Genomic DNA, 98,676 nt, shown 5'->3' on the forward strand with positions numbered 1-98,676 from the left:
CGCCGGGAGTTGAACCCGGCAACCGTTGAGATGAGCACAACGGTTGAGCCGTCAGGGCGTTAGGAGGTAGCTGCGTGGTGAAATTCCCTTATGCAGTCGCGGTGATGAGCACCGCGCGGGGCCAACCGTGTACATGACACCCACGGTTGCGGCATAGTCGTCAGGTCGGTCTGCTCTTATCCACATGTCACCAATTGGTGACACTCACGCGTTGCCTGCCAACGAGTCTCAGGCCCGAGAGTTGGTCGGCCTCGACCCCGAGCAGGCCCTCGACGTGATGGCAAAAGCCCATGGGGCCACCGACGGAAAGCCGACAGCTAAGGCGATCCGCGACGCTCGGAGGGGCGATGACCCTTGTTGGTGAAGAGCAGCCCCGTGCTGAGCACTCAGTGCTGCACAGTGCCCCGGTCTTGCTCGGAGACCTCGGTGTCAACCGACTCCTTCAACGTGCTCAACAGCTTCTCTGGCTCGTCGCCCATCGCCGCCGACATCCACTTCTTATGGGGATCAGCGTCGTCGGCACGCACGTAGTAGTGAACCCGGTACCCGCCGATGCGACGCCGATTGGTCTTCCGCAGCCGCGTCCACTTCTCGTATTTGCATTTCGCGACGCCGGCACTGAACACGTCTTCTGCGAGTCCGTACACGACACCGAGTTCCCGCTCAGTGAGCGCCGTCAACACAACTACCGTCATCCGCCCGTCGTCCCAGACGTAGATAAGGCACGCAGACTTCCACACGACGCCGTCCTCCGCTGTGTAGGTCGGCGACTCGTTGCGTTGCTTGACGGTGATGCCGAACTGGGACAGATCCGATGGTTCCGAGCGTCGAACTGCGACAACTGTGAGGCTCATGCGTGCCACCCCAGGTCGATGCAGACGCGGAGGACGGCGAGAGGAAAGAGATAAAGCGAAGCTGTCACGATGATCGTGATGACATCGGCGAGATGTATGATCCGGGCATGGTTCATGACGGAATTCCGATCCGTTGTGGGCCGAGGTCTCGTCCGGTGCTGGAACACCGAGCGGGACCGTTCTCATATAAGAACGGTTCAAGTCGTACGCTTGTCGGGGCCAGTGCCAATCCAGCCAAGCCGTCGAACGAGGTTCCTGCGCTGATGAAGGCGCTGGGCTGGCGCATCATCCCGGTCAACCCGACCGCCGACACCATCATCGGTGAGACCGTGTATCCGACGCTCGAGGCCGTGCCAGAACAGGTCGAGTTCGTCGACGTCTTCCGGCCGTCGGCCGACTGCCCGCAGATCGCTCGCGATGCGGTTGCCGCCGGAGCCAAGGCACTATGGCTGCAGTTGGGCATCACCTCACCGGAGGCACGCGTGATCGCCGAGGAGGCGGGGCTGCTCTACGTCGAGGATCGCTGTCTCAAGATCGAGCAGCGTCGTACCGGGATCACGCCGAAGCAATGAACCACGGTCCGGCGGGACTGCCACTGGCGTTGCTGTTCGTGGCGTTCCTGCTGACGTTCGTCATCACCCGCACGATCACACGGATGATCCGGGCGGGCCGAGGTCCGTTCCGCAACAACGTCTCCGGTGGCGTGCACATCCATCACGCCGTCCCGGGGATCATCCTGTTGATCATCGGCGCGGTCACCTCGGTGGCCGCGGACGGGGCGTCGCCGGTCGGGGAGATCGCTGCGGTGTTGATCGGTGTCGGGGCGTCGCTGGTCCTCGACGAGTTCGCGATGATCCTGCACATGCAGGACGTCTACTGGTCACGCGAAGGCCAGCTCTCGGTGCAGGTGGTTGCGCTGACGGTCGCGGCACTCGGGCTCCTCGTCCTCGGCTTCGATCCCTTCACCTCCGACGACGAGGGCGCACACTTCGGGGCGGGCCATGTCGTCCTCCTGGTGATCCTCGTGGTACACGTCGGAGCGCTGCTTGCATGCGTGGCCAAGGGCAAGTATTCGACAGCGGTGATCGGCGCCTACCTGCCCCCGGTTGCGTGGATCGGTGCAATCCGGTTGGCGCGCCCGCATTCTCGTTGGGCGCGCCGACACTACTCGAAGGACAAGCAGGAGCGTGCCGCCTATCGCACCGAGCACTTCGACGCGCGATTCGGCGGTTATGGCCTGAGACTCGCCGACCTCGTCGCGGGCAAACCGTCCCAGCCCGATCCGGGTCCTTCGACGGCTGCGAGCTGAGGTAACCGACCAATCGATAGCGGGCGATTGAATATGACACACTAGTCGGGTGAGTTCGCAGGACACGGCCATGCCACGGGACATGGGAGCCAATCCGCTGTTGCTCGAGCGGCAGGTCTGCTTCGCTCTCGCAGTCGCCAACCGGTCCGTGCTGCGTATCTATCGCCGACTTCTCGAGCCCCTTGGTCTCACACATCCGCAGTACCTGGTCATGCTTGCGCTCTGGGAGTCGGAGCCCCGGGCCGTCAAGGAGATCGGCAAGGTGCTGCAACTCGATTCCGCGACCCTCTCACCATTGTTGAAGCGCCTCGAACACCAGGAACTGATCGTCCGCCGACGTCGCGGCGACGACGAGCGCAACGTCGACGTCGAGCTCACGCCGTCCGGTCGTGCGCTGCGCGAACAGGCACTGAGCATCCCGGGGGCCGTTGTCGACGCGCTGGGCGTCGACCTGGCCGACCTCGAGGAGTTGCACGGCGTTCTGACCCGCGTCAATACCGCGGCCGTTGCAGCGGCCACGAGCGACGACGCATAGCGGGACGAGTGCACTGCGGGTAGATACTGGGGTGATGGGCCTTCCGATCATCGACCTCTCGACGGCCGAGTCCGATCCCGTCGGATTCAAATCCGCGCTCCTCGACGCCACACACAGAGTCGGCTTCTTCTATCTCGTCGGGCACGGTGTGCCGGCCGAACAGATCCACGAGGTCCTGACACTGGCCAGGCGGTTCTTCGCGCTCCCCGCCGCGGCCAAGGACGAGATCAGCCAGTTGGAGAGTCCACACTTCCGCGGATACTCGCGGCTCGGTGGTGAACTGACGAACTCCGAGGTCGACTGGCGTGAACAGATCGACATCGGACCCGAGCGCGACGTCGTCGAGAACGCGCAGGGCTATTGGAATCTACAGGGGCCGAACCTCTGGCCGTCCGTACTTCCGGAGCTGCGTCCGGCATTCGAGAAGTGGGACGCCACGTTGTCAGACGTGGGGCTCCGGTTGCTGCGGCACTGGGCGCACGCACTGATCGGCGATGCAACGGTCTTCGACGACGCCTTCGCCACCGCCCCCGCGACCCTCATCAAGGTGGTGCGCTATCCCGGTACCACTCAGACATCGCAAGGCGTTGGCGCACACAAGGACTCGGGAGTGCTGACACTGCTACTCGTCGAGCCGGGTTCGGTCGGTCTACAGGTCGAGGCGGGGCCGGACGAGTGGCTCGACGCACCGCCGCTCGACGGAGCTTTCATCGTGAACATCGGCGAGCTACTCGAGGTCGCGACGGGCGGCTTCCTGCGGGCCACACGTCATCGCGTGCTCGCGCCTGCTCCGGGGACCGACAGGATCTCGATCCCGTACTTCCTAAATCCTGCGCTCGACGCCCGGGTGCCGACGCTCGCGCTGCCTCCCGACCTCGCGCAACTCGCGCGCGGCGTCGAAGACGATCCGGCCAATCCCCTCTACTCGACCTACGGGGAGAATGCGTGGAAGTCGAGAACCCGCGCGCATCCCGACGTCGCGGCGCGCCATCATGGCTGAGGCGGGGGACTAAGGTCGGGATATGTCCGTATCGGGTGAGATGTGGGTGCAGGGAGTGGGTTCATGAACGCGGTCGCGTGGATCGTCATCATCGTGACCATCGTGGTCGCCGTGATCATTCTGGCCGGTGCCGCGTGGTTCGCGGTCGATTCCGACAAGCGGGTTCGACGCTTCGCACGCTCCAACGACCTCATCCCCGGTCAGCCGAGTCGCGCCCCGGACGACTGGACGACCTCGACGTCGCGTGAAGCGCGGATGCATCGCCGAATCCGGTATGCGATCGCCGATGTGCATCAGAACCCGTGGATCGCCGACGACGCGGGGCTCGTCGCCGAGCGCGACCGACTCGATGCAGCCGTTTTCGACTTGGACGACAAACTCATCCACGCCTCGACGCTCCCCGAGGAGGAGCGCGAATCCGAACTCGAATCCATCGACGCAGCGATCGTCGAACTCGAGGAACTGCCGAAGAAGCTGTGGGAGAAGCCCGCCGAACAGCAACGCACTGACATCGACGCCGCGATCGGAGTCATCGGACGGGCGTGACCGGACCCCGCTGACGTGGCCGGGCTAGGAGACCATCTCGATCAGCGTGCGCACCGTGCGCAGATTTCGCCCCGTGCCCTGTACGCCGAGGCCGCGTGCGATCACCGGTGCGGTCAGCTTCGAGGTGCCCGCACCCGCGGCGTAGCGGATGTGGAGATCGGAGCCGATGACCTGGCATACATCGTCGCCGAAGGTCTTGTCGGAGAACGACTCACGCTTGTCTTCCGGTGGCGCGGCGACGAGAAAGTGAACGTAGGAGAACGTGTCGTCGAGGACGTCGAACGGGTGGGCGTCGAGAGCGCCGACCAGCTCGTCGCGTGAGCGGCTGATGACCTCCCGGAAGAAGCCGTACCGCTGTTCGATGGCGGTCTCGAGTGCGCGGTCGAAGTGATCGGGCCGACAAGGCGGCGTGCAGATCAGGTTGCCGGAGGCTATGTACGTCGAGATATCAGTGGCTCCGAGATTTCCTGCGATACTGCGTAATTCCTTCATGGGCACAGTGGCGCCACCCACGTTGATCGCCCTGATCATCACTGCGCGCCGTGTCATGAACCCAGTCTTGCACCGACCCTGCGACGTCGGTAAGCGCCTTTGGTCCTCTCGATCAGATGACGAGCGGTCGCTCGGGCGGCTCCGGCGACGGTGGCCCCGGCTCGGGAATCGGTTCGGGCTCGGGAACAGGGATAGGCGGCTCGGGCGTCGGCTCCGGGATCGGCTCGGGAGCAGGCGTCGGCGTCGGCGGAGGTTGCGGAGGTGGTACGGGCTGGCTCATCGTGCGCGGACCTTTCCGCGGACCCGTGGGAGTGGGCCCACTGAAACCGACGGCACGCGCTCTATCGGCGTGCGACCACGCTCGTCGCGGCGGGCAACTCGCCGACCCGTGCTCAGGCGAGCGTCGGCGGTGGCCCGACGTAGCGCGCGGCCGGCCGGATGATCTTGCGGCTGTTGGCCTGTTCGAGAATGTTGGCCGACCAGCCGACCGTGCGGCTCACGGCGAAGGTCGGGGTGAACATCGAGCGAGGAATACCGCAGGCGTCCATCACCACACCCGCGTAGAACTCGACGTTGGCGTACCGCGGATGATCGGGATGCGCTTGCGCAAGCGCGTCGACGATGGCCTGCTCGGCGTCGATCGCGGCGTCGACGGTGGGCCCGCCGAGGCCCTGCGCGACCTCGCGCAACAGTAACGACCGAGGGTCCTCGGTGCGGTAGACGGCGTGGCCGAACCCCATGATCCGACGGCGCTGCGCGACCTGCTCGCGAGCCCATGTGAGGGCATCGCCGTGCGCGACGATCTCATCGAGGGAGTCGAGGGCACGATCGGGCGCACCGCCGTGCAGCGGCCCGGAGAAGGCACCGAGCGCTCCGCATAGTGCGGCGTGGACATCGGCGCCGGTCGACGCGATGACCCGCGCGGTGAATGTCGAGGCGTTGAATCCGTGGTCCATGGTCAGGATGAGGTACTGCTCGAGGGCGCGAGCGTGTGCCCGTGACGGTTCACCGCCGGTGAGCAAGTAGAGCCAGTTGGCCGCGACACCGAGATCGTCCCGGGGTGCCAGCGGTGCCTGTCCGGTGCGGATACGGTGCAGTGCGGCGAGGATCGTCGGGGTGAGCGCGGTGGCCCGCAGTGCGTCGAATCGTCGTGTCTGCTCGTCGGAGTCCCACAGCGGGCGCACCCGGAAGGCGGGACCGAGTGCCGACAGCGTCGTCCTAAGGCCGGGCAGGAGTTCACGGTCACCACCCAGCATCGCCGACGTCGCGAGGATGCCGGATATCTCGTCGGGAAGCGTCCGCAGCGATCTGGTCTCTGCGACGAAGGCATCGAGCTCGGTGTGCTCGGGCAGGTGCCCGTGCACGAACAGGAACCACACCTCCTCGAAGCTCTTGGAGCGGGCGAGTTCGACAGCGGAGTACTCGCGGTAGTGGTAGAAACCCTCGTCGCCACGCACATCACCGATCTCGGTGTCGGCGACGACGACGTTCGCCAAGCCCGCGGGCGCGATCAGCACATCAGTCATACCTGCAACGATCACCCCGTGGTGGATTGTCGTCAATGTTGATTGAATCAATATGTGCAACGCATTCATCGACGCCGCTGGCCCACCCCGGTGCACCACGACGGACGCGACTACCTGACCACGGAACAGGTGGCAAAGGTGTTGGGAGTCAAGGAATCCACGGTTTATTCCTACGTGAGTCGCGGTCGTCTGCAGAGCAGGCGGATCGAGGGCGTCTCCGGGAGCGTGTTCCCGGTCGACGAGATCGAGAAGTTGTTGACCGCGGGTCGCCCGCGTCCCCCCGCGGGTGTCGTGGAACGCATTCGCACGCAGGTGACCTACCTGCACGACGATCGGCTGTACTACCGGGGACGCGATGTGGCAGAGCTTGCATGCGAGCTGTCGTTCGAGCAGGTCGCATCCTTGTTGTGGGAGCAGCCCTGGCCCGGAGCCGGTGCCTCCTCGCACCCGACGGCCGGTGGCGTGGGTGCGCGGGTTGACGTCGCGCTGGGCCCTTCTGCCCGAGGCCTCGACAGGGTCCGGTTGATCGTCGATCTGCTCGGAGCCGACGATCCGCGACGGCATCAGCTCGAGCCCGCCGCGGTGGCCGCCAAGGCGGCGACGGTCCTGAGGACGATCGTCGGCGGCGGACCCCTGCAGGGGGACGGCGGTGATGGGCGGTTCGCCGCGCGGCTGTGGCCTCTACTCACCGAGGAATCGCCGACACCCGCGAGGGTCGGCATCCTCAACGCCGCGCTGGTGCTGCTCGCAGATCACGACTTGTCCGCAGGAACGGTCGCGGCCCGGGTTGCCGCGAGTGCCCGAGGAAGCGTGTACGCGGTGATCGGTGCGGGACTAGGGGCGTTCGACGGGCCGATGCACGGTGGCGCAACGACTTTCGCCTACCGGTTTCTCGCCGGGGCGCTCGACGACCCGGAGACTGCGATCGGTGAACGCCTGCGGATGGGCGACCGGCTCCCCGGCACGGGGCACGTCGTCTACCGACACTGCGATCCACGCGCGGAGACGCTGACGGGATTGCTCACCGACGCGGCGGACGGGGACCCGCGCGTACTGCGGGCGATGGCGAGTGTGAGCGAGGCTGTGGGGTCGTCGACGTTTGTCAACTCCGATCTCGCGTTGGCCGCGCTCGCCCTGAGCTATCGGATGCGTCCCGACGCCGCCGAAATGATCTTCGCCGTCGCGCGCATTGTCGGGTGGACAGCGCACGCGCTCGAGGAATACGGCGAGGAGCGACTGCGCTTCCGGCCTGAGGGCGTCTACACGGGAGTTCGGCCGACAGGGGTGTGATCGGCGGGTGTGATCTCCCCGGCTCCGGTCAGTGGGGAAGCACGGCCACCGCGAAGGTGCGGCGATAAGGGAGCACCGTGCCCCACTCGTGCGCGGGATAGGCCGCGCGCAGGCGGCGTTTGAGCTCGCTGCTGAAATCGTCACGGAGTTCGTCGGGCAGCGCTTCGAGGAAGGGTCGGGCCCCGGTGCCCGAGATCCAGTCGAAGACGGGATCGTCGCCCTTGTCCTTGAGCACGTGCAGGTACGTCGACTCCCAGGCATTGACCTCGAAGCCGCGCTCGGCGAAGAAGTTCAGGTAGAAGTCGGGCTCGAGCCAGGGCAGCCTGCGGACGTCGCCGCAGAACTTCGCATACGGTTCCTCCTCGGCGAGTTCGTTGAGGCTGCGGTAGGTCGCGGCGCCCGTGTTGTTGGGCACCTGGATCGCGAACGCGCCGCCGTCGTTGAGATGAGGGAGCAACCGTTCGATCGCGACCTCTTGATCGGGAACCCACTGGAAAACCGCGTTCGACAGGAAAAGATCGACCGGCTCGGGCGGTGTCCACTCGGTGAGATCGGCGACGTCGTAATTGGCCAGGCCGTCGGAGTTCTCACGGATGGCCTCGGCGATCATCTCGGATGAGGCGTCGATGCCGAGGACGAGGGCTTCGGGCCAGCGTTCGCGCAGGTGCCTGGTGTGTTGGCCCGGTCCGCATCCGAGGTCGACGATGGTCGACGGGTTGATGGGCACCTCGGCGATCAGATCGAGGAAGGGGCGGGCACGAGCGTCGGAGAATTGGAGGTAGCGACTCGGATCCCAGACCGGCATGTCATCAACTCTAGGCAATTCACAGCAATCATGGCAGTGGGTAACCTCAGAGGAGTGTCAGAGACTCTCGTGAACGACGGCGATAACGCACTGGTGACGCCCGCATCGACCGAGGCGGACGTCGTCGAGATTTCTACCGACGGCGCCTGCCTCGGCAATCCCGGTCCCGGCGGCTGGGGTGCTGTCCTGCGATACCGCGGACATGAAAAGCAGATCTCCGGCGCAGAGCCCGACACCACCAACAACAAGATGGAACTGACTGCAGCCATCGAGGGACTCGCCGCGCTGACGAAGCCGTCGACGGTGGTCCTCTACACCGATTCGAGTTACGTGCGGAACGGCATCACCAAGTGGGTGAGCGGCTGGCAGCGCAACGGATGGAAGACCGCCGACAAGAAGCCTGTCAAGAACGCCGACCTGTGGCGCCGTCTCATCGAGGAGGAGAAGGTGCACCAGGTGACCTGGAAATGGGTCAAAGGCCATGCGGGCGACCACTACAACGAGATCGCCGACACGCTGGCAACATCTGCCGCGAAGAAGCTGGCTGGACGTGAGTGATGAGTTCTCCCGCCCCGCAACCTGATTCCGTGATCAGCGTTGCGCTGCTCCCCGAATCCGACCGGTACATCACCGAGGCGCTCGAGAACGCAGGTGCGTCGCTGACCGACCTCGACGACGCGCGGGTGCTCATCTGGCTCGGCGGGGCGGCAGGCTTTCCCGAGCTGCCCGACACCATCGAGTGGGTGGCGTTGAAGACGGCGGGGATCGAGGAGTTCGTCTCGGCAGGTGTTCTCGACGACAAGCGGGTGTGGACGAATGCGTCGGGCTTCTACGCGGAGAACGTCGCCGAACACGCACTGGCACTGCTGCTCGCGGGGCTGCGGCAGATCAACACCTCGGTGCGGTGGGGCTGGGACAAGGAGCACATCGACCCCGCGGTGCGCACACTGCGGGGCGCGCGGGTGGCGATCATCGGCGCCGGCGGCATCGGGAGGTCCCTGATTCCTCGCCTGAAGGCCTGCGGAGCTTCGGTTCTCGCGGTCAACCATTCGGGCCGTGAGGTCGACGGCGCCGAGCAGACGCTGCCCTCATCGCGGATGGATGAGGTGTGGTCGTCGTGTGACCACGTTGTTCTTGCAGCGCCCTCGACGCCGGAGACGCACCATCTGGTCAACGGTAAAGTGCTGGCGCAGCTGCCTTCCCACGCGTGGATTGTCAACGTTGCGCGCGGTCCGCTCGTCGATCAGCAGGCGTTGTACTGGGCGCTCAAGGGTCACGAGATCGCGGGTGCCGCGCTCGATGTGACCGACCCGGAGCCGCCTGCCCGCAACGATCCGCTGTGGTCGTTGTCGAACGTGATCATCACACCCCACATCGCCAACCCCGCGTCGGGCCTCACCCGCGAGCTCGCGCCCTGGATCGCCGAGAACATCCGCCGGTTCCGCGCAGGCGATGACCTGCTGTCCACCGTGGCGGTCGACAACGATTACTGAACGCGGCATGCCGACCCAGCGCGGCCCGATCGTCGTGTGCGGTGTATCGGGGTGCGGGAAGAGCACGGTCGGCGCCGCACTCGCCGCTCACCTGGGAGTACCGTTTGTCGACGCCGATGATCTCCACCCGGCAGCCAACATCGCGAAAATGGCTGCAGGACAACCGCTGACCGACTCCGACCGGTTGCCCTGGCTCGATGCGGTCGGTAGGTGGCTCGCCGATCACGCCGACGGCGTATGCGCCTGTTCTGCGTTGCGACACGGATATCGGGATCAGCTGTGCCGCAGGGCGCCTGGGGTCCGGTTCGTGATGCTCGCCGTCGATCCCGGGGTGGTGAAAGCGCGTGTCCGTGCGAGGCACGGGCACTTCATGCCCGCGACGCTCGTCGACTCGCAGTTCGCCGCCCTCGAACCACACGGACCGGATGAGCCGGGTATCACAGTCGACGCGACGCTGCCCCTGGACGGCGTCGTCGACGAGATCGTGGATCGGGTGTTGCGTTAGAGCGCACTCGAAGGCCTAACGTTGCCGACATGAGTACAGACCACCTCATGAGCCGGGCGCTGGCCACGTTGAACGAACTCGACGGCCCGCTGTCGGTCGAGGTCATCCACCGGCTCGTCGAAGCCGACGAGATCGAGGCCCCGCTGACCATTGCGCAGGCGGCGCAGATGCTCGACCTCTCTGCGCATACGCTGCGGTACTACGAGCGCATCGGGCTGCTCGACGTGAGCCGGGATGCGTCCGGCAACAGGGTCTACGACGCCGAGACGATGCGCCGGTTGGTGTTCATCACCCGGATGCGATTGTCGGGCATGGCCATTCGCGATCTGCAGCACTACGTCGAGTTGGTGGACGAAGGCGACGACACCGTTGCCGAACGGCTCGAGATGCTCCTCGAGCACCGCGACACCATTCGACGGCAGATCGCCGAACTCACACTCTCCCTCGCGGCAACCGAATACAAGATCGCCACCTACGGCGGAAGGACACAACCATGACCGCATCAACCGATCCCACCACAGCCCGCCGACGTATCGGCGCGCTGGAGGTCTCACCGCTCGGATTGGGCTGTATGGGAATGAGTTTCGCCTATGGCGAGGCCGACCAGGGTGAGGCCACAGCAACGCTGCACCATGCACTCGATGTCGGGATCAACCTCCTCGACACCGCCGACATGTACGGCAGCGGAGCCAACGAAGAACTGCTGTCCACGGTGCTCCACGATCGCCGCGACGACGTCGTGCTGGCCACAAAGTTCGGCATCGTCGTCGATCCGGAGACGGGTTATCCGACCGGGGAAGTCAATGGCTCGCCGGACTATGTCCGGAGCGCGGTCGACGCATCGCTGCGCAGACTCGGCGTCGACGTCATCGATCTCTACTACCTGCATCGCGTCGATCCCGCCCGACCGATCGAAGACACCGTCGGCGCGATGGCCGAGTTGGTCGCTGCGGGAAAGGTGCGCGAGATCGGACTCAGTGAGGCCAACGCCGACACCATGCACCGCGCCGCCGCGGTGCATCCGATCGCCGCGTTGCAATCGGAGTGGTCGCTGTTCAGTCGTGACGTCGAGGCATCGGATGTGCCTGCGGCCCGCGAGCTGGGCATCGCGATGGTGCCCTACAGTCCGCTGGGGCGCGGAATGCTGACGGGATCGGCTGCGGCGGTGCAGGTTTCCGACGGAGACTTCCGTTCGACGCTTCCGCGCTGGCAGGCTGACAACCTCGCACACAACCTGGCGCTCGTCGACGAGGTACGTGCGGTGGCGGCCGAGGTCGATGCGACAGCGGGTCAGGTGGCGTTGGCATGGCTACTCGCACAGGGCGACGACGTCGTGCCGATCCCGGGCACCAAACGTCAGCGATACGTCGACGAGAACCTCGGGGCACTGTCGGTGGAGTTGAGTTCGGATCAGCTCGCGCGATTGTCGACGCTGCGCGCCGCGGGTGATCGCTACCCCGACATGGACTGGGTGGCCGGGCGGTCGTCGTAGCGTCGGGGAGTTGGCGGGACCACCTGAGCGAAAAGCTAGAACGTGTTGCAGTTCTGTGGCATCGTCAGCAGGCGTGATCCTGGACAGATTCCGACTCGACGACACCGTCGCGGTCATCACGGGCGCCGGTCGCGGTCTCGGAGCTGCGATTGCCGTGGCGTACGCCGAGGCGGGCGCCGACGTGGTGATCTCGGCCCGCAGCGAGACCGACCTGGAGAAGGTGGCAGCGGAGGTCGCGGACAGGGGTAGACGTGCGCGGGTCATCGTCGCCGACCTCGCAGACCCCGACGCCTCAGCCGCGCTCGCCCAGACCGCCGTCGACACGTTCGGTCGGCTCGACACCGTCGTCAACAATGTCGGTGGTGCCATGCCGCGGCCGCTGCTGGACACCACGCCGAAGGTCATGAGCGACGCATTCACCTTCAACGTCGCGAATGCCCACGCGCTGGTGACCGCAGCGGTTCCGCTCGTGCTGGGGTCCGCGGGCTCGGGATCGATCATCAACATCACCTCGGCGATGGGCAGACTGCCAGGCCGCGCGTATGCGGCATACGGGACAGCCAAGGCGGCGCTCGCGCATTACACCCGGCTGGCTGCGATGGATCTCAATCCACGCATCCGGGTCAACGCCATCGCACCCGGCGCGATTCTGACATCGGCGCTCGACATCGTGGCATCCGACGACACCATGCGGACCACGATCGAGAACGCGACCCCGATGCGCCGCCTCGGCGAGCCGGACGACGTCGCCGCCGCCGCCGTGTACCTCGCGTCCCCCGCGGGTGCGTACGTGACCGGCAAGGTCCTCGAGCTGGACGGCGGACTCATCGCGCCCAACCTCGAGCTGCCGATTCCCGACCTCTGATCGTCCGTATTCGTAGTGGCTGTGTGTGTTCTGGGGCATGCTCCAGCAGCCTCGGTAGAGTTGTGACGTGGATCAGATCCTGCGTTTCGCGGGCGACTATTGGTGGCTGATCTTTCCGGTCGGCGGTGTCGTGGGCGGTTGGTTCGGTTCCGTCGCGCGCTACAACGAGAAGCGGCGTCGGGACAAGATCGAACTGGCGCGTGTGAGAGCAGGCGCGGAAACGGAACAATTGCGACTTGCCCAGGCCGACAAAGCGGCTGTGACCAAGGCGATGGAGAAACACGACGCCATCGACCAGCGCTGGTTCGGCTACGAACTCGATCTGGCCACCCTCATCGAATTCCCCATGATGACCGACATGCGGGAACCGATGACACTGGCCTTCCACCGCGCGAAGATCCGTGCGGACGATCTGCGGCCGACGTCGGCCGACCAGAAGCTCGACCCGCTCGAGTTCGAGCGCTACCGCGACGCCGTCGGCGATTACGCAGCCGCTTTCGACGCCGCCGAACGGGAGGCGCGGCGTCGAAAACAATCCGACTTCTCGCCGATCGAGCGCGAGTCACTCGACCGTGCGCGCAAGTTGATCGGCATCGCCGCCGACGCCGCGGCCACGCCTGCAGAGCGTCAGGCCGCATACCGCAAGGCCCGCCAAGAGCTCGATGGTTTGATCGACGTGCCGAATGCCGCGGCCGCGCAGATCGAACAACGCATCGCAGGGGAGTTGGAGCGCTGAGTCGGACGTCGTGAATACACGTGTTTCTGACAGAAGCGCGTGAAGCTTCGCGTGTGGGTGTCAGAAACGCGTGTCCCTGCGCGGGCGCTGAGTCCGGTCACATCGGATGGATCTGAATCGACGTTGTCGACGTCCAATGAACATGGATACTTTCCCGGTCAACGAACACGGACTCATACTGCGTCGAACGGCACTCGAAGCGGGTGTCTCGGACAGACAACTCATTCGCGCCGTCGACGCGGGCGCACTCGTACGGGTGTGGCCCGGCGTCTATGCGCCGCCCGACGCGAGTCGCACGCCCGAAGACCTGCACCGACTCAAGGCGCGCGCGGCCACTCTCGTGTCGGAGACCGACGTACCGCTCAGTCATCAGTCGGCGGGCGTGCTGCACGGAATGTCGTTGCTGTTTCCCGATCTCGCCCGCGTGCATCTGACGACAGGCCACAAGACCGGCGGCCGCATCGAAACCCAGCGGCATCTGCACTCCGGTCGATTGGAGGCAGAGGACATCACGGTGGTCGGCGGGATCGTGGTGACGTCGCTGGAGGTCACCGCTGTCGACATCGCCTGCAGCGGCAACTTCTTCCAGGGGCTGGCCGCGTTCGACTCTGCGCTGCGACTCGGTGCGGATCGCGCGACGATGTCGGCGCTGCTTGATCGTCGACGGCGCGGGGTTGCCGTCGCGCGGAGGGCGCTCGCCTTCGCGGACCCGCTCGCGGACAACGCGGGTGAGTCGTGGGGACGCGGTCAGATGATCGTGGCAGGTCTGCCGGTACCACGCCTGCAGCGCGAGTACTTCGACGCTGACGGCGAGTTTGTGGCAAAGGTCGACTACGACTGGGACGGAAAGCTCGTCGGTGAATTCGACGGGATGCGCAAGTACACCAAGGACCTTCGGGAGGGTGAGACCGCTTTCGAGGCGATGCAGCGCGAGAAGACCCGCGAGGACGGCGTCCGACGTCTCGGGCCGATGATGATCAGGTGGGTGTGGGCCGACCTACGGACGAATCGCATGGTGCCGATGGTGTGAGAGTGGTTGGACCGGTTGAAGATTCGCGGCGACGGCAGCGCGGCGTCGTGAATGCGCGTGTTTCTGACACTCCTGGCGATGACAACACGTGCTTCTGACAAACGCGAGCGAAACTTCGCGTGCAGGTGTCAGAAACACGTGTATTTGTCAGTCGAGCCCCGAGCCCCGAGCTCCGAGCCCCCAACCCCGAGCCCCGAGCTGCTCAGGCCTCCGAGTCGACGGCCCCGGCGAACTGGCTGCGGTAGAGCCGACAGTAGGCTCCCTGTGCCGCGAGCAGTTCGTCGTGGTTGCCCTGCTCGACGATGTGCCCGTCCTCCATCACGACGATGACGTCGGCGTCGCGGATCGTCGACAGCCGGTGGGCGATCACAAAACTCGTGCGGTCGGTGCGCAGCGCGGCCATCGCCTTCTGGATCAGCAGTTCGGTGCGGGTGTCGACGGAGCTGGTCGCCTCGTCGAGGATCAGAATGGTCGGACGCGCGAGGAACGCGCGTGCGATCGTGATGAGTTGTCGCTCACCGGCACTCACGCCGCCGCCCTCGTCGTCGAGCATCGTCTCGTAGCCGTCGGGCAGGATGCGGACGAAATGGTCGACGTGGCTCAGTCGCGCGGCCTCGAGGACTTCCTCGCGCGAGGCCGTGGGGTCGCCGTAGGCGATGTTGTCGTAGATCGTTCCGCCGAACAGCCATGAGTCCTGCAGCACCATGCCGGTGCGCTCGCGGAGGTCATCGCGGGTCATCGTCCGCGATTCGACGCCGTCGACCGTGATGGTGCCGGAGTCGACGTCGTAGAAGCGCATGATCAGGTTGACCAGCGTGGTCTTGCCCGCGCCGGTTGGTCCGACGATGGCGACCATGTGGCCGGGACGCGCGACAAGCGAGAGATGCTCGATCAGCGGTTTGTCCTCGACGTAGCGGAACGAGACGTCGTCGAATTCGATGAGTCCGTTGTCGTGCTCGGGCGTCTCGGGATGTGCGGGGTCGGGGGTCTGCTCGTCGGCGTCGAGAATGTCGAAGATGCGCTCGGCCGACGCGACGCCGCTCTGCAGCAGATTGACCATCGAGCCGATCTGCGTGAGCGGCTGCGTGAACTGCCGCGAGTACTGGATGAACGCCTGCACCTCGCCGAGGCTCAGCGCGCCGGAGGCGACTCGCAGTCCGCCGACCACAGCGACCGCGACGTAGTTGAGGTTGCCGAGGAACATGATCGTCGGCATCACCGTGCTCGAGATGAACTGTGCACGCCAACTCGATTGGTACAGCTTCTCGTTGCGCTCGTCGAACTCGGTCTCCACTTCGGCCTGGCGGTTGAATGCCGTCACCAGCTCGTGTCCGGTGAAGGCTTCCTCGACCTGGGCATTGAGCTTTCCGGTCGACGACCATTGCGCGAGAAAGTGCGGCTTGGAGCGTCGGGCGATCAGCGCGGTCGCGCCTGCCGCGAGCGGGACGGTGATGAGTGCTATCAGCGCCAGGAGAGGCGAGATCCACAGCATCATCACGAGGATCGCGATGACCATCAGGACCGAGTTGAGCAACTGAGAGATGGTCTGCTGCAAGGTCTGCGACAGATTGTCGAGGTCGTTGGTCACGCGGCTGAGCAGGTCGCCTCGGGCCGTCGTGTCGTAGTAGCTCAGCGGTAGGCGGTGGATCTTGGCCTCGACCTCGGCACGGAGGTGTCGGACCGTACCCACGACCACCTTGTTCAGCAGGTATGCCCCGAGCCACGACAGCACCGCCGAGCCGATGTAGAGAGCCAGCACGATCAGCAGCACACGCCCCACGTCGCCGAAGTCGATGCCGACGCCCGGTGTCACGTCCATCGAGTTCACCATGTCGGCGAAGGTGCCCTGCCCGCGTTCACGCAGGCCCTCGACGGCCTGGGCCTTGGTCGTCCCGGCGGGCAGCAGTCTGCCGACGACGCCGTCGAAGATGATGTTGGTGGCGTCGCCGAGCACACGCGGCGCGAGAGCGGTGAGGATGACCGACCCGACGATCGAGGCGATCACCACACTCATGAAGGCCCGGTAGGAGAACAACAGCCCGATGAGCCGCTTGATCGACGGTCCGAATGAGCGCGCCTTGGCCACCACCGGGCCGGCAGCCATCGGACCGCGACCGGGACCGGGCGACGCCGGAGCCGACGATCCGCCGCCGCGCGTCACGCGTTTTCTCCGATGGCCAGCTGCGATTCGGCGATCTCGCGGTATGTCTCGCACGTCGCGAGGAGTTCGTCGTGCGTGCCGATCCCGACGATCCGCCCGCGATCGAGGACGACGATCTGCTCGGCGTCGACGATCGTGGTGATCCGCTGCGCGACGATGATGACCGCGGCGTCGGACGTTGCGGGTTTCAGCGCTGCGCGCAGGCGTGCATCGGTTGCGACGTCGAGGGCCGAGAAGGCGTCGTCGAAGAGATAGACCGAGGGTTTGCGGACCAGGGCGCGAGCGATCGCCAGGCGTTGTCGCTGGCCGCCGGACACCGTGGTGCCGCCCTGCGCGACCGGGGTGTCGAGGCCGTCGGGCATGCGCTCGACGAAGTCGGCTGCCTGCGCGATACGCAGCGCCTCCCAGATCTCGTCGTCGGTCGCGTCGGGTTTGCCGTTGCGGATGTTCGACGCGACCGTGCCCGAGAACAGGTACGGCCGCTGCGGGACGAGTCCGATGGCGTCGCGCAGTGCTGCGGGATCGAGCCGTCGGACGTCGGTGTCGCCGACGCGGACCTCGCCCGCGGTCACGTCGATGAGGCGGGGTACCAGTCCGACCAGCGTGGTCTTACCGGAACCCGTCGACCCGACGATGGCTGTCGTCGTGCCCGGTTCGACACGGAAGCTGATGTCGCACAGCACCGGATCGTCGGCTCCGGGATAGCGGAACTGCGCATCGCGGAACTCGACGCTCGACGGGTCGGAGGCGAACGGCACCGGGTTGTCGGGTGCGCCGACGGACGTCTCGGTGTCGAGTACCTCGCAGATCCGCTCGGCGCAGACGGTCGCGCGTGGTGCCATCATCGCGATGAACGACGCCATCATCACCGACATCAGGATCTGCATGACATAGGTGATCATCGCCGTCAGTGCGCCGATCTCGATGCTGCCGTCGGAGACGAGATGGCCGCCGAACCAGATGATCGCGACGATGGTGACGTTCGTGATCAGCATGACGGTCGGGAACATCAGCGCCTGCATGCGGCCGACCCGCAACGTTGCCTCTGCCAGGCGGTCATTGGCACCTGAGAAGCGGTCGATCTCGTAGCGCTCGCGGACGAAGGCGCGTACCACCCGGATGCCGGTGATCTGCTCGCGGAGCACGCGATTGACCGCGTCGATACGCTCTTGCATCGCGCGGAAGCCGGGGATCATCTTCGTGATCAGGAACCCCATGGCGACCGCGAGCACCGGTACGGCGACGACGAGCACCCACGACAACTGTGCTCCGACCTTGATGCCCATGATGATGCCGCCGACGCACATGATCGGGGCCATGATGAGGATCGTTGTGCTCATGACGATCAGCAACTGCACCTGCTGGACGTCGTTGGTGGTGCGCGTGATCAGCGACGGCGCGCCGAATGTACCCATCTCCTTGGCGGAGTAGGTGTTGATCCGGTGCAGCAGATCGTGTCGGATGTCGCGGCCGGTCGCCAGGGCGGCGCGTGCGCCGAAGTACTGGGCACAGATCGTGCATATGACCTGCGCGATCGTGATCGCGAGCATCACCCCGCCGATACGCAGGATGTATGCGGTGTCGCCCTTGGCCACGCCGTTGTCGATGATGTCGGCGTTGAGAGTGGGCAGGTACAGCATGGCGACCGTCGCGACGAGCTGCAGTATCACGACGGCGAGCATGTGCCAGGGATACCGCGAGAGGTATGTCCTGATCAGACGGATCAGCATGTGGCGCTCACCCACACGACGCTAGCAAGCCGCGCCGACACCGTGCGAGACGTTTTCGGGGCGAACCCGTCAGACGGTGGGCGCAAACCTCAGACGGTCGTCAGGGCGATGGCTGCCTCACCGGTGTAGGTGAGGTAGGTGAAGGACTCCTGGAAGTAGAGGTTCACAACGTCTGCGTCGTGTGAGTCGTAGCCGATCGAGACGTCCTGTCCGATGGTCAGCTCGAAATCGCCTCCGCGCGTGGACAACACGAACGCGCCGGAGATCGCAGGCGCCCAGACGATCTCGCCGTCGATGAGACGCTGGATGTGCTGGCGGACCGGATAACCGTGATTCGACGTCTCGTTGACGAGGTTGTAGACCTCGGCGGAGAGCGCTATCGAGTACGGGCCGTCGATCGACGCCAGCTTCAGCGTCGACAGTGCCTGGCTGAACGCCTCGGGGTAGTCGCGCACGTCCTCGGGCAGCGGAATGGGCGTGGCCGTCGTCTCTGCTCGGATACCGGTGATGCCCGCGGCGGAGTAGCCCTCGAAGATCGCTCGGTCCTCGGCGAGGGCGAGCTGACGTGCGGCGTCGACGACCGGATCCCAGTCGGAATCCTCGGCCCCGCGGTCTACGTCGTCGATGGCCTCACGGGTGACCGTGAACGGCACCTTCAGTTCGATGAGCGGCTGCACGCTGCGCTTGTACGCCTGAATGCCGTCTGCCGGTGAGTCGATCTTGGTGCGGTGCCCGCGCGTGACCGACGACGCCTCGAGCCCCAGCGGACCCTTGACGTCGACGAGTCGACGGCCCGCGATGTTGCGCTTGAACGAGCGTGCGGCCTCTTCCTCGATGGCATCCCAGGCCGACGCGGAGATCGGGGCGAGTTCGCGATGCAGATTGTTCATGGTGCGTCTCCTGATGTCGTCGGGTGTGTGGGAAAGCGTGTGTGGGGATCAGGGGGATCGTCAGCGGAGCGAGCCGATACCGAGCGATCCGTCGCCCGGATCGGTCGGCTCGGGGGGCGGCACCGGCGACGCGGCGTCGAGTGTGACCGGTGCCGGTGTCGGGGTGTCGTGCGGGGCGTCGTCGTCGGAGTCGGCGTGCGACGGCGCAGGCGCGTCGGGAAGATCGTCGAAGAAGTCGACGGTCGGGGTGAAGAACTGCGCGCCGGTCACGGCGGTGGTGAAGTCGAGAAGCCTGTCGTAGTTACCCGGCGGATCTCCGATGAACATCTTGCGGAGCATCTCCTCGGTCACGTCGGGTGCCGACGAGTACGCGATGTAGAACGTTCCCGAGTCGCCGAGCCCCGATGCCTCGCCGTAGGGCATGTTGTCGCGGACGACGTCGATCTGCTCACCGTTGACGTCGTTGACCACGTTCAGCGCGATGTGCGAATTGGTGGGTTTCACGTCGTCGGACATCTCGATGTTGTCGAGTTTGGTCCGTCCGATCGCGTCCTCCTGTTCTTCGACAGAGATGGAGTCCCATTCCTTCAGATCGGTGACATAGCGCTGGATGGCGACGTAGCTTCCGCCCGCGTACGCGGGGTCTTCGTCGCCGACGGTGATCGCGTCGATCGCGGCCTGCCCAACGGGATTCTCGGTGCCGTCGACGAAGCCGATGAGGTCTCGCAGGTCGAAGTAGCGGAAACCGTGCACCTCGTCGACGACGGTCACCGCGTCGCCCAGTTCGTTCATGAGCATGCGCCCGAGTTCGTAGCAGAGGTCCATCGCGTCGGCCTTGATGTGCAGCAGCAGATCGCCGGGGGTGGCGGGCGCGGTGTGGACGTCACCCGCGTATTCGACGAAGGGGCGCAGGGATTTGGGACGATTCCCCGCGAACAGTCGGTCCCAGGCGTCCGAACCGATGGACACGATGCCCGCGAGCGCCTGTTCGGGCGCGCGTGACGACACCGAGTTGATGCGCGAGCCGAGGACGTCGAACATGTCCCGGACAGCGTCTTCTCCGCCTGCGTTGATCGTCAGGACGAGGAACAGCGCATGCTTGGTCTTGCGTGTCAGGATCGTCTGCGGCACCGGCACGGTTTCACTCTAGTGCAGTGGACGAACCGGCTAGGGCAAAGTGTGTCCTCACCTGGCGCCTGTCGGTACAGGTTTTCGACGACGCGCTCGGGTCACCCTCGCGCGACGGCCCGCCCGGCGACCCTGCCGGAGAAGATGCAGCCACCGAGGAACGTGCCCTCGAGCGCGTTGTAGCCGTGCACGCCGCCGCCGCCGAACCCCGCGACCTCGCCCGCCGCGTAGAGGCCGTCGAAAACCGAACCGTCGGGCCGCATCACAGCCGAATCGAGGTTGGTCTCCAAGCCGCCCAACGTCTTTCGGGTCAGGATGTTCAGTCGCACGCCGATCAGCGGACCGTGGGCGGGATCGAGGAGCTTGTGAGGCTTGGCGACCCGGACGATCTTGTCGCCGAGGAACTGCCGCGCGTTGGTGATGGCCATCAACTGCGCGTCCTTGGAGAACTTGTTGTCGATCTCGTTGTCGCGGGCCGAGATGGTTCGCTCGATGTGCTGCAGGTCGAGCTTCGGTCCGCGGGTGATCTCGTTCATGCCCGCGACAAGGTCGGCGAGGTTGTCGGCGACGACGAAGTCGCTGCCGTTGCGCAAGAATGCCTCGACGGGGCCGGGTGCTCCCTTCGCGAATCGACTCTTCGCCGCGAACTTGAGGTCTTTGTCGGTGATGTCGGGATTCTGCTCGGAACCCGACAGTGCGAACTCCTTCTCGACGATCGACTGAGTGAGGATGAACCACGAGTAGTCGTAGCCGGTTGCGAGTATCTCGCGCATCGTCGAATTCGTGTCGAATCCGGGGAAGTTCGGTGGCGCCAGTCGGTTGCCGTTGGCGTCGAGCCACAACGACGACGGACCCGGGATGATGCGGATGGCGTGATCTGGCCAGATCGGATCCCAGTTGTGGATGCCCTCGGTGTAGTGCCACATGCGGTCGCGGTTGACCAGGCTGGCGCCCGCGTCCTCGGCGATGCCGAGCATGCGGCCGTCGACGTAGGCGGGCACTCCCGAGATCATCGTCTTCGGCGCGGGTCCGAGACGCTCGGTGGGCCAATTCTTGCGGATCAGTTCGTGGTTGTGGCCGATGCCGCCGGTCGTCACGATGACAGCGCCTCCGCGGATGTCGAACTCGCCGACCACGTCCCTGTTCGACGCTTCGCCACGTCCGGCCGCCGTCGGTGCGAGCTTTGATCCTCGTACGCCCACGGCCGCGCCGTCCTCGACCACGATCTCGTCGACGCGGTGCCGGAAGCGGAACTCGACGAGTCCGCGTCGCTCGGCGTCGAGCACGGGCTCGGCGAAGACCCGGACCACTTCGGGGCCGGTGCCCCAGGTCAGGTGGAAACGCGGGACCGAGTTTCCGTGGCCGTCGGCAAAGCCGCCGCCGCGTTCGGCCCACCCGACGACCGGGGTGATGCGCAGACCGAGGTCGTGTAGGTACTGGCGTTTCTCGGTCGCGGCGAAGTCGACGTAGGCGCGCGCCCACTGCCGCGGCCAATAGTCCTCGTCGTCGCGGTCGAAGCCCGCAGAACCCATCCAGTCCTGCAATGCGAGTTCTGCGGAGTCGTGGATGCCCAGTCGACGCTGCTCGGGGGTGTCGACGAGGAAGAGTCCGCCGAGCGACCAGAACGCCTGGCCGCCGAGATTGTTGCGGTTCTCCTGATCGACGACGATCACCCGACGGCCCGCCTTGGTGAGCTCGTAGGTGGCGACGAGTCCGGCCAGGCCCGACCCGACGACGATGGCGTCGGCTTGCGTTGTGTCCACGAGAGCCTTTCTCGATCTGCCCGATCCGACGTGCGATCTGCCGATCTGATGTGACTGAGCTGGTGTGACCGACCCTATCCCCGTGTCCTCTGGTCGGGGTAGCGCCTCGGGTGCCCGAGGTCGGATGTGCGCGGAGCGAGCGATGCTGTGACCTACTCGACGCCGCGCAGATATGGACGGTGCTCTGTGACGTGGGCAATGATCGATCTCGTGTCTCAACCGACGGTCAAGGGTAGATGTACCTTTTGCTGCCGTGTTATGCAGCCGTTACACTCTGTCGCGTTGGGGACCAACTCAGTCGGCGTGGCCGCTGACCCCATTTCCTGCCCGTATGAACGAGGCCCGTCCGGGTCAAGATCGTAAGGACTCTTCACATATGTTGACTCGTGCGCGCAAGCGCCTCGTTGCCGCTGTGGGCGCCATGGCGGCGCTCGGCGGCCTGACCATGGCTGTGGCGCCGGAAGCCCACGCTGCCGGCCAGACCGAATACGTCTACTCCGCAGCGATGCACAAGAACATCCCGGTGCGCATCGTCGACGGCGGCGGTGGTGGCCCCAAGCCGACGCTGTACCTGCTCGACGGCCTCCGTGCCCCGAACAACACCAGCGGCTGGCTGCAGAACAACACCGGCGCCGACCGCTTCATGGTGAACAAGGGCACCAACCTGGTGATCCCCTTCGGCGGTGGCGGCAGCTTCTACACCGACTGGGAGCGCGCAGATCCGAAGCTGGGCGTGAACAAGTGGGAAACCTTCCTCACCCGCGAACTGCCGGCGTACATGAAGCGCAAGCACAACTCGGACAATCGCCGTAACGGTATCGCCGGACTGTCGATGTCGGGAACGTCGGCGCTCAACCTCGCGTCGCGGCACCCGAACTTCTACAAGGCCGTCGCGTCTTACAGCGGCTACCCGACCGTCACCTTCCCCGGCTTCACGCAGGGCATCCAGGCGTCGGTTGCGACCATGGGCGGCGACCCCAACAACATGTGGGGCTTCTACCCGGCAGGCCAGTGGTTCCAGAACGATCCGTTCCTGAGCGCGAACAGCCTCGCCAACCACCACGTGTACCTGTCGGCCGGCACCGGCCTTGGCAGCAAGTTCGACAGCTCGGTGAACCCGACCAGCGGAAACTTCAACCCGGTCAAGTTCTCGCAGATGGTTCCGCTCGAGGTGGCCGCATCGGTCAGCACGCAGCTGTACATCCCGCGCGTCGCCGTGGTTCCGGGCGTCAAGCTCACCACCCACATCACTCCCGACGGTGACCACTGGTGGGATTACTGGCAGGAGAACTTCCGCCAGTCGTGGAACACCACCTTCCGCCCCGCGTTCTTCTGAGCGACTAGGCGCGAAAGCCACAACTGAACAGCTGAACAACGACGAGGGCCGGCGATCTACGCAGATCGCCGGCCCTCATCGTCGTGCCGGGGTGGTCTCGCCGGATGACCGTGTAGAAGGATGACCGTGCAGAAGGGTGACCGTGCAGAAGGGTGACCGTGCAGATGTGTGTCGTGTCGAAGGATGTGGGGGCTGCAGTACCCACATCCTCGGACTCGACACACATTCTGCGGTCGCCGCGCGGGCGGTGGTCTCAGTGTGCGGCTCCGAGGGTCCGCGTCCAGCGGGCGGCACCCGGCCGCTCAGGGGCGGTCGGCGATCACTCGCCCGATTCGTGGGTGCCGCGGCGACGGAAGGCGCGGGCCTCGTCGAGCGCGGAGCGCGGAGTGTCCAAGGTGCCCTCAGAACCCTCGGGGCTTTCAGAGCCTTGCGCGCTGTCGGCCGGGGCGTCGTCGTCGACGGCAGGCACCTGGCGGGTTGGTTCGTCGTCGCCCACCGGCGTGTCGGACGCGGCGGGGCCCTCGACGCGCGGGATCCGCTGGGTCGGACGCTCCCACATGTAGGCGTTGTCGTCCTCGTTGTCGCCGTATGCGCCCGCTGCGGGCACCTCGTCGAGTGTCGTCGTCTCGGCGTCGTCACCCTCGACCGCGGCATGGCGGTTGCGGCCTGCGACGCCTGCTCCCGCGGCAGCGGTCCCGGCGAGAACGGTTGTGGGCGCCGCATCCGGGTCGCTCCCGGAGTCGCGCTGGGCGAGGTAGCGCGGATCGTCGTCGTAGAGGTCGGGGTCGTCCTGCGGCTTGTCGGTCTTGCGGGTGAACCACATGATCGCGAGCCAGGCCAGCAGGAGCAGCGCTCCCACGACGCCGAGGATGATGGGCAACCAGAGCCCACCCATCTTCAGCAGATTCATGTAGTGCTGGGCACGGTCGGCCTGTGCGGTGACCGTCTTATCCGACCACTGGAAGGTGCCCTTGAGCGCGTCGAGCCGGAAATCCCGGACCGGAGCGGGGGTTCCGTCGCTCTGATCGGGCGACTTGAAGTACTGGTGCTGATCCTCGCGGCCGTTGACGATCGTTCCTGTCTCGGGCTCCACCCAGACGTGTCGGGTCGCCGAGGCGTAGCGATGCATCGTGATCTTGTCGTCGGCCTTCACGCCACGGCCTGAGATGCCCCACCACTTGGCGGGCATGGTGAGCATCGTGCCCAACGCTGCCTCGCCCTGTGCGTTCGGGAGCGACGACAGATCGGTCTCGGGAACCTCGGAGACGAACTCGTAGGTCTTGACCCCGTTGAACGTCTTCTCGCCGACGTACTTGGCGGGTTGGTCCTGGCGGGTGTTGAGGTCGTAATAGAGGTAGTCACGCTTCTTGACGTTGAAGCCGAACTTGTACTGGAAGCCCTTGCGGTCGGGTAACTGCACCGACACATCCTTGACGTTCACACCCTCGGGAGCCGCTTCGAGTTGTAGCGAACTCACGGTCCCGTTGGGCACCGACGTCTTCCGGTTGACCGAAACCCTGTCGATGGTGGCGGTCAGCAGACCGTCGTCGCACTTGAGGTCACCGTCGGCACGCGGAGCAGGCGGCTGGGTCTCTTTGCCGTCGGCATCGCGGGTGCGATCGATCTGGACGGTTTGCGCCGACTGTACAGTCGCTTGTCGCTTGTCCGACGGGTTGACGATGACGCTGCGGCGCTGCTGCGTGAGATGTGCGTCGAGTGTCCGCGCCTTGTCCTTCGAGACCGAGCAGCGATCGAAGATCACCGCGGGGAACCGTTCACCGCCGGAGCCGTCGGCCGGGACGGTCGATGCGTCGGAGGTGATGTCGAGATCGAGAGGCACCACCCGCAACTGTGGCACCAGGAATGCCGGGATGGCGATCGCCGCGGTGATGCAGGCAACCCCGAGGAATGCCAGCAACGCCAGCCAAACTCGTCTCATTCTCGACTCCTGTGCGGTTCGGGCCCCGGGCGTCGCATCGACGAGAGGGCCACGGTCAACGCTCTCACCCTAATGGTCGGTCCCCGGGTATCAGCCCATGCCGGTGCGATCGGCACGCCGGTCGCGTTCGGCTTCTTTCATGATTCCGGCCATGTAGCCGTAGATCTCCGCGTCCGCCATCGCCTTCCAGCGCGGTGCCAGCAGCTTCATGTACTTCTCGACATACAGCAGTTGCTTGCCGACGAGCACCAGTTCACGCGGCAGTCGGGCGTCGTGAGCTCGTGCGACGGCAGCGAGCTGGCGCCCGAGGTCGGTGTAGCTCATGTCGCCGAGGTCCGTGGCCGACAGCGGCATGGTCACCTTCTGGATGTCGGCACCTCCCTGGACGGTGGAACCGGGTTTACGCACGGCTCCGAGAAGGAAGATGGCGCGGCCCGCGGACTCGTAGTCGTTGCGGACGATCAGGTCGACGACGAGCTGGCGCAGGATGCGGCGCGTGCGCGGAGTGAAGCGGCCGACGATGCCGAAGTCGAGCAGTACCAGCCGCCCCTGGTCGTCGACGAGGACGTTGCCTGCGTGCAGATCGCCGTGGAACAGGCCGCCGTGGAATGCGGATTCGAGTAGCGACAGCAACAGATTTCGACACAGCGCCACCCCGTCATGGCCTGCGGCGCGGACCGCGGCGGCGTCGTCGATGCGGGTGGCGTAGATGCGTTCCATGGTCATCACGCGCGCGGTGGTCAGCTCGTCGTACACGCGGGGAACGCGGACGCGGTCGCCGAACTGCCCGGGCTCGAGACATGCGTACCACTCGCGCATGGCGTCGGCCTCGTTGCGGAAGTCGAGCTCGGCGTCGAGTCCGTCGGCGAAGTCCTCGACGACGTGCCGCGCCGACAGCATCCGTCCGTACTCCGAGATCTCGGCCAGGCCTGCGAGACGTTCCAGGATCGCCACGTCGGGCGCGAGGCGTTCGGCGATGCCCGGGCGTTGGATCTTGACGACGACCTCCTCACCGCTGTGCAGCGTCGCGGTGTGCACCTGGGCGATGGATGCCGACGCGATCGGAACGGGGTCGAACTCAGCGAATACCTCGTCGGGCGTGCTGCCGATCTCGTCGATGAAGACCTGTCGGATCGCGGCGGGATCGGCGGGTGGAACCCGATCGAGCAGTGATTCGAACTCGCCGGCCAACGTCTCGGTGAAGACTCCGGGACTCGACGCGATGAGCTGGCCGAGCTTCACATAGGTGGGTCCGAGGTGCTCGAATGTCGCCCGCACCTCGGCAGCGGCGCGCTTGCCGCTCGGTGCGCGCAGATGCGCTGCGTCGACGGCTGTATGGAGAAGGAACCGTCCGACGCCGAGCGTGGCCTGGGCCGTGGTCACCCCGAGACGGGTGATCTCGGCGATGGAGGATGCCGGGCGCAGACGTGCGCGACGGGCATCGTCGACTGTGCTGTTCATCGTCCCCCTGTCCATCGCGCCCAGTGTAGGAGGTCGGCGCGCGAATCGGACATGGCATGTGCGGCCGGCAGGTGGCGCGTGCGTTGTGTCAGCGGTGCTCCGGCTCGCCGGAAACACGGTGGTCGGCATGGCTGAGCGCTTCTGCGATCACTCTGCCGACGTGGCCGTCGCGCAGCCGGTAGATGATTCGACGCCCCTCGCGTCTGGTGTCGACGAGTCCGGTGAAGCGCAGCTTTGCCAGATGCTGGCTGACCGCGGTGCGCGAAGCTCCGACGGCGTCGGTCAGGGCGGTGACGTCACGCTCGTCGTCGCGCAACAACCACAGAATGTGCAGGCGAGTGGGATCGGAGAGCATGGTGAACAGTGCTGTCGCGGTGCTGAGGAGTTCCGGATCGGGACTGACCCGGTGCTCGAGGCTCGGGGCAGGGGTGGCTGCCTGTTTCATCGGCGGTGATCACCGTTCGTCTGCTGGCGGTTACTCAGTTCATCGTAGGTGAGATCCGCGGATGCATTCGTACGTTCGGGGCGCCGGTGGCGGCCGGCGCGGCCCGCCAACCCAGCGCTGCTCCGGCGAGTCCGAGCAGCGCGAGCGCCGCCAACACGAGCGCACAGACGGTGCCGCCGGTGGTCGAGGTGCCGAGTCCGGCGAGCGGATAGGTCACCAGGAATGCTGCGTGCGACATGGAGAACTGTGCGGTGAAGATGTCGTCGCGGTCGGCGTCCGTACTGTGATCGCGCAGCAGGCGTGCCGTGCCGGTCGAGATGATCGACGTCGCGGCGCCGAGGATCGCCCACAGGACGAGTAACGCGATGTACGACGGTGTGTGTAGCCAGACAGCGATGCCGCCGGTGCCGATGACACAGACGGCCGCGCAGATCAGCAGCGGTCTCGAGAGTCCGAAGCGTCGGAAGATCCATGGTCCGCCGAGTGCGGCGGCGATCGATCCCCCTCCGAACGCGGCGAGGGCCAGCGCGACCGACGAGGGGGAGTGACCGAGATCGGCGCGCACGAAGACCACCGTTCCCACGATTACCAGCGAGGTGCTGGCGGCGACGGCGATGTTGATCCACAACAGACCGCGAAGCGGGGCGCGGGCCGCCATGATCCTGCACCCTGCGAGCGTCCGGTGGACGAAGCCCTCGTGGTCGGTGGAGTCCGCGACACCGTCACGGCTCGTCGCGCTGATCCCGCGGCCGCACGACACGACGAGTGCCGCCGACGCCGCGAAGCCTGCTGCGGTGCCGGTGAACAGCGTCGAGTAGGACACGACGGCCAGTAGCGCCGCTGCGAACAGCGGGCTGCCGATGGATTCGAGGTCGTAGGCGATTCTCGACGCCGCGATGGCCGACGAGTAGTCGTCCTGGTCGTCGACCACGCGTGCGACAGTTGCGGAGAAGGTGGGGGTGAAGGTCGCCGAAGCGGTCTGCAGCGCGAATACCAGCAGGTAGATCTGCCAGACGTGACCGACCACCGGCAGGCAGCAGGCCATGCCGACCCGCACCAGGTCTGCGCCGACGAGTACCCGCACAGTGGGAACTCCGGCGAGGAGTGTGCGCATGACCGGAGCCATCACCACGTAGGCGATCATCTTCACCGCGAGCGCTGTTCCGAGGACACGTCCGGCGTCGGGGCCCGAGAGCTCGTACGCGAGCAAGCCCAGTGCGACGGTGAGCAGACCGGTGCCCAGCAGCGACACCACCTGAGCGGCGTAAAGCCGACGGAACGTCGGGTAGCCGAATGCACGCACGTCCTGATCGTAATCTATATGTGCGCAGCTGCGCACATATAGACCTGGTCTTGCATACCCTAGGGGGGTATAAAGGTCGTATGGACGAGCACAGGCACGTAACCGCGGACGTTCACGCCGAACATCGGGGCGGGGACCACGGGAACCACGACCACATGGGCCAGGGTTCTACGGACCACGGTTCGATGGACCACGGTTCGATGGGGCACGGGTCGCACGGGCACATGGACCACGTCGCGATGTTCCGGCGGCTGTTCTGGATCATGTGCGTGATCGCGATCCCGGTGGTGTTCGCGTCGCCGATGTTCGGGTCGATCGTCGGCTACACCGTTCCTGACAACTGGGTGCGTTGGATCTCACCGGTGCTCGGCACCCTGATGTATGTGTGGGGCGGACGGCCGTTCCTGACCGGTGCGGTAAGCGAATTGCGCTCGCGCACACCGGGGATGATGACTCTCATCGCACTCGCGATCACCGTGGCGTTCGTCGCGTCGTGGGGTGCATCGCTACATCTTCTGCCCCACGATCTCGACTTCTGGTGGGAACTCGCGCTTCTCATCGTCATCATGCTCCTCGGTCACTGGATCGAGATGCGGTCGATCGCACAGACCACGTCGGCGCTTGATTCTCTCGCGAGCCTGATGCCCGACGAGGCCGAACGCATTGTCGGAGAGGGTCGCTCGGAACACATCGAATCCGTGGCGCCCTCGGCGCTGGCCACCGGCGATGTGGTGATCGTGCGACCCGGCGGTCGCGTTCCCGCCGACGGCGTGATCATCGAGGGCACAGCAGAATTCGATGAGTCGATGATCACCGGGGAATCCGATCTCGTCAGCCGCGACGTCGGCGACAAGGTGGTCGCGGGAACTGTCACCGCCGACTCCGCGATCAAGGTGCGCGTGCGGGCCGTCGGCGACGACACGACGCTGGCGGGCATCCAGCGACTGGTGGCGCAGGCACAGAACTCGACGTCGCGGGCACAGCGACTCGCCGACCGCGCCGCAGGGTGGCTCTTCTGGTTCGCGTTGGGCGCCGCGGTACTGACGGCTGTCATCTGGACGGCGATCGGGCAACCCGAGGACGCGGTCATCCGCACGATCACCGTGCTGGTCATCGCGTGCCCGCACGCACTCGGCCTGGCGATTCCCCTGGTGGTGTCGATCGCGACCGAGCGCGCAGCCCGGATGGGTGTGCTGGTGACCAACCGGATCGCGCTCGAAACGCTGCGTCAGGTCGACGTTGTGTGTTTCGACAAGACCGGAACCCTCACGCGCGGACGGCCGGAGGTGACCGACATCGTTGTGCGCGAAGGGCATTCGAAGGACGAGGTTCTCCGACTCGCCGCATCGGCCGAAATGCCCAGCGAGCATCCGCTCGCCCGAGCCATCGTACGATCCGCGCAGGACAAGGGCATCGAGCCGTCGCCGTCCACGGACTTCAGTACGCATGCCGCCACGGGGGTGCATGCCGTCGTCGACGGGCGCTCGGTGTCGGTCGGTGGCCCCCGGCTCGTCCAGGACGCCGCCGTTCCGGACGATCTCGGGGCAGCCGCGAGTGATCTGCGGGGAAACACGGTGCTGTACGTGATGATCGACGACGAGGTCGTGGGTGTGATCGCGCTCGCCGACGAGCCGCGGCCGGAATCGGCACAGGCGGTCGCCGATCTCCGTGAACGGGGCATCGAGTCGGTGATGATCACCGGCGATGCCCGCGACGTGGCCGAGCGGGTGGCCAAGGCCGTCGGTATCACTCAGGTGCACGCGCAGGTGCGCCCCGAGGACAAGGAGCAGATCGTTTCCAACCTGCAGAAGCAGGGTCATACCGTGGCCTTCGTCGGTGACGGCGTCAACGACGCCCCCGCCCTCGCGCGCGCAGACGTCGGCATTGCGATCGGTGCGGGTACCGATGTCGCGATCGGATCGGCAGGAGTTGTCCTCGCGGGCGACGACCCGCGGACCGTCGTGTCGGCGATCGAGCTGTCACGCAAGGCCTATCGCAAGATGAAGCAGAACCTCTGGTGGGCAGCTGGATACAACCTGATCTCGGTACCCCTCGCCGCGGGCATCCTCGCGCCGATCGGGTTCGTTCTCCCGATGGCGGTCGGAGCGCTGCTGATGTCGTTGTCGACGATCATCGTCGCGCTCAACGCGCAATTGTTGCGTCGGGCAGATCTTCACGAACCCCGAACGTCGGCGTAGTCTCCGAGATGAGGTTTTCGACTCCGGGTCGAAAACATGCGCTCGGGCGACGAAAGGGCAGCACATGGGGCTCGATCTGGCATACGCCGACCTTGTCGTGGTCGGGGCAGGCGTCGCGGGTCTGACCGCGGCCCTACACGCCGCCGAGAGCGGACTGCGCGTGGTGATCTGCAACAAGGGCGATGGTCACCGCCCTGAGTCCGCTAGCTCCGGCGAGCACAGCACGTCGACGTATTACGCGCAGGGCGGCGTCGCCGTCGTTGCACCCGACATTGCGGATGACAGCGTCGACCTCCATCTGCGCGACACGCTCACGGCGGGCGCGCACCTCGGTGACCCCGACATATCACGGGAGATCCTCGCCGACGGATGGGCTGCGGTGTCACGCCTGCTCGGCTGGGGAGCGCAGTTCGACCGCGACGCCGCAGGATCGCTCACTCGAACCCGCGAGGGCGGTCACAGCGTGCGACGGATCATCCACGCCGGTGGCGATGCGACGGGTGCGCAGATACAGCAGGCGCTCTCGGCGGCGGTGGCCGATGCGGGTACCCGCGGCGATGTGCGTGTCCTCGACGACTGCACGGTCACCCGCATCGTCGTTGTGAACGGGCGGGCGGTCGGCGTCGACTATCTCGGTGGGAAGGGACCCGGCACGGTGTACGCCCCGACGGTGCTGTTGGCGACGGGCGGAAGCGGGCACCTCTTCGCCGCGACCACCAATCCGTCCGGCGCGACCGCCGATGGCCTGGCGCTCGCCCTCCGCGCGGGCGCCGACGTGGCCGACCTCGAGTTCGTGCAGTTCCACCCGACCATGCTCTATACGCCCGGTGCCAGGGGGCGTCGAACGCTGATCACCGAGGCCATCCGCGGTGAGGGTGGACGTCTCGTCGACGTCGACGGGATGTCGGTCACCGCGGGTGTCCATCCGCTCGGCGACCTCGCTCCGCGCGACGTCGTCGCCAACGCCGTGACGGCGGCGATCGAACGCACCGGACATCCGTGTGTCTACCTCGACGTCGCGGCGATCGACGACTTCACGACCCGCTTCCCCACGGTCACCGCCGGGTTGCGTGCGGCGGGTCGCGACCCTGCCGACGCCCGAATCCCAGTCGTGCCGGGGGCGCACTACCAGTGCGGTGGTGTCGTGACCGATGCGTACGGCCGCACGACGGTTCCCGGGCTGCTCGCAGCCGGTGAACTCGCCCGCACCGGGCTGCACGGCGGCAACAGGCTGGCATCCAACTCGCTGCTCGAGGGGCTGGTGATGGGCGTGCGAACGGCCGATACCGCCGCCCGCGACCGGGTCGACCCTGCTGGTGAGGTGCGGATTGCCGATCGTCCGGCGGCCTTCGAACAGGTGCGGGTCGAGCAGGTTGTCGACCGGACAACGCTGCAGGATGCGATGTCGCGCTTCGTCGGATTGCGTCGCGACGCCGACGGACTCGCGCATGTCGCAGCCATGCTCGACGCCGCGGATCCGCGGGTGCTGGAGACGCGCCGCGACGTCGAGGACGCCGCGCTGACCCTTGCCGCACGGGCCGTCGTGACGGCCGCGGCTGCGCGAACCCGCTCGCGCGGGTGCCACGTGCGTACCGACGAACCGCGTACTGCCGCGGGTCCCGACGCCGAGCCGTCGCACCGCTTCCGGTTGGTCGACGGTGAGCTCTGCGCGGTCGGGGTAGAAGTGCCGGCGTTGACTTCCGTAGACTGACGCCGGGGAGTGGGACGGTCGACGCACCGGTGGCCGTGACGACGGTCGATCTGACTATCACGTGCCGTGTGATCGCGAGTAGCGTCGTCGCCACACGCAAGCTGCGCGTATTCAGTCCGATGGGAGGGCCGTATGGACGGCCAGGGTTGCTGGTCAACGGTTGTGTGCTCCGCGGAGGAACGTCGTGCGCTCGGTTTGAGCGGGTCCTCGGAGTGGCTGCTGCAATGCAGGTTGGCGGCCGGACACGCGGGTAATCACGCCAGCGATGCGAGTACGGCGCCGCGCAGCGACAGACGTCTCTGGCTCGAGTGGAATGACTTCGACGACCGCGCCCAATCGCTGATCGAGCGAAACCCGTGCCCCGTCCCGTCGCCCGAGGGTGCGCGGTGTGTCTTCTTCAACGGACACGGTGGTCCGCACTTCTATGCGCGGTCCAACGGACATGCACCCACCCCGCCACCCGGCACCAACGGGGTTCGACGAGCCGCCGCGCCCCCGCGTCCGGTGGGAATGCCCGAGTCCGATGCTCAGCACAGGGGTCCCTCGACCGGAGATCTACCGATCGCCGCCGGTAGCGCCGGTTCGCATCGACTCGACGATCCGCGCGAACACTCGGTGCGAGAGGCTTCCCCCGCTGCGCATTCGCTGCCCTCGCGCCCGATCGCCGGGCAGCCGCACTCGCAATCCCCGGTCGACGCAACCGCGCACGCCTACCGCGGCGGACGCCGCTCCACCAACGCCGAACCGCCCTCGACGCCCGTCTACCGGGCCAACCGGCATCAAGCCGTCGACGTGGCGGGTGCGCGATCGGTCGAGCCGCCGCCTCCGATATCCCGTGGACATGACCCGCTGCCTGCCGGTCGATCGGCGCCCCCAGCGCAAGCCGACCCGGTCAGTGACGCGCTGCGCGAGGTCGCTGCTGCGTTGTCGAAGCTCGCCGATGCGCTCAATCGCGCACGTTCCTGAGCCACCACGCTCCTGAGTCACCGCGCTCCTGAGCGACTCTGTCGCCTTGTACGAGTACGCGCTCCTCGTCTGAATACCATAGGGGGGTACCGTGTCGGATAGTTCTCTGGTATACCGGTAAGGGGTATACAAGGAGAGTGATCATGACAACCGACGCGACCGCCGACACGACCGCGGCTGGCACCGAGCACAGCGCGCACGGATACATCACGCGCAAGGACGACTACCTCAAGCGCCTCCGACGGATCGAGGGTCAGGCGCGTGGGCTGCAGCGCATGGTCGACGACGACGAGTACTGCATCGACATACTCACCCAGCTGTCGGCCATGACGAAAGCGCTGCAGGCCGTCGGGCTGGGGTTGCTCGAAGACCACATGAACCACTGCGTGGTCCACGCCGCGCAGGAGAGTGACGAGGCCGGACAAGCGAAGGTCGACGAGGCGATGGCCGCGATCACACGGCTCGTCAAGTCCTAACGACTTCCCATTCAGTGCAGATCCGATCACTGCGGATTCCATCGAGAAAGGTAGAAACACATGACCACGAGCACCTACACGGTTACGGGTATGACCTGCGGACACTGCGTCGCGTCGGTGCGCGAGGAGATCAGCGAGATCCCCGGCGTGAGCAATGTCGACGTGACTCTCGAGACCGGCGTCGTCGAGATCTCCAGTGACCGTGAACTCGGCCGCGATGAGGTTTCCGACGCCGTGTCCGAGGCCGGTTACGAGTTGGTCTGACATGTCTGCCACGTACACGACGCACGGTCAGGAACCGTCCACCGTCGTCGACCTCGATATCGTCGGCATGACGTGTGCGTCGTGTGCGAACCGCATCGAGCGCAAGCTCAACAAGCTCGACGGTGTGCATGCCACGGTCAACTTCGCCACCGAGCGTGCGACCGTCGACGGCACCGCCGACGTCGACGCTCTCATTGCGGCGGTGCGTGACGCCGGATACTCCGCCACGCCCGTCGGTCCGAAAAGCGAAGAGGAGTCCGATGATTCGGGATCGATGGCCGATTTACCGTCGAGCCCGGCAGCCGTCGAGCTGCGGGGTCTGCGTCAGCGTCTTGTCATCTCGGCGTTGCTGTCGATTCCGGTCATCATCCTCGCGATGGTGCCCGCATGGCAGTTCACCAACTGGCAGTGGCTGTCCTTGACGCTCGCAGCCCCCGTCATCATCTGGGGTGGCTTCCCGTTCCATCTGGCAGCCTGGCGAAATCTGCGCCACGGTGCGCTGACGATGGACACGTTGGTGTCGCTGGGTACCCTCGCCGCTTTCGGGTGGTCGTTGTACGCTCTGTTCTTCGGTATGGCCGGAATGCCCGGTATGACACACGGATTCGAGCTGCTGCCCGAGCGTGGAGCCGGGGCCTCGTTCATCTATCTGGAGGCGGCGGCAGGCGTCACCACATTCATCCTGGCGGGGCGCTATGCGGAAAAGCGCGCCAAAATCCGTGCTGGAGACGCACTTCGAGCGCTGATGGATCTCGGCGCAAAGGATGTCGTGATCCGACGCGCCGGCGCCGAGGTCAGGGTCCCGATCGGCGAGCTCGGCGTCGGCGACGAGTTCGTCGTCCGCCCGGGCGAGAAGATCGCCACAGACGGCGTGGTCGTCGACGGTGTCTCCGCGGTCGACATGTCCATGCTCACAGGCGAATCCGTGCCTGTCGAGGTGACTGTGGATGACGACGTCGTGGGCGCGACCATCAACACCAGTGGCCGGCTCGTGGTGCGTGCGACTCACGTCGGCTCCGACACCGCACTCGCGCAGATGGCCCGCATGGTCGAGGCCGCGCAAGCGGGCAAGGCGCAGGTGCAGCGTCTCGCCGACCGGATTTCGGGCGTGTTCGTCCCCGTCGTCATGCTGATATCGCTTGGCGCGCTCATCTTCTGGTGGGTCGACGGATCGGCGCTGACGGCGTTCACCGCGGCCGTGTCGGTGCTGATCATCGCGTGCCCGTGTGCTCTGGGGCTTGCGACACCGACGGCGCTCATGGTGGGTACCGGTCGTGGTGCGCAACTAGGAATCCTCTTGTCGGGTCCCGAGGTATTGGAGAAGACCCGCCGTGTCGACACCGTCGTCCTCGACAAGACTGGCACCGTGACCACGGGAGAAATGCGGGTCACCTCGGTGCACCCAGTCACCGGAACATCGTCCGACGAGGTGCTGATGCTCGCCGCAGCGGTGGAGAAGGGTTCCGAGCATCCCATCGGCCATGCGATCGTCGTTGCTGCGCAGGATCGTCCGATCCCCGAGGTCGACCGGTTCGACGCCACCCATGGAGTCGGAGTCTCGGGCCGGGTCGGGTCGAGTGACGTAGAGGTCAGCGGGCCAACACATCTCGATGTCGAACTCGACGCCGATGAGCGCGCCGCCGTCGACGCTGCCCAGGCTGCGGGTGCAACCCCGGTCGTCGTGCTGCGTGACGGCTCGGTGCTCGGCGTCATCGTCGTCTCGGACACGGTGAAACCCGATGCTCCCGAAGCCATCTCACGCATGAAGAAGGCCGGTCTGCGTCCGATTCTACTGACCGGGGACAATGCGGGTGCCGCTCGGCACGTCGCCGACGCCGTCGGCATCGACACGGTGATCTCCGATGTACGGCCAGAGGACAAGGTCGCCGAGGTTGTGCGGTTGCAGGAAGCCGGTGCGTCCGTTGCGATGGTTGGTGACGGCATCAACGATGCACCCGCTCTCGCGCAAGCCGATCTCGGTATCGCGATGGGTACCGGCACCGATGTCGCGATCGCGGCGAGCGACGTGACCGTCGTCGACGGCGACCTGAGCAAGGTGCTCGACGCGATCGGGTTGTCGCGTGCGACGCTGCGGACGATCAAGCAGAACCTGTTCTGGGCGTTCGGCTACAACGTCGCAGCGATCCCGCTCGCGGCCGCCGCGCTGCTCAACCCGATGATCGCAGGTGCCGCCATGGCGTTCTCTTCGGTGTTCGTCGTGCTGAACAGCCTGCGGCTGCGCCGGTTCTCACCGCGGCGGTAGGTCGCGAGGTCGTGCCGCGGGTGCTCTACTCGGCGGCAGCGCGGTGCGCGGCGTGCCGACCTGCACGGCGCCCGAAGTACGACCCCTCGCCGAGCTGAGTGCCGCTCGCGTAGCCCTTGCTGTCCTGGGCGATGTTCGCGGCACATGCGCCCGCCGCGTACAGCCCCGCGATCGCAGTACCGGTGTCGTCGAGCACCTCGCCGTCCACCGATGTCGCCATACCGCCGAGCGTGAACCCCGCGTACATGGCTTTGCCGAGGCTCATGTCGAAGACGGCCCACGGGCCATGATCCTGTGGCGCAAGATATTCGGGCGCCTTGTGAAAGTCCGGGTCCTCGCCGCGCGCGGCGTTGGCGTTGTAGCGATCGAGTGACGCCTGAAGGCGCCCTGTCGGAATGCCCAGCGCTTCTTCGGCTTCCGCGATTGTCTCGAAGCCGTCGACGAACGGCACCAGCGGCATGCGCGGCCGCTTCATGTGGTTCTCGTCGACGATGAGGTACGCCGTCGAGTCGGGTTGGTCGAGAACAAAACTCGATGTCCGCGAGTGATAGGAGTCCTCGGCGACGAACCGGTCGCCGTTCTTGTTCACCGCGATCCCGGTCAACAGGATGGCGGGCGGATACACCGGCGCGGTGCAGAACGCCTGGTCCATGTGCTTGAGGACGGCTCCTGCCGAGATGCCCATGCGCAGGCCGAGTCCGTCGTCGTAGGTGTTGCCGAGGACATAGGGCTTCTCCGCGAGCCACGGCACGTTCTCGGCGACCATGTCGGAGTTCATCACGAAACCGCCGGCGGCGATCACCACGGCCGACGCTTTGACCACACCGTCACCGGCGCCGGGACTGTGCCACGCGACTCCTGCGACGGTCCCGTCGTCGTCGGTGACGAGTCGTCGAGCGCCCGTCTCGTACCGCACCTCGACGCCGAGGTCGGCGAGACGCTTGACGAGTAGCTCGACGATCATCGCGGCACCGCCGGTGTCGCCGGGGACCGGGACCTTGTGGCCGCGCGGTGCCGGTACGGCGATGGTGTTGAACGGCCACACCTTCTCGTTGCCGGTGTACATCAGACCCTGCGTCTCGGGTTGGACGACGGCCTTCTCCGGGTAGTAGCTGCGCTCGAACTGGAACCCGAGTGCTTCGAGCCAGTCGAAGTGCTCAACGCTGTCGACGCAGTAGGCGTGGACCTTGTCGGGCTCGGGGTCGCTGGAGACCGCGGTGATGTAGCGCTCCATCTCCTCTGCGGAATCCTCGTGACCGGTGGCCTTCTGAACCGCCGTTCCGCCGCCCAGGTAGAAGTGTCCGCCTGCCAGCGCCGTGGTGCCGCCCGCCGCTGCCGCCCGTTCGAGCACCAACACGCGTGCCCCGTTTGACGCCGCCTCGACCGCTGCGCAGCCGCCCGCGATGCCCAAACCGATCACGACGACGTCGACCTCGTCGCTGAACCCGGTCACCGTGCCGAGAGGGAGGGTGTCGGGAATCTGTGTGCCGTCAGCCATGCGGACAGAGTAGACGACGAACTAGAACGTGTTCTAGTAGTTGGTGATCTCGCCTGAGGTATCAAGGAGTGTGTCCCTCGGACGAACCCTCACCAGATCTCGCGCCGACGACGAGCGCGCTCCGTCGGCCCACGATGGCCCTGCCGCACTCGCGGGGTTGATTGCCGTGGGTGCGGCGTTGGCGGTCGGTGAGTTGTGTGCGGTGCCGATATCGGAGAACAGTTCACCGTTCTTCGCGGTCGGCTCCACCGTCGTCGACCACACGCCGCAAACTGTCCGCGAGTGGGCAATCGGCACGTTCGGCACGTCGGACAAGACCGCACTGTTCACCGGGATGGCACTGATCATCGCAATCCTGGCAGCGGCGACCGGTGTGCTCGAGCGTCGTCGACCTCCACTCGGAAGCATCGTGATCGGGCTGTTTGCGGTACTCGGAATCGTGGCTGCACTCAACCGGTCCGGCGCGGACGGCGCCTTTGTCGTCCCGTCGCTGCTCTCGGGAGTGGTCGGCATCGGAGTGCTGCGCCTGCTTCTACGGCAACTCGACGCTGCGCCGACGTCGGTCGATGACGCGCGGTCCGGGGTGCCGCGACGATTCGTCCTGACCGCCGCGGGGATCGCCGTCGCCGCCGTCGCGGTGGGCGCCGTCGGCCGCAAACTGCTCGCCGACGCCGCGCGGACCGTTGCCGATCGTGCGGGAATCCGACTGCCCACACCTGCCTCGCCCGCGCCACCGATCCCGGCGGGCGTCGACATCAGTGTGCCGGGCGCGACGTCGTACATCACCGACTCCGCGTCGTTCTACCGCATCGACACCGCGCTCCAGGTACCCCAACTGACCACGACCGACTGGTCTCTGCGGGTGCACGGGCTCGTCGACGAGGAGTTCACGATCACCTGGGACGAGCTGCTCGCGATGCCCATGACCGAACGTGTGGTGACACTGACCTGTGTGTCCAACGAGGTGGGCGGCGACCTGATCGGCAACGCGCGCTGGCTCGGCGTACCGATGAAGACCATCCTCGAACGTGCCGGTGTGCGTCCCGGCGCCGACATGTTGCTCTCGACGAGCGCGGATGGCTGGACCGCGGGCACCCCGGTGTCGGCGATCACCGACAAGCGCGACGCACTGCTGGTCGTCGCCATGAACGGTGAGCCGCTGCCCATCGAACACGGTTTCCCGGTGCGACAGGTGATCCCGGGTCTCTACGGCTACGTGTCGGCGACCAAATGGGTGACCGACTGGGAGCTCACGCGCTTCTCCGACGCCCAGGCGTACTGGACGACGCGGGGCTGGTCGGCGCTCGGACCGATCAAACTCGCGTCGCGGATCGATCGTCCGGCGAGCGGCTCGGCCTCGCCCGGCGAGGTGATCATCGCCGGGACGGCGTGGGCCCAGCACACGGGCATTTCCGCGGTGCAGGTGCGCGTCGACGGCGGACCGTGGCAGGACGCGCAACTGGCGACCGAGTACAGCATCGACACCTGGCGTCAGTGGAAGTTCACCTGGCAGGCCGCACGCGGCGAGCACACCGTCGAGTGTCGCGCCGTCGACAAGAACGGCAGAGCGCAGGTGGAGGCCCACGCAGACCCGGTGCCCGACGGTGCGACCGGACTCGATTCGCGCACCTACACCGTCGGCTGACCGCGGCCGCCGCGCGCGTCGCCGAGGGCGGCGCTACCCTTCGACGCAGACGCGTGGAGGGTGGGAACGCATGCACAGGGTCGTCACGGCAGGGCTCGCGGTGTGCGCTGCGGCCACTCTGCTCCTGACGCCTGCCACGGCGGACGCAGCGACGACATCCGGATCGGTGTCGACATCGCGGTCGGTGGAGTTTCCGTCCTCCTGGTACGAGCCGTCCCCCATCCGCCAGAAGCCCACCTGGCTACCGGACAGCTTGGGCGAGAACGCGACGGTGATCCTCGTTCCCGGCACCAGCGACTTCACCCCCATCAGTGCATCGGACATCGGCGGCTCGGGTTCTCCGATGGGAGGCGACCAGTACGGACGAACTGTCGGTGTCGGATTCTACGACGCGCCAGGTGGCGGGGCGTCATACCGTCCGAAAGTCGTTGTCGTGCAGTACCCTGCCGCCTTCGGGATCGTGTTCGGCGACAAGGAGATCGACCTCACCGGCGAGGGGACGTACAACGGCTCGGTCGACATCGGCACCGCAGAAGGTGTTGCCGATGCCGAGCAGGCCTGGGCCGACCGCGGCGGATTGGGCACGATCATTCTCAACGGCTACTCGCAGAGCGGCCCGGTCGCGATGAACGTGGCATATCTACTGCACCAGAAGTACGCCTCAGGGGACCCCGACGCGATTCCGGACTCCGACATCGTGGTGGTCGTCGGCGCCGACTCTCGATTCCCGAACACCGGTATCGAGACGGTTGTCCCCAGCTTCGTCCCCGGCGCGTATACCAATGGCCCGCGCGACGAGTCCGGCACCGGTGACATTCGAGTGATCTCCTATTGCGTTCGTGGAGATTCGGTGTGCGGCTTGGGAAATCCACTCGTCCACCCCTTCGCCACCGCGTTCTACTTCCTGCCCGGTGCCACCATCCACGGGCAGAAGGGCAACCTGGTGAACCAGTACGAGGTGGCGTCCGCCAAGGAGGTCGGCAACACCACCTACGTCGTCCTCGACGGCGGCAACCCGTGGGGGATCTTCCTGCGCAGCCTGGGATTCGCCGTCCCGCCGGAGTTCGACGACGCGCTCGACGCCCTGGTGCCGGTGCCAGAACCCGGCGAGGCGTCGACCATCGCGGGAGTTCGGATTCCGACGCCGCGCGACATCCAGGTCGCGCTCGCAGACGCTCTGGGACTGCAGGTTCCGGTCACCGATCCCGATGCCCTTGCTGCGCAGGGTCGGACATGGCAGGCGCCGGATGCTGCCGGTGAATCGACGAGCGAGCCCGCCTCGAATGAGTCCCGTCCGCGCGCCGATGCGACGAGTGGTGCCCACGAGACCTTCGAGGACTACCTCGCAGGTGCCGGCGCAGGGAAGGACATGATAGGCAACGACGAGAGTGCGACCGTCCCGGAGAGCGACTCGACGTCGCCGCGAGCACACGACGGCTCGACGGGCGGCACGACTCGGCCCGCCACGGGAGCGCCGACCTCGACGCCCCAGACCGCAGCAACCCAGACCGCAGCGACCCCGAGCACTTCCGCCGCCCAGTAGTCGGACACCAGCCTGGACACCTGTCCACATGGTGTGGTTTCATGACCAGGTCAAGGAAAAGTGAGCAATTCAACGGCGTGATCTGCGTCTGTTGAGGTCATGCTATGTTCGTCGCACCGAATTTCGAGCGGGCGCGGCGTGCGGATGACCATCTCACTGACGAACGCGCCCCGATGAGGCGCCAGACGACAGTGGCCGGAGGAGTACACCCGCGGATCACCGTGCGCCCATACCCGTACAAGTTCCAGTACCCGTAGAAGACCCAGTACCCGTAAGCAGACAGAGAAGAAACAGACATGAGTGTGGGAGTCGTGCGCGAAACGGCCGAGGGGGAGCGTCGGGTGGCGCTCGTCCCGAAGGTCGTTGCGACGCTGGTAGGTAAGGGAGTGCCGGTCACCGTCGAATCGGGGGCAGGTGTCGAGGCATTGATCCCCGACGACGCATACGTCGAGGCGGGCGCGACGATCGGGGATCCGTACACGGCCGACGTCGTGCTTCGGGTGTCACCGCCGAGTGACGCCGAGATCGCGAGGCTGCGCAGCGGGCAGAAGCTCATCGGCTTCCTCGCGCCGCGCAACGCCGACACCAAGATCGGCGCGCTGAAGGACGCGGGTGTCGAGGCCTACGCGGTCGAGGCGATCCCGCGTATCTCGCGTGCGCAGGTCATGGATGCGTTGAGCTCGCAGGCCAACGTGAGCGGCTACAAGTCGGTCATCGTGGCCGCAGACAAGTCGACGCGATTCTTCCCGATGCTCACCACCGCCGCCGGCACCGTGAAGCCGGCAACCGTGCTGGTGCTCGGCGTCGGTGTCGCCGGTTTGCAGGCGCTGGCAACGGCCAAGCGTCTCGGCGCGCGCACCACGGGATACGACGTGCGGCCCGAGGTCGCCGAGCAGGTCCGTTCGGTCGGTGCGCAGTGGCTCGATCTCGGCATCGACGCCGCGGGCGAGGGCGGGTACGCCCGTGAGCTGACCGACGAGGAGCGCGCCAAGCAGCAGCAGGCGCTCGAGGACGCGATCAAGGGGTTCGATGTCGTCATCACCACTGCGCTCGTTCCGGGCCGTCCCGCCCCGCGCTTGGTCACCGCCGCCGCGGTCGAGGGCATGAAGCCCGGCAGCGTCGTGGTCGACCTGGCGGGAGAGACCGGTGGCAACTGTGAGCTGACCGAGCCCGGTCAGACCGTCGTCAAGCACGACGTCACCATCACCTCGCCGCTGAACCTGCCCGCGACCATGCCCGAGCATGCCAGCGAGCTCTACTCCAAGAATCTGCAGGCGCTGATCGAGTTGATGCTTGACGAGAACGGCGCGATCGCACCCGATTTCGACGACGAGGTCATCGCAGCAGCCTGCGTGACGGGGTCGCCGACCACCACTTCGGAGGTGAAGGCCTGATGTACACCGGTCTCATGGCGAACATCGCCATCCTGGTCCTCGCGGGTTTCGTTGGCTTCGCGGTCATCTCGAAGGTGCCCAATACGCTGCACACCCCGCTCATGTCCGGTACCAACGCCATTCACGGCATCGTCGTGCTGGGTGCGCTGGTGGTGCTGGGTTCTCTTCCGGCCGACGCCAATTGGGGCACCCGGATCATCGCGTTCGTCGCACTGATCTTCGGCACGCTCAACGTGGTCGGCGGCTTCCTGGTCACCGACCGCATGCTCGGAATGTTCAAGGGTAAGAAGGAGTCTGCCAAGTGAGTGCCATCCTCGCCTCGACGGTGCTGGCGAGTGAGTCGACCGGACAGGTCTCCGAAGGCCTGGGATACGGCGTCACGGCTCTCTACATCGTCTCCTTCTCTCTGTTCATCTACGGTCTGATGGGGCTGACCGGTCCCAAGACCGCGGTCCGCGGAAACTGGATCGCCGCAACCGGTATGGGCATCGCGATCATCGCGACGCTGCTCAGCGTCTACAACAACGCGGGCGACGCGGGCGTCCCGACGGTCAACTGGGTCCTGATCGCCATCGGTCTCGTCGTCGGTGTGGCGCTCGGTATCCCACCTGCGCTCAAGACCAAGATGACGGCGATGCCGCAGTTGGTTGCACTGTTCAACGGTGTGGGTGGCGGAACCGTTGCGCTCATCGCATGGGCCGAGTACATCGAGTACGACGGCTTCACGCAGGTGCCGCACGAGCCGAATGTCGCCGTCATCGTCGGATCGCTCTTCGCCGCGATCATCGGTTCGATCTCTTTCTGGGGATCGCTGGTGGCCTTTGCCAAGTTGCAGGAACTGCTCAACAAGAACCTCGAGAAGAAGCTGGTCGCCGCGGCCAAACTGTTCCAGCTCGCCAACGTCGTCCTCGCGATCGTCGCCGTCGCGGTGGCCGTGGTCATCGGAGTCAAGGCCAGCTCGACCAATGCGACCGGGTGGTACTGGATCGTCATCCTGCTTGTGGTCGCGGGACTGATGGGGCTGTTCGTGGTGTTCCCCATCGGCGGCGCCGACATGCCGGTGGTCATCTCGTTGCTCAACGCCCTCACCGGACTGTCCGCTGCCGCAGCGGGTCTCGCGCTGAACAACCAGGCGATGATCGTGGCAGGCATGATCGTCGGTGCGTCCGGTTCGATCCTGACGATGCTGATGGCCAAGGCGATGAACCGCTCCATCCCGGCGATCATCTTCGGATCCTTCGGTGGCGGCGACGCCGCTGCGGCGGGTGCTGCAGGCGCCGCGGGTGGCACGGTCAAGGCCACCTCGGCTGCCGACGCCGCGATCCAGATGGCATACGCCAACCAGGTCGTCGTCGTGCCGGGCTACGGTCTCGCCGTCGCTCAGGCCCAGCACACCGTCAAGGAGATGGCGGATCTGCTGGAGGACAAGGGTGTCGAGGTCAAGTACGCGATCCATCCCGTCGCAGGCCGCATGCCCGGTCACATGAACGTGCTGCTGGCCGAGGCCGACGTGCCGTATGACTCGATGAAGGAGATGGACGACATCAACGGCGAGTTCTCTCGCACCGACGTCACCATCGTCATCGGCGCCAACGACGTCACCAATCCCGCTGCGCGCAACGATCCGTCGTCGCCGATTCACGGTATGCCCATCCTCAACGTCGACCAGTCCCGGTCGGTCATCGTGCTCAAGCGTTCGATGAGTTCGGGATACGCCGGCATCGACAACCCGCTGTTCACCGCCGAGCAGACGTCGATGCTGTTCGGCGATGCCAAGAAGTCGGTGAGCGAGGTCATCGAGGAACTCAAGGCCCTATAGCGCTCGCATCGAGCACTTTCTGATTCTGTAGCAGCGGACGACACAACCTGTCGTCCGCTGCTACATCTATGTGGGTGACCGCCGAGAATTCGTGGACACGCGTGGCCGTCTCGCGTGCTGTGCTGGCGCTGGGTGTGTTGTGTCTGACTGCGGGGCTGCTCGCGGGGCTGGTCAATCGGGAGGTGGTCAACAGCGACCGGTTCGCCGGCCACGTCGACTCCATCCGTCAGGACCCGGCGGTCGCACGACAGCTCGGGCTGCTTGTGTCGGGCAAGATCATCTCGGCGTCGCCGGAGCTGATCGCGCTGCGCCCGCTGGTGGAGTCGATCTCGATCTCGGCGGTGTCGAGTCCCGCTGCCGCTCCCGCCGTCCGCTCGTTGACAGCGACGATGCATCGGGCGCTCACCACAGACGACGGGCGCCGTGCGGTACTGCGGCTCGCCGACCTCGGAGCGGTCACCGTGGCGGCGCTACGCACCGTGGCGCCCACCGCCGCTGCGCGGCTCCCCGACAACATGGACGTCACGCTCTCGCAGATCGGGGCCGGCGAATGGGATTGGGGCATCATCGCTTACGTCCACTGGGTGCGCGTGCTCTCGTGGTTGTTGCCCCTACTGGGGTTGCTGGCAATCCTGGCTGCGGCGTTCATCCGGCCGCCACCGGCCGAGGGGGCTGGCGCGGGCAGGGTTCGGGTGGTCGCCGCTACGTTCGGCGACGCAGTGATCTGGTCTGCAGTCGTGCTCGCGGCAATCGTGCTCGCGTGCACGATCATCGCCGCGTTCGTCTACACCGACACAGTGGGCGGCGCGGTCACGGTCGCGGTCTGGAACGAGGTCGACGGCAGGCTGTGGATCGTTGCGGTGGCGGGAGCGTTGATCGGCGTGGCGTTGCGGGCGGCGTCGAACCTCGTCGGGGCCGGCGTGCAGGGTGCCGACGCGGCGGACGAACGTTCTCGTGTCGGGTCCGTGCTGCGGCCGTCGACTCCGATGGGGATCGCGTTGCGCGGCGGCGTCATGGTGCTACTCGGTGTCCTGGGCGTCGTTCGGCCGCAGACACTGGTCACGGGTGCCGCAGTGCTGCTCGGGACGTTCGCGATCATCGCAGGCCTCGCCGAAGTGGTGAAAGCGGCACAACGTGCGTCGGGCGGTACGGCACGCCGGACGGTCGGCGGGCTGGTCGTGCCCGCGGTGGCGCTCGTGGGAGTGGTCGGGGTGGTGGTCACGTCGACCGTACTCGCGTGGCCGCAGCCGACGCCTGCGCTCAGTGCGCTCGCGACGAGAGACCCGAACGGCTGCAATGGCCACGTCGAGTTGTGCGACCGGCCGTACAACGCGATCGCCTATCCCGCGACGCACAACTCGATGTCGGCGCAGGACGGTGACCGCTGGTTCATCGCGGAGCAGCAAACCGGCGTCATGGGGCAACTCGACGACGGCATCCGGGTGTTTCTCATCGACAGCTGGTACGGCCAGATGTCCAACAAGCCGCCGATCATCGCCAACACCCAGGAGAGTCGGGCCAAGGCACTGGCCGCGGCGGAGGACCTCTACGGTGCGCAGACCGTGCGGAGTGCGTTGCGCCTTCGTGATGCGCTCAACCTGACCCCGGTGGGGCCGGTGAGACCGTATCTCTGTCACGAGCTCTGCGAACTGGGCTCGACAGAGTGGCTTCCGCTCATGGTCAAGGTGCGTGAGTGGATGGACCGCCATCCCCACGAGGTGGTCACCTTCTTCGTGCAGGACATGGTGATACCCGCCGATGTCGAGACACTGCTACGCGAGTCCGGGCTGTACGGCAGGCTCTACACCCCGACCATGGGCCAACCGTGGCCGACGCTTCGACAGATGATCGACTCCCGCCGCACTCTGGTGTGGTTACACGAGAACGTCGGCGGCGGCACGGAGCGGCCCTGGCTTCTCGACGGCAAGGAGTGGACACAGGACACGCCATACGAGTTCCACACCACCGGCGAGTTCAGCTGCGACTTCTATCGCGGATCGCACACGGCACCGCTGTTCCTGGTCAATCACTGGATGAGCAACTTCAGCACCAGGATTCGCGATGCAGGGGCGGCCAATCGTGAAGAGTTCTTGTTCAACCGTCTCGAGCAGTGTCGGAGCGAGAGACACATGATTCCCAACTATGTTGCGGTCGACAACTACCGGATCGGCGATCTGTTCGCCTCCGTCGATCGGCTCAACGGGGTGAGTTGAGGGGCAGCGCAGATCGGCGCTCGAAAAGTTGAACAGCGCAACCACTTTCGATGTCGACGTGAATCCGATCACACCCGAACCCAGACGGCAGTGGTTTCACAAGGCATTTCGCTCTGGGTGCAACTCTGACGTAACCCCCAATCTGTACTTTCAGGACATGGCAGCTACCCCGGCAGATTCTCGACGGATGGACACGGCCCGACCTACCCGCGACAGATGGCGTGACGTCGTCAAGTACGACGTGCCCGCATCCCTGGTCGTTTTTCTTGTGGCACTGCCGCTTTCGCTCGGGATCGCCGTTGCCTCCGGTGCCCCGGTCATGGCAGGTCTGATCGCGGCAGTGATCGGTGGCGTCGTTGCCGGTGCGATCGGGGGCAGCCCGCTCCAGGTGTCGGGCCCCGCGGCGGGACTCACCGTCGTCGTGGCCGAACTCGTCGCGAACTTCGGCTGGAAGGTGACGTGTGCGATCACCGTGGGAGCCGGACTGCTCCAGATCCTGTTCGGGGCGAGCCGTATCGCGACCGCCGCGTTGGGCATTGCGCCGGTCGTGGTCCACGCCATGCTGGCGGGTATCGGCATCACCATTGCGCTGCAACAGATCCACGTCCTCCTCGGCGGCACGTCGCAGAGCTCGGCACTGGCCAACATCACTGAACTGCCGCAACGACTCGGCGACATCAGTTGGTCCGACGCAGCGATCGGCGTCATCGTGATCGTGGTGATGCTGGGGTGGAAGTATCTTCCGGCGGGCGTGCGCAAGATCCCGGGACCGCTCGCGGCGATCGCGCTCGCGACCGTGGTGGCTGCGGCGGCCGGCCTCGACGTCGAGCGGGTCCGTCTCGACGGGAACTTCTTCGACTCCATCTCGCTTCCGCAACTGCCCCAGGGGGATTGGAGCGGATTCGTTCTCGGGGTGCTCACCGTCGCGCTGATCGCGAGCGTCGAGTCGCTGCTCTCCGCGGTCGCCGTCGACAAGATGCACGACGGGCCGCGCAGCAGGTTCAACCGCGAGCTCATCGGTCAGGGGAGCGCGAACATGGTATCGGGAGCACTGGGTGGGCTCCCGGTCACCGGGGTGATCGTCCGCAGCACCGCGAATGTCGCTGCAGGCGCACGCTCCCAGTGGTCGGCAGTGCTCCACGGTGTCTGGATCTTCGTCTTCGCCGTGTTCCTGACAGCGCTCGTCGAACAGATCCCACTCGCCGCGCTCGCAGGTCTGCTCGTGGTGATCGGCATGCAGCTTGTCAAGCTGGCGCACATGAAGACCGCACTGCGCACCGGCGACCTCTGGGTGTATGGCGTCACCGTTGTCAGCGTGGTCTTCCTGAATCTGCTCGAGGGCGTCGCCATCGGTCTCGCCCTGGCGGTGGCGCTGGTCCTCTGGCGGGTGATCCGTGTCGAGATCAGCGCACAGCCGTCGACGACCGGCGCACCGGGCGAATGGTTGATCGCGATCCGGGGTTCGCTGAGCTTTCTGTCCATCCCGCGCCTCAACAGCACGCTCGGTAAGGTGCCCGACGATGTCGGGGCGACACTGGAACTCGACGTCGATTTCGTCGACCACGCGGCATCGGAGATGATCTCCGACTGGGTTCGTGCGCGCGAGGCCGCGGGCAACGAGGTGACGGTGGTCGAACGTGGACGGGCCAGACTCGAGCACGCGCCACTCGCGCCGCCACGGCGGCATACCGGAGGCATCGTCGGCCTGACCCCGTGGCGCAGCCAGCGTATTCCCGTCGACGATGAGGCAGTTGCCGACGTACCGGCGCCACTGCGATCGATCATGGCGGGCGTGACCGACTACCACCGCGATCATGCCGACGTGCTGCGCGGACACCTGGAGGACGTCGTCGACTATCAGCAGCCGGACGCGTTCTTCCTGACGTGCGCTGACTCGCGCATCATGCCCAACATCATCACGTCGAGCGGTCCGGGCGATCTGTTCACCGTACGTAACGTCGGCAACCTCGTCGGCGGGCCCGACGGGGCAGCCGAATCGATCGAGGCGGCACTGGATTTCGCGATCAACGAGGTCGGCGTGACGGCTGTCGTCGTCTGCGGTCACTCGTCGTGCGGTGCGATGCGCGCGTTGCTCGACGAAGACCGCGGGCGGTCGAAGTCGACGTCCGGATCGCCGATTCGCTCGTGGCTGTCGCAGGCCGAACCGAGCCGAGCTGCTCTGGAACTCGGCCACCCTGCCGGAAGGTCAGCGGCGCGAATGGGTTTCAACGACGTCGACCAGTTGGCGGTGGTCAATGTGGCGAAGCAGGTGGAGATGCTCAGTCGAGATCGGTTGGCAGGCAGGGCCGCTGCGGAGGCGCGTTTGCGAATCATCGGACTGTACTTCGATATCCGTTCAGCACAGGTCTACGAGGTGACCCAGACCGGTATCCACCTCGCCGGAGTGGGGCACCACGTGAGCGGCATGCTCGAGCGCGAGTTCGCTGCCGACAACTCCTGACGAGCCCTCAGAACATCACCGAGCGAAAATGCGTAATCAGCCGACCGGCGTCGTCGAGAACATGGAAGGCGATGCCCGGCGGCTGACCACGATTGATGATGTCGCGGCCCTCGAACGGCAGGTTCAGCGTCGATGAGACGCCCGGCGCGACGCACAGTGGTCGGTCGGCGAATCGTGTCACCGCGGGTGTGTGGGCATGTCCGCACAGGAACGCGACGATATTCGGATGCTCGACGACCAGCGCGGCGAGCCGTCTTTCGCCGGTCTGCCGGATGCTGTCCATGAAGGGCATCTCCAGGGTCACGGGCGGGTGGTGGAATGCGACGAACACGGGGGTATCGGGTCCGTGCGCGCCGATCTCCGCCGACATCCACGCCAGCGTGTCGTCGTCGAGGCGACCATCATTGCGGCCGGGAATGGAGCTGTCGGCGACGATGAACAAGACGCCATCGATCAGTCGTGAGGAGTTGATCGGCGCTGACGACTCGGTCCCGAGGATGCCGGCGTTGAATGCGGTGCGCTCGTCGTGATTGCCCTCTGTGATGAGGATGGGGAGTGGGCTGTCGATGACGAGAGAGGCCTCGCGGTACTCGCTCGGACTGCCCTCGTCGGCAACGTCGCCGGTGATCAGCAGCGCGTTGATGCCTGCTGCGCGCGCGTTGATGTAGCTCAACGTCGATTCGATGCGGGCGCGATTGAATCGGGTGCCGTTGAAATGCAGGTCGCTGATGTGCGCGACAACGAACACAGGCTCTCCCAGGGGGTTGGACACCACTGAACATAGCCAAGACGGTCGGTGTTGGCGAAGTGAGGTCGTCGGGCGTGGCGAGGGACTCACTCACGGTGTCCCTATGACCGACGCCGTGTCAGTGCAGCGTGTGTGCGAACAGCTTGCGGAGCTGCGTGAAGTGGTATTCGGAGGCGTCGTGGTTGTAGACCGCGGTGTCGGCCATCGTGTAGCCGTGCTCGGCGCCGGGGTACACGGTGGCCGAGTGTGTGACCCCCGCGGTGATGAGTGCGTGCTCGAACTGTGCGACCGCTTCGCTGGGTAGGGAACGATCACGGTCGGCGTGCACGGCGAGTACCTGGGCGTCGACGCTCCCCAGACGCAGGTGGGGGCTGTCGGAGGACTGCGTGATCAGTCCGCCCGTGTGGAACATGCCGAGCGCGGCGACGTCGTCGGGGCGGATCGCGGCGGCCAGCAGTGCCAGTCTGCCGCCCATGCAGTACCCGGTGACGCCGATCGGGCCACTCGAGACACCGGGCATCGACCTCAGCGCGTCGATGTACGCGGACAGGTCGGGTTCGGCGAGGTCGTCGGTCAGTGCATGGACCCGCGGCATCGCCTCGGCGAAGAATGCGGCGCGCGTGTCGTCGTCGAGCAGGTCGTCGTCCGGTGACGTCTCGGCTGCGGTGCCCCAGCGATAGAACACATTGGGTACCAGGACGACATACCCCCACGAGGCGATGCGGTCGGCCATTCGTCGTGTCTGTCTGCGTAGCCCGATGGCGTCGATCACGAAGAGCACGCCGGGGTGATCGGCGTCGTCGTCGGGTCCTACGAGGTAGGCCTCGGCATCGCCGTCGGCGGCCGTCACGACGATGTCCTCGCCGTGCGTGGTGACGGGTGCGGCCTCGGTGTCGGTCATCGGTGGTGTCCTCTCACATGTGGTGTGTTGTCATCACAGGTCGCCGGGCAGTTTGTCGCGGCGGATTCCGCGCCAGCTCGGGTGGCGGAGATGGCCGGTGCTGGTCCAGTCCATGAAACGCACCTCGCCGACGATCTTCGGCAGCACCCAGATGGCTGTCGAGGCAACGGGGCGGTCGAGTTTCTCCAGGAACGGACTGCGGGAGATCACGAGCGGCTTGAGTTCTGCTGCGAGGGTCGTCAACGACGCCTCCGTGAATCCGGTGCCCACCCTGCCGACATAACGCAATCCGGTGTCCTCCGGCAATCCCACGAGCAGAGAGCCGATGGTTCCTTCGCGGTTACCGCGTCCGAGGCGATAGCCGCCGACCACCACTTCGATGTCGCTCCAGTTCTTCTGCTTGCGCCACAGGCTGCTTCGTCGACCCTGCTGGTACGTCGACGTCCTGCGCTTGGCGACGACCCCCTCGAGTCCGTGATCGCGGCTGTAGGTCACGGCAGCCGACCCGGGGCCGGGCAACAGCGGTGGGATCTCCACGTTCGCGGACTCTGCGAACGCGGGGGCGAGGGCCTCCAGCAGTTGTCGGCGCTCCGACCACGGCTTACGCAGCAACGATGTGCCGTTGAGGTAGAGGATGTCGAAGAGGTACAGCTTGAGCGCGTACTTCTCGTCGGTGTTGTTGCGTGAGGCCAGCAGCGTGAAATTCGTGTGCCCACCGGAGTCGATGGCGACGACCTCGCCGTCGAGTACCACGTCGATCAGGCCGAGCTCGTCGGCGGCAGAGCGTAATTCCGGAAAGTCGGCGGTCATGTCGATACCCGAGCGAGAGGTGAGGCGGTAGTCGCCGTCGACCGACCGCAGCAGGATTCGATACCCGTCCCACTTGCCCTCGAATGCCCAGTCCCGGCCGTCGAGGCCCTCGACGGATTCGTCTGTTGCGAGCATCGGGCGCGGATGCGTGAGGCTATCGGGAAGGATCGGTCGGGGCTCGTCGCTCATCAGATGTGCGAGCCAGTTTGTGTCGCCGGTCTTGATGAGCGCGTAGCGTCCCTGGATGCGGTCGCCGTGGAGGCGGACGATGATCTCCTTCTCGCGCCACTTCTCGGTCTCGTAGGTTCCGCGATCCCAGATCTCCACGTGTCCTGCGCCGTACTCCCCGCCGGGGATGTCGCCGGAGAAGTCGGCGTAGTCGAGGGGATGGTCCTCGGTGTGCACCGCCAATCGATTCTGATCGGGGTCGGTCGGCAGGTTCTTCGGCACGGCCCACGAGACGAGCACACCGTCACGTTCGAGTCGGAAGTCGTAGTGCAGCCGCCGCGCGTGATGCTCCTGGATCACGAAGATCGGGTCGGTCGACGCCGCGCCAGCAGCCTCGTCGCTGGTGGCCGTGTCGTCGGTGGACCGCGCGCGACGTCGACGATGCTCGTCGTCGCCGAAGGGCTCGGGGGTTTTCGACGCATCGCGCTTGGCTCGGTAGGTGCTGAGGTCGACGACCGGGCGCGGCGCTGCTTCCTCGCGTGATTCTCCGGTGCCGTCGGCGCTTTCGGCGGTGTCCCCGGTGGTGTGTTCCTCGGTGGTATGTCTCTCTCCGGTGTGTTTCTCGGGGCCGTACGGATCGTCGAGGCCGGCGAGCAGATCGCCGTCGGCGGCGCGCTCGAGAACCTCGGCGAAGTGCAGTTGCGTCAGACCGGGAGTGCCGAGCTCTTCCCACGTCCGAGGTGCGGCGACCCAGGGTTCGTTGCGACCGCGCATCGAGTAGGGCGCCAGCGTCGTCTTCGACGCGCTGTTCTGGCTCCAGTCCACGAAGACACGGCCGCTGCGTTCGGATTTCGCCATCGTGGCGGTGATCGTCGAGGGGTGTGCTGCAGCCAATGACGTCGCGATCTCGCGTGCGACCGAGCGCGCGGAATCCGGTGAGACGGGTCTTTCGAAGCGGGCATAGACGTGAATCCCCTTGCCGCCGCTGGTGACGGGGTACGACGTCAGACCGGCGCCGTCGAGGATGTCGTGCATCATCAGTGCCACTTCGGCGCACGCATCGAGTGACACATCCGGGCCCGGGTCGAGGTCGAGGACGAGGCGGTTTGCTCGGATCTCGCCAAGTCCTTTGGGGCCGAGTACATGTGGGCTGTCCTTCGCTGTGGACGTGGGCGATTCACCAGCGTCGGGAGGGGGAACGAGCCACTGAGGTGTATGGAGCTCGAGCGCTGCCATCTGTGCCAGCCACACGAGAACCGCTGCAGAATCGGCCATCGCATAGGTGATGGTGCGGCCGCTGTGGGCCACGCCGACACGCGGAATCCACTCGGGAACCCCGTTGGGCAGATCCTTTTCGAAAAAGGGAGTCGATTCGACGCCGTTGGGCCAGCGCTTACGCGTGATCAGTCTGCCGCGCAGATGGGGCAGCATGACGCCAGCGATCCGCGTGTAGTAATCGACGACGTCGACCTTGCGGGTTCCGGTTGCCGGGTACAGTACTTTGCCCAGGTTGGTGAGGGCGATCGTATGACCGTCGATCTCCAAGGTCTGAGCGGGTGTCATGGGTTCCATTGTGCCCACGCGAGCACCGCGACGACGTGACCGATGGCACAATGGTGCGCATGCGCTCTATCTGGAAGGGCGATCTCAGCTTTGGCCTGGTCAACGTGCCCGTCAAGGTGTATTCGGCGACGGAGAGCCACGATCGCAAGTCGTATCAGGTGGATTCGTCCGACGGTGCTCGTATCCGTTACCGCAGGGTGCGGGAGGGAACCGACACCGAAGTCGACTATTCCGATATCGCCAACGCCTACGAAACCGACAGCGGCGATTCGGTGATCTTGACGAAAGAAGACCTCGCGTCGCTGCCGGTGCAGAAGAGTCCGGAGATCTCGATCGTCGAATTCGTTCCTGTCGATCAGGTCGATCCGATCTACTTCGACAAGCCGTACTACCTGGAGCCGTCGTCGAAATCTCCGAAGGCCTACGTACTTCTTGCCAAGGCGTTGCAGGAGACCGATCGGCTCGCGATCGCGTCGTTCACATTGCGCAATCGGACACGCATGGCCGCGCTACGGGTCATCGAACCCGGGGTGATGACCCTGCAGACGCTGCTCTGGCCCGACGAGGTGCGCAAACCCGACTTCGACTTCCTCGGCGAGGACGTGCAGATCCGCGATCAGGAACTGAAGATGGCGTCGTCACTGATCGACTCGATGGCGACCGACTACGACCCGGACGAGTTCTCCGACACCTATCAGGACGAGCTGTCGAAGTTGATCGAGGCCAAAGCCGAAGGCGGCGAGGCATTCCCGGAGGCGGAGGAGAAAGAGACTGTCGACGAGGACTCCGAGGTCGCGGATCTGCTTGCCGCTCTGCGCGCTTCGGTGAAGGACAGCTCCACGGCGAAAGACAGCGCTTCGGAGAACAGCAGCGCTACTCCCCGGAAGGCGCCCGCGAAGAAGACGGCTGCGAAGAAGGAGCCGGCCAAGAAGACTGCAGCCAAGAAGACCGCGACCAAGAAGACCACAGCCGAGAAGACCACAGCCGAGAAGACCACAGCCAAGAAGACGACACGAAAGCGAGCGGCGAGTTGAGCGATCCGAGCACACCCGACTCGAGCACACCTGACTCGAGCACAACTGACGGAGTTCTCGATCTGCTCATCGTCGGTGCGGGATTGTCGGGGATCGACGCCGCCTACCGCGTCACCGAACGCAACCCCGGTCTGCGCTATCGGATCGTCGAGCAGCGTGAACGCATCGGAGGTACCTGGGACCTGTTCCGCTATCCGGGCGTGCGCTCCGACTCGGACATCTTCACGTTGAGCTTTCCGTTCCGCCCGTGGCAGGGGAGCAAGACCATGGCGTCGGGTGCGGAGATCCGTGACTATCTCGAAGACACGGCCCGCGAGACGGGTGTGCTCGACCAGATCGACTTCGGCGTCACCGTCACCGCTGCCGACTTCGACACCGCGTCGGACACCTGGACCGTGACCACCCGCGTGGGTGACGACACACGCACCTACACAACCCGATTCCTCTACCTGTGCACCGGCTATTACCGATACGACGAGGCCTACACCCCCGACTTCGCCGGCGCCGAAGACTTCTCCGGGACCATCGTGCACCCCCAGTTCTGGCCGGAGGATCTCGACTACACGGGCAAGAACGTCGTCGTGATCGGTAGCGGTGCAACGGCTGTCACCCTGATCCCGAGCATGGTCGATCGCGCGGGTCAGGTGACGATGCTGCAGCGTTCGCCGACGTACCTGTTCCCGGTGGGCTGGCAGGAACCGACGACACCGTGGATCCAGCGACTGTTGCCCAAGCAGTGGGCGCACGACGTGATCCGCTATCGCAATGCGCTCGTCACGCTGTCGATCTATCTCTTCGCACGCCGATTTCCGCGAGCGTCGCGAAAGCTGCTGCGGCAGATCGCGATACGAAACCTACCGAAGGGCTACGACGTCGACACGCACTTCCGCCCTCGGTACGAGCCATGGGACGAGCGGTTGTGCATCATCCCCGACGCCGACTTCTACAAGGCGCTCGGCACCGGGCACGCCCAGGTGGTGACCGACCAGATCGACCGGTTCACACCCGACGGGATCAAGCTGGTGTCGGGCACCGAACTACCCGCCGACATCATCGTCACCGCAACCGGACTCGAACTGCTCGCGTTCGGCGGGGCGCAGCTGTCGATCGACGGCGTCGAGTTCAAACCACATGAGAAGTTCGCGTATCGCGGTTACATGCTCAGCGACGTCCCGAACCTGGCGTGGTCGATCGGGTACACCAACGCGTCGTGGACGTTGCGCGTCGATCTGACCAGCAAGGCCGTCGGCGATCTCATCGCCTACATGCGGGCACACGGATACACGTCGGCAGCGCCGACGATCGGCTCGGCAACCCTGCCGGAACACATGTTGTTCGCACTGGACTCGGGCTATGTCCGCCGCGGAGCCGTCGCGCTGCCCAAGTCGTCGAATCAGGCGCCCTGGCAGGTGCGGCACAACCTGGTGCTCGACGCCATCGACTCTCGTCGCTATGAGGTGACCGAGGCGATGGAGTTTCACACCGTCGCGGACCCGGCGCAGACGAAAACCGCTGGCTGACACGCCGCAGAAGGCGGCATCATCGTGGGGTGAGTTCCACGATCGTCGAGTCGAAGCTGCCGCGCGCTCTGCGTCCGCTGGCCGGTGCGCAGTTCCGGCGGCTGGTCATCGGGCTGATACTCGCATTGTTCTCCGACGGGGTCTGGGCCATCGCACTGGTGTGGCAGATCATCGCACTGGGCGGCGGCCCCACTCAGGTCGCGTGGGCCTCAGGTGTGTCGGCGGTCGGCATGGTGGTCTCGACCCTCGCGGGTGGAGTTCTCGCCGACCGGGTGTCACAGCGGTCGATCATCGTGTCGCTCGAGGTCGTCAAGATGCTGGTGTTCGGGGCCGTCGGCGTGCTGTCGATGCTCGGTCTGCTCACCTTGCCCATGGTGGTGCTCGCAGCTCTGCTCGGCGGCATCACCACCGGTATGTACTACCCGGCGTATTCCGCACTGTTGCCGCGCATCGTCTCGGCGTCGGAGTTGCAGGCAGCCAACGGAATCGAGGGATTCGCCCGTCCCGTCGTCTTCCAGGCGATCGGGCCGATGGTGGCGGGCCTGATCGTGTCTGCCGCTGCCCCCGGGCCCGCGGTTGTGGTGGCTGCTCTTGCGAGTATCGGTGCGGGGGTGTGCTATCTCGCGATGAAGCCGCTTCCGCAACATCGAGAGGCACTGCGGGGCAACCCCATTCGAGCGGTCGTCACCGATCTCGCGGAGGGGTTCGGCTACGTCCTGCGCACGCCATGGCTGTGGGCGACCTTGTTCTTCGCGACGCTGTTGGTACTGGCGACCATGGGTCCGATCGAGGTACTCGTGCCATTCGCATTGCGTGAGCGCGTGCACGGCGGTGCCGGCGACCACGCTCTCGTGCTCGCCGCGTACGGGGCGGGGGCGGCGATCGGATCGGCGTACTTCGCGTCGATACGGATGCCGCGGCGCTACCTCACCGTCATGTTCGTCATCTGGGGGCTGTCGAGTCTGGCGTTGGTCGTGATGGGCGTCGCCGAACACACGTGGCTGTTCATCGTCGCCGGTGCGCTTCTGGGGTTCGGGTTCGACGCCCCATCGGTGCTCTGGGGCACTCTCCTGCAGCGCCGGGTACCCCCAGAACTACTAGGTCGGGTCGCGAGCCTCGACTTCTTCGTCGCCGTCGTCCTGATGCCCGTGTCGATGGCGATCGCTGCTCCGTTGAGCAACGTGATCGGACTGACCGCGGTGTTCGTGATCGGTGGCATCCTGCCCGTGCCCGTGGCCATCGCGTTCTACGTCGCGGCCCGACTCTGGCGCGACGAGATCGAGCATCCGCTCGACGATGCCGTGGTGGTGAAACCGGCCGCCGCCTAGCGATGTGGTGACAATGGTCGACATGCGCGAGATCGTGACCCTGGCAGGCGTTGCCACCTGGCGGACACCCGTGATCGCCTGGCAGGGACTCCGCGCACAGCGGGGTGTCGCGCGGTTGCCGCAGGCCGACGGCGATGTCGGCACTGTCGGAGACCCCTCCGATCCGAGCTGTCTTCGCCTAGTCGTCCTCGGCGACAGCCTCGCAGGTGGCGTCGGTGTAGGGCATCATCTCGACACCCTCGCGGGCGGTGTCGCCACGCGGCTCGCGGCTGGCCGACACGTGCCGGTGCAGTGGCTGGTGGCGGCGCGGACCGGTTTCACCGCGGGCCAGGCGCTCACGCTGATCGACGACGCAGCGCTGGCGCATGCCGATGTGGTGATCATCTCGGTGGGTGCCAACGACGTGAAGAACATGCACACTGCACGCCGATGGCGCGACGATCTGACAGCTCTGCTCGCCGCAGTCTGCGCAGAATCGAGCCGCGCTGAGATCGTCCTGCTGCCCGTGCCGATGTTGCAGATGTGCCCGGCATTGCCCGGTGCGCTCGCGCGGGTGCTGGGTGCACGTGCCGCCGCGTTCGATGAGGTCGCCGACGGCGTGGTCGCCCGATTCCCGCGAGTCCGCAGGTTCACCCGCTTCGCCCCTCCGGGCGACGACCTGTTCGCCGCCGACGGATTCCATCCCTCGGCGGCGTTTCACGCGATCTACGCCGAGCAGATCTGCGCCGCACTGAAGCCCCCGCGCGACGGCTCGTCCACGCTCCGCTGACCCGGCTTAGGCAGCAGGCCCGGATGACTGGGTCCGCAGACACTGAGATGTTCTCAGCGGGGGATGTTCTCAGAAGGGGATGTTCTCAGAAGGGCCAGACCAGCGGCACCATGAAGACCGCCACGGCACCGAAGAGCGCGATGCACGGAAGTCCGAGCCTCCAGTAGTCGCCGAAGCGATAACCACCGGGGCCCTGAACCATCAGATTGCCCGCGGTCGCAACGGGAGTGAGGAACGAGGCGGCCCCCGACACCGTGATGGCCATCATCATCGGCAGCACCGAGATATCGGCCGTGTGGGACACGGTCACCGCGATCGGCGCCACCACCAGCACGGTCGCGAGGTTGCTGATGAACTGCCCCAACACCAGGACAGTGATCACGATCGCGGCCAGCAGCAGCAGCGGGCTGCCTCCGCCGAGCGTGTCGACCATCCACGTCGAGATCCGCTGCGCCAAACCACTCGTCTGGATCGCGATCGACATCGGCACCATCCCGCCGACCACGATCAGGGTCTGCAGCGAGATCGAGCGCTCTGCCTGCGGCACCGTGATCACGTTCATCGCCACGAGTGCCGCCGCCGCACACAGGACGACGATGGCCGGGGGTGCCACGTCGAGTGCCAGGGACACGCACATGATCACCAGCACGGCCGACGAGATCCACGCGCGGGCTCCGAGGTGCCCCGTCTGCCTTCGAATCAGATCCGGCTCGTTGACGCTGAGGATTCCACCCCCGGTCACCTTGGTCTGCAGGTCATCCCACGTTCCGTGTAGCAGGAGGACGTCACCGACCTCGAGGTGTGCGTGGTCGAGCAGCTTGCCGTTGCGGTGCACGGCGGTGATGATCAGGTCGCCGTCCTCGGTGAACATGCCCGGATACACCTCGTCGCCGAGGAACGGTGACCGGGGAGGGATGACCACCTCGATCATGCCGCTGTCCTTGTCGACGTCGTGGTCCGACCCGGACAGCTGGTACTCGGCTGCGATCGTCTGTGCGTAGCGACTCAGATCGTGGGTGGCATTGGCAGGCCACCGCTCGGGGAGCAGGCGTGGACCCAGAGTCACACAGATCAGCACGACGCCCGCCAACAGGGGTACACCGACGATCGCGAACTCGAAGAATCCGAATGCCCGCGCTCCGTTCCCCTCGGCCAACTCCGAGACCAGCACGTTGATAGGGGTACCGAGCAGCGTCAGCATCGACCCGGCGTGCGCCGCGAAGGCGAGCGGGATCAGCATGCGTGAGGGTGCCTGTCCGATGCGCGCGGCGAGAAGCACCGCCACCGGGATCAGTGCGGCAACTGCGCCGTTCGGGGTGATGAACGCTGCGAGCAGAGCGGAGAGCACCATGACGGCACTCATGATCGCCGCGGGTTTCTGACCCACCCAGCGGGTCATCACAGCGCCTGCCCACGCGGTCACCCCGGAGGCGTCGAGCGCCTCACTGACAACGAACAGTCCGGCGAGATAGATGACGAGCGGGTCGCCGAAACCTGAAATCGCTTCGCCGAAGTCGACGACGCCGGTGGCGAACAATGCGATCGTCACGCCGAGCGCGACGATCGCGGGTGACACCCTGTTCCAGATGAACACGACGATCGCCACGAGCAGGATGACGACGGTGGCGACTTCTGGGTTCAGCGTCATCGACGCGCACCTTCCTTGCTCTGTGTCGGACCGTCCGCGACCGTGGTGTGCATCAGTCGAGGATTCCGATGCCCTGCCCGAAGAAGTAAGCGCTCAGCACGACGAGGACAACGATCGAGATCGTGGTCATGTTGTGGCTCAACCAGTCTCGGAATCGAGCGAGAGTCGGTGCCGCGCGCTCGCCGCCGAGGACTGCGAGGACGAGGGGAACGATGACCCCGGATGCGGCGACGAGTGCGAACACGAGAAGCCCGACGACGAGTTGTGCGGTGTCGAGGTCTGCCTCCCCGAGCCGCGCTCCCGCAGCGACTGCCAGGGGTATGTTCTTGATGACGATCACTCCCTGTGCGACGCCCATCGCCAGGGCGCCCCACACGCTGAGTCCGTCGAGTCGGTCGAGGATGCTCGGCTTCTCCTCGTCGCCCTCCTTCGGGCGCTTCCTCCAGGCGACCATCGCGAGGACGGCGAACAGCACCGCGATGACCAGCAAGAGGATGTCGACCCCGTCCGTGGTCGCCTCGGGCGCATCATCGTCGGCGACGTCGACGATCGCCGCCGCGATCGCGGTGATCACCAGCAGCACGACGAACCAGCCGACACCGAACAGTGCTGTCTTGAGCCGTCCACGACTGCCGAGCAGAAGCATGACCGCGGTCGCGAGCGCCACGGGACTGAGCGCCAAACCCACGGCCAACGGCAGCGTGTCTCCTATTGCTGACCACATGCGTGGGCGCTCCTCTCCGGGTCGGACGGCCGATCAGTTGTACGGCACGACGATAGTGGCAAGGGCTAGGCTGCGTGCAGTGGCGCCTTCGGCGCTGTGTGCAGTGGCGTCTTCGACGCTGCGCGCAGGTGATGCCTGCCTGCTGCGTCACAGCCTGCGGCGCAACCGAACTCCCGAGAGGATCCGAGTCACACCGATGATCACCCCGTTCGCACTGACCGATATCACCGTCCTGACAGGCGACGCAGACGGAACCGTTCACGAGAACTGGACGGTGCTCGTCGACGCCTCCGGAACGATCGAACACGCCGGTCCGTCCGGCAGCATCGAACTCGGCAGTCGCGCGGTGGTCGACGGAAAAGGAAAGTTCGTGATCCCCGGGCTGATCAACGCGCACGCGCACCTGTTCTCCGACGGCAAACCGCTCGCGCCGTTGCTCACCGGGCCCCGCACCAAACATTTCGTCGCGAAGGTTCTGCATTCACCCGCGGGCCGGTGGCTGACCACCAGGCGCACGAAGGCCAATGCGATCAATCAACTCCACAGCGGTGTCACCACGATCCGCAGCGTCGGCGACGTGCGTTACGAGGTGATGGCCGTTCGCAACGCCATCGAGCGTGGCGACTATCTCGGCCCGACGATCCTGCCCTCGGGTCCACTGCTGGCGATCACCGACGGTCACGGTGCGCCGCAGATCTCGCTCACCAGCGACACACCCGCGCAGGCGCGGCACAACACCCTCGAGAACCTTCGACGCGGAGCACAGACCATCAAGATCTCCGCGACCGCGGGCGTGACCGACGCGAAAGAAGTCGGCTACGCGGGCAGGCCGGAGATGTCGGAGCAGGCGATGCGCGCGGTGTGCGAGGAGGCGCACGCGGTCGGGGTGATCGTCGCGGCGCACGCGCAGAGTGAGGAAGGGGTTCTCTCGGCGCTTCGCGCGGGAGTCGACACCATTGAGCACGGTAGTCAGATGTCGGACGCGGTCATCGAGTTGTTCCTCGACAACCCGAACTCACTGCGCGGATACAGCGCGATGATCCCCACCGTGCAGGCGTGTCTGCCCCTCGTCGAACTCGACCAGTCGGTGAGTGGCGCCACCGACGTCGTCAGGGAGAACGCCAAACTCGTGCTCGACGAGATGGTGTCGGGAATCGCGACCTGCGTCGAGCACGGCATCGCGATGGGCGTCGGCAACGACTCCGCGGTCAGTTACGTCACGCACTCCAACTTCTGGCGCGAACTCGACTTCCTGGTGCGTTACACGGATCTCGACACGAAAGGGGTGCTGCACGCGACGACGGCGGTCAACGCCGCCATCCTCGGGATCGATTCCGTGACAGGCTCGATCGAGCCCGGAAAAGCGGCCGATCTCGTTGTGTTGGAAGACAATCCGCTTGAGTCGTTTCGGAATCTCGAATCGCCGTGGATGGTCGTCGTCCGCGGCGAACGCATCGACCACCCGCAGATCACACGCATTCCGGAGATCGACGAGCAACTCGACACGCTCTGACACCGGGCCACGCGCCGAGCTACGCAGGGGGCAGCAGGTGCTCTCGTGCGCCGTCGGCGATCATCTCGGTGAGTGTGCGTAGCAGCGACGACCCGAGCGTCCAGTACTGCCAGTACAGTGGCACGTCGACGTAGAGGTCGGTCAGGGTGACCACCCGGCCGTCCTCGAGCGCATCGGTCACCTGAGCCAGCGGTACTGCGCCCCAACCCATCCCGGACTCGATGGCCCGGTGGTATTCGGTCGACGCCGGGATGTAGACGGCAGGCGGATCGAGTACCTCACCCGACATCATCGCCAGCACCCTTCGCTGCAACTCGTCGTTGCGGTCGAACTGGACCATGGGCGCTTTCGCGAGCGCGGAATCGTCGACCCCGCGGGGCATCCAGAGATCGAGGAACTCGGGAGTCGCAACCGGCAGATAGCGCATGGTCCCCAGCGCCCGCAGGGTGGTGCCACGGATGGCGAGCGGGTCGGAGGTGATGGCGCCCATCACCTCGCCGGTCACCAACCGCGAGCTGTTGACCGCCTCGTCGTCGCGTATCACCTCGACGGCGACGGGATTCTCGCGGTGAAAGCGTGCGAGTACCGGTAGGAGCCAGGTGGCCAACGAGTCGGCATTCGCCGCGATGGGCAGGTGCACGCGCGGCCGGTCCACCAACGGTGCGGCCGCGACGTCGTCGAGATCACCGGAGAGGCCGAGATCGCCGGAGAGTTCGAGTTGGGCCTCGCGACTGAGCAGGTCCCACTGCTTTGCCATACGCGCGAGGACCTCGCCGTCGCGGGTCGGCGTGATCGGCTTGGTCCTTCGGACAAGGATGCGGCCGACGGAGACCTCGAGTGCCTTGATCCGCTGGCTCACCGCCGACGGAGTGATGTGCAGTTGTTCCGCCGCGGCGTCGAACGTGCCGGCGTCGAGCACCGCCGACAGCGTCCGGAGCGCGTCTGATCCCAGATCCACATAAGACACTCTAATGATTCATCAGAAACATTCGCTGTACTTGTCTACCCTTGGACTCGTACGTTCGTGGCATGACGACGTATCTGCTCGCGGCCATTGCGGGACTCCTGACCGGCGCTGGCCTGATCGTGGCCGTCGGACCGCAGAACATCTTCGTGCTCCAGCAGGGTGTGCGTCGTGCGCACGTGAACCCCGTGATCGCGGTGTGCGCGCTCTCGGATGTGGTGCTGATCGTTGCGGGAGTGGCGGGTCTCGGAGCGTTGGTGTCGGCGCATCCCACGGTGGTCACGGTCGCGAAGATCGCAGGTGGGGCATACGTGGTGATTCTTGGACTGCTTGCCGCACGACGATGCCTGCGGTCAAGCGAGGCGATCACGGCAAACCCCGACGAGGTACGCACCGCCTCGCGGTGGGTGGCCATCGGCACCGCGCTCGCGCTGACCTGGCTCAACCCGCATGTCTACCTCGACACGGTGCTCACCATGGGCGCGATCGCCAACAGTCACGGAAATGGTAAGTGGGCCTTCGCGATCGGCGCGAGCATGGCAAGCGTTGTGTGGTTCACGCTGATCGGCCGCGGTGGCCGCAGGCTTGCGCCGGTGTTCGCCAGGCCGCGTGCGTGGAAGGTGCTCGACGGAGTCGTTGCGGTCATCATGGTGGGAATGGGTGCCGCACTGCTTGTTTCGGCGTGACGTGTTGTTTCGGCGTGACGTCGTATCAGACCAGTCTGTGCCGGTACGCATAGGACACCACGGCCGCCCGATCGCGACACCCCGTCTTGGCGAGGATGTGATTGATGTGGGTTTTGACGGTGCTCACACCGACCACCAGTCGTCGGGCGATCTGCTGGTTCGACAACCCTTCGGCGATCAGCGCGACCACCTCGGTCTCCCGGTCGGTGAGGCCGTCAGGAGTCCCGGTGGCTGATCCGGACTCGCCGCTGCGGTCCGCTGATCGGGAAAGCAGTGCGCGCATGGCCTTTTCGTCGAGAAGGGATCGGCCGGTGGCCGCGGAGACCAGCGCGGCTTCGATGGCGTCGGGGTCGGCGTCCTTGTTCAAGAAGCCGACGGCCCCGGCATCAAGTGCTTCGACGTTGGTGACGTTGTCGTCGTAGGTGGTCAGCGCGACTGCGCGAGTGGAGGATCCCGACGCGACGAGTCGTCGAATCCCCTCGATGCCACCGATTCCCGGCATCCGGAGGTCTGTGAGTAGGACGTCGGGCGACTGTTCGGCAACGAGTGCGAGTGCCTCCTCTGCCGACGCCGCGACGCCGACGACGTCGAGGGAATCGAACAGTGCGAGCATTGACCGCAGTCCCTCTCGCACGACGGTCTGGTCGTCGGCGATCACCACCCGTACCGTCATGTGTCCACCCGTCCCGTGTCCATCGGCCCGGTTTCCGAGCGTCCTGTACCCATGTGCATGCTGAGCTCGAAACCCGCTGCGGTCGAACCGTAGTGCAGCGTCCCGCCGGCTGCGGAGACCCGCTCGGCCAGACCGGTCAATCCGCGCCCACCGCTCGCGTGGCCGCGATCGACGAACCGCGTCGGATCACCGATCGATGTCACGTGCACCACGTCCTTCGTGAGCACGATACGTACCGGGGCTCCTGCGGCGTGACGCATCGAGTTGGTCAGACCCTCCATCAGCACCGACCGCGCCAGATCACGCCAGCGCGGAGCGAGATCTTCTACGTCGCCGGACACCTCGACGTCGAGGCCTGCTCCCGAACGCAGCTGTCTCAGGGTCTTGGCGAGCCACGGCGCGAGGGCTTCCGGCTGGTCGGACATCGAGTCGTCACGCAGCGACTCGACGGCGGCTCTCGCTTCGCCGAGCCCGTCACGCGCGAGTGTCGTTGCGGTACGCAGCGTGTCGGTCAGTTCCGCCGAGGACGATTCGCGCTGCGCCATCAGGGTGGCGCCCTGCAGCGTGATGATCAGGCCGGAAAGCGTGTGTGCGAGGACGTCGTGCAGTTGCGCCGAGATCTCGCGCTGCTGATCGGCGACGGCGGTTCGTGCGCGTTCCGCCGCAATGATCTCGCGCTGGCTCGCCGCGAGTTCGGCGGCCTCACGCTGGCGGCGACGGAGTTGCACGAAGACGAATACCGCAGCGGCACTTGCCATGTTGATGCAGACAGCCCAGGCGTTGTGTGTCTGCAACCACATCAACAGTCCCAGCGTGGCCACCGAGGGCAGTGCGATGAGTGCCGAGACGAGTGCCGGGGTCTGCGACATCGCCGCGGCGGCAACTCCGACGTAGGGCAGCCAGACGGTCGCACCGCCATGGAACGCGCACGCTGCGACGACCGACGCCACCATCAGCGAGGTGGCGTGCAGTGTGGAGACCTGGGTGCCCCAGCTCTGTGCGTTCCTGTCGCGCAGTACGGAACGTACCAACAGCGCCACCACGACGCAGACGGCTACCCAGCCGATCACGGCTGCCCAGAGCGGCTGTCCGCCGGTGTCGGCGACGGCCGACACGACGACCGCGGCAGCGACGATCCCGCGGATCAGCAGGCGGTCCGTCGAAACCGGATCTCGGGTTGTTGACACATCGCCACCGTAATCTCGACGTCGGTGACCTGGCGTGCCGGAGCGGTCACGATCCACCCGATCTCCACCCCGGTTCCACCCTCGGGTTGATGTGTCGCGGGCGCTGCGGGCCGATGCTCGAAGCATGAACATCGCAAGCACAGCGCTCATCGCCGTTCTCGTATTCGTCCTCATCCTGTACCGCCAGACACAGGAGCGGCCGCTCAAGGACAACTTGTTCAAGTTGCCGCTCATCATCGGGATCATCGGGGTTGTCGAGACAGTGCAGTACCTCGGCGGAGGTCACCACGTCACCGTCGGTGCGGTGGTCGCGGTTCTCGTCGGCTTCGTCGTCGCGGCGATTCTGGCCGTGCCGCGAGCCCACAGCATGCAGGTCTATCGCAATCCGGCCGGGGTGATGGTCCGCAAGGGAGGTGCGCTCACCGTCGTGCTGTGGGTCGTCGCGATCGCGGCACACGTCGGGATCAGCCTGGTGGTTCCCGCCTTCTTCGGGGACGGTCTGCAGCACGGCATGAGCGGACTCGACGGCGCGAGCATCATGATCTACCTGGCGATCAGCCTCGGCGTGCAGGCGCTCGTCACGAGCGGCAAGGTCGCAGACCATCATCGGACGCACAGCGCCATGACGCGGTGAGCGACGTTCAGCTCTGCCCCGCCGGGACGGCCTCTCGCGTCTCGGCGGGTCCGTCGTCGATCGGGATCTTGCGGATCTCGGTGCCCTCGATGTCGACGTTGGGCAGGATGCGATTGAGCCAGCGCGGGATCTTCCATGCCCAATCGCCCATCATCGCGATCACCGCGGGAACGACGGCCATCCGGATGATGAACGCGTCGAAGAAGACCGCTGCGGCCAGCGCGAAACCCATCTCCTTCGCGATGGTGTCGGGTGCGAGCATGAACGCCGAGAACACCGAGATCATGATGACTGCGGCAGACGCGACCACGCGTGCCCCGTGCTGGTAGCCGACGATCACCGAGTCCTTCGCCGACAGACCGTGCACGTACTCCTCACGCATTCGGGTCACCAGGAACACCTGGTAATCCATGGCGAGTCCGAACACGACGCCGATCAGGAAGATCGGCAGGAACGAGATGATCGGCTTCGTGTGATCGATCAGTCCGAGGTGGCCCTCCTGGAAGATCCAGACCGTCGCACCGAACGTGGCGCATACGGAGAACAGGAACCCGATGGTCGCGGTGAGCGGCACCAGCAACGAACGGAACACGATGGTCAGAATGACGAAGGCGAGACCGACCACCACGATCAGGAATGGCAGGAGCGCACTGCTGAGCTTGCTGGAGATGTCGGACATGATGGCCGTCTGGCCCCCCACGTTGACTGTCGCGCCACCGGGTTTCGACGACCCGTAGTCACGGATCTGATCCATCAGGGTGTGCGTCTCCGGGCCCGACGGGGACTTCTGAGGTGTCACCGAGATCAGCGCAGCCGTCGCTCCCTGGCGGGGATTCTGGGGGTTGCTGCCGTTGCCCACCCAGACGACCTGCTCCGGGTTGGCCATATTCGGCAGCGTCTTCACATGAGCGACAACCGCATCGGCAGCGGGTGCGATGTCGCCGCCCGACGCGTCGCTGACGACGACCAGCAGCGGACCGTTCACACCCTCACCGAAGCCGCGTTCGAGCAGTTTCGTTGCCGCGTACTCCTTGTCACCGGTGGAGTCCATGCCGAGTTGCATGTTCGACATCGGGATCGCGGCGAGACCGAGCAGCACGAGGCCCACCAGTGCGACCGGGAGCGGGAATCGAGTGATGAAGCGTGCGACCCGCAGGCCGTTCGACGGTTGGGAATCGGGCTCGTCACCGTGACGCAACCCGGGGATGCGGGGACTGAACGCGAACCTGCCGAACGCGCCGAGCAGTGCGGGGATCAAGGTGATGGCGCCGAGCACGGCGACGATGACAGCGAGGCCGGCCGAGATACCCATCTGCGTGATGAACAGGATTCCCACGACGCTCAAGGCACACACGGCGACAACGACGGTCAGACCCGCGAACACCACTGCCGACCCGGCGGTCCCCACGGCTCGGCCCGCGGCGGCTTCGCGGGACCCGCCGAGATTCAGCTCGGATCGGTAGCGGGACACGATGAACAGCGCATAGTCGATCGAGACCGCGATGCCGAGCATGGTGATGATCGTGGTGGCGCTCTGCTGGACGTCGAAGATCTTGGCGCTCAACGTGACGAGCAGCATGGTGATGCCCACGCCGAAGATGCCGGTGATGATCGGGATGAAGGCGGCCACGATGGATGCGAACGCGATGATCATGACGATGAACGCGATCACGAAGCCCAACAGCTCCGACACCCCGCCCTGTTGGAACACCTGCATGAGGGATCCGGTGCCCTCGACCTGCAACCCGTTGCCGCGGAACTCGGCGAGCAGGTTCTCGAACCGGGTCATGTCGTCGTTGGTCAGTTCGTTGGCACGGATGTCCTGCTTGATCTGGATCAGTCCGACCTTGCCGTTGTCGCCGAGGACCTTCGGTGCGATGGCGGGATTCGCCTTCGCCGCGGTCACCGGGTTGACGACGGTCTGCGGCTCGATGACCTTGGGCAGCGTGCGCGCTTTGGCGACCAGCGCGTCGATCTGGCCCATGTGGTTCTCGAGTCCGTCGTCGGCGGCGACGAGGATCGACGTCGACGACTTCAGCAACTGGTCGTTGGCGGCCGGGAAGTCTTCCTTCATGACCGACATCGCGCGATCGGAGTCGGTGCCGGGCAATTCGAAGTTGGTCGCGAATGTCGGTTTCAAGAACCCGACCAGTCCACCGAGGACGATCAGGACGACGACCCACGCGCTGATGACCATCCACTTGTGGCGAAACGCGGCGCGTCCGAGCTTGTACAACCAGATAGCCATGTGATCCCTTTGATCTCCCCGACCGGTCGCCCGCCAGAGTAGCGAGGGTCGCGCCCGGGCGTCGGCTGTGATCACGGCCATGACCGGTGGTCGGCTCCTGTGAGGCGGGTCATACGCTGAGGAGTATGCCGTCACCACTCTCCGGTCGCGCCCGTCAGAACGATATCTACTCAGCGGGAATCCACGGTCGCACACCTGTGGTGCCGACCGACTTCGACGAGCTCGAGCGTCGGGCTCGGCACAAGATGTCCGACCGCGCGTGGGCCTATATCGCAGGCGGCGCGGGTGCGGGTCGGACGATGGCCGCCAACCGCAGGGCGCTCGAGCGTCGTGTGATTGTGCCGCGCGTTCTGCGGGACGTCTCCGAACGGACGCTGGAGATCGAACTGTTCGGTGATCGACTCCCCGCGCCGGTACTGTTCGCCCCGGTCGGGGCGGGCGATCTCGTCGCGCGCGGCGCCGACCGGATGATCGGCCATGCCGCTGCAGAGTTGGGACTGCCCTACATCTTCTCCAACCAGGGCGGGGTCCCGATGGAGGAGGTGGCCGCGGAGATGGACCGCGTGCGACCCGGTGCGCCGAGGTGGTTTCAGCTCTACTGGTCCACCGACGACGACCTCGTCGACAGTCTGTTGCAGCGCGCCGAGGCCGTCGGGGCATCTGCTGTCGCCGTGACCCTCGACACGACGATGCTCGGCTGGCGTCCGCGCGATCTCAATCTCGGGTCGCTGCCGTTCGCCCGCGCGGAGGGGATAGCGCAGTACACCTCGGATCCACGCTTCGCCGACATCGTCGCTGAACGCGCCGCGCAGGGGAGTGGTGAACGCCCGGAGATCTCACCCGGCGCGTTGCGTACTCTGTTCTCCATCGCGAGGAATACACCGGGGTCGTTGCTACGCAACCTCATTCGTCCTGAACCGCGTGTCGGTGTGCAGACCTTCCTCGACATCTACTCCCGCCCGTCACTGAGTTGGACGCAGATCGAGAGTCTCCGCGAGCGCACCTCGTTGCCCATCGTGCTCAAGGGTGTGCTGCATCCCGATGATGCCCGCAGGGCCGTCGATACCGGTGTCGACGGCATCATCGTCTCCAATCACGGAGGACGTCAGGTCGACGGCTCGATCAGCTCGGTCGATGCTCTGGCAGCCGTCGCGCCGGTCGTCGACGGTCGGATCAAGGTGCTCGTCGATTCCGGAATCTACTCCGGTGCAGACGTCGTCAAGGTTCTGGCACTCGGGGCCGATGCCGTGTGCATCGGGCGACCGCACATGTACGGGCTGGCGCTCGCCGGTGCCGCCGGAGCGCGCGACGCCGTCGCCAACATCATTGCCGAACTCGATCTGACACTAGGACTCGCCGGACACACGAGCGTCGACGACCTCGATCCGGATGCGCTCGCGATCGTCGAGTGAGTGCCGGGGCGCATCGTCAGACCAGTGGCCTACCGGTGCGGATGCGGCGCCGTACGTCGGCGAGCAGTGCGTTGAACGGGAACTGCTGCAACGGTTTCGGGAGGTGACGCACCACACTGCGGACAATGGCGTTGTGCACGTCGAACACCGTCTGCTGCCACGGCGCCAGCTCGACGCCCATCTTGTCGCGAAAATCTTCCGGCAAGAACCCGATCGTCATGATGTACGACCACCAGCCGCCGAGCAGTGACACCACGGGCCCTGCGAACTCCATGCGCGCGATCGCCAGGAGGTGCTCGCGGATCGGTGGATCGATCTCGAGCGTGGAAACCGTTTCTTGCCAATAGCTTTCGAAGTCAGCACGGGTGGCGGGCCACATCTTCGCCGGCACCTGCAGGGTGGTGCCCATGACGGCGCCCGCTCGATACGTCTCCTCGGAGATGATCGACGGATCGCCGTAGATGTGTTGTACGTCCTCCCAGCCCTTGTACAGGCACGCGGCAACCCAGAGTTGCAGCACCGGGTCGAATGCGTTGTAGGCCACCGGGCTGTCGGGGGTGGAGTGCACCCTGGCGTGCGCCCGGCCGACAGCCCGCCGATACGCCTTGCGATCGGTGGGCGAGCCCAGCGCGGCGACGGCGAGGTAACTCAGCGTCGTCCTGGTGCGTTTGACCGGATGCCTGAACAGGTTGCCCGAGTCGACCCGGCTCTCGTATACCCCGTAGCCGACGGCGGGCATCGCGAGCTGCATGATCACGTTCGCGGGCCCTGCGAGAGCCGCAACACCGAGCATCGTCAGATCGGAACTGTCGATCTCGTCGCGCCTCGCGCGCTCCCGTGTCGTGTCGTCGGATCGGGTATCGGGCACGCTCATCGTTCCGACTCCTATCTGGTAACACCTGTTGCCTGATTCAACCCCCGTTCCGATCCGGATGTCAAGATGGACTGGGGACGACGAGGCTCGGCGGAAAGCCTCAGCGGTGAGAGAAGGATTCCGGGTGAGCGAAGGCCTACGCACCTACAGCGGCCTGAAGGGTGACGAGCGTGTGGCGCGCCGCCGCATCGCCCTGATGGATGCGACGCTCGAACTGCTCGGCGGTCAGCCGCCGCAGTCGGTGACGGTTCGTGGCGTGTGCGGGGCAGCGTCGCTCAATCCGCGCTATTTCTACGAGAGTTTCGAGTCGGTCGAGGCGTTGGTCTCAGCGACCTACGACCGCGTGATCGAGGAGATCTCGCGTGATGCGCTCGCCGCGTTCGCCACGGGCGATGACGGTGGCGCCAAGGTGCGTGCTGCTGTCACGGCCATCGTGTCGATCATCGATTCGGATCGTCGAAAGGGCAGACTGCTGTTCTCGCCGATGCTGACCAGCCCGGTCCTGGCCGAGAAACGACGCGATTCGACGGCCGTGTTCGCGGCGATGACGCTCGACACCACGTCCGCGGCCCTGCACACCGCGCCTGGTCCGAGGGCCATCGGTGCTGCACAGTTCCAGGTCGGAGGGCTTGGTCGGCTCCTGGCGGCGTGGCTCGACGACGAGGTACCACTGGGTCGGGACGAGGTCGTCGACCTGAGCGTCTCGCTGATGATCTCGCTGGCGCCTGCGGTGACGCGGAGGGTATAGGGATATGTTGGATGCCATGAGTAGCGGCGTCGACGATACGGAAGTGGAGGAGCAGACCGGGCGCTGGCGTGATTTCGGCGAACCCGAGTTACCCGTCCCGCTCGCTGCTGCGCTGGCGGCATTCACAGAACACGGCTACCACGGAACGTCGGTGCGTGAGATCGCCGCGCGGGCCAATCTGTCGGTTCCGGGGCTCTACCATCACTATCCGTCGAAGCAGTCGCTACTGCAGGGGCTGCTCGACAGGACGATGACCGATCTGCTGGCTCGCTCGGAGCAGGCCGTGGCTGAGGCAGGACCTGAACCGGTCGACCAGTTCGACGCCGTCGTCGAGTCGCTCCTGCGGTTCCATATGTATCGGCGTGAGCAGGCGTTTGTCGGATCGACCGAGATCCGCAGTCTCGACAGCTCGTACAAGCAGACCTACATCGGACTACGCGATCGCCAGCAGCGGATGGTCGATGAGATCGTGTTCGCGGGAGTCGAAGCCGGTGATTTCCGCACCAGCTATCCCAAGGATGCGGCGCGCGCGGTCACCACGATCTGTGTCGGTGTGTCGACCTGGTTCAAGCCCGACGGCGAGCTCGGACCGGACGAGCTGATCGCGCGCAATCTGGATCTCTCGAGAGCCACCGTCGGATACGTTGAGCGCTGACGCCCGCGTCGGGTGAGCGGTGAACGCCGTTCGTGTCGCGCGGCGGTTGACCAAAGTCGACGGTGTCTGGCACTCTGATGTGCGCCGAACGAACGCTCGGTCGGCGAGTGCGTGGCCAGGATGTCGCGTGGGACACCGACGACCCCGAGGACGGAGACCTGATGGCAGTGGAGCTGGGCTATTCACCCGAGGTGGTGGATCTCGCGACAAGGACTACGGCGTTCATCCGCGATGTCGTGTTGCCGATCGAGGATGCCAACGACGGCGACATCATGGCGGCGGGCGGCGACCAATTGCGGGTCGACCTGAATCGTCAGGCCAAGGAACTCGGAATCTTTGCGCCCCATGCGCCCGTCGAATTCGGCGGCCACGGCCTGTCGATGTCCGACCGCGTGCCGGTCTTCGAGGCTGGTGGCTATTCGACGTTCGGCCCCGCAGCTCTGCACATCGGAGCGCCCGACGAGGGCAACGTGCACATGCTGGCGCACATCGCCGATGACGAGCAGAAGCTGAAATACCTTGCACCGCTGGCAGCAGGTGACGTGCGCTCTGCCTTCGCGATGAGCGAGCCCGCGCCGGGAGCGGGCTCGGACCCCAACCAACTGCGTACCGAGGCAACCAAGGTCGACGGCGGTTGGAAGATCAACGGCGAGAAGCGATTCATCACCGGAGCCGACGGAGCAGGCTTCTACATCATCATGGCGCGGACAGCCGGAGCGCCGGGAGACCGCGGCGGCGCAACGATGTTCCTCGCACCGGGCGACACGCCGGGTATCGAGGTCACGCGTCATATCCACACCACTGACCGCGCAATGATCGGAGGTCACTGCGAAGTCCGCTTCACCGACGTCTTCGTTCCCGACTCCGACGTTCTCGGCGAGGTGGATCAGGGCTATCGCTACGCTCAGGTGCGGCTCGGCCCCGCACGCATGACGCACGTCATGCGCTGGCTCGGAGTGGCGGTGCGCTGTCACGAGGTCGCGGTCGATTACGTGGCGCACCGCAACGGATTCGGTGGGACGCTGGGCGATCTCGGCATGGTTCAACAGATGGTGGCAGACAACGAGATCGACCTCGCTGCGTCGCGTGCATTGCTGGTCAAGGCATGCCACGAACTCGATCAGGGTGGCCACGCATCGTCGGAAACCTCGATCGCCAAGACCTTTGCTGCAGAAGCGTACTCACGGATCGTCGACCGCTCGATCCAGATGTGCGGAGGGCTCGGCGTCTCCGACGACCTGCCACTCGCACGTTTACAGCGAGAACTCCGACCGTTCCGGATCTACGACGGCCCGTCCGAGGTGCACCGCTGGGCGATAGCGCGCCGGGCCATCGGACGCGCGCGCAAGAGCAGGGCCGCGACACAACAGGGAGAGGGCTCATGAGTGCCGTCGATTCGGTTCTCGAACCGCATGTGCTGCAACAGTTTCTGCTCGATCATGGAGTCGACGTCGCGGGACCGCTCGATGTCGAGCTCATCAGCGGCGGAAAGTCGAACCTCACGTTCATGGTCTCCGACGGCGTCCACCGCTGGGTTGCACGTCGGCCCCCGACGGGCGGCCTCACCCCGTCGGCACACGACATGGGACGCGAGTGGGCCGTCACCTCGGCGCTCGCGCGCACCGACGTCCCGGTTGCCGCTCCGGTGGCCTTCGACTCCGACGGCTCGGTACTCGGGGCGCCGTGCACCGTCGTCGAATTCGTCGACGGGACGGTGATCCGCACCGACGATGACCTCGCTGCCTTGTCCGACGACGAGGTGGCACGCAACGCCGACGGGCTGATCTCGACGCTCGCCGCACTGCATGCGGTGGACTACGACGAGGTGGGGCTCGGAGAGTTCGGCAGGCCGACGGGGTTCGCCGGTCGACAGGTGAAGCTCTGGGCGAGGCAGTGGTCACACGTCCGCAGCAGGGACCTGCCCGATGTCGATCGCCTCGTCGAGGCGCTCGGTGAACGGGTGCCTGAGCATGCACGCGCGACGATCGTCCACGGTGATTATCGCGTCGACAATACGATTCTCTCCTCGAGCAACCCGGGAACTGTTGCAGCAGTGGTCGATTGGGAAATGTCGACGTTGGGCGATCCGATCACCGACGTAGCCCTCATGTGCGTGTACCGCACACCGGTCTTCGATCGTGTACTCGGGTTCGACGGCGCGTGGACCAGTGCACGCTATCCGTCGGCCGACGAGATGGCACAGCAGTACGCAGCCTCGACCGGAAACGACCTCGGCGACTGGCCCTTCTACCTCGGGCTGGCGAACCTCAAACTCGGCGTGATCGCGGAGGGCATCAGCCATCGCGCCCGCGCGGGTGCGGCGTCGGAAGGCGCCGAGCACGCGGCCGAGGCCACCGGCGAGTTCATCGCCGCCGGATTGGCGGCGCTCGGCTGAACGAGCTCCACACGTGGGTTCAGTATGGCGACATGTGTGCTGCAGCAACCACATCCATCGATTCAACCCACATGTGTAGCTGCACTGGGCCTGGAACGGTCGAGAGTGCGTCGTCGCTGCCCGTCATGCATCAGCGAGTCGCGCCTGCGTTGCGTTCAGCGGAACGTCGCGACGCCGCCCTCGCGGTCGACGAGGTGGGCGTGCTCGTTGAGGGACATCACCGAGACCCCGCTGCGGCCGACGAGGAGCTTGGTCACCGACGCGTTGACCATGGTGCGGGCCATCGCGGGCCACCGGTGCGGCGGAACTCCCCAGAGTTCGGCAATCAGCTGGGTGATGGTTCCCGCCGACGACACCACGAGCACGGTTTGTCCGCTGCCCGCCAACTCTGCTGCGCGCTCGCCCGCTCCGGTCACGCGCGAACGGAACTCGGGGTAGGTCTCACCTGAGCCGGTGGGTTTCGCGGCGCCGTCGGCCTCGGCCATGCTGGTCTGGTCGATCCAATGCGCGAGCCCGGCGTCGAGACGTTGTTGGTAGGACTTCTGGTCGGCGAACTCGTCCGCGGTGGCGGCTCCGACGAGTGCCGGGAGTTCGTACTCGTTCCAGGAGGGATCGACGACCGGTTCCGGTGCCGAGTCGAGGCGGGCGAGAACGCCGGCAAGAGTTTCGGTTTGTCGGGCGAGGTCGCCACTGATCGCTGCGGTGACCCCGCCGACCTGAGCTGACAGCAGGGTTCCGGTCAGACCGGCCTGCACTCGACCGGTATCGGTGAGTCCGGGGCCGGTCGGCGCCGGGGAGGAGGCCGAGCCAACCGGATCGGCCGCAGTGGGATCTGTGGGAGTGGGGTTTTCACGAGCGGAATCGGTGACTCCGTATGCGGACGGGTTCGCTTGGCCATGGCGCACGAGGTAGATGACTCCCATGGTGGGAAGCTTATGCCTCAACGGCACGATGACTTTCGTGCGGTGAGGCAGTCCGTACCTACATGGCGCCCACGATGTTCATCTCCCTGCCCGTCGACGACGTCGGACGTTCACGCAGGTTCTTCGAGAGCATCGGTTTCCGAACCGACGAGTGGTTCTCCGATGCCGGGACAGTGTGCCTACCGATCAACAGCGGCACGATGGTGGTGCTGCTGGCCGCCGGACGGTTTGCGGGGTACTCCGCAACGGGCTGCGGACGTGGTCGTCCAGCGCCCAGGTCGCGTGAGGTGGTCCTGGCATTCTCCGCGTCATCGCGCGGCCAGGTCGACGACATGGCCGACGCCGCACTCGCCAACGGCGGAACGACGTTACGCGCTCCGGACGATCGCGGCTTCGCGTACAACCGGAGCTTCTGTGATCCCGATGGGCACGCGTGGGAGATCGTGTGGATGGACCCGGGAGCGATCCCCGAGACGGCCCGCTGAGGGGCGCTGGGGATCCTCGGCGCCGGGCTATCGGGCCCAGGGACTCGGCTCGCTGCGGGGAGGGGCGTCGTAGGGGGTTGCGGGCAGCCCGAATCGTGTGAAGACGGCCTCCATCTCGTCGCTGAAGAAGGCCACCACGTGTGACACCTTGATCGCGGGGGAGGAACCATCCGTGTCCTGGGCCGGGGCGATGTCGAGCACCTGCAGGTGGAACGGTCGGTGCGCCCCGTCGGGCTCGCGCATGTAGAGGCCGAATGCTGGTTGGCCGTTGGCGACGGTGGGAAGCAGGATCTGATCGCCCGCTTTCTCTGCCGGGCAGTTGTGGTGGATGAGCGTGCCGATCGCCGCTGGGCCCTGGTACCACCCGGTGAAGGGAGGCATCTCCCAGATGGCCTTGTCGGTGAACATCTCGGCTATGGCGTCGACGTCGTATCGCTCGAACGCGGAGACGTACCGGGCGAGCAGCTCACGCTTGGCGTCGTCGGCGATCTCCGGAGATGAATCAGGTTGTGGTGCTGCATTTTTGAGTTGTTCACGAGCACGCTGCAGCAAACTGTTGACCGTCGCGGTGGTGACGCCGATCGCGTCGGCCACCTCCGCCGCGCGCCACTGCAGCACATCGCGCAGGATCAGCACTGCCCGCTGCCGTTCAGGGAGATGCTGGAGCGCCGCGATGAACGCGAGCCGGATGGACTCCCGCGCGCCAACGACATAGGCCGGGTCGGCGTCGTCGCCCGGCGAGATCTCGTCGACGGACCCCGCGTACGGCTCGAGCCAGGGCACTTCGCCGTCGGTCTCGAGGGTGTCGGTCGGGTCGAATGCATCGCCACCGAGACCAGAGGGCAGCGGTCTGCGCTGCTTGCTCTGCAGCGCGGTCAAGCACGTGTTGGTCGCGATCTTGTGCAGCCACGTCCGCACCGATGCGCGGCCGTCGAACTTGTCGTAGGCGCGCCACGCCCGGAGGTAGGTGTCCTGCGTGAGATCTTCCGCGTCGTGATGCGAGCCCATCATGCGATAGCAGTGGGCCAGGATCTCGCGGCGCAACGGCTCGGTGGCCGCGTGGAAATCGGCATCGCTGGTGGTCGACGGCGCAGCGGCGGGTGTCTGCGGAGACATGTGACCCAGGCTACGACAGGGTGCCGACATCCCCCGGGGGCTTTCCGGTCGATCATGTCGATCGGCGGAGGGGACGGAGACTTTTGCGCGCGGTGCGTATAACCCGCGACGCCGTGCGATGCGCCGCCTATCGTCGCCGGTGAACGCCTCTGCCGAAGCCGAGAAGTGGTCTATGACCTGCGGCGGGAGACCTGTAGGGGAGTTGCGGGCCGCGCCGATCAGTTGCTAGCTTCGTGCACATGACGAGCGAGCACGACCGCGCCCTGGCGCAGATCTCAGAGGTGACCTACGTGATCACCGCTCTGGGTTGTCGTCTGCCGTTCGCCCGTGTGCTGTGTTGCCGTCGAATGCGTTGATCCCGAGTTCTTCTTCCTCCAGAACCCTCCCGCATTCCACCGCGAATCCTCCGGTCGTCGTCGACCTCATGCCGTGAACCCCTGATCGTCGGCTCCCGGGCCTGAAGTTTGTTCACGTAGCAGCGACGCGAACGCCACGGATTCGCCTGCCGCGACACCGGCAGTTCGATACCTAGGACACACACTCATGACCGTAACCGTTGATCAGCCCATCCGCACCGCTACGCTTTCCTCACCGGTCCGACGGCCGGCCACTCGTTCGCTCCCGCGTCGACCGGCGGCTCGACCGACGCCCATACCGGGACTCGAACCACGTGGTGTCAGGAGAGGGGGGCGGCCCATTCAGATCGCGACACCGCGCCTCGAGCTCTCCGACAAACCCGCTGCGCTCGTACTGCGTACCGCCCGACTGTCGGGCCCGATCTTCCGCGACGACGCCGCAGAGGCGACCGGGCTGTCGATCTCGACCGTCAACCGACAGGTGGGCGCGCTCCTCAAGGCCGGACTGCTGCGTGAGCGCGCCGACCTCGCTCCCGCAGGTGCCATCGGTCGTCCGCGGCTGCCGTTCGAGATCAACGTCACCGACTTCCTGACGCTCGGCATCCACATCGGATACAAGGTCACCTCGATCACCACTCACGACCTGCTGCATCGCGTCGTGGGTGCGATCCAGATCCCGACACCGATCGCCGAGACCCCCGAGCAGACGCTGACCGCCATCGGCGACAGCGCACGTCGATTCGTCGGCCGCTGGTCCAACCGTCGCGTGCTGTGGGCCGGCGTCGCAATCGGTGGACGCGTCGCGCCCGGCGGCTTCGTCGATCACCCGCGGCTGGGATGGTCGGAGGCACCGGTCGGCACTGTCATCGCCGAGGCCGTCGGGCTGCCCGTGTCGGTGGCGTCGCACGTCGAGGCCATGGCGGCTGCAGAGCTCGTCGTCAACCCGAGCGACAAGCGGTCGAGCTTCCTCTACTTCTATGCACGCGAGATGGTCGGGATCGCCTTCAGTGTCGACGGCGCCGTGCACACGCCGACCGCGGGGCCTCCGGTGATCGGGCACTTCCCGACCGGGGCCACGACCCTGCTCGACCCGCAGCACACCGGGCGCCTGGAGCCGACAGCCAGTGACACCGGGGTCGTCGAGGCGGCTGTCGCACTCGGACTCGACGTCGACGACATCGAGGGTGTGCATGCGCTCGCCCGCAGCGGCGACGCCACCGCTCGTGCGCTGCTCGAGGAACGTGCGACGGTCCTCGGACGCGCAGTGGCGCTGATGGCCGACATCTTCAACCCCGACCACATCATCCTCGGCGGGCAGGCCTTCACCGATAACCCGTCGACGCTGCCACTGGTTGCCGCTGCGATCCGGGAGACCTCGGTCTCGCCGAAACGCGATGTGCGCGTGTCGCATTCCGGTGTCACGGTCCAGCAGCAGGCGGCTGGAGCGGTCTCGCTCGACGCCGTCTACAGCGATCCGCTGGAGGCCCTTGCCGCGACGGCCTGAGCACAACCCGAGTGCCGACCGCAGAAACACGTGTTCCTGACACATGCGAGCGAGATTTCGCGTGCGGGTGTCAGAGACACGTGTTTCTTGCGTGCAGCCTCGGGCGTCAGTCGGTGGTGCGGCGCGTGTAGTTGCGTAGCGCGAACGGCATGAACACCAACGTGAGGGCGACGGCCCAGAGGAGCGTCGACAACTCGGGGTAGCGCAGTGGGAGTGCGGCGTCGGCACCCGCTGCGGGTCCGTTGCCCCACAGCACCCGCATCGCCTGGATGAGTGACGAGATGGGATTCCACTCGGCGATGGCGCGCAGCCACGGCTGCATGGCCGTGGTCGGCACAAAAGCGTTGGAGACGAAGGTCAGCGGGAACAGGACCGAGAACATGAATCCGTTGACCGCCTCGACCGAGCGCAGCCACGAACCGATCATCACGCCGAACCAGATCATCGCGAAGCCGAACACCAGCACCAGTAGGAAGCCGAGGACGCCCTCCCACACCGAGGTGGTGATCCGCCAACCGATGATCACGCCGGTCAACGCCATCACGACGATGCCGATCGATGAGTGCAGCAGACTGGCGATGCTCCGTCCGATGAGCACCGATGACCGGCGGATGGGCAGCGACCGGAACCGGTCGATGATGCCTTTCTCGATGTCGGCGGTGATGCCGGTGGCGACGATGAACGCCGTGAACACGATCGTCTGCCCCATGATGCCGGGCAGCAGGTACTGCTTGTAGTTGATGCTCGGGTTGCCCGCGCTGATCGCAGGACCGAAGACGTAGGCGAACAGCACGACGAACATGATCGGCTGGATGGTCACATCGGAGAGCATCTCCGGCATGCGCCGCGTGTGGATCATGTTGCGTTTCACCATGATCCACGCCTGTTGCCAGACGTTGGTCGGGTGGACGGGCGGGCGTTCGACGGTGGGGGATCTCAGCGATGCGGTGCTCATCGGTTGTCTCCGCTCGGCGCGTGGGTGCTGGGAATGTCTGTGCTCGGGGGGTCAGTGCCGGGGTTCTCGGTGGTCGCAGGCTCGGGATCGGGGTCCTCGGCTGTGGCTTCGGCGCGGTGGCCGGTCAGCGACAGGAAGACGTCGTCGAGGCTCGGGCGGGCGAGGCCGATGTCGTCGACGGTGATGCCCGACTCGTCGAACCAGCCCGCGATGCGTGTGAGGTCGGTGAGGCCCGACGCCGACGATCGGAGTGTCCTGGCGGTGTCGTCGACGAACACCTCGCCTCCGTTGCGCCGTAGCAGGTCCTGTGCGGCAGGCAACGACGCGGCGTCGGACACGGTGATCACCACGCTCGCCGCGCCCGCGCGCTCTTTGAGCTGCAGAGGCGTGCCCTCGGCGATGACGCGACCCTTGTCGATGACGACGATGTTGTCGGCGAGTTGGTCGGCCTCCTCGAGGTACTGCGTGGTCAGCACGAGAGTTGTGCCGCCGGCGACCAGGCGTCTCAGCACCTCCCACAACTCGGCTCGGCTGCGGGGGTCGAGGCCGGTCGTCGGCTCGTCGAGAAAGAGGACCGGCGGCGCCGCCAGCAGGCTGACGGCGAGATCGAGTCGGCGGCGCATGCCCCCGGAGTAGGCGCGGACCTGTTTGTCGGCGGCGTCGGTGAGCGAGAACTGGTCGAGCAACTCGTCGGTGCGTGCCGACAATGCCTTGCGCGTGATGCCGTACAGACCGCCCACCATGCGGAGATTCTCACGGCCGGTGAGGATCTCGTCGACCGTCGCGGCCTGCCCGGTCAGTCCCATGTTGCGTCGCACCATCTCGGGATCGGTGCGGACGTCGAATCCGGCGATACGGGCGGTGCCGCTCGTGGGCAGTGAGAGTGTGGTCATCATGCGCACGATGGTGGTCTTGCCCGCACCGTTGGGACCGAGCAAACCGAGGACCGTCCCGGTGGGCACGCTGAAGCTGACGTCGTCGACGGCGGTGAATTCGTCGAAGCGTTTGACGAGATGGGTGGCCTCGACGGCGGTGTCGGGGACGGCGTGAGGTTCGGGGATCGGGCCTGCAGTGGTCGGTGGCGCTGGCTGGCTCATGATGCACCACGGTATCGGGCGACCCGGACATGGGCGAGGGAGTTTTCGCGGCGGTGAGGTCTGTTCGGCATACGGTGTGGACTTCCGCGGGTCCCGCAAGTCATCGGTGATGGCGGATACGGGCCCGGCAGTCTCCGCAAAAACGGGGATCAGGAGCGTACTTCTCCGCTCATGCGGCTAGAATCTGCCAGGTGACGGCGATCAAGGTGCGCGATGCCGCGACCCTGCTCGGGGTCAGCGACGACACCATCCGGCGATGGGTGGCCTCGGGCGAACTAGCCCCGGGTGCCGATGGTCCTGTAGCGACGGTCGACGGAGTCGGGCTCGCATCGCTCGCGCGCCGACGCTCGCGTATCCCCGACGACGGCATCGGAGTGCTGCGGTCGGCGCGCAACAGGTTCACCGGGCTGGTGACCGAGGTCGTCCTCGACACCGTGATGGCGCAGGTGACCCTGCAGTGCGGGCCGTTCGAGGTCACGTCACTGATGAGTGCCGAAGCGGCTCGGGAGCTCGCGCTCGAACCAGGTGTCGTCGCGACCGCGGTGGTCAAGGCGACGACGGTGATCGTCGAACGTCCGGATCCGAACAAGTGACCCGCAAGCGCGGGAGAATAGTGAGAACTGCTGTGCCACTTCGTCGTCTACTGGCCGCATGTGCGGCGTTGCTCGCGGTGCTCGCGGTGGTCGCAGGGTGCTCGTCCGACAGCGATTCCGGTAGCAGTAAAACCACGTTGAACGTCTACGCCGCCGCGTCGCTGAAGGGCACGTTCACCGAACTCGCCAAGGCCTTTGAGCAAGCGCACTCCGACGTCGAGATCAAGCTCAACTTCGCCGGCTCGTCCGCGCTGGTCACTCAGATCAACCAGGGCGCCGACGCCGATGTGATCGCGACCGCTGACGAGCGCACGATGCAGAAGCTGGGTGACAAGGCTGTCGATCCCTCGATCTTCGCCACCAACACGTTGGTGATCGCTACCGCAGCCGGAAACCCCAAGCAGATCACGGGATTCGCCAGCCTGAAGGACGCGGGCGTCACGACCGTCGTCTGCGCACCGGAGGTGCCGTGCGGGGCTGCAACGGAGACGGTCGAGAAGGACACCGGTGTCGAGCTGAACCCGGTGAGCCAGGAGACGTCGGTGACCGCGGTACTGACCAAGGTGACCTCGGGTGAGGCCGACGCCGGACTGGTCTACGTGACCGACGCGAAGTCAGCGGGCGACAAGGTCACCACCGTCGACGACCCGGCCTTCGCTAAGGTGGTCAACAAGTATCCGATAGCAACGGTCAAGGGCACCAAGCATTCCGAGCAGGCTGCGCAGTTCAAGGACATGGTGACCGGCCAGACCGGACAGGAGATCCTCTCGGCCGCAGGCTTCAAGCCCGCCAGTTCTTGAGGCCACGGCCTGTCGATGCGTCGCGTTCCGCTGTGGGTGCACATTCCCGCGATCCTCGGTGTGTGCTTCATCCTGATCGGTCCGGTCGCGATCATCGTCAGGATGCCGTGGAGCGAGTTCGCCGAGTCCGTCACCGCGAGCGACTCGGTCGACGCGCTACGGCTCGGCGTCCTCACCGCGCTGGTCAGTACCGTTGTCTGTCTGGTCCTCGGCGTACCCATCGCGTTCGTCTTCGCCCGCTATGACAGCCTGTGGATCAGGGTGCTTCGAGCCCTCGTACTACTACCCCTGGTACTGCCGCCGGTGGTGGGCGGAATCGCTCTTCTCTATGCGCTCGGGCGGTACGGACTCGTCGGGCAATACCTGGACAGGGCGGGAATCCGGTTGGCGTTCACGACGACCGGGGTGGTGCTTGCACAGACCTTCGTGGCCATGCCATTTCTCGTTCTCAGCGTCGAGGGTGCACTGCGTTCCGCGGGAGCCGAGTACGAGCAGGTGGCCGCAACGCTCGGCGCGAGCCCCAGCAGGACACTCTGGAAAGTCACGCTGCCGCTGGTCTTTCCGGCTCTGACCGCAGGTGCGGTGCTGGCCTTTGCCAGAGCTCTCGGAGAGTTCGGTGCCACCATTACGTTCGCAGGCAATCTGCCGGGGACCACTCAGACCGCGCCGTTGAAGATCTACCTCGACTCGATCAACGATCCGCAGGCGGCGCTGCCCTTGTCGCTGGTCTTGATGGTCGTCGCCCTGGTGGTCGTGATCGCCGTCCACCTCCGTCGTCATCCGGCGGTGAGTGCGTGAGCGGGCCGGACACACGCGGACTGCGCGCGTCGATCCGAAGTGCGACACCGTTTCTCGAGATCGACCTCGACGTCCCGGCAGGCACGACCTGCGCGATACTCGGCCCCAACGGTTCGGGTAAGAGCACCACCCTTGCCGCACTCGCCGGGCTGCAGCGCACCGAGGGGTCGACGATCGGCTACGCCGGCCGCAGCCTACAGAATGCGACAACGTTCGTGCCGCCGCACCGTCGCTCGGTGGTGCTGCTCGCACAGCAGCCCCGACTGTTCCCTCATCTGAGTGTCGCGCGCAACGTGGCATTCGGGCCGGAGTCCGCGGGTCTGCCGCGGCGCGAGGTCGCGGAACGTACCGAGCGGTGGCTTGCCGCAGTCGGGGTCACCGAGTTCGGCGACCGGATGCCCAAGCAATTGTCGGGCGGGCAGGCGCAGCGTGTCGCGATTGCACGCGCTCTGGCGGCCGAACCGGACGTGCTTCTGCTCGACGAGCCGTTCGCCGCGCTCGATGTGGATGTGGCACAACAGATGCGCACGTTGATGCGCTCGCTCATCAGCGAACGCTCTGGCTGTACCGTCCTGGTGACACACGACCTCGTCGACGCCGTCGCACTCGCCGACGATGTTGCGGTCATCGAGCACGGGAGGGTCGTCGGGCGTGGTCCGACGCGAGAGGTGTTGCGGCGTCCCGGCACGGCGTTCGCTGCTGCGCTCGCGGGACTCAACATGTTCGTGGGGTCATTCGAGCCGCCTGCCACCGTCATCGGAGTCGACGGCGGCAGGGTGACCGGTGTGTCGGCCGACGTGAGACGTCCGGATGCCGCAGCGGTGGCGACGTTCTCTCCGCGCGCCGTCGCTCTGTATCTCGATGCGCCACAAGGCAGCCCGCGTACGGTACTGGGCGGGATGGTCGCGGAGGTGATGCCGCAGGGGGACCACGCGATCGTGCGCTGCGACGTTTCCGGGCAGGTGATCTCGGCCGAGGTGACGTGGCGCGCCGTCGAAGATCTCGCACTGCACGCAGGCCGTGATGTCCACCTGGTGATCAAGGCGAACGAGGTACGCGTCTACGAGGCCACGCCCTCGCTCGACGCGCCGGACTGAGACCCGGACGGGCGCTCAGGCTCCGACTCGGGTTTGTAGTACTTGTTGGCCTCCAACGTCTTTGCGCGCAGTCGACGGTAGCCGCGCACCGACAGCGGGGAGATCGACCGCAGGTAGAAGCGCTCGTCGTCGGTGAGGTCATCGGCCACGGGTTCGCTGACGAGCGTCGTACCCGGTCGCGCCGAACCACACAGGCGCGCAGCGATGTTGACCGGCTCGCCGAAGACGTCGCCTAGCCGGGCGAGGACCGCTCCGCGCGCGAGTCCGACGCGCAGGGGCGGGACGGGGTCGTCGTCGCTGAGCTCGTGGATGGCGATCGCTGCACGGGCCGCTGCGATCGACGAGGAGAACGTGAACATCACTCCGTCGCCGAGGGTCTTGACGACGTGGCCGCCGTGCTCGGCCACGACGTCGAAGGTGCGGTCCTCGAAGGTCTCGAGAAGAATTTCGAGTTCGTCGAGCGGGGTTCGTCGCGAGAGGCTCGTGTATCCGACGATGTCGGCGAATCCGACGACGAGCTCCATTCGTTCGTCGGACTCCCTTGTCTCGTCACGGGTCATGGCCATGTCGAGGTGCCTGCGCCAGATCAACTGTTGGATGACGCCCAACGCGTTGGCCATCTGTTCGCGGGTCCACGGCACGTCGGGGTTGCGTTCGAGTTCGGTCAACTGGTCGGCCTGCCACTCCGCCAGGCGTGACATCGTCTGTCCGATCGCACGCGCGGTGGCGACCTGGGCCGTCTCCGGCATGGTGTGCTCGGAGTCGGCGAACAGCCCGAGGGCTTTGACCTCGTCCTCGGTGAAGATCTTGTCCGGCGTCGACTGCCGCGCGAATCCGAATGCGTTCCAGACTTTTTCGGCATACGCGGGAGAGAGATGGAGGGCTTCCACCAGTTCGTCGCGGGTGTAGCGCGGGTCGGGATCGCTGAGTCCCGAACGCTCTTGATCAGTCACCATCCACCCCGATACGCAGTGTGCTCGCTGTACATGAGTTCACGGTAGCCGCTGAAGGCACTCAGAGCCCTAGAACGCCCTTCATGAGATAGGCCATCTCGGCCGCGAAATCAGGCCGCGTCGTACCGCGGCGCATACGCACGGCGTCGTTGACGATCGACAGCGCGGCGTGCACCGCGACGGCCCGCTGATCTGGCCGGACGTCGGGCTGGAGCCGGCCGAGGAGGTCGATCCAGCGTCGAACGTAGCGGCGCTGGATGTCGAGCAACTCGGCGGCGGGTTCCTGCCCGGCGAACACGGCCGAACTGTTGAAGGCCACCGACAGATCGGGGGTCGACGTGATGACCGTGACGTACGAGTCGACGAGGAGTTCCAGGAGTTTGGCGGGGTCGGCAGTCGTCGACTGTGCCGCCATGACCCCGGTTTCGAGTCGCATGGCGCTGCGTTGCCCGATGCCCAGGAGAATCGCCAACTTCGACGAGAAGTGTTTGTAGACACTGGGGCCTGTGATGCCGACGGCAGCACCGATGTCGTCGACTCCGACGTCGGCGTATCCGCGATCGGCGAACAGCGTCGCCGCGGCGTCGAGGATCTCGTCGCGACGCGACGACGAGAATCCCGCGACGGTGGGTTCTGCGGGCAGGTCGGGGGCCTTACTCGGACGGAGGTCGAGCAGCCGCTCGGTGAGCACGACGAGTTCGGCGCGCGCACGGGCCGCCGACATCCGCGAATTGTGCACAGCGAGGCTCCCGGCGATGCTCAGCGCAGCCCACCCCAGCGAGCGGGCCTCGCGTTCGGGCAGGCCGGGACGCTCGGCGGCAATCGCGGTGGCCCAGCGCGCGAGGACCTGTCTGGTGCGCGCGACCATCTGCTTGTTCTGGTCTTCGGAGAGATAGTTGCTCGTCCACCGCCACAGCGACACCGACTCGGGGTGGTGCACGCCGAGATCGCACAATGCGTCGATCAACTCGCCCAGTGGGCGTTGACCGTCGGCGAGTGTGCGGTCCGTGCAGGCCTCCAGATCGTCGACACCGGCGAGCACCGCAGCCGCCAACAACGCCTGCTTGTCGTCGAAGTGGCGATACACCGACGGTGCGGTCACGCCTGCGGCACGGGCGATGTCGGCCACCGACACATGCGAGTAGCCGCGATCCAAGAACAGTGTCGCGGCATGGTCGACCAGCTGGTGTTTGCGGTCGGCCGGCCGGGTGCGGCGTGGCTTCTGGGTAGACATTGTTAATCGACCTTAGCTCAGCTGGGGTGGCTTGCGCGACCAATTGACCACCCGCTATAGCCAAATAAGTGATGCCGCGTTAGCCTCGAGGGGTAACCATCGCTGGTTCATGTGAAAGGAACATCTTCGTGCCTGATCAAGCATTCATCTACGAGGCGATCCGTACGCCGCGTGGCAAGCAGCGCGGCGGATCGCTGCACAGCATCAAGCCGGTCGATCTCGCGTCGGGCCTCATCGACGAGGTCCTCGCCCGTCACGGCAGCCTCGACCCGGCCGACATCAACGACGTGATCCTCGGCGTCGTCTCGCCCGTCGGCGAGCAGGGTGCCGTCATCTCGCGTACCGCGGCTCTCAACAGCGGTCTGCCCGAGACGGTCCCCGGCACGCAGATCGACCGCTTCTGCGCGTCGGGCCTCGAGGCCACCAACCTCGCTGCTGCCAAGGTTGCGTCCGGCTTCGACGACCTGGTACTCGCCGGTGGTGTCGAGTCGATGTCGCGCGTCCCGATGGGCAGCGACGGCGGCGCGCTGTTCATGGACCCGACCACCGCGTACGACCATTACATCGTGCCGCAGGGTATCGGTGCCGACCTGATCGCCACCATGGAGGGTTTCAGCCGCGAAGACGTCGACGCCTTCGCGGCCGAGTCGCAGGCGCGTGCCGAGAATGCATGGAACGGCGGGTATTTCGCCAAGTCCGTGGTTCCGGTTCGCGACATCAACGGCGTCATCGTGCTCGATCACGACGAGCATCGTCGTCCCGGTTCGACCGTCGAGTCGCTCGGCAAGCTCAAGCCCGCGTTCGCTGCGCTGGCCGAGATGGCGGGCTTCGACGATGTCGCGCTGCAGAAGTACCACAGCGTGGAGAAGATCAACCACGTCCACACCGGTGGTAACAGCTCGGGCATCGTCGACGGTGCGGCGCTGGTGCTCGTCGGAAGCGAAGAGGCAGGCAAGCGCAACGGTCTGACCCCGCGCGGCCGCGTCGTCTCCTTCGCCGAGGTCGGCTCCGAGCCCACCATCATGCTCACCGGCCCCACCCCGGCCACCGAGCTGGCGCTGAAGAAGGCCGGATTGACCGTCGAGGACATCGACGTCTTCGAGCTCAACGAGGCGTTCGCGTCGGTCGTCATGAAGTGGATGAAGGATCTGAACATCCCGCACGAGAAGGTCAACCGCAACGGCGGCGCCATCGCGATGGGTCACCCGCTGGGTGCGACCGGCGCGATGATCTTCGGCACCTGCCTCGACGAACTCGAGCGCACCGGCGGCCGCTACGGCCTGATCACCCTGTGTATCGGTGGCGGCATGGGCGTCGCGACCGTCATCGAGCGTCTCTGATCCCGCACTACCAAAGGAATTTGCAAAAGCAATGAGTGACAACATGATTGCCTGGGAGAAGGACGCCGACGGAGTTGTCGTCCTCACCATGGACGACAAGGCGCAGGGCGCCAACACGATGAACGACACGTTCATCGAGTCGATTGCGGCGACCGTCGATCGTCTCGAGGCCGAGAAGGACGACATCACCGGTGTCGTCATCACCTCGGCGAAGAAGACCTTCTTCGCCGGCGGCGACCTCAAGGACATGACCGCCGAGCGCACGCAGTCGAAGGAAGAGATCGCCGCTGCGATCACCGAGCGCACCAACGGCATGAAGACCGTTCTGCGCCGTCTCGAGAAGCTTGGCAAGCCGGTCGTCGCAGCCATCAATGGCGCTGCTCTCGGCGGTGGCCTCGAGCTGGCACTGCACACCCACTACCGCGTGATCGCCGACGTGAAGGGCGCCGTCGTCGGTCTGCCCGAGGTGACCCTCGGCCTGCTGCCCGGCGGTGGTGGCGTCGTGCGTACGGTGCGCCTGCTCGGTTTCCAGAACGCACTGATGAACGTGCTCCTGCAGGGACCGCGGTTCAACCCGACCAAGGCCAAGGAAACGGGACTCGTCGACGAGGTTGTCGGCTCTGTCGACGAACTGCTGCCCGCCGCGAAGGCGTGGATCAAGGAGAACCCCGAGGCGCAGCAGCCGTGGGACGTCAAGGGCTACAAGATGCCCGGTGGTTCGGTCACCAACCCGTCGATCGCGGCCAACCTGCCTGCGTTCCCCGCTTTGCTGCGTAAGCAGATCAAGGGTGCGAACATGCCTGCGCCGCGCGCCATCCTGGCCGCAGCCATCGAGGGCGCCTACGTCGACGTCGACACCGCCGATCTCATCGAGACCCGCTACTTCGTCTCGCTCGTGACCGGCCAGGTCGCGCAGAACATGATCAAGGCGTTCTTCTTCGACCTGCAGACCATCAACAACGGTGGATCGCGCCCCGAGGGCTACCCGAAGTGGACGGCCAAGAAGGTCGGCGTCATCGGTGCCGGGATGATGGGCGCCGCAATCGCTTACGTCTCGGCGAAGGCGGGCATCGAGGTCGTCCTCAAGGACATCGATCTCGACGCCGCCAAGCGCGGCAAGGGCTACTCGGAGAAGCTCGAGGAGAAGGCTCTCTCGCGTGGCAAGACCACCAAGGAGAAGAGCGACGCACTGCTCGGTCGTATCCACCCGACCGTTGACCCCGAGGACTTCAAGGGCGTCGACCTCGTCATCGAGGCCGCTTTCGAGTCGGTTGAGGTGAAGCACAAGGTGTTCCAGGAGATCGAGGACATCGTCGAACCCGACGCCGTGCTCGGTTCGAACACCTCGACGCTGCCGATCACGATCCTCGCCGAGGGTGTCAAGCGGTCCGAGGACTTCATCGGCATCCACTTCTTCTCGCCTGTCGACAAGATGCCGCTGGTCGAGATCATCCGTGGCGAGAAGACCTCGGATGCGGTGCTGGCCAAGGTGATCGACTACACGCTGCAGATCCGCAAGACCCCGATCGTCGTGCACGACAGCCGCGGGTTCTTCACCAGCCGCGTCATCGGTACCTTCATCAACGAGGCGCTTGCCGCCGTCGGCGAGGGCGTCGAGCCGGCGTTCATCGAGCACGCCGGTACGCAGGCGGGCTATCCCGCTGCGCCGCTGCAGCTCTCGGATGAGCTGACGCTCACCCTCATGCAGAAGATCCGCAAGGAGACCGAGGCCGGCGCCAAGGCCGAGGGCAAGGAGTACCCGGAGCACGGCTCGTATGCGGTCGTCGACTGGATGATCGAGCAGGGTCGGACGTCGAAGAAGGACGGCAAGGGCTTCTACGAGTACGACGAGAACGGCAAGCGTACTCGGCTCTGGCCGGGACTGCGCGACCACTTCAAGTCGGGCAGCACCGAGATCCCGTTCGAGGACATGCAGGAGCGTATGCTCTTCGCCGAGGCCCTCGAGACCGTGAAGTGCTTCGACGAGGGAGTCCTCGACTCGGTCGCCGACGCCAACATCGGCTCGATCTTCGGCATCGGCTTCCCCGCGTGGACCGGTGGCGTGATCCAGTACATCAACCAGTACGAGGGTGGCCTGCAGGGCTTCGTCGACCGCTCGCGCGAGCTGGCCAAGAAGTACGGCTCGCACTTCGAGCCGCCCGCCTCGCTGGTCGAGAAGGCCGCGAAGGGCGAGAAGTACTGAGGTAGACACCATGATCTGATTCGTCCAGTACGCATCTGATCTCTACGAGGCCCCGGCCGGACGTGTTCCGGTCGGGGCCTCGTCGTGTGTAGGGCGGGCATCGGATGGGGGCGGCTCAGTCGGCGACCAGATGCACGCGGCCGAACAGGGTGTTGCTCTGTTCGCGTTGTCGTCGAATCACGTAGCGGCCGGGCGCAATTCCCGTGGCGCCGTGCTCGGGGTGGATAAGGTAGGCGACGACGCTGGTGTCGACGGCTCCCAGCGTGAGTTGCTCGCGAAACACTGCCACTGACCAGGTGCAGAAGCCCTGCTCGACGTCGGCGACGAGGGAGTGCGGATTGCCACCCGCCGCGCTGCGAAGGAGCTCGATGCCGCGGGGTCCGACCTGCGTGGGGTGGGCGAACTGTCGCGGCGAGATGGTGTCTGCAACCATGCCGTACGGGATGACCAAGAGGTCTCCCTGGGCCTGCGGACCTGCGATGACCGGAATGGAGATCTCCTGGTCGAGATGATCGAGGACTTCGAGGCCGCTCAGTGCGGTCAGATCGGCGAGTGTGTTGATCGAGTTCATGTGCGTATCACCTTGGGTCGTGGTTGGTTGACGGTCGTTTGTGAGGGGGTGCGGACGAGGCGTCATGTCCTGCGTTGGACGTGTGCGTACTGTGCGCCCTCGAGCCCGTAGGTCCAGGCGGCGGCGTCGAGCGCAGTGTGTAACCATCCCGGCACCTGGAGCCCATATCGGCGTCGGGTTCCGTCTCGCTCGCGAGACCCGTTGACCGCCAACAAGAGTTTCGCGTTGGTTCGCCACCCGGCAGGAGTCGAGTAGAGCCGGAGGCTGTGCCCGGGGTTTCCGGGATCCGGGCCTTGGTCGACGAGGTGTACGCCCGCGGTCAGCAGGAAATGCTCCCAGCCCAGCCGCTCGATCGCTGTTCTGCGTACCTCGACGTTGCGTTCGGACGCTATCCGCTCAGGAGTCGGATCGACGAAGGCCCACTCGGGGATCAGTGTGCCGTGGATGGCGTACACGACTGTGCCGTCTGCGAATTCGAGTGCCGGGCGATCGTCGTGGTGCAACCTGCATTGATCATGCGTACCGCTCGGTGTCGGTTCGGTGTGCACCACAGTCGGGCGTTCACTCATCACGCAGACGTCGTCGAACGGCCACCACCAGCCGGTCGACGTAGCCAGGGTGTGCTGCAGGGAGTAGAGGGTTGCGTCGAGCGGCGTGGGTCTGACGACTCCGGAGGCATACGCCCAGTCTGCGAGCGCCAGTCGGTGGGCCTCGTGTTGCCCGTACCACGCGACGACACCGGGCAGCGGCGGTAGGAGCGTGCGGATCGCCGCCGCCACAATGGTGTTAGTACTTCCATTGGTCAGGGTTGTGCGCTCTGCGAGTCCATCGGCGTCGATCAGGCGGGTGGCTGCGAGTGGGGATGAGACCCAGACGAAGCGCGGACGTCTGCGCCCACACGTGGAATAGATCTGTGCCACAGCGGATTCGGCACGCGCCAGAGCGGGAGTTTCGCAGCGTAGTGCCCTAGCCAGCCAGTTCCGGCGAAGAGCCGTGAGATCGCCGGAGGCGAGTGATGACGAGGGGGGAGGGTCGACACGATCGAGGGCCGTCGGTTCGACGTGGGTGGCGCTCACGCGCGAGTGGCGGAATCCGCCTTTCCGGTAGTCATGGGAAGCATGGATGGCATGCGGGCCGACGTCGCGCAACCCCTGCCGAGGTCGACCACGTCCGCTGGTGCAGCGGATGTGGCCGACTTCGGTTGCCGGTCAGTCGGTCTGGGATCGGACATTCTCGGACTCGGCGTCGCCGAGTGCCAACACGACCTTGGTGCCGTACGGAGCATCCTGCACCAGACGCAGTCGCGCCAGTGCGGGGTGGGCGTCGAGTACCCGGCCCGCGTTGGCCAACGAACGCAGCGCCGCGGTCTCCGCGCGCGCGGTCTCCGCGCGCGCGGTCTCCAGCTTGGCCAGACCGCGTGCCTTCGCTGTCACCAACTCAGTCGCAGCAGAACGGATCTCAGCAGGCAGGATCACGTCCTTGATCACCACGTCGCGCACGTCGATGCCGACCGACTGCCCGGCATTCGCAGTCGCTGCCTTGATCGGCTCGGTCCCGACCGTGTCGGCTCGGGTGATCACCTCGTCGACGCTCACAGTCGCGCAGACCTCACGCAACGCGACCTGCGCGGCGACGTAGACCGCCGTCCACGGCTCGCTGGTGCGCTCGGTGAACGCGACCGCGTCGACAACCGCGGCACGGATGGCCATCGTGACGCGGAGCGAGACCGAATCGGACGTCAGGATCTCCTGCGGCGCAACGGTCAGCACGCGCTCACGCATGTCGACGAAGGTGTAGACGGCACGCCTGCGTGCGCGGTACTCGCCGGGTGACAGCTCGCGGGAGAGCGAGCCGTCGCAGTACTCGAGTCCCCTGTGCCCGATGGGCACGGTGATCGTGGGGAACCACCGTTTGACGGGCTTGGTGTAAGCCAGGCGGAGTTCGGTGGAATAAGACATGGTGCGAGCCTCCCTTCGATTGTCGCGCACGTCGTGTTGTTGGTATCCGGTTGTGCTGCAGCGCCGTTCGTCAAGTGGCAGGCCGGCACCGCCCGCGGGAGATCGTGCCGGTGGGGCCGTCCCGTCGACCGGGCGGAGCCGGAAGACGAGACGACCGCAGGACCGGCGTCGACCTTGTTCCCGGGGGCGGTGCGAGATGAGGAGTCGAACCTCGGCTGGTTGAGCCTTACCATTGCAGTGAACTGAGCTCGAGAGCGAACGCGCAGAACGTGATCGCCGGTACCCCGGGATCGGCTGCTCTCTCGTGCGAGAGACAACGATGCCAGTACGGGAGTCCGTGGCGCAAAGGGTTTTACGCCACGGTGTGATCGGTCAGCGTGCGAGGAACGAGCCAACGACCGACTCGAAGGCCTCCTTGGCCTCGATCATCACCCAGTGCCCGCATCGGGGAAAGACGTGCAGCTCGGCGTCGGGGATCAGGCGCATCGGGGCCAGCGCCATGTCCGGCGGGCTGACGCGGTCGTCCCGGCCCCAGGTGAGCAGGGTGGGGCAGGTGATCTTGTGCATCATCGACCAGTAGGGCGGGATGTCGGAGGTGGCGAGGAATTGCTGCTGCATCTCGAACGACGCCGAGCCGTACATCGCGCGGCCGGTGGCGAGTGCGTCGGAGTTCATCGCTGCTTCCCAGCGTTCGTCGATGAGCTGGTCGGTGACGAGTGCCTTGTCGAAGACCATCGCGCGCAGCCAGCGGATGAGCTTGTCGCGATCGGGGTCGTCGGCGAACTCCTGCAGCAGCCGCAGCCCTTCGCTGGGGCTCGGACTGAACAGGTTGGGACCGACGCCCCCGATGGTGACGAGCTTCTCGACCCGGTCGGGTGTGCGGATCGCGAGGTTGACGCCGACGACACCGCCCATCGAGTTGCCGATCATCGGGGCCCTCTCGATGCCGAGCCCGTCCATGAACGCGAGCACCGACTTGCCCGCGGTGAGTACCGGCATGCCTTCCCACGGATCGCTGACGCCGAAGCCGGGAAACTCGAGCACGAAGCAGTGGTGGGTCTGCGCAAAGACTTCGAGGTTGCCGCGATAGTTGCGCCAGCCGGTGACACCGGGACCCGAGCCGTGCAACAGGATCAGCGGCGGGGCGGAAGGATCGCCCGCCTCGTGGTAGCGCAGGACTCCCTTGTCGGTGTTCAGTTCGCGTTTGCTCGAGTCGTAGGTGACATCCACCCGATCAGGGTAGAACGTGTTCTAGTTTGTTGTCACGGGATTGTGGTCACCGTTCCACTAGAGCGAGGACACGGGCCGGGCTGCCCGAGCCGCCGACGATGGGCAGTGCACATACGACGAGCACGGCACCGGTGGCCGGGAGCCTAACTAGATTCCTCAGCTGAGTCAGACCGAATTTGCCGGCGCCGAGGAAAAAGTGATGACACGGAAAAGCAGGGTCGAACTCACCGGCCGCACCCGCGTCAGTGCCGACAGTCTCGACCCCGAATCCGAACAGTGGGGTTTCCTCTGCCAACCACCGGGCGCATTCGGGGGATACTCCCGGTGTGTGCGATCCCGTGTCGTCAACGTTGAGGAAACGAGTAGCGTCTGCCGACCTTTCATCCCATCCGGTGCGGAGCAACAGCCAACCGTTCTTAGGGAGGGGCCCGTTTTCAGCTTGCCAGGTCTCGACGTCAACGCGTTCGAGTAGGTAGTCAGGGTCTGCCGCGGCTCGGTCGGAGACGTCGATCACGGCTGCTGGCGCCACCAGGCGATTGAGTGGAGCGGATGTGATGTCGCCCTTGTCTTTTCCAGTGAGCCAGTGGTTGGGCGCATCGAGGTGCGTGCCCACGTGTTCACCGGTGTGAATATTGTTCCAGTACCAGTTGGGACCAGCGTCGTCGTAGGCGCTGATCCGCTCCAGGGAGAACGGGATCGTGTTGGCGAATGGCTCGGGCAGGTGCAGGATCGGCGTTGACGATTGTAGCGGGGCTGTCAGATCGAGTATCTCGATCCGCTTGGCGGCGACAGATGCCAGAAGGTCGGAAAGTTGGGTCACGGTGCGTCTCTTTTCGGTTGGATTGGATTCACGTGGTCATCGGGTCGCAAGAGGTGATTGCTCGCGGTCCCATGTGCTTTCGGTCAATCCACGCTCACGGAGCGCAGCCTTGCGGATCTTGCCGTTAGAGGTCGTCGGCATAGTCGTGACGAAGTCGACGTAACGCGGTACAGCGAACCGGGCGAGGTGTTGCGTGCAGTGGAGGATCACTTTCTCCGGCGTCAATTCCTTTTCCGCAACGATGGCGATCATCACCTCGTCCTCGGCCATGTCGGACGGAACAGGGAAAGCCGCCACCAACTCAACTTCAGGAAGCAGTCCAACGACCTGTTCAACCTCGAAGGAGGATATGTTCTCTCCGCGTCGACGGATCACGTCCTTTACGCGATCGACGAAACGAAACCACCCGTCCTGGTCGCGGATGACACGATCGCCTGTGTGGAACCAGAGGTTGCGCCACGATTCCGCTGTTGCTTGTGGTCGACCGTGGTACCCGTCGGCGAAGGCGAACGGCACTCGGGATCGAAGGATCAGCTCGCCGGGCACTCCGTCCGGGACCGGTTGATCGTCGGTATCGACGACGAGCGCTTCGAAATCGGGCTGTATCTGACCGAGGTAGCCAGGCCGGGGTTTAGCCGGTGCTGCCGCAATGACGGAGTTGGTCTCCGTCGAACCGAATCCGTCTGTGAGGAGAACGCCGAATCGGTCGCGGAACGGTTCGGCTAATGCGGCTGGGGTAGCGGGCGACAATGCGATACGAAGTCGATGGTCACGGTCCAACGGTGACCGCTCGCGGGACCACAGTATGGACACCATCGCACCGAGGAGATACGTGACGGTGGCTTCGGCTTCGCGGGCTTGGTCCCAAAATCTGCTCGCCGAGAAGCGGCGTCCAACGACGATCGTCGCTCCGGCGACGAGGGCTTGAATACACGCGTTCAGCGCGTTGGTGTGGAACAGCGGAAGCGTCGTGAACAGCACGTCGTTCTCAGTTATTCCGAGTTGTTCCCCGGTGCTGACGCCCCACCAGTAGAACTGGGCGTGTGGGCAACGGACGCCCTTAGAGGGACCGGTGGTCCCCGAGGTGTACAGCAGTGCAGCGATGTCGCCAGGGCGTACGGGGTGAGCAGTGGAGAGTTCGTCGGGCAGATCCGGAAGCGCGTCCGGAGATCCGGGTACACCGCCGACGACCCAGATCTTCTCCAGGGAGCGAGGCTTCCGGATCATGTCCAGCCGTTCGAGTAGGTCGGCCTCGACAATCAGTGCTCGAGCTCCGGAGTCGGTTAACGCATGTTCGAGATGCTGTGTTTGCAGCGCGGCGTTGAGCGGCACAGCGACCGCTCCCATCCACGCGCATCCCAGTACGGTCTGCAAGAGTTCGAGCCGGTTCTCTGATAGCGTCGCGACGCGATCACCCGGTCTGATTCCTTGGCGGGATAGCATGGCTGCGGTCCGCGCCGCGAGATCCCGCGCACCGACAAACGAAAGCGTCTGACCATCGATGCGTAGCAGCGTTTTTGAAGAGAACTGGGCCGCCTGGCGATCCAGCAGTGCCGGGATCGTGCATTCGTGGATAGGTAAGTTGCGCAGGGGTGCGGTGCCAATCGCGGACAGGGCAGTGACTACTTCGGTCACGATTCCTCCGTGAAGATCGGGGTGGGCACGAAGGCGAGATTGTGCCCGTCGGGTGTGTGGTCGGTGGAAATCTCCAAGATGTCTTCGGCCTCGGTGCCATCTGGCACAGCGGCGAGAACTACTGGGCCTCGATCGGTGCGGAGGGACGCAAGCCTGACGGATGGATCGGTCATCTGAGTCGTTACTTCTTCAACGATGCCCATGGCCGAACCGACAGTATGAGTCGCGATCCCGTGACAGCGCGGGCACAACACGGCGGGGGGAAACCGCACATGGCCGCAGTCTGAACAGCATTGCATGGGTAAGGGCATCTCAAATCCTCTCCAGGACAGCCATATTGGCGCAGGACCCGTATCGATAGGTGACCATGCCGTAGCCGGTACTCATGGCGATACGTGCCCCTGGGACCTGTCGGTCGCCAGCGCGTCCCTGGAGCTGGGTCACGGTCTCGACAAGCCCGTGCATACCGCCAGCGGCACCCGCTTGTCCGCACGACAATTGGCCGCCGGAGGTGTTGATCGGACGACGGTCTTCGTCAATACGTGCAAGTGCTGCCGGGAAGTCGTCGGCAAGGAGACCGCAGTCTGCGAGTTGTATCGCGACCATCACAGGGTAGTCGTCGTAAACGCTGATGACGTCGACATCTCCTGGTGACACCGCTGCGTTGTCCCAGACCTGCGGCGCAACCGTTGCCAGTCCAGTGCGAAGTCCGTCGCCTTCGTGACGGTCGGTGTTGACCGTCGCTCCCAACGCGCGAACTCGGACAGCAGGGCCTTCGTGTGGACGGGAAGTGATGATCAGTACGTCGGCTCCCGCTACGGGAGGCACGCAGTCGAATCGCCGCAGCGGATTGGAGACGACGGGCGCGGCACGGTAGTCGTCAAAAGTCATCGGCGACCGGTACACAGCGCCCGGATTCAGTGCTGCCCAGCGGCGCTGGGCCACCGCGATATGTCCGTAATCGTCAGACTGCAAACCTGTTTCGCGCATATGCCGGGTTGTCAGCATTGCGAATGCGCTGTTCGGTCCGGCGGCACCCAGCGGCGTTACGAGGTCCCGGGTAGCAGCGTTGTACGAGTCGACAAGTCGACGGTGAGCATCTCCGGTCATGATGTCCCCGGCAACCAAGACGATCGTTTCCGCATCACCGGCGTCAACAGCGCGAATAGCGTGTTGGAGCAGGTTGACGCCACTGGCGCCGCCGTTGGTGTCCTCCATGATCCAACGGAGGCTCAGGCCGCAGTTGCGTGCGAGATCGACTGCGTGATCGGGTCCAAGGGTGAAGCTGGCCACCCCTAGTCCGTCGACACTGTCGAAGTCGATTCCTGCGTCGAGTAACGCCGATCGGATCGCCGTCGCGAGTAGGCCGACAGTCTGGAGGCCGTTGGCAGGGTGCCTGGTGTAGCGGTGCTCGTACGCGCCGACTATGCGTGCGGCCCTGCTCATCGTGTGGAGCCGATCGAGTCGTCGACCATCACAGTCGACGATGGAGAATCATCGCTGGTGGTCTGCAACCTGGCTGCGGCGGTCTCGGGCGCCGCAAGCATCGCGATGCTGCTGATCAGCCCCAGCGCGATCAGGTATAGAGCGATCGGCCAGTAGGTCCCTGACCAGGCGAGTAGTGCGGTTGCGACAAGAGGCGCGATGCCGCCGGCGAGAATTGCAGCAACCTCGTGGCCGATGGAAAGCCCGCTGTAGCGAACGTTGCCTGTGAAGAGCTCGCTAAAGAAGCTCGGTTGGGTACCGATCATGGCGCTGTGGCATACCCCCACAGCGACGATCACAGCCAGCCAGATCAGGGCCGGTTCCCGGGTGTTCATCAAGAGGAAGAAGGGGACCGCCCAGAGGACCATTCCGACCGCGCCGATCAGATAGACCGGCCGCCGACCGATCCGATCTGAGAGCGCGCCGAAACCGATCATCGTAAACGCCTCGACCACGTTTGCTGCGATGATCGCGAGCAGTAGTGTCGATCCGGCGATGCCAATGTGTGCGCCATAGGCGAGAGAGAAGACCAGAAAGATGTACGACCCGCCGTTCTCTGCCATCCGAGCGCCGATGGTGAGCAGAATCGAACGGTGTTGAGTCTTGAGAGCGTGTAGTGCTGGGTACCGCTTGACGTCGCCTGTGGATCTGACCTCGGAGAAGTCGGCCGTTTCGGTCACGGACATTCGGACGAAGAGGCCTACGGACATGAGCGCCAGCCCGAGCACGAACGGAATCCTCCAGCCCCACATGAGAAACTGCTCCTCTGGGAGCAGGCTAACGAGGGCGAAAACGGATGCGGACAGGACGAATACGATGGTGATGCCTACCTGGCTGAAGGACGCAAAGAACCCGCGTCGACGTGGTTCGGCGTTCTCACTGATTAGCAGGACTGCGCCGCCCCACTCGCCGCCGACCGCGGCGCCTTGCACGATCCGGAGTATGACCAGTGCGATTGGTGCCCACACGCCTATCGAATCGTAGGTGGGCAACAGTCCGATGAGAGCAGTGCACAAACCCATCATCATCAGGGTGATGACCAGCATCGCCTTGCGTCCGAGGCGATCTCCGAAATGGCCAAACACCACTCCGCCGAGGGGACGCGCGATGAATCCGATTGCGAATGTGCCGAAGGCTGCGAGAGTGCTGGTGAGTGAGTCGTGTCCGGGGAAGAACAGCGGACCGAATACCAACGCTGCGGCCGTTCCATAGAGAAAGAAGTCGTACCACTCCAAA

General features: G+C 65.7%; 89 protein-coding genes and 1 pseudogene. 48 read left to right on the top strand and 42 right to left on the bottom strand.

Annotation, left to right across the window (positions count from 1 at the left end; all coding sequences use genetic code 11):
* Window positions 1–386: 386 nt before the first annotated feature.
* On the bottom strand, window positions 387–854 hold the full coding sequence (locus tag GOACH_RS18005) for a hypothetical protein (protein ID WP_005177875.1): 468 nt from the start codon (window positions 852–854) through the stop codon (window positions 387–389).
* A gap of 155 nt (window positions 855–1,009) precedes the next feature.
* On the opposite strand from GOACH_RS18005, the gene GOACH_RS18010 reads away from it, so the two are divergent.
* The 5 genes from GOACH_RS18010 (at window position 1,010) to GOACH_RS18030 (ending at window position 4,244) form a co-directional block, all read left to right on the top strand.
* Entirely contained in the window at window positions 1,010–1,426 is a 417-nt protein-coding gene (locus tag GOACH_RS18010) for a CoA-binding protein (protein WP_052004067.1), read from the top strand.
* Window positions 1,423–2,163, top strand: coding sequence for a hypothetical protein (locus GOACH_RS18015; protein ID WP_005177881.1), 741 nt, complete (start codon window positions 1,423–1,425; stop codon window positions 2,161–2,163). Before GOACH_RS18010 ends, GOACH_RS18015 begins: the two co-directional genes overlap by 4 nt.
* 70 nt (window positions 2,164–2,233) lie before the next feature.
* Window positions 2,234–2,698 carry a MarR family winged helix-turn-helix transcriptional regulator gene (locus tag GOACH_RS18020; protein ID WP_005177883.1) on the top strand — a complete coding sequence of 155 codons (465 nt, stop codon included), beginning with the start codon at window positions 2,234–2,236 and terminating at the stop codon, window positions 2,696–2,698.
* A 34-nt stretch (window positions 2,699–2,732) separates the two neighbouring features.
* Window positions 2,733–3,698, top strand: a complete 966-nt coding sequence (locus GOACH_RS18025) for an isopenicillin N synthase family dioxygenase (RefSeq protein ID WP_005177885.1) — start codon at window positions 2,733–2,735, stop codon at window positions 3,696–3,698.
* 63 nt (window positions 3,699–3,761) lie between these two features.
* Window positions 3,762–4,244, top strand: coding sequence for a hypothetical protein (locus GOACH_RS18030; RefSeq protein WP_005177888.1), 483 nt, complete (start codon window positions 3,762–3,764; stop codon window positions 4,242–4,244).
* A gap of 24 nt (window positions 4,245–4,268) precedes the next feature.
* Here the strand turns inward: GOACH_RS18030 and GOACH_RS18035 are convergent, their stop codons facing one another.
* From GOACH_RS18035 to GOACH_RS18040, 3 genes are all read right to left on the bottom strand, one after another.
* Window positions 4,269–4,793, bottom strand: coding sequence for a DUF1697 domain-containing protein (locus GOACH_RS18035; RefSeq protein ID WP_005177890.1), 525 nt, complete (start codon window positions 4,791–4,793; stop codon window positions 4,269–4,271).
* 55 nt (window positions 4,794–4,848) lie between these two features.
* Window positions 4,849–5,016, bottom strand: a complete 168-nt coding sequence (locus tag GOACH_RS24025; RefSeq protein WP_169330880.1) for a hypothetical protein — start codon at window positions 5,014–5,016, stop codon at window positions 4,849–4,851.
* A gap of 112 nt (window positions 5,017–5,128) precedes the next feature.
* A complete protein-coding gene (locus GOACH_RS18040; protein WP_040519096.1) occupies window positions 5,129–6,262 on the bottom strand; it encodes a citrate/2-methylcitrate synthase in 1,134 nt (377 codons plus the stop codon).
* A gap of 54 nt (window positions 6,263–6,316) precedes the next feature.
* Here GOACH_RS18040 and GOACH_RS18045 point away from each other — a divergent pair, with 54 nt between their 5' ends.
* Window positions 6,317–7,552: a citrate synthase gene (locus GOACH_RS18045; protein WP_040519085.1), complete on the top strand. Its 1,236-nt coding sequence runs from the start codon at window positions 6,317–6,319 to the stop codon at window positions 7,550–7,552.
* A gap of 28 nt (window positions 7,553–7,580) precedes the next feature.
* Here the strand turns inward: GOACH_RS18045 and GOACH_RS18050 are convergent, their stop codons facing one another.
* Complete coding sequence (locus GOACH_RS18050) at window positions 7,581–8,357, bottom strand: methyltransferase domain-containing protein (protein ID WP_005177903.1); 777 nt, start codon at window positions 8,355–8,357, stop codon at window positions 7,581–7,583.
* A 69-nt stretch (window positions 8,358–8,426) separates the two neighbouring features.
* On the opposite strand from GOACH_RS18050, the gene rnhA reads away from it, so the two are divergent.
* From rnhA to GOACH_RS18090, 8 genes are all read left to right on the top strand, one after another.
* The gene (gene rnhA / locus GOACH_RS18055; RefSeq protein WP_005177906.1) at window positions 8,427–8,915 is read left to right on the top strand and encodes a ribonuclease HI; all 489 of its coding nucleotides are present in this window, start codon (window positions 8,427–8,429) and stop codon (window positions 8,913–8,915) included.
* A complete protein-coding gene (locus tag GOACH_RS18060; protein WP_005177910.1) occupies window positions 8,915–9,850 on the top strand; it encodes a D-isomer specific 2-hydroxyacid dehydrogenase family protein in 936 nt (311 codons plus the stop codon). The genes rnhA and GOACH_RS18060 overlap by 1 nt, the downstream gene beginning before the upstream one ends.
* 7 nt (window positions 9,851–9,857) lie before the next feature.
* Complete coding sequence (locus tag GOACH_RS18065) at window positions 9,858–10,355, top strand: gluconokinase (RefSeq protein ID WP_005177912.1); 498 nt, start codon at window positions 9,858–9,860, stop codon at window positions 10,353–10,355.
* Window positions 10,356–10,384: 29 nt separating this feature from the next.
* A complete protein-coding gene (locus tag GOACH_RS18070; protein WP_040519086.1) occupies window positions 10,385–10,852 on the top strand; it encodes a MerR family transcriptional regulator in 468 nt (155 codons plus the stop codon).
* Window positions 10,849–11,847: an aldo/keto reductase gene (locus GOACH_RS18075; RefSeq protein ID WP_005177919.1), complete on the top strand. Its 999-nt coding sequence runs from the start codon at window positions 10,849–10,851 to the stop codon at window positions 11,845–11,847. The genes GOACH_RS18070 and GOACH_RS18075 overlap by 4 nt, the downstream gene beginning before the upstream one ends.
* A 73-nt stretch (window positions 11,848–11,920) precedes the next feature.
* Window positions 11,921–12,712, top strand: a complete 792-nt coding sequence (locus GOACH_RS18080) for an SDR family oxidoreductase (protein WP_040519087.1) — start codon at window positions 11,921–11,923, stop codon at window positions 12,710–12,712.
* 67 nt (window positions 12,713–12,779) lie between these two features.
* A complete protein-coding gene (locus GOACH_RS18085) occupies window positions 12,780–13,448 on the top strand; it encodes a hypothetical protein (protein ID WP_005177924.1) in 669 nt (222 codons plus the stop codon).
* A gap of 142 nt (window positions 13,449–13,590) precedes the next feature.
* Window positions 13,591–14,478: a type IV toxin-antitoxin system AbiEi family antitoxin domain-containing protein gene (locus GOACH_RS18090; RefSeq protein ID WP_040519097.1), complete on the top strand. Its 888-nt coding sequence runs from the start codon at window positions 13,591–13,593 to the stop codon at window positions 14,476–14,478.
* Between the two features lie 202 nt (window positions 14,479–14,680).
* Here GOACH_RS18090 and GOACH_RS18095 read toward each other — a convergent pair whose 3' ends face one another.
* From GOACH_RS18095 to GOACH_RS18115, 5 genes are all read right to left on the bottom strand, one after another.
* On the bottom strand, window positions 14,681–16,582 hold the full coding sequence (locus GOACH_RS18095; protein ID WP_052004069.1) for an ABC transporter ATP-binding protein: 1,902 nt from the start codon (window positions 16,580–16,582) through the stop codon (window positions 14,681–14,683).
* 53 nt (window positions 16,583–16,635) lie between these two features.
* Window positions 16,636–18,369 carry an ABC transporter ATP-binding protein gene (locus tag GOACH_RS18100; RefSeq protein WP_005177930.1) on the bottom strand — a complete coding sequence of 578 codons (1,734 nt, stop codon included), beginning with the start codon at window positions 18,367–18,369 and terminating at the stop codon, window positions 16,636–16,638.
* Window positions 18,370–18,458: 89 nt separating this feature from the next.
* Window positions 18,459–19,259, bottom strand: coding sequence for a family 1 encapsulin nanocompartment shell protein (locus GOACH_RS18105; RefSeq protein WP_005177932.1), 801 nt, complete (start codon window positions 19,257–19,259; stop codon window positions 18,459–18,461).
* Between the two features lie 60 nt (window positions 19,260–19,319).
* Window positions 19,320–20,396 (bottom strand): Dyp-type peroxidase, encoded by a 1,077-nt coding sequence (locus GOACH_RS18110; RefSeq protein ID WP_005177935.1) that lies wholly within the window; start codon window positions 20,394–20,396, stop codon window positions 19,320–19,322.
* Between the two features lie 92 nt (window positions 20,397–20,488).
* Entirely contained in the window at window positions 20,489–22,150 is a 1,662-nt protein-coding gene (locus GOACH_RS18115) for an FAD-binding dehydrogenase (protein ID WP_005177938.1), read from the bottom strand.
* Between the two features lie 376 nt (window positions 22,151–22,526).
* On the opposite strand from GOACH_RS18115, the gene GOACH_RS18120 reads away from it, so the two are divergent.
* The gene (locus GOACH_RS18120; protein ID WP_005177940.1) at window positions 22,527–23,486 is read left to right on the top strand and encodes an alpha/beta hydrolase; all 960 of its coding nucleotides are present in this window, start codon (window positions 22,527–22,529) and stop codon (window positions 23,484–23,486) included.
* A gap of 319 nt (window positions 23,487–23,805) precedes the next feature.
* Here GOACH_RS18120 and pgfA read toward each other — a convergent pair whose 3' ends face one another.
* From pgfA to GOACH_RS18140, 4 genes are all read right to left on the bottom strand, one after another.
* A complete protein-coding gene (gene pgfA, locus GOACH_RS18125; RefSeq protein ID WP_005177942.1) occupies window positions 23,806–25,425 on the bottom strand; it encodes a cell envelope lipid trafficking protein PgfA in 1,620 nt (539 codons plus the stop codon).
* A 90-nt stretch (window positions 25,426–25,515) separates the two neighbouring features.
* Entirely contained in the window at window positions 25,516–26,886 is a 1,371-nt protein-coding gene (locus tag GOACH_RS18130) for an ABC1 kinase family protein (RefSeq protein ID WP_005177944.1), read from the bottom strand.
* 88 nt (window positions 26,887–26,974) lie between these two features.
* On the bottom strand, window positions 26,975–27,331 hold the full coding sequence (locus GOACH_RS18135) for an ArsR/SmtB family transcription factor (protein WP_005177947.1): 357 nt from the start codon (window positions 27,329–27,331) through the stop codon (window positions 26,975–26,977).
* A 34-nt stretch (window positions 27,332–27,365) separates the two neighbouring features.
* Window positions 27,366–28,670: an MFS transporter gene (locus GOACH_RS18140; RefSeq protein WP_005177948.1), complete on the bottom strand. Its 1,305-nt coding sequence runs from the start codon at window positions 28,668–28,670 to the stop codon at window positions 27,366–27,368.
* 44 nt (window positions 28,671–28,714) lie between these two features.
* Here GOACH_RS18140 and GOACH_RS18145 point away from each other — a divergent pair, with 44 nt between their 5' ends.
* The 6 genes from GOACH_RS18145 (at window position 28,715) to GOACH_RS18170 (ending at window position 36,512) form a co-directional block, all read left to right on the top strand.
* Window positions 28,715–30,832, top strand: a complete 2,118-nt coding sequence (locus tag GOACH_RS18145) for a heavy metal translocating P-type ATPase (RefSeq protein ID WP_083859100.1) — start codon at window positions 28,715–28,717, stop codon at window positions 30,830–30,832.
* 64 nt (window positions 30,833–30,896) lie between these two features.
* Complete coding sequence (gene nadB / locus GOACH_RS18150; RefSeq protein WP_005177950.1) at window positions 30,897–32,543, top strand: L-aspartate oxidase; 1,647 nt, start codon at window positions 30,897–30,899, stop codon at window positions 32,541–32,543.
* 132 nt (window positions 32,544–32,675) lie between these two features.
* On the top strand, window positions 32,676–33,509 hold the full coding sequence (locus GOACH_RS18155; RefSeq protein ID WP_005177951.1) for a hypothetical protein: 834 nt from the start codon (window positions 32,676–32,678) through the stop codon (window positions 33,507–33,509).
* Window positions 33,510–33,652: 143 nt separating this feature from the next.
* Window positions 33,653–33,985, top strand: coding sequence for a metal-sensitive transcriptional regulator (locus tag GOACH_RS18160; RefSeq protein ID WP_005177954.1), 333 nt, complete (start codon window positions 33,653–33,655; stop codon window positions 33,983–33,985).
* 60 nt (window positions 33,986–34,045) lie between these two features.
* Window positions 34,046–34,249 (top strand): heavy-metal-associated domain-containing protein, encoded by a 204-nt coding sequence (locus tag GOACH_RS18165; RefSeq protein WP_005177956.1) that lies wholly within the window; start codon window positions 34,046–34,048, stop codon window positions 34,247–34,249.
* A gap of 1 nt (window position 34,250) precedes the next feature.
* Window positions 34,251–36,512, top strand: coding sequence for a heavy metal translocating P-type ATPase (locus tag GOACH_RS18170; protein ID WP_005177957.1), 2,262 nt, complete (start codon window positions 34,251–34,253; stop codon window positions 36,510–36,512).
* Window positions 36,513–36,537: 25 nt separating this feature from the next.
* Here the strand turns inward: GOACH_RS18170 and GOACH_RS18175 are convergent, their stop codons facing one another.
* Entirely contained in the window at window positions 36,538–38,010 is a 1,473-nt protein-coding gene (locus tag GOACH_RS18175) for an FAD-binding protein (RefSeq protein ID WP_005177959.1), read from the bottom strand.
* Window positions 38,011–38,080: 70 nt separating this feature from the next.
* Here GOACH_RS18175 and GOACH_RS18180 point away from each other — a divergent pair, with 70 nt between their 5' ends.
* The 7 genes from GOACH_RS18180 (at window position 38,081) to GOACH_RS18210 (ending at window position 49,085) form a co-directional block, all read left to right on the top strand.
* Entirely contained in the window at window positions 38,081–39,655 is a 1,575-nt protein-coding gene (locus GOACH_RS18180) for a molybdopterin-dependent oxidoreductase (RefSeq protein WP_005177961.1), read from the top strand.
* Between the two features lie 70 nt (window positions 39,656–39,725).
* On the top strand, window positions 39,726–41,198 hold the full coding sequence (locus GOACH_RS18185) for a PE-PPE domain-containing protein (RefSeq protein ID WP_083859101.1): 1,473 nt from the start codon (window positions 39,726–39,728) through the stop codon (window positions 41,196–41,198).
* A 296-nt stretch (window positions 41,199–41,494) separates the two neighbouring features.
* Window positions 41,495–42,592 (top strand): Re/Si-specific NAD(P)(+) transhydrogenase subunit alpha, encoded by a 1,098-nt coding sequence (locus GOACH_RS18190; RefSeq protein ID WP_005177964.1) that lies wholly within the window; start codon window positions 41,495–41,497, stop codon window positions 42,590–42,592.
* Window positions 42,592–42,897: an NAD(P) transhydrogenase subunit alpha part 2 gene (locus GOACH_RS18195; protein WP_005177965.1), complete on the top strand. Its 306-nt coding sequence runs from the start codon at window positions 42,592–42,594 to the stop codon at window positions 42,895–42,897. Before GOACH_RS18190 ends, GOACH_RS18195 begins: the two co-directional genes overlap by 1 nt.
* Window positions 42,894–44,411, top strand: a complete 1,518-nt coding sequence (locus GOACH_RS18200; RefSeq protein WP_005177968.1) for an NAD(P)(+) transhydrogenase (Re/Si-specific) subunit beta — start codon at window positions 42,894–42,896, stop codon at window positions 44,409–44,411. The genes GOACH_RS18195 and GOACH_RS18200 overlap by 4 nt, the downstream gene beginning before the upstream one ends.
* A gap of 68 nt (window positions 44,412–44,479) precedes the next feature.
* Window positions 44,480–46,624, top strand: coding sequence for a phosphoinositide-specific phospholipase C-related protein (locus GOACH_RS18205; RefSeq protein WP_005177969.1), 2,145 nt, complete (start codon window positions 44,480–44,482; stop codon window positions 46,622–46,624).
* Window positions 46,625–46,811: 187 nt separating this feature from the next.
* Window positions 46,812–49,085, top strand: coding sequence for a SulP family inorganic anion transporter (locus GOACH_RS18210; protein WP_005177970.1), 2,274 nt, complete (start codon window positions 46,812–46,814; stop codon window positions 49,083–49,085).
* A 7-nt stretch (window positions 49,086–49,092) separates the two neighbouring features.
* Here GOACH_RS18210 and GOACH_RS18215 read toward each other — a convergent pair whose 3' ends face one another.
* The 3 genes from GOACH_RS18215 to GOACH_RS18225 form a co-directional block, all read right to left on the bottom strand.
* Window positions 49,093–49,833 carry a metallophosphoesterase gene (locus tag GOACH_RS18215; RefSeq protein ID WP_005177971.1) on the bottom strand — a complete coding sequence of 247 codons (741 nt, stop codon included), beginning with the start codon at window positions 49,831–49,833 and terminating at the stop codon, window positions 49,093–49,095.
* Between the two features lie 118 nt (window positions 49,834–49,951).
* Entirely contained in the window at window positions 49,952–50,734 is a 783-nt protein-coding gene (locus GOACH_RS18220; protein ID WP_005177972.1) for a dienelactone hydrolase family protein, read from the bottom strand.
* 33 nt (window positions 50,735–50,767) lie between these two features.
* Window positions 50,768–53,275, bottom strand: coding sequence for an ATP-dependent DNA ligase (locus GOACH_RS18225; RefSeq protein WP_005177973.1), 2,508 nt, complete (start codon window positions 53,273–53,275; stop codon window positions 50,768–50,770).
* 59 nt (window positions 53,276–53,334) lie between these two features.
* Here GOACH_RS18225 and ku point away from each other — a divergent pair, with 59 nt between their 5' ends.
* The 4 genes from ku to GOACH_RS18245 are packed head-to-tail and all read left to right on the top strand — an operon-like array spanning window position 53,335 to window position 57,926.
* A complete protein-coding gene (gene ku, locus GOACH_RS18230) occupies window positions 53,335–54,309 on the top strand; it encodes a non-homologous end joining protein Ku (protein WP_444542620.1) in 975 nt (324 codons plus the stop codon).
* Window positions 54,306–55,829 carry a flavin-containing monooxygenase gene (locus GOACH_RS18235; RefSeq protein ID WP_005177975.1) on the top strand — a complete coding sequence of 508 codons (1,524 nt, stop codon included), beginning with the start codon at window positions 54,306–54,308 and terminating at the stop codon, window positions 55,827–55,829. The genes ku and GOACH_RS18235 overlap by 4 nt, the downstream gene beginning before the upstream one ends.
* Window positions 55,830–55,858: 29 nt before the next feature.
* A complete protein-coding gene (locus tag GOACH_RS18240) occupies window positions 55,859–57,157 on the top strand; it encodes an MFS transporter (protein ID WP_005177976.1) in 1,299 nt (432 codons plus the stop codon).
* Window positions 57,158–57,179: 22 nt separating this feature from the next.
* Window positions 57,180–57,926, top strand: a complete 747-nt coding sequence (locus tag GOACH_RS18245) for an SGNH/GDSL hydrolase family protein (RefSeq protein ID WP_245551946.1) — start codon at window positions 57,180–57,182, stop codon at window positions 57,924–57,926.
* An 85-nt stretch (window positions 57,927–58,011) separates the two neighbouring features.
* On the opposite strand, the gene GOACH_RS18250 is transcribed toward GOACH_RS18245, so the two are convergent.
* Together GOACH_RS18250 and GOACH_RS18255 are read right to left on the bottom strand one after the other, a co-directional pair.
* Window positions 58,012–59,574 carry an SLC13 family permease gene (locus tag GOACH_RS18250; RefSeq protein ID WP_005177979.1) on the bottom strand — a complete coding sequence of 521 codons (1,563 nt, stop codon included), beginning with the start codon at window positions 59,572–59,574 and terminating at the stop codon, window positions 58,012–58,014.
* 52 nt (window positions 59,575–59,626) lie between these two features.
* The gene (locus GOACH_RS18255) at window positions 59,627–60,298 is read right to left on the bottom strand and encodes a GAP family protein (protein ID WP_005177982.1); all 672 of its coding nucleotides are present in this window, start codon (window positions 60,296–60,298) and stop codon (window positions 59,627–59,629) included.
* A gap of 196 nt (window positions 60,299–60,494) precedes the next feature.
* On the opposite strand from GOACH_RS18255, the gene GOACH_RS18260 reads away from it, so the two are divergent.
* Window positions 60,495–61,811, top strand: coding sequence for a metal-dependent hydrolase family protein (locus tag GOACH_RS18260; protein WP_005177985.1), 1,317 nt, complete (start codon window positions 60,495–60,497; stop codon window positions 61,809–61,811).
* A gap of 19 nt (window positions 61,812–61,830) precedes the next feature.
* Here the strand turns inward: GOACH_RS18260 and GOACH_RS18265 are convergent, their stop codons facing one another.
* Complete coding sequence (locus GOACH_RS18265) at window positions 61,831–62,769, bottom strand: LysR family transcriptional regulator ArgP (protein WP_174320850.1); 939 nt, start codon at window positions 62,767–62,769, stop codon at window positions 61,831–61,833.
* Window positions 62,770–62,840: 71 nt separating this feature from the next.
* Between GOACH_RS18265 and GOACH_RS18270 the strand changes: the two genes are divergently transcribed.
* Complete coding sequence (locus GOACH_RS18270; RefSeq protein WP_005177997.1) at window positions 62,841–63,461, top strand: LysE/ArgO family amino acid transporter; 621 nt, start codon at window positions 62,841–62,843, stop codon at window positions 63,459–63,461.
* A gap of 25 nt (window positions 63,462–63,486) precedes the next feature.
* On the opposite strand, the gene GOACH_RS18275 is transcribed toward GOACH_RS18270, so the two are convergent.
* Both GOACH_RS18275 and GOACH_RS18280 read right to left on the bottom strand, forming a co-directional pair.
* Window positions 63,487–64,134 carry a response regulator gene (locus GOACH_RS18275; RefSeq protein ID WP_005178000.1) on the bottom strand — a complete coding sequence of 216 codons (648 nt, stop codon included), beginning with the start codon at window positions 64,132–64,134 and terminating at the stop codon, window positions 63,487–63,489.
* Window positions 64,131–65,321 carry a sensor histidine kinase gene (locus tag GOACH_RS18280; RefSeq protein WP_005178004.1) on the bottom strand — a complete coding sequence of 397 codons (1,191 nt, stop codon included), beginning with the start codon at window positions 65,319–65,321 and terminating at the stop codon, window positions 64,131–64,133. The genes GOACH_RS18275 and GOACH_RS18280 overlap by 4 nt, the downstream gene beginning before the upstream one ends.
* 124 nt (window positions 65,322–65,445) lie before the next feature.
* Between GOACH_RS18280 and GOACH_RS18285 the strand changes: the two genes are divergently transcribed.
* Window positions 65,446–65,955 carry a hypothetical protein gene (locus GOACH_RS18285; protein ID WP_005178007.1) on the top strand — a complete coding sequence of 170 codons (510 nt, stop codon included), beginning with the start codon at window positions 65,446–65,448 and terminating at the stop codon, window positions 65,953–65,955.
* Between the two features lie 7 nt (window positions 65,956–65,962).
* Here GOACH_RS18285 and GOACH_RS18290 read toward each other — a convergent pair whose 3' ends face one another.
* Entirely contained in the window at window positions 65,963–68,203 is a 2,241-nt protein-coding gene (locus GOACH_RS18290) for an MMPL family transporter (protein WP_005178010.1), read from the bottom strand.
* Window positions 68,204–68,328: 125 nt separating this feature from the next.
* On the opposite strand from GOACH_RS18290, the gene GOACH_RS18295 reads away from it, so the two are divergent.
* Window positions 68,329–69,615 (top strand): alpha-hydroxy-acid oxidizing protein, encoded by a 1,287-nt coding sequence (locus GOACH_RS18295; RefSeq protein WP_005178012.1) that lies wholly within the window; start codon window positions 68,329–68,331, stop codon window positions 69,613–69,615.
* Between the two features lie 16 nt (window positions 69,616–69,631).
* On the opposite strand, the gene GOACH_RS18300 is transcribed toward GOACH_RS18295, so the two are convergent.
* Window positions 69,632–70,489: an oxygenase MpaB family protein gene (locus GOACH_RS18300; RefSeq protein ID WP_005178014.1), complete on the bottom strand. Its 858-nt coding sequence runs from the start codon at window positions 70,487–70,489 to the stop codon at window positions 69,632–69,634.
* A gap of 124 nt (window positions 70,490–70,613) precedes the next feature.
* Between GOACH_RS18300 and GOACH_RS18305 the strand changes: the two genes are divergently transcribed.
* The 4 genes from GOACH_RS18305 (at window position 70,614) to GOACH_RS18320 (ending at window position 74,287) form a co-directional block, all read left to right on the top strand.
* A complete protein-coding gene (locus GOACH_RS18305) occupies window positions 70,614–71,237 on the top strand; it encodes a TetR/AcrR family transcriptional regulator (protein ID WP_005178017.1) in 624 nt (207 codons plus the stop codon).
* A gap of 4 nt (window positions 71,238–71,241) precedes the next feature.
* Window positions 71,242–71,892, top strand: coding sequence for a TetR/AcrR family transcriptional regulator (locus GOACH_RS18310; protein ID WP_005178019.1), 651 nt, complete (start codon window positions 71,242–71,244; stop codon window positions 71,890–71,892).
* Between the two features lie 161 nt (window positions 71,893–72,053).
* Window positions 72,054–73,277 carry an acyl-CoA dehydrogenase family protein gene (locus GOACH_RS18315; RefSeq protein ID WP_040519103.1) on the top strand — a complete coding sequence of 408 codons (1,224 nt, stop codon included), beginning with the start codon at window positions 72,054–72,056 and terminating at the stop codon, window positions 73,275–73,277.
* The gene (locus tag GOACH_RS18320) at window positions 73,274–74,287 is read left to right on the top strand and encodes a phosphotransferase family protein (protein ID WP_005178023.1); all 1,014 of its coding nucleotides are present in this window, start codon (window positions 73,274–73,276) and stop codon (window positions 74,285–74,287) included. Before GOACH_RS18315 ends, GOACH_RS18320 begins: the two co-directional genes overlap by 4 nt.
* Before the next feature lie 155 nt (window positions 74,288–74,442).
* Here GOACH_RS18320 and GOACH_RS18325 read toward each other — a convergent pair whose 3' ends face one another.
* On the bottom strand, window positions 74,443–75,210 hold the full coding sequence (locus tag GOACH_RS18325) for a histidine phosphatase family protein (RefSeq protein WP_040519090.1): 768 nt from the start codon (window positions 75,208–75,210) through the stop codon (window positions 74,443–74,445).
* A gap of 62 nt (window positions 75,211–75,272) precedes the next feature.
* Between GOACH_RS18325 and GOACH_RS18330 the strand changes: the two genes are divergently transcribed.
* Window positions 75,273–75,695 (top strand): VOC family protein, encoded by a 423-nt coding sequence (locus GOACH_RS18330; protein ID WP_005178025.1) that lies wholly within the window; start codon window positions 75,273–75,275, stop codon window positions 75,693–75,695.
* Between the two features lie 27 nt (window positions 75,696–75,722).
* Here GOACH_RS18330 and GOACH_RS18335 read toward each other — a convergent pair whose 3' ends face one another.
* Together GOACH_RS18335 and GOACH_RS24525 are read right to left on the bottom strand one after the other, a co-directional pair.
* Window positions 75,723–76,811, bottom strand: coding sequence for a sigma-70 family RNA polymerase sigma factor (locus tag GOACH_RS18335; protein WP_040519091.1), 1,089 nt, complete (start codon window positions 76,809–76,811; stop codon window positions 75,723–75,725).
* A 294-nt stretch (window positions 76,812–77,105) separates the two neighbouring features.
* Window positions 77,106–77,237 carry a hypothetical protein gene (locus GOACH_RS24525; protein WP_281168909.1) on the bottom strand — a complete coding sequence of 44 codons (132 nt, stop codon included), beginning with the start codon at window positions 77,235–77,237 and terminating at the stop codon, window positions 77,106–77,108.
* A 117-nt stretch (window positions 77,238–77,354) separates the two neighbouring features.
* On the opposite strand from GOACH_RS24525, the gene GOACH_RS18340 reads away from it, so the two are divergent.
* Window positions 77,355–78,671, top strand: a complete 1,317-nt coding sequence (locus GOACH_RS18340) for an ROK family protein (protein WP_005178030.1) — start codon at window positions 77,355–77,357, stop codon at window positions 78,669–78,671.
* A gap of 106 nt (window positions 78,672–78,777) precedes the next feature.
* On the opposite strand, the gene GOACH_RS18345 is transcribed toward GOACH_RS18340, so the two are convergent.
* Both GOACH_RS18345 and GOACH_RS18350 read right to left on the bottom strand, forming a co-directional pair.
* Window positions 78,778–79,626 carry an ABC transporter permease gene (locus GOACH_RS18345; RefSeq protein WP_005178032.1) on the bottom strand — a complete coding sequence of 283 codons (849 nt, stop codon included), beginning with the start codon at window positions 79,624–79,626 and terminating at the stop codon, window positions 78,778–78,780.
* The gene (locus GOACH_RS18350; protein WP_005178034.1) at window positions 79,623–80,723 is read right to left on the bottom strand and encodes an ATP-binding cassette domain-containing protein; all 1,101 of its coding nucleotides are present in this window, start codon (window positions 80,721–80,723) and stop codon (window positions 79,623–79,625) included. The genes GOACH_RS18345 and GOACH_RS18350 overlap by 4 nt, the downstream gene beginning before the upstream one ends.
* A 191-nt stretch (window positions 80,724–80,914) precedes the next feature.
* On the opposite strand from GOACH_RS18350, the gene GOACH_RS18355 reads away from it, so the two are divergent.
* From GOACH_RS18355 to GOACH_RS18370, 4 genes are read left to right on the top strand one after another with little or no spacing between them, the layout of a single operon-like run.
* Window positions 80,915–81,316 (top strand): TOBE domain-containing protein, encoded by a 402-nt coding sequence (locus tag GOACH_RS18355; protein WP_005178036.1) that lies wholly within the window; start codon window positions 80,915–80,917, stop codon window positions 81,314–81,316.
* Window positions 81,317–81,348: 32 nt separating this feature from the next.
* Window positions 81,349–82,116: a molybdate ABC transporter substrate-binding protein gene (modA, locus tag GOACH_RS18360; protein WP_005178039.1), complete on the top strand. Its 768-nt coding sequence runs from the start codon at window positions 81,349–81,351 to the stop codon at window positions 82,114–82,116.
* A gap of 15 nt (window positions 82,117–82,131) precedes the next feature.
* Window positions 82,132–82,914, top strand: coding sequence for an ABC transporter permease (locus GOACH_RS18365; RefSeq protein ID WP_005178041.1), 783 nt, complete (start codon window positions 82,132–82,134; stop codon window positions 82,912–82,914).
* Window positions 82,911–84,011: a sulfate/molybdate ABC transporter ATP-binding protein gene (locus GOACH_RS18370; protein WP_005178043.1), complete on the top strand. Its 1,101-nt coding sequence runs from the start codon at window positions 82,911–82,913 to the stop codon at window positions 84,009–84,011. Before GOACH_RS18365 ends, GOACH_RS18370 begins: the two co-directional genes overlap by 4 nt.
* Here the strand turns inward: GOACH_RS18370 and GOACH_RS18375 are convergent.
* Window positions 83,975–84,967, bottom strand: coding sequence for an adenylate/guanylate cyclase domain-containing protein (locus GOACH_RS18375; RefSeq protein WP_005178045.1), 993 nt, complete (start codon window positions 84,965–84,967; stop codon window positions 83,975–83,977). The two genes, GOACH_RS18370 and GOACH_RS18375, sit on opposite strands and share 37 nt — an antisense overlap.
* Before the next feature lie 58 nt (window positions 84,968–85,025).
* Window positions 85,026–86,198 (bottom strand): TetR/AcrR family transcriptional regulator, encoded by a 1,173-nt coding sequence (locus tag GOACH_RS18380; protein WP_005178048.1) that lies wholly within the window; start codon window positions 86,196–86,198, stop codon window positions 85,026–85,028.
* Between the two features lie 128 nt (window positions 86,199–86,326).
* Here GOACH_RS18380 and GOACH_RS18385 point away from each other — a divergent pair, with 128 nt between their 5' ends.
* Both GOACH_RS18385 and GOACH_RS18390 read left to right on the top strand, forming a co-directional pair.
* Window positions 86,327–87,538, top strand: coding sequence for an acetyl-CoA C-acetyltransferase (locus GOACH_RS18385; protein ID WP_005178050.1), 1,212 nt, complete (start codon window positions 86,327–86,329; stop codon window positions 87,536–87,538).
* Between the two features lie 31 nt (window positions 87,539–87,569).
* Window positions 87,570–89,741, top strand: coding sequence for a 3-hydroxyacyl-CoA dehydrogenase NAD-binding domain-containing protein (locus tag GOACH_RS18390; protein WP_040519092.1), 2,172 nt, complete (start codon window positions 87,570–87,572; stop codon window positions 89,739–89,741).
* A 115-nt stretch (window positions 89,742–89,856) separates the two neighbouring features.
* Here the strand turns inward: GOACH_RS18390 and GOACH_RS18395 are convergent, their stop codons facing one another.
* The 10 genes and pseudogenes from GOACH_RS18395 to GOACH_RS18440 all read right to left on the bottom strand — a co-directional run.
* A complete protein-coding gene (locus GOACH_RS18395) occupies window positions 89,857–90,312 on the bottom strand; it encodes a DUF8820 family protein (protein WP_005178054.1) in 456 nt (151 codons plus the stop codon).
* 62 nt (window positions 90,313–90,374) lie between these two features.
* A complete protein-coding gene (locus GOACH_RS18400) occupies window positions 90,375–91,388 on the bottom strand; it encodes a DUF6745 domain-containing protein (RefSeq protein ID WP_083859103.1) in 1,014 nt (337 codons plus the stop codon).
* Between the two features lie 132 nt (window positions 91,389–91,520).
* On the bottom strand, window positions 91,521–92,270 hold the full coding sequence (locus tag GOACH_RS18405) for a slipin family protein (protein WP_005178058.1): 750 nt from the start codon (window positions 92,268–92,270) through the stop codon (window positions 91,521–91,523).
* A 372-nt stretch (window positions 92,271–92,642) separates the two neighbouring features.
* Complete coding sequence (locus GOACH_RS18415) at window positions 92,643–93,500, bottom strand: alpha/beta fold hydrolase (protein WP_005178060.1); 858 nt, start codon at window positions 93,498–93,500, stop codon at window positions 92,643–92,645.
* A gap of 46 nt (window positions 93,501–93,546) precedes the next feature.
* Entirely contained in the window at window positions 93,547–94,320 is a 774-nt protein-coding gene (locus tag GOACH_RS18420; RefSeq protein ID WP_005178061.1) for a cyclase family protein, read from the bottom strand.
* Window positions 94,321–94,356: 36 nt separating this feature from the next.
* On the bottom strand, window positions 94,357–95,955 hold the full coding sequence (locus tag GOACH_RS18425; RefSeq protein ID WP_245551948.1) for an ATP-dependent acyl-CoA ligase: 1,599 nt from the start codon (window positions 95,953–95,955) through the stop codon (window positions 94,357–94,359).
* Window positions 95,952–96,128, bottom strand: a complete 177-nt coding sequence (locus tag GOACH_RS24330) for a hypothetical protein (protein WP_245551949.1) — start codon at window positions 96,126–96,128, stop codon at window positions 95,952–95,954. Before GOACH_RS24330 ends, GOACH_RS18425 begins: the two co-directional genes overlap by 4 nt.
* 66 nt (window positions 96,129–96,194) lie before the next feature.
* Window positions 96,195–96,266, bottom strand: a pseudogene (locus tag GOACH_RS24650) (zinc ribbon domain-containing protein); the annotation flags it as partial.
* 1 nt (window position 96,267) lies between these two features.
* Window positions 96,268–97,401, bottom strand: coding sequence for a thiolase family protein (locus tag GOACH_RS18435; RefSeq protein WP_005178068.1), 1,134 nt, complete (start codon window positions 97,399–97,401; stop codon window positions 96,268–96,270).
* Window positions 97,398–98,676 (bottom strand): MFS transporter (locus GOACH_RS18440; protein ID WP_005178071.1); only part of this gene is annotated, 1,279 nt, incomplete at its 5' end. The genes GOACH_RS18440 and GOACH_RS18435, both read right to left, overlap by 4 nt.

Source organism: Gordonia aichiensis NBRC 108223, assembly GCF_000332975.1.
GTDB lineage: Bacteria > Actinomycetota > Actinomycetes > Mycobacteriales > Mycobacteriaceae > Gordonia > Gordonia aichiensis.

Coding starts and splice junctions, on each gene's coding strand:
- GOACH_RS18070 (WP_040519086.1), top strand. CDS start 10,385: ATGAGTACAGACCACCTCATGAGCCGGGCGCTGGCCACGTTGAACGAA.
- GOACH_RS18185 (WP_083859101.1), top strand. CDS start 39,726: ATGCACAGGGTCGTCACGGCAGGGCTCGCGGTGTGCGCTGCGGCCACT.
- GOACH_RS18250 (WP_005177979.1), bottom strand. CDS start 59,574: ATGACGCTGAACCCAGAAGTCGCCACCGTCGTCATCCTGCTCGTGGCG.
- GOACH_RS18395 (WP_005178054.1), bottom strand. CDS start 90,312: ATGAACTCGATCAACACACTCGCCGATCTGACCGCACTGAGCGGCCTC.
- GOACH_RS18290 (WP_005178010.1), bottom strand. CDS start 68,203: ATGGCTATCTGGTTGTACAAGCTCGGACGCGCCGCGTTTCGCCACAAG.
- GOACH_RS18030 (WP_005177888.1), top strand. CDS start 3,762: ATGAACGCGGTCGCGTGGATCGTCATCATCGTGACCATCGTGGTCGCC.
- GOACH_RS18160 (WP_005177954.1), top strand. CDS start 33,653: ATGACAACCGACGCGACCGCCGACACGACCGCGGCTGGCACCGAGCAC.
- GOACH_RS18120 (WP_005177940.1), top strand. CDS start 22,527: ATGTTGACTCGTGCGCGCAAGCGCCTCGTTGCCGCTGTGGGCGCCATG.
- GOACH_RS18325 (WP_040519090.1), bottom strand. CDS start 75,210: ATGGGAGTCATCTACCTCGTGCGCCATGGCCAAGCGAACCCGTCCGCA.
- GOACH_RS18095 (WP_052004069.1), bottom strand. CDS start 16,582: ATGGCTGCCGGCCCGGTGGTGGCCAAGGCGCGCTCATTCGGACCGTCG.
- GOACH_RS18380 (WP_005178048.1), bottom strand. CDS start 86,198: ATGTCTACCCAGAAGCCACGCCGCACCCGGCCGGCCGACCGCAAACAC.
- GOACH_RS18065 (WP_005177912.1), top strand. CDS start 9,858: ATGCCGACCCAGCGCGGCCCGATCGTCGTGTGCGGTGTATCGGGGTGC.
- GOACH_RS18050 (WP_005177903.1), bottom strand. CDS start 8,357: ATGCCGGTCTGGGATCCGAGTCGCTACCTCCAATTCTCCGACGCTCGT.
- GOACH_RS18365 (WP_005178041.1), top strand. CDS start 82,132: ATGCGTCGCGTTCCGCTGTGGGTGCACATTCCCGCGATCCTCGGTGTG.
- GOACH_RS18040 (WP_040519096.1), bottom strand. CDS start 6,262: ATGACTGATGTGCTGATCGCGCCCGCGGGCTTGGCGAACGTCGTCGTC.
- GOACH_RS18015 (WP_005177881.1), top strand. CDS start 1,423: ATGAACCACGGTCCGGCGGGACTGCCACTGGCGTTGCTGTTCGTGGCG.
- GOACH_RS18335 (WP_040519091.1), bottom strand. CDS start 76,811: ATGTCTCCGCAGACACCCGCCGCTGCGCCGTCGACCACCAGCGATGCC.
- GOACH_RS18130 (WP_005177944.1), bottom strand. CDS start 26,886: ATGAACAGCACAGTCGACGATGCCCGTCGCGCACGTCTGCGCCCGGCA.
- GOACH_RS18075 (WP_005177919.1), top strand. CDS start 10,849: ATGACCGCATCAACCGATCCCACCACAGCCCGCCGACGTATCGGCGCG.
- GOACH_RS18205 (WP_005177969.1), top strand. CDS start 44,480: ATGTGGGTGACCGCCGAGAATTCGTGGACACGCGTGGCCGTCTCGCGT.
- GOACH_RS18025 (WP_005177885.1), top strand. CDS start 2,733: ATGGGCCTTCCGATCATCGACCTCTCGACGGCCGAGTCCGATCCCGTC.
- GOACH_RS24525 (WP_281168909.1), bottom strand. CDS start 77,237: ATGAGGTCGACGACGACCGGAGGATTCGCGGTGGAATGCGGGAGGGTT.
- ku (WP_444542620.1), top strand. CDS start 53,335: ATGCGCTCTATCTGGAAGGGCGATCTCAGCTTTGGCCTGGTCAACGTG.
- GOACH_RS18100 (WP_005177930.1), bottom strand. CDS start 18,369: ATGCTGATCCGTCTGATCAGGACATACCTCTCGCGGTATCCCTGGCAC.
- GOACH_RS18035 (WP_005177890.1), bottom strand. CDS start 4,793: ATGACACGGCGCGCAGTGATGATCAGGGCGATCAACGTGGGTGGCGCC.
- GOACH_RS18175 (WP_005177959.1), bottom strand. CDS start 38,010: ATGGCTGACGGCACACAGATTCCCGACACCCTCCCTCTCGGCACGGTG.
- GOACH_RS18165 (WP_005177956.1), top strand. CDS start 34,046: ATGACCACGAGCACCTACACGGTTACGGGTATGACCTGCGGACACTGC.
- GOACH_RS24025 (WP_169330880.1), bottom strand. CDS start 5,016: ATGAGCCAGCCCGTACCACCTCCGCAACCTCCGCCGACGCCGACGCCT.
- GOACH_RS18255 (WP_005177982.1), bottom strand. CDS start 60,298: ATGTGGTCAGCAATAGGAGACACGCTGCCGTTGGCCGTGGGTTTGGCG.
- GOACH_RS18190 (WP_005177964.1), top strand. CDS start 41,495: ATGAGTGTGGGAGTCGTGCGCGAAACGGCCGAGGGGGAGCGTCGGGTG.
- GOACH_RS18260 (WP_005177985.1), top strand. CDS start 60,495: ATGATCACCCCGTTCGCACTGACCGATATCACCGTCCTGACAGGCGAC.
- GOACH_RS18330 (WP_005178025.1), top strand. CDS start 75,273: ATGGCGCCCACGATGTTCATCTCCCTGCCCGTCGACGACGTCGGACGT.
- GOACH_RS18300 (WP_005178014.1), bottom strand. CDS start 70,489: ATGAGCGTGCCCGATACCCGATCCGACGACACGACACGGGAGCGCGCG.
- GOACH_RS18275 (WP_005178000.1), bottom strand. CDS start 64,134: ATGACGGTACGGGTGGTGATCGCCGACGACCAGACCGTCGTGCGAGAG.
- GOACH_RS18340 (WP_005178030.1), top strand. CDS start 77,355: ATGACCGTAACCGTTGATCAGCCCATCCGCACCGCTACGCTTTCCTCA.
- GOACH_RS18375 (WP_005178045.1), bottom strand. CDS start 84,967: ATGGTGACTGATCAAGAGCGTTCGGGACTCAGCGATCCCGACCCGCGC.
- GOACH_RS18155 (WP_005177951.1), top strand. CDS start 32,676: ATGGACGGCCAGGGTTGCTGGTCAACGGTTGTGTGCTCCGCGGAGGAA.
- nadB (WP_005177950.1), top strand. CDS start 30,897: ATGGGGCTCGATCTGGCATACGCCGACCTTGTCGTGGTCGGGGCAGGC.
- GOACH_RS18145 (WP_083859100.1), top strand. CDS start 28,715: ATGGACGAGCACAGGCACGTAACCGCGGACGTTCACGCCGAACATCGG.
- GOACH_RS18005 (WP_005177875.1), bottom strand. CDS start 854: ATGAGCCTCACAGTTGTCGCAGTTCGACGCTCGGAACCATCGGATCTG.
- GOACH_RS18090 (WP_040519097.1), top strand. CDS start 13,591: ATGGATACTTTCCCGGTCAACGAACACGGACTCATACTGCGTCGAACG.
- GOACH_RS24330 (WP_245551949.1), bottom strand. CDS start 96,128: ATGACCGATCCATCCGTCAGGCTTGCGTCCCTCCGCACCGATCGAGGC.
- pgfA (WP_005177942.1), bottom strand. CDS start 25,425: ATGAGACGAGTTTGGCTGGCGTTGCTGGCATTCCTCGGGGTTGCCTGC.
- GOACH_RS18270 (WP_005177997.1), top strand. CDS start 62,841: ATGACGACGTATCTGCTCGCGGCCATTGCGGGACTCCTGACCGGCGCT.
- GOACH_RS18225 (WP_005177973.1), bottom strand. CDS start 53,275: ATGACACCCGCTCAGACCTTGGAGATCGACGGTCATACGATCGCCCTC.
- GOACH_RS18210 (WP_005177970.1), top strand. CDS start 46,812: ATGGACACGGCCCGACCTACCCGCGACAGATGGCGTGACGTCGTCAAG.
- GOACH_RS18060 (WP_005177910.1), top strand. CDS start 8,915: ATGAGTTCTCCCGCCCCGCAACCTGATTCCGTGATCAGCGTTGCGCTG.
- GOACH_RS18195 (WP_005177965.1), top strand. CDS start 42,592: ATGTACACCGGTCTCATGGCGAACATCGCCATCCTGGTCCTCGCGGGT.
- GOACH_RS18285 (WP_005178007.1), top strand. CDS start 65,446: ATGAACATCGCAAGCACAGCGCTCATCGCCGTTCTCGTATTCGTCCTC.
- GOACH_RS18435 (WP_005178068.1), bottom strand. CDS start 97,401: ATGAGCAGGGCCGCACGCATAGTCGGCGCGTACGAGCACCGCTACACC.
- GOACH_RS18350 (WP_005178034.1), bottom strand. CDS start 80,723: ATGAGCCAGCCAGCGCCACCGACCACTGCAGGCCCGATCCCCGAACCT.
- GOACH_RS18405 (WP_005178058.1), bottom strand. CDS start 92,270: ATGTCTTATTCCACCGAACTCCGCCTGGCTTACACCAAGCCCGTCAAA.
- GOACH_RS18220 (WP_005177972.1), bottom strand. CDS start 50,734: ATGACCGACACCGAGGCCGCACCCGTCACCACGCACGGCGAGGACATC.
- GOACH_RS18295 (WP_005178012.1), top strand. CDS start 68,329: ATGCCGTCACCACTCTCCGGTCGCGCCCGTCAGAACGATATCTACTCA.
- GOACH_RS18310 (WP_005178019.1), top strand. CDS start 71,242: ATGTTGGATGCCATGAGTAGCGGCGTCGACGATACGGAAGTGGAGGAG.
- GOACH_RS18020 (WP_005177883.1), top strand. CDS start 2,234: ATGCCACGGGACATGGGAGCCAATCCGCTGTTGCTCGAGCGGCAGGTC.
- GOACH_RS18345 (WP_005178032.1), bottom strand. CDS start 79,626: ATGAGCACCGCATCGCTGAGATCCCCCACCGTCGAACGCCCGCCCGTC.
- GOACH_RS18245 (WP_245551946.1), top strand. CDS start 57,180: ATGCGCGAGATCGTGACCCTGGCAGGCGTTGCCACCTGGCGGACACCC.
- GOACH_RS18320 (WP_005178023.1), top strand. CDS start 73,274: ATGAGTGCCGTCGATTCGGTTCTCGAACCGCATGTGCTGCAACAGTTT.
- GOACH_RS18390 (WP_040519092.1), top strand. CDS start 87,570: ATGAGTGACAACATGATTGCCTGGGAGAAGGACGCCGACGGAGTTGTC.
- GOACH_RS18170 (WP_005177957.1), top strand. CDS start 34,251: ATGTCTGCCACGTACACGACGCACGGTCAGGAACCGTCCACCGTCGTC.
- GOACH_RS18315 (WP_040519103.1), top strand. CDS start 72,054: ATGGCAGTGGAGCTGGGCTATTCACCCGAGGTGGTGGATCTCGCGACA.
- GOACH_RS18105 (WP_005177932.1), bottom strand. CDS start 19,259: ATGAACAATCTGCATCGCGAACTCGCCCCGATCTCCGCGTCGGCCTGG.
- GOACH_RS18135 (WP_005177947.1), bottom strand. CDS start 27,331: ATGAAACAGGCAGCCACCCCTGCCCCGAGCCTCGAGCACCGGGTCAGT.